The 115,343-nt window shown below is 69.8% G+C and carries 104 protein-coding genes, 1 tRNA gene, 1 pseudogene and 2 riboswitches (2 of these 108 running past the window's edge); of the genes and pseudogenes, 90 read left to right on the forward strand and 16 right to left on the reverse strand.

The annotated features are described in order from the left end of the window. Nucleotides 1–726, reverse strand: partial view of a gamma-glutamyl-gamma-aminobutyrate hydrolase family protein gene (locus NHL51_RS06170; protein WP_434142481.1) — the 5' portion only. The gene continues 96 nt to the left of window position 1, outside the view; 726 of the gene's 822 nt are visible here — the first part of the coding sequence; the start codon lies at nt 724–726; its stop codon lies beyond the left edge, outside the window. Beyond that, nucleotides 713–2,083: a glutamine synthetase family protein gene (locus NHL51_RS06175; RefSeq protein WP_434142483.1), complete on the reverse strand. Its 1,371-nt coding sequence runs from the start codon at nt 2,081–2,083 to the stop codon at nt 713–715. The genes NHL51_RS06170 and NHL51_RS06175 overlap by 14 nt, the downstream gene beginning before the upstream one ends. Before the next feature lie 373 nt (nt 2,084–2,456). Here NHL51_RS06175 and NHL51_RS06180 point away from each other — a divergent pair, with 373 nt between their 5' ends. The 17 genes from NHL51_RS06180 (at nt 2,457) to NHL51_RS06260 (ending at nt 24,143) form a co-directional block, all read left to right on the forward strand. Beyond that, nucleotides 2,457–4,013: an amino acid permease gene (locus NHL51_RS06180; RefSeq protein WP_434142484.1), complete on the forward strand. Its 1,557-nt coding sequence runs from the start codon at nt 2,457–2,459 to the stop codon at nt 4,011–4,013. A 194-nt stretch (nt 4,014–4,207) separates the two neighbouring features. Then, a riboswitch (glycine riboswitch) is annotated at nt 4,208–4,301 on the forward strand. A gap of 1 nt (nt 4,302) precedes the next feature. Beyond that, a riboswitch (glycine riboswitch) is annotated at nt 4,303–4,408 on the forward strand. A gap of 48 nt (nt 4,409–4,456) precedes the next feature. Then, a complete protein-coding gene (gene gcvP, locus NHL51_RS06185) occupies nt 4,457–7,315 on the forward strand; it encodes an aminomethyl-transferring glycine dehydrogenase (protein ID WP_434142485.1) in 2,859 nt (952 codons plus the stop codon). Between the two features lie 140 nt (nt 7,316–7,455). Beyond that, entirely contained in the window at nt 7,456–8,568 is a 1,113-nt protein-coding gene (gene gcvT, locus NHL51_RS06190) for a glycine cleavage system aminomethyltransferase GcvT (RefSeq protein ID WP_434142486.1), read from the forward strand. An 83-nt stretch (nt 8,569–8,651) separates the two neighbouring features. Further along, a complete protein-coding gene (gene gcvH / locus NHL51_RS06195; RefSeq protein ID WP_434142487.1) occupies nt 8,652–9,029 on the forward strand; it encodes a glycine cleavage system protein GcvH in 378 nt (125 codons plus the stop codon). Then, nucleotides 9,026–10,348, forward strand: coding sequence for a serine hydroxymethyltransferase (glyA, locus tag NHL51_RS06200; RefSeq protein WP_434142488.1), 1,323 nt, complete (start codon nt 9,026–9,028; stop codon nt 10,346–10,348). The genes gcvH and glyA overlap by 4 nt, the downstream gene beginning before the upstream one ends. Nucleotides 10,349–10,379: 31 nt before the next feature. After that, the gene (locus tag NHL51_RS06205) at nt 10,380–11,792 is read left to right on the forward strand and encodes an L-serine ammonia-lyase (RefSeq protein ID WP_434142489.1); all 1,413 of its coding nucleotides are present in this window, start codon (nt 10,380–10,382) and stop codon (nt 11,790–11,792) included. Between the two features lie 108 nt (nt 11,793–11,900). Further along, nucleotides 11,901–12,554, forward strand: coding sequence for a dihydrofolate reductase family protein (locus tag NHL51_RS06210; protein WP_434142490.1), 654 nt, complete (start codon nt 11,901–11,903; stop codon nt 12,552–12,554). A gap of 56 nt (nt 12,555–12,610) precedes the next feature. After that, nucleotides 12,611–12,683 (forward strand) — tRNA-Arg (locus NHL51_RS06215). Between the two features lie 142 nt (nt 12,684–12,825). Beyond that, nucleotides 12,826–13,014, forward strand: coding sequence for a hypothetical protein (locus NHL51_RS06220; RefSeq protein ID WP_434142491.1), 189 nt, complete (start codon nt 12,826–12,828; stop codon nt 13,012–13,014). Between the two features lie 51 nt (nt 13,015–13,065). Continuing rightward, a complete protein-coding gene (gene argS / locus NHL51_RS06225) occupies nt 13,066–14,736 on the forward strand; it encodes an arginine--tRNA ligase (protein WP_434142492.1) in 1,671 nt (556 codons plus the stop codon). A gap of 7 nt (nt 14,737–14,743) precedes the next feature. Further along, nucleotides 14,744–15,502 (forward strand): LmeA family phospholipid-binding protein, encoded by a 759-nt coding sequence (locus NHL51_RS06230; protein ID WP_434142493.1) that lies wholly within the window; start codon nt 14,744–14,746, stop codon nt 15,500–15,502. 152 nt (nt 15,503–15,654) lie between these two features. Beyond that, complete coding sequence (lysA, locus tag NHL51_RS06235) at nt 15,655–17,061, forward strand: diaminopimelate decarboxylase (protein WP_434142494.1); 1,407 nt, start codon at nt 15,655–15,657, stop codon at nt 17,059–17,061. A 43-nt stretch (nt 17,062–17,104) separates the two neighbouring features. Beyond that, on the forward strand, nt 17,105–18,415 hold the full coding sequence (locus tag NHL51_RS06240; RefSeq protein WP_434142495.1) for a homoserine dehydrogenase: 1,311 nt from the start codon (nt 17,105–17,107) through the stop codon (nt 18,413–18,415). Further along, a complete protein-coding gene (gene thrB / locus NHL51_RS06245; RefSeq protein WP_434142496.1) occupies nt 18,412–19,347 on the forward strand; it encodes a homoserine kinase in 936 nt (311 codons plus the stop codon). The genes NHL51_RS06240 and thrB overlap by 4 nt, the downstream gene beginning before the upstream one ends. Nucleotides 19,348–19,531: 184 nt before the next feature. Further along, the gene (locus NHL51_RS06250) at nt 19,532–21,448 is read left to right on the forward strand and encodes a hypothetical protein (protein ID WP_434142497.1); all 1,917 of its coding nucleotides are present in this window, start codon (nt 19,532–19,534) and stop codon (nt 21,446–21,448) included. 94 nt (nt 21,449–21,542) lie between these two features. Further along, on the forward strand, nt 21,543–22,616 hold the full coding sequence (gene prfA, locus NHL51_RS06255; protein ID WP_434142498.1) for a peptide chain release factor 1: 1,074 nt from the start codon (nt 21,543–21,545) through the stop codon (nt 22,614–22,616). Between the two features lie 138 nt (nt 22,617–22,754). Beyond that, nucleotides 22,755–24,143: an MFS transporter gene (locus NHL51_RS06260; protein ID WP_434142500.1), complete on the forward strand. Its 1,389-nt coding sequence runs from the start codon at nt 22,755–22,757 to the stop codon at nt 24,141–24,143. A gap of 22 nt (nt 24,144–24,165) precedes the next feature. Here the strand turns inward: NHL51_RS06260 and cysE are convergent, their stop codons facing one another. Both cysE and cysK read right to left on the reverse strand, forming a co-directional pair. Continuing rightward, entirely contained in the window at nt 24,166–24,735 is a 570-nt protein-coding gene (cysE, locus tag NHL51_RS06265) for a serine O-acetyltransferase (protein ID WP_434142501.1), read from the reverse strand. A 105-nt stretch (nt 24,736–24,840) separates the two neighbouring features. Then, entirely contained in the window at nt 24,841–25,776 is a 936-nt protein-coding gene (gene cysK / locus NHL51_RS06270; protein WP_434142502.1) for a cysteine synthase A, read from the reverse strand. A 146-nt stretch (nt 25,777–25,922) separates the two neighbouring features. Here cysK and prmC point away from each other — a divergent pair, with 146 nt between their 5' ends. From prmC to NHL51_RS06340, 14 genes are all read left to right on the forward strand, one after another. After that, nucleotides 25,923–26,864: a peptide chain release factor N(5)-glutamine methyltransferase gene (prmC, locus tag NHL51_RS06275; RefSeq protein WP_434142504.1), complete on the forward strand. Its 942-nt coding sequence runs from the start codon at nt 25,923–25,925 to the stop codon at nt 26,862–26,864. Between the two features lie 38 nt (nt 26,865–26,902). After that, nucleotides 26,903–27,568, forward strand: coding sequence for an L-threonylcarbamoyladenylate synthase (locus tag NHL51_RS06280; RefSeq protein WP_434142505.1), 666 nt, complete (start codon nt 26,903–26,905; stop codon nt 27,566–27,568). Between the two features lies 1 nt (nt 27,569). Then, nucleotides 27,570–28,787 carry an MraY family glycosyltransferase gene (locus NHL51_RS06285; RefSeq protein WP_434142506.1) on the forward strand — a complete coding sequence of 406 codons (1,218 nt, stop codon included), beginning with the start codon at nt 27,570–27,572 and terminating at the stop codon, nt 28,785–28,787. Then, on the forward strand, nt 28,784–29,251 hold the full coding sequence (locus NHL51_RS06290) for a 3-oxoacyl-ACP reductase (protein WP_434142508.1): 468 nt from the start codon (nt 28,784–28,786) through the stop codon (nt 29,249–29,251). Before NHL51_RS06285 ends, NHL51_RS06290 begins: the two co-directional genes overlap by 4 nt. A gap of 156 nt (nt 29,252–29,407) precedes the next feature. Further along, the gene (gene atpB / locus NHL51_RS06295) at nt 29,408–30,232 is read left to right on the forward strand and encodes a F0F1 ATP synthase subunit A (protein ID WP_434142509.1); all 825 of its coding nucleotides are present in this window, start codon (nt 29,408–29,410) and stop codon (nt 30,230–30,232) included. 56 nt (nt 30,233–30,288) lie between these two features. Next, the gene (atpE, locus tag NHL51_RS06300; protein WP_434142511.1) at nt 30,289–30,516 is read left to right on the forward strand and encodes an ATP synthase F0 subunit C; all 228 of its coding nucleotides are present in this window, start codon (nt 30,289–30,291) and stop codon (nt 30,514–30,516) included. Between the two features lie 36 nt (nt 30,517–30,552). Next, nucleotides 30,553–31,104, forward strand: coding sequence for a F0F1 ATP synthase subunit B (locus NHL51_RS06305; protein WP_434142512.1), 552 nt, complete (start codon nt 30,553–30,555; stop codon nt 31,102–31,104). After that, complete coding sequence (locus tag NHL51_RS06310; RefSeq protein WP_434142513.1) at nt 31,104–31,880, forward strand: F0F1 ATP synthase subunit delta; 777 nt, start codon at nt 31,104–31,106, stop codon at nt 31,878–31,880. The genes NHL51_RS06305 and NHL51_RS06310 overlap by 1 nt, the downstream gene beginning before the upstream one ends. Nucleotides 31,881–31,937: 57 nt before the next feature. Then, on the forward strand, nt 31,938–33,563 hold the full coding sequence (gene atpA, locus NHL51_RS06315) for a F0F1 ATP synthase subunit alpha (protein ID WP_434142515.1): 1,626 nt from the start codon (nt 31,938–31,940) through the stop codon (nt 33,561–33,563). 77 nt (nt 33,564–33,640) lie between these two features. Continuing rightward, complete coding sequence (locus tag NHL51_RS06320; protein WP_434142516.1) at nt 33,641–34,531, forward strand: F0F1 ATP synthase subunit gamma; 891 nt, start codon at nt 33,641–33,643, stop codon at nt 34,529–34,531. 22 nt (nt 34,532–34,553) lie between these two features. Then, a complete protein-coding gene (gene atpD, locus NHL51_RS06325) occupies nt 34,554–36,011 on the forward strand; it encodes a F0F1 ATP synthase subunit beta (protein WP_434142518.1) in 1,458 nt (485 codons plus the stop codon). A 3-nt stretch (nt 36,012–36,014) separates the two neighbouring features. Then, nucleotides 36,015–36,278, forward strand: coding sequence for a F0F1 ATP synthase subunit epsilon (locus tag NHL51_RS06330; protein ID WP_434142520.1), 264 nt, complete (start codon nt 36,015–36,017; stop codon nt 36,276–36,278). Nucleotides 36,279–36,510: 232 nt separating this feature from the next. Beyond that, the gene (locus NHL51_RS06335; protein WP_434142522.1) at nt 36,511–37,290 is read left to right on the forward strand and encodes a YaaA family protein; all 780 of its coding nucleotides are present in this window, start codon (nt 36,511–36,513) and stop codon (nt 37,288–37,290) included. A 45-nt stretch (nt 37,291–37,335) separates the two neighbouring features. Beyond that, nucleotides 37,336–39,042, forward strand: coding sequence for an FAD-binding dehydrogenase (locus tag NHL51_RS06340; protein ID WP_434142524.1), 1,707 nt, complete (start codon nt 37,336–37,338; stop codon nt 39,040–39,042). A gap of 15 nt (nt 39,043–39,057) precedes the next feature. Here NHL51_RS06340 and NHL51_RS06345 read toward each other — a convergent pair whose 3' ends face one another. Continuing rightward, nucleotides 39,058–40,092, reverse strand: coding sequence for an NAD(P)-dependent alcohol dehydrogenase (locus NHL51_RS06345; RefSeq protein ID WP_434142526.1), 1,035 nt, complete (start codon nt 40,090–40,092; stop codon nt 39,058–39,060). A 240-nt stretch (nt 40,093–40,332) separates the two neighbouring features. Here NHL51_RS06345 and NHL51_RS06350 point away from each other — a divergent pair, with 240 nt between their 5' ends. From NHL51_RS06350 to NHL51_RS06395, 10 genes are all read left to right on the forward strand, one after another. Next, nucleotides 40,333–41,364 carry a zinc-dependent alcohol dehydrogenase family protein gene (locus NHL51_RS06350; RefSeq protein WP_434142527.1) on the forward strand — a complete coding sequence of 344 codons (1,032 nt, stop codon included), beginning with the start codon at nt 40,333–40,335 and terminating at the stop codon, nt 41,362–41,364. Beyond that, nucleotides 41,361–42,029, forward strand: a complete 669-nt coding sequence (locus NHL51_RS06355) for a DUF2291 family protein (protein WP_434142528.1) — start codon at nt 41,361–41,363, stop codon at nt 42,027–42,029. Before NHL51_RS06350 ends, NHL51_RS06355 begins: the two co-directional genes overlap by 4 nt. Further along, nucleotides 42,026–43,549 carry a sugar ABC transporter ATP-binding protein gene (locus NHL51_RS06360; RefSeq protein WP_434142530.1) on the forward strand — a complete coding sequence of 508 codons (1,524 nt, stop codon included), beginning with the start codon at nt 42,026–42,028 and terminating at the stop codon, nt 43,547–43,549. Before NHL51_RS06355 ends, NHL51_RS06360 begins: the two co-directional genes overlap by 4 nt. Nucleotides 43,550–43,573: 24 nt before the next feature. Continuing rightward, nucleotides 43,574–44,653, forward strand: coding sequence for an ABC transporter permease (locus NHL51_RS06365; protein ID WP_434142531.1), 1,080 nt, complete (start codon nt 43,574–43,576; stop codon nt 44,651–44,653). A gap of 99 nt (nt 44,654–44,752) precedes the next feature. Continuing rightward, complete coding sequence (locus NHL51_RS06370) at nt 44,753–45,733, forward strand: D-ribose ABC transporter substrate-binding protein (protein WP_434142532.1); 981 nt, start codon at nt 44,753–44,755, stop codon at nt 45,731–45,733. Nucleotides 45,734–45,843: 110 nt separating this feature from the next. Further along, nucleotides 45,844–47,589, forward strand: a complete 1,746-nt coding sequence (locus NHL51_RS06375; RefSeq protein ID WP_434142533.1) for a dihydroxyacetone kinase family protein — start codon at nt 45,844–45,846, stop codon at nt 47,587–47,589. Continuing rightward, entirely contained in the window at nt 47,586–48,059 is a 474-nt protein-coding gene (locus NHL51_RS06380; protein ID WP_434142534.1) for a ribose-5-phosphate isomerase, read from the forward strand. The genes NHL51_RS06375 and NHL51_RS06380 overlap by 4 nt, the downstream gene beginning before the upstream one ends. Continuing rightward, on the forward strand, nt 48,052–48,858 hold the full coding sequence (locus NHL51_RS06385) for a triose-phosphate isomerase family protein (protein WP_434142535.1): 807 nt from the start codon (nt 48,052–48,054) through the stop codon (nt 48,856–48,858). The genes NHL51_RS06380 and NHL51_RS06385 overlap by 8 nt, the downstream gene beginning before the upstream one ends. A gap of 22 nt (nt 48,859–48,880) precedes the next feature. Further along, nucleotides 48,881–49,696 carry a DeoR/GlpR family DNA-binding transcription regulator gene (locus tag NHL51_RS06390; protein WP_434142537.1) on the forward strand — a complete coding sequence of 272 codons (816 nt, stop codon included), beginning with the start codon at nt 48,881–48,883 and terminating at the stop codon, nt 49,694–49,696. A gap of 80 nt (nt 49,697–49,776) precedes the next feature. After that, entirely contained in the window at nt 49,777–50,613 is an 837-nt protein-coding gene (locus tag NHL51_RS06395) for a PP2C family protein-serine/threonine phosphatase (RefSeq protein WP_434142539.1), read from the forward strand. 245 nt (nt 50,614–50,858) lie between these two features. Here NHL51_RS06395 and NHL51_RS06400 read toward each other — a convergent pair whose 3' ends face one another. Further along, entirely contained in the window at nt 50,859–52,208 is a 1,350-nt protein-coding gene (locus NHL51_RS06400) for an aminotransferase class III-fold pyridoxal phosphate-dependent enzyme (protein WP_434142540.1), read from the reverse strand. A gap of 164 nt (nt 52,209–52,372) precedes the next feature. Between NHL51_RS06400 and NHL51_RS06405 the strand changes: the two genes are divergently transcribed. The 8 genes from NHL51_RS06405 (at nt 52,373) to NHL51_RS06440 (ending at nt 59,749) form a co-directional block, all read left to right on the forward strand. After that, nucleotides 52,373–52,840 (forward strand): OsmC family protein, encoded by a 468-nt coding sequence (locus NHL51_RS06405; protein WP_434142541.1) that lies wholly within the window; start codon nt 52,373–52,375, stop codon nt 52,838–52,840. Nucleotides 52,841–52,882: 42 nt separating this feature from the next. After that, the gene (gene metG, locus NHL51_RS06410) at nt 52,883–54,466 is read left to right on the forward strand and encodes a methionine--tRNA ligase (protein ID WP_434142543.1); all 1,584 of its coding nucleotides are present in this window, start codon (nt 52,883–52,885) and stop codon (nt 54,464–54,466) included. A 2-nt stretch (nt 54,467–54,468) separates the two neighbouring features. Next, nucleotides 54,469–55,416 carry a TatD family hydrolase gene (locus NHL51_RS06415; protein WP_434142544.1) on the forward strand — a complete coding sequence of 316 codons (948 nt, stop codon included), beginning with the start codon at nt 54,469–54,471 and terminating at the stop codon, nt 55,414–55,416. After that, complete coding sequence (gene rsmA / locus NHL51_RS06420) at nt 55,413–56,294, forward strand: 16S rRNA (adenine(1518)-N(6)/adenine(1519)-N(6))-dimethyltransferase RsmA (RefSeq protein ID WP_434142546.1); 882 nt, start codon at nt 55,413–55,415, stop codon at nt 56,292–56,294. The genes NHL51_RS06415 and rsmA overlap by 4 nt, the downstream gene beginning before the upstream one ends. A 45-nt stretch (nt 56,295–56,339) precedes the next feature. Then, nucleotides 56,340–57,272, forward strand: coding sequence for a 4-(cytidine 5'-diphospho)-2-C-methyl-D-erythritol kinase (locus tag NHL51_RS06425; RefSeq protein ID WP_434142548.1), 933 nt, complete (start codon nt 56,340–56,342; stop codon nt 57,270–57,272). Next, entirely contained in the window at nt 57,269–58,651 is a 1,383-nt protein-coding gene (locus NHL51_RS06430) for a hypothetical protein (protein ID WP_434142549.1), read from the forward strand. Before NHL51_RS06425 ends, NHL51_RS06430 begins: the two co-directional genes overlap by 4 nt. Before the next feature lie 165 nt (nt 58,652–58,816). Beyond that, nucleotides 58,817–59,506, forward strand: a complete 690-nt coding sequence (locus NHL51_RS06435; RefSeq protein ID WP_434142551.1) for a DsbA family oxidoreductase — start codon at nt 58,817–58,819, stop codon at nt 59,504–59,506. Between the two features lie 39 nt (nt 59,507–59,545). Beyond that, entirely contained in the window at nt 59,546–59,749 is a 204-nt protein-coding gene (locus NHL51_RS06440) for a hypothetical protein (protein WP_434142552.1), read from the forward strand. Nucleotides 59,750–59,775: 26 nt separating this feature from the next. Here the strand turns inward: NHL51_RS06440 and NHL51_RS06445 are convergent, their stop codons facing one another. Further along, complete coding sequence (locus tag NHL51_RS06445) at nt 59,776–61,569, reverse strand: lipase family protein (protein ID WP_434142553.1); 1,794 nt, start codon at nt 61,567–61,569, stop codon at nt 59,776–59,778. A gap of 119 nt (nt 61,570–61,688) precedes the next feature. Between NHL51_RS06445 and NHL51_RS06450 the strand changes: the two are divergent. The 4 genes and pseudogenes from NHL51_RS06450 to NHL51_RS06465 all read left to right on the forward strand — a co-directional run. Continuing rightward, nucleotides 61,689–62,157, forward strand: a pseudogene (locus NHL51_RS06450) (ATP-binding cassette domain-containing protein); the annotation flags it as partial. A 23-nt stretch (nt 62,158–62,180) separates the two neighbouring features. Next, a complete protein-coding gene (locus NHL51_RS06455) occupies nt 62,181–63,539 on the forward strand; it encodes an ABC-F family ATP-binding cassette domain-containing protein (RefSeq protein ID WP_434142777.1) in 1,359 nt (452 codons plus the stop codon). Between the two features lie 183 nt (nt 63,540–63,722). Continuing rightward, a complete protein-coding gene (locus NHL51_RS06460) occupies nt 63,723–64,106 on the forward strand; it encodes a hypothetical protein (RefSeq protein ID WP_434142555.1) in 384 nt (127 codons plus the stop codon). A 46-nt stretch (nt 64,107–64,152) separates the two neighbouring features. Next, nucleotides 64,153–64,947 carry a nitroreductase family protein gene (locus NHL51_RS06465; RefSeq protein WP_434142557.1) on the forward strand — a complete coding sequence of 265 codons (795 nt, stop codon included), beginning with the start codon at nt 64,153–64,155 and terminating at the stop codon, nt 64,945–64,947. A 26-nt stretch (nt 64,948–64,973) separates the two neighbouring features. Here the strand turns inward: NHL51_RS06465 and NHL51_RS06470 are convergent, their stop codons facing one another. Further along, nucleotides 64,974–65,690, reverse strand: a complete 717-nt coding sequence (locus NHL51_RS06470) for a methyltransferase domain-containing protein (RefSeq protein WP_434142559.1) — start codon at nt 65,688–65,690, stop codon at nt 64,974–64,976. Beyond that, a complete protein-coding gene (locus tag NHL51_RS06475; RefSeq protein WP_434142561.1) occupies nt 65,687–66,823 on the reverse strand; it encodes a type III polyketide synthase in 1,137 nt (378 codons plus the stop codon). Before NHL51_RS06475 ends, NHL51_RS06470 begins: the two co-directional genes overlap by 4 nt. Nucleotides 66,824–66,992: 169 nt before the next feature. Between NHL51_RS06475 and NHL51_RS06480 the strand changes: the two genes are divergently transcribed. Continuing rightward, on the forward strand, nt 66,993–68,078 hold the full coding sequence (locus NHL51_RS06480; protein ID WP_434142563.1) for an S-(hydroxymethyl)mycothiol dehydrogenase: 1,086 nt from the start codon (nt 66,993–66,995) through the stop codon (nt 68,076–68,078). Then, nucleotides 68,078–68,707 (forward strand): MBL fold metallo-hydrolase, encoded by a 630-nt coding sequence (locus NHL51_RS06485; protein ID WP_434142565.1) that lies wholly within the window; start codon nt 68,078–68,080, stop codon nt 68,705–68,707. Before NHL51_RS06480 ends, NHL51_RS06485 begins: the two co-directional genes overlap by 1 nt. A gap of 349 nt (nt 68,708–69,056) precedes the next feature. On the opposite strand, the gene NHL51_RS06490 is transcribed toward NHL51_RS06485, so the two are convergent. Next, entirely contained in the window at nt 69,057–69,731 is a 675-nt protein-coding gene (locus NHL51_RS06490; protein ID WP_434142567.1) for a TetR/AcrR family transcriptional regulator, read from the reverse strand. 173 nt (nt 69,732–69,904) lie between these two features. On the opposite strand from NHL51_RS06490, the gene NHL51_RS06495 reads away from it, so the two are divergent. Further along, nucleotides 69,905–71,125 carry an acyl-CoA dehydrogenase family protein gene (locus NHL51_RS06495; RefSeq protein WP_434142569.1) on the forward strand — a complete coding sequence of 407 codons (1,221 nt, stop codon included), beginning with the start codon at nt 69,905–69,907 and terminating at the stop codon, nt 71,123–71,125. A gap of 129 nt (nt 71,126–71,254) precedes the next feature. Here NHL51_RS06495 and NHL51_RS06500 read toward each other — a convergent pair whose 3' ends face one another. Then, nucleotides 71,255–72,715, reverse strand: a complete 1,461-nt coding sequence (locus NHL51_RS06500) for an amino acid permease (RefSeq protein WP_434142779.1) — start codon at nt 72,713–72,715, stop codon at nt 71,255–71,257. A 208-nt stretch (nt 72,716–72,923) separates the two neighbouring features. Between NHL51_RS06500 and NHL51_RS06505 the strand changes: the two genes are divergently transcribed. After that, on the forward strand, nt 72,924–73,424 hold the full coding sequence (locus NHL51_RS06505; protein WP_434142570.1) for an SRPBCC domain-containing protein: 501 nt from the start codon (nt 72,924–72,926) through the stop codon (nt 73,422–73,424). Here the strand turns inward: NHL51_RS06505 and NHL51_RS06510 are convergent. Continuing rightward, the gene (locus tag NHL51_RS06510) at nt 73,421–73,864 is read right to left on the reverse strand and encodes a hypothetical protein (protein WP_434142572.1); all 444 of its coding nucleotides are present in this window, start codon (nt 73,862–73,864) and stop codon (nt 73,421–73,423) included. The two genes, NHL51_RS06505 and NHL51_RS06510, sit on opposite strands and share 4 nt — an antisense overlap. Nucleotides 73,865–74,051: 187 nt before the next feature. Here NHL51_RS06510 and NHL51_RS06515 point away from each other — a divergent pair, with 187 nt between their 5' ends. Beyond that, entirely contained in the window at nt 74,052–76,328 is a 2,277-nt protein-coding gene (locus NHL51_RS06515; protein WP_434142574.1) for a polyribonucleotide nucleotidyltransferase, read from the forward strand. 310 nt (nt 76,329–76,638) lie between these two features. On the opposite strand, the gene NHL51_RS06520 is transcribed toward NHL51_RS06515, so the two are convergent. After that, entirely contained in the window at nt 76,639–76,899 is a 261-nt protein-coding gene (locus NHL51_RS06520) for a hypothetical protein (RefSeq protein ID WP_434142576.1), read from the reverse strand. A 104-nt stretch (nt 76,900–77,003) separates the two neighbouring features. Here NHL51_RS06520 and NHL51_RS06525 point away from each other — a divergent pair, with 104 nt between their 5' ends. The 23 genes from NHL51_RS06525 to dapF all read left to right on the forward strand — a co-directional run bounded on the left by NHL51_RS06525 (nt 77,004) and on the right by dapF (nt 101,250). Then, the gene (locus tag NHL51_RS06525) at nt 77,004–78,389 is read left to right on the forward strand and encodes a M16 family metallopeptidase (protein WP_434142578.1); all 1,386 of its coding nucleotides are present in this window, start codon (nt 77,004–77,006) and stop codon (nt 78,387–78,389) included. A gap of 4 nt (nt 78,390–78,393) precedes the next feature. Then, the gene (gene dapB, locus NHL51_RS06530; protein WP_434142580.1) at nt 78,394–79,152 is read left to right on the forward strand and encodes a 4-hydroxy-tetrahydrodipicolinate reductase; all 759 of its coding nucleotides are present in this window, start codon (nt 78,394–78,396) and stop codon (nt 79,150–79,152) included. Further along, nucleotides 79,149–79,610: a tetratricopeptide repeat protein gene (locus NHL51_RS06535; RefSeq protein ID WP_434142582.1), complete on the forward strand. Its 462-nt coding sequence runs from the start codon at nt 79,149–79,151 to the stop codon at nt 79,608–79,610. The genes dapB and NHL51_RS06535 overlap by 4 nt, the downstream gene beginning before the upstream one ends. A 129-nt stretch (nt 79,611–79,739) precedes the next feature. Next, the gene (locus NHL51_RS06540) at nt 79,740–81,338 is read left to right on the forward strand and encodes an APC family permease (protein WP_434142584.1); all 1,599 of its coding nucleotides are present in this window, start codon (nt 79,740–79,742) and stop codon (nt 81,336–81,338) included. A 132-nt stretch (nt 81,339–81,470) separates the two neighbouring features. After that, on the forward strand, nt 81,471–82,280 hold the full coding sequence (locus tag NHL51_RS06545) for a thymidylate synthase (protein WP_434142586.1): 810 nt from the start codon (nt 81,471–81,473) through the stop codon (nt 82,278–82,280). Nucleotides 82,281–82,325: 45 nt separating this feature from the next. Then, nucleotides 82,326–82,820 carry a dihydrofolate reductase gene (locus tag NHL51_RS06550; RefSeq protein ID WP_434142588.1) on the forward strand — a complete coding sequence of 165 codons (495 nt, stop codon included), beginning with the start codon at nt 82,326–82,328 and terminating at the stop codon, nt 82,818–82,820. Between the two features lie 119 nt (nt 82,821–82,939). Beyond that, nucleotides 82,940–83,128, forward strand: coding sequence for a hypothetical protein (locus tag NHL51_RS06555; RefSeq protein WP_434142590.1), 189 nt, complete (start codon nt 82,940–82,942; stop codon nt 83,126–83,128). Next, nucleotides 83,097–84,110: a 4-hydroxy-tetrahydrodipicolinate synthase gene (dapA, locus tag NHL51_RS06560; protein WP_434142592.1), complete on the forward strand. Its 1,014-nt coding sequence runs from the start codon at nt 83,097–83,099 to the stop codon at nt 84,108–84,110. The genes NHL51_RS06555 and dapA overlap by 32 nt, the downstream gene beginning before the upstream one ends. 79 nt (nt 84,111–84,189) lie before the next feature. Further along, nucleotides 84,190–85,866, forward strand: a complete 1,677-nt coding sequence (locus NHL51_RS06565; protein ID WP_434142594.1) for a ribonuclease J — start codon at nt 84,190–84,192, stop codon at nt 85,864–85,866. A gap of 3 nt (nt 85,867–85,869) precedes the next feature. Continuing rightward, nucleotides 85,870–86,976 (forward strand): lipid II:glycine glycyltransferase FemX, encoded by a 1,107-nt coding sequence (locus NHL51_RS06570; RefSeq protein WP_434142596.1) that lies wholly within the window; start codon nt 85,870–85,872, stop codon nt 86,974–86,976. Beyond that, nucleotides 86,976–88,595, forward strand: coding sequence for a murein biosynthesis integral membrane protein MurJ (gene murJ / locus NHL51_RS06575; RefSeq protein ID WP_434142598.1), 1,620 nt, complete (start codon nt 86,976–86,978; stop codon nt 88,593–88,595). Before NHL51_RS06570 ends, murJ begins: the two co-directional genes overlap by 1 nt. Then, the gene (locus tag NHL51_RS06580) at nt 88,592–89,626 is read left to right on the forward strand and encodes a lipid II:glycine glycyltransferase FemX (RefSeq protein ID WP_434142600.1); all 1,035 of its coding nucleotides are present in this window, start codon (nt 88,592–88,594) and stop codon (nt 89,624–89,626) included. The genes murJ and NHL51_RS06580 overlap by 4 nt, the downstream gene beginning before the upstream one ends. A gap of 69 nt (nt 89,627–89,695) precedes the next feature. Then, on the forward strand, nt 89,696–92,599 hold the full coding sequence (locus tag NHL51_RS06585; RefSeq protein WP_434142602.1) for a DNA translocase FtsK: 2,904 nt from the start codon (nt 89,696–89,698) through the stop codon (nt 92,597–92,599). Nucleotides 92,600–92,618: 19 nt separating this feature from the next. After that, complete coding sequence (locus tag NHL51_RS06590) at nt 92,619–93,674, forward strand: Rv0361 family membrane protein (RefSeq protein ID WP_434142604.1); 1,056 nt, start codon at nt 92,619–92,621, stop codon at nt 93,672–93,674. Between the two features lie 41 nt (nt 93,675–93,715). Then, the gene (gene pgsA / locus NHL51_RS06595; RefSeq protein WP_434142605.1) at nt 93,716–94,315 is read left to right on the forward strand and encodes a CDP-diacylglycerol--glycerol-3-phosphate 3-phosphatidyltransferase; all 600 of its coding nucleotides are present in this window, start codon (nt 93,716–93,718) and stop codon (nt 94,313–94,315) included. Beyond that, nucleotides 94,312–94,845 (forward strand): CinA family protein, encoded by a 534-nt coding sequence (locus tag NHL51_RS06600; RefSeq protein WP_434142607.1) that lies wholly within the window; start codon nt 94,312–94,314, stop codon nt 94,843–94,845. Before pgsA ends, NHL51_RS06600 begins: the two co-directional genes overlap by 4 nt. A gap of 224 nt (nt 94,846–95,069) precedes the next feature. Continuing rightward, nucleotides 95,070–95,378 carry a helix-turn-helix domain-containing protein gene (locus tag NHL51_RS06605; RefSeq protein ID WP_434142608.1) on the forward strand — a complete coding sequence of 103 codons (309 nt, stop codon included), beginning with the start codon at nt 95,070–95,072 and terminating at the stop codon, nt 95,376–95,378. Nucleotides 95,379–95,469: 91 nt separating this feature from the next. Beyond that, nucleotides 95,470–95,694: a DUF3046 domain-containing protein gene (locus NHL51_RS06610; RefSeq protein WP_434142609.1), complete on the forward strand. Its 225-nt coding sequence runs from the start codon at nt 95,470–95,472 to the stop codon at nt 95,692–95,694. Between the two features lie 268 nt (nt 95,695–95,962). Then, entirely contained in the window at nt 95,963–97,069 is a 1,107-nt protein-coding gene (gene recA / locus NHL51_RS06615; protein WP_434142611.1) for a recombinase RecA, read from the forward strand. Nucleotides 97,070–97,073: 4 nt separating this feature from the next. After that, nucleotides 97,074–97,895 (forward strand): regulatory protein RecX, encoded by an 822-nt coding sequence (locus NHL51_RS06620; RefSeq protein ID WP_434142613.1) that lies wholly within the window; start codon nt 97,074–97,076, stop codon nt 97,893–97,895. Nucleotides 97,896–97,919: 24 nt separating this feature from the next. Beyond that, entirely contained in the window at nt 97,920–99,473 is a 1,554-nt protein-coding gene (gene miaB, locus NHL51_RS06625; protein WP_434142614.1) for a tRNA (N6-isopentenyl adenosine(37)-C2)-methylthiotransferase MiaB, read from the forward strand. Next, nucleotides 99,473–100,378 (forward strand): tRNA (adenosine(37)-N6)-dimethylallyltransferase MiaA, encoded by a 906-nt coding sequence (gene miaA, locus NHL51_RS06630; RefSeq protein WP_434142616.1) that lies wholly within the window; start codon nt 99,473–99,475, stop codon nt 100,376–100,378. Before miaB ends, miaA begins: the two co-directional genes overlap by 1 nt. Next, a complete protein-coding gene (gene dapF, locus NHL51_RS06635) occupies nt 100,375–101,250 on the forward strand; it encodes a diaminopimelate epimerase (RefSeq protein ID WP_434142617.1) in 876 nt (291 codons plus the stop codon). The genes miaA and dapF overlap by 4 nt, the downstream gene beginning before the upstream one ends. A 52-nt stretch (nt 101,251–101,302) precedes the next feature. Here dapF and NHL51_RS06640 read toward each other — a convergent pair whose 3' ends face one another. After that, the gene (locus NHL51_RS06640) at nt 101,303–101,911 is read right to left on the reverse strand and encodes a class I SAM-dependent methyltransferase (RefSeq protein ID WP_434142618.1); all 609 of its coding nucleotides are present in this window, start codon (nt 101,909–101,911) and stop codon (nt 101,303–101,305) included. 235 nt (nt 101,912–102,146) lie between these two features. Here NHL51_RS06640 and hflX point away from each other — a divergent pair, with 235 nt between their 5' ends. The 4 genes from hflX (at nt 102,147) to NHL51_RS06660 (ending at nt 108,364) form a co-directional block, all read left to right on the forward strand. Further along, the gene (gene hflX, locus NHL51_RS06645) at nt 102,147–103,673 is read left to right on the forward strand and encodes a GTPase HflX (protein WP_434142620.1); all 1,527 of its coding nucleotides are present in this window, start codon (nt 102,147–102,149) and stop codon (nt 103,671–103,673) included. A 151-nt stretch (nt 103,674–103,824) separates the two neighbouring features. Then, entirely contained in the window at nt 103,825–106,233 is a 2,409-nt protein-coding gene (gene metE, locus NHL51_RS06650; RefSeq protein ID WP_434142621.1) for a 5-methyltetrahydropteroyltriglutamate--homocysteine S-methyltransferase, read from the forward strand. Further along, a complete protein-coding gene (locus tag NHL51_RS06655; protein ID WP_434142622.1) occupies nt 106,230–107,450 on the forward strand; it encodes a hypothetical protein in 1,221 nt (406 codons plus the stop codon). The genes metE and NHL51_RS06655 overlap by 4 nt, the downstream gene beginning before the upstream one ends. Further along, nucleotides 107,447–108,364 (forward strand): methylenetetrahydrofolate reductase, encoded by a 918-nt coding sequence (locus tag NHL51_RS06660; protein WP_434142623.1) that lies wholly within the window; start codon nt 107,447–107,449, stop codon nt 108,362–108,364. The genes NHL51_RS06655 and NHL51_RS06660 overlap by 4 nt, the downstream gene beginning before the upstream one ends. Nucleotides 108,365–108,392: 28 nt before the next feature. Here the strand turns inward: NHL51_RS06660 and NHL51_RS06665 are convergent, their stop codons facing one another. Continuing rightward, complete coding sequence (locus NHL51_RS06665; protein WP_434142624.1) at nt 108,393–109,181, reverse strand: FadR/GntR family transcriptional regulator; 789 nt, start codon at nt 109,179–109,181, stop codon at nt 108,393–108,395. 135 nt (nt 109,182–109,316) lie between these two features. Between NHL51_RS06665 and NHL51_RS06670 the strand changes: the two genes are divergently transcribed. The 5 genes from NHL51_RS06670 to efeB all read left to right on the forward strand — a co-directional run bounded on the left by NHL51_RS06670 (nt 109,317) and on the right by efeB (nt 114,833). After that, nucleotides 109,317–110,414 carry a ferrochelatase gene (locus NHL51_RS06670; RefSeq protein ID WP_434142625.1) on the forward strand — a complete coding sequence of 366 codons (1,098 nt, stop codon included), beginning with the start codon at nt 109,317–109,319 and terminating at the stop codon, nt 110,412–110,414. Between the two features lie 58 nt (nt 110,415–110,472). Further along, complete coding sequence (gene hemQ / locus NHL51_RS06675) at nt 110,473–111,207, forward strand: hydrogen peroxide-dependent heme synthase (RefSeq protein WP_434142626.1); 735 nt, start codon at nt 110,473–110,475, stop codon at nt 111,205–111,207. A gap of 121 nt (nt 111,208–111,328) precedes the next feature. Further along, nucleotides 111,329–112,273, forward strand: coding sequence for an iron uptake transporter permease EfeU (gene efeU, locus NHL51_RS06680; RefSeq protein ID WP_434142627.1), 945 nt, complete (start codon nt 111,329–111,331; stop codon nt 112,271–112,273). Further along, a complete protein-coding gene (gene efeO, locus NHL51_RS06685; RefSeq protein ID WP_434142628.1) occupies nt 112,270–113,484 on the forward strand; it encodes an iron uptake system protein EfeO in 1,215 nt (404 codons plus the stop codon). The genes efeU and efeO overlap by 4 nt, the downstream gene beginning before the upstream one ends. Continuing rightward, nucleotides 113,481–114,833, forward strand: coding sequence for an iron uptake transporter deferrochelatase/peroxidase subunit (gene efeB, locus NHL51_RS06690; protein WP_434142629.1), 1,353 nt, complete (start codon nt 113,481–113,483; stop codon nt 114,831–114,833). Before efeO ends, efeB begins: the two co-directional genes overlap by 4 nt. Before the next feature lie 8 nt (nt 114,834–114,841). On the opposite strand, the gene NHL51_RS06695 is transcribed toward efeB, so the two are convergent. Further along, nucleotides 114,842–115,343, reverse strand: partial view of a glutamyl-tRNA reductase gene (locus tag NHL51_RS06695; RefSeq protein WP_434142631.1) — the 3' portion only. It continues 716 nt past the right edge of the window; 502 of the gene's 1,218 nt are visible here — the last part of the coding sequence; its start codon lies off the right edge, out of view; its stop codon occupies nt 114,842–114,844.

The raw sequence follows: 115,343 nt of genomic DNA on the forward strand, positions 1-115,343 counted from the left end.
CAGGCGGCGGTCTTCGACGTTCTCTTCGGGGTGCCACTGGACGGCGACTCCGAAGGGGATCGAGGTGAGCTCGATCGACTCGATGATGCCGTCTTCGGTGCGGCTCGTCACGGTGAGGCCGTCGCCGACCTCGCCGATGGCCTGATGGTGGTAGAGGTGCGCGCCGGCGGTGCGGTCGTCGCCGTAGATCTCGGCGATGCGGGTGCCCGCGTCGACCTCGACCTCGACCTCGTTGAAGACGCCGGCGCCGATCTGGTAGCGGTCGTCGCCGACGACGTCAGGAAGGTGCTGCAGCAGAGTGCCGCCCATCTCGACGTTCAGCATCTGGGCGCCGCGGCAGATGCCGAGCAGGGGCAGCTCGGCCTCGATCGCGGCTTCGATGAGCGCGGCCTCGAACTCGTCGCGGTCGACGCGCGGCGCCCCGGTGCGGTCGTGCGGGGTCTCGCCGTAGCGCGCGGGGTCGACATCGGCGCCGCCCGACAGGATGAGCCCGTCGAGGGTGCCGACGATGGCGCGCGCGGCATCGGCGGTGATCGGTTGGGGCGGCAGCACGAGTACGGTGCCGCCGACGTCGGTGACCGCGTTCATGTAGACCTGGGGCAGGAAGGACGCCTTGACATCCCACACCCCGGTCTGGGCCTGTTCGAGATAGCTGGTGATGCCGATGATCGGCGCGGGCGAGCCGGCGCCGATCGACTCGGCGTCGGTCGACTCAGAGACGCTCAAAGCCGCGGATCCTCTCCCAATCGGTGATGGCGGCGTCGAAGGCCTGGACCTCGACGCGGGCCGCGTGGACGTAGTGGTCGACGACCTCGTCGCCGAAGATCTCGCGCGCGATCGTCGACCGGTCGAAGAGATCGGCTGCCTCGCGAAGCGTCGTCGGTACTCGGTCGACGTCGCTCGTGTAGGCGTTGCCGGTCAGCGCATCCTCGAGCTCGAGCTCGTGCTCGATGCCGTAGAGGCCCGAGGCGAGCAGGCCCGACACGGCGAGGTACTGGTTGACGTCGGCACCGGGCACGCGGTTCTCGACGCGCATGCTGCCTCCTCGGCCGACGACGCGCAGCGCGCAGCTGCGGTTGTCGAAGCCCCATGCGATGGCGGTCGGGGCGAAGCTGCCGTCGACGAAGCGCTTGTACGAGTTGATGTTCGGCGCGTAGAGCAGCGTGAACTCGCGCATCAGCTTGAGCTGGCCGGCGATGAAGTGGCGGAAGGTGTCGGACATGCCGTTCTCGGCCGATTCGTCGGCGAACACCGGGTTGCCGGCGCCGTCGCGCAGACTCGCGTGGATGTGGCAGCTCGATCCCTCGCGCTCGTTGAACTTCGCCATGAAGGTGATCGACTTGCCGTGGGTGTCGGCGATCTCCTTCGACCCGCTCTTGTAGATGGAGTGGTTGTCGCAGGTGGCGAGGGCGTGGGCGTAGCGGAAGGCGATCTCCTGCTGGCCGAGGTTGCACTCGCCCTTGACGCCCTCGTTGTACATGCCCGCGCCGTCCATCGAGTTGCGGATGTCGCGCAGCAGCGGCTCCATGCGGGTCGATGCGTGCAGGGCGTAGTCGATGTTGTAGTCGCTCGAGGTGGCGAGGTCGTTGTAGCGCTTCTTCCACGCGGTGCGGTAGTCGTCGTCGAAGACGATGAACTCGAGCTCGGTGGCGACGTTGGTGTGGAGGTCGCGCTCGGCGAGGCGGTCGATCTGGCGCTGCAGCACCGAACGGGGAGCGACAGGGATCGGCTCGTGCCCGTTGGCGCTGACGAGGTCGGCCATGACGAGCGCCGTACCGGGGATCCACGGGGTGCGGCGGAGGGTGCCGAGGTCGGGGACCATCGCCATGTCGCCGTAGCCGCTCTCCCAACTGGTGAGGGCGTAGCCGTCGACGGTGTTGAGATCGACGTCGACCGCGAGGAGGTAGTTGCAGCACTCGGCGTGGCCGTTCATCGTGTCCTCGAGGAAGAGCCTCGCGGAGATGCGCTTGCCGACGAGACGGCCCTGCATATCGGTGAATGCGACGATCACCGTATCGATCTCGCCCGACGCGACGGCCTCGCGCAGTTCCTGCGGGTTCAGATTTCCGCTCACGGGATTCATGGAATCTCCTTCAAATGTCTCTTCGTTGAGTGCCCGATTGTGCGCCTGATCTGGAGCCGAGCTCGGGCTTTCGGGGAGCTGCTCGCCGGGCGAACCGGAAAGCGTGCCGGGTTTATGGTCTGCTCGTCGACCATTAAAGCATGAAAACTTCCGGTGAGGGGAGACCTGTTCCCGGAATCCTCATTGGATCGCTGGGAATCCATTGCACTGAGGCGGGTCCGCACCGCAGGGGTCGAGCGAAAATTGGCTAAAGGTGGATTAGTAGACCAATAGACACTATAGTTTCGAGTTGCAACCGCAGACACCCTCGGCTCCAGTGCAATGCAGTACCGGCCGGGGTGCCGTCACAGTGAAGTGAAATACAGAGGAAGCAATGACAAAAGACACGCTGAAAGTCTCAGGTGTGACCTACACCACGGCTGATACGGGCTACTTCGAGAAGCGGAGCCTGAAGCGCTCGGCCGGCATCTGGGGCCTCTGGGGGCTCGCCGTCGGCGCCGTCATCTCGGGCAACTTCTCGGGCTGGAACTTCGGCATCGAGGCCGCCGGCTTCGGCGGCATGCTCATCGCCTTCGCCATTCTGGTCGTGATGTACTACGGTCTGGTCTTCGCGATCGGCGAGATGGCCGCGGCGATGCCGCACACGGGCGGCGCCTACTCCTTCGGCCGCGCGGCGATGGGCCCCTGGGGCGGCTTCGTCACGGGCCTCGCCGAGTCGATCGAGTACGTCGCGACGACCGCCGTGATCGTGTTCTTCTCGGCCAACTACGCCAACGGCGTCACCGAGGGCCTCATGGGCTTCACGCTGCCGACCTGGCTGTGGTGGATCATCCTCTACACGATCTTCGTGGGCCTCAATACCGCGGGCACCTCGATCTCCCTGAAGTTCGCCGTCATCGTATCGTTCGTCTCGATCGGCGTCATCGCGCTGTTCGGCGTCATGGCGTTCGTGAGCGGCGCGGTCAACTGGAGCAGCCTCTTCGACATCGTCCCCGACCCCGGTCAGTCGGCGTTCCTGCCCCACGGCGTGCTTCCCATCCTCTTCGCGCTGCCATTCGCGATGTGGCTCTTCCTCGGTATCGAGGAGCTCCCGCTCGCGGCCGAGGAGTCGCACAACCCGGTGCGCGACATCCCCCGCGCGGGCCTCTGGGCGCGCGGCACGCTGATCGCCACCGGCCTCGTCGTGCTGTTCCTCAACACCGCGGTGCTCGGGGCTTCGAAGACCGGTGCCGCCGGCGAGCCGCTGCTCGACGGCTTCCGCGCCATCCTCGGCGACGACCTCGCCTGGGTCGCAGGTCTGCTCGCTCTGTTCGCCCTGTTCGGCCTGCTCGCCTCGCTGCAGGGCATCATGTTCGCGTACGGCCGCAACCTGTACTCGCTCTCGCGCGCGGGCTACTACCCGCGGTTCCTCTCGCTCACCGGCAAGCGCCAGACCCCCTGGGTCGCGCTCATCGCGGGTGCGCTCATCGGCCTCACCGCGCTCATCGTGGTCGAGATCACCGGTGGCGAAGGCGGCGTCGGCGGCGCCGTCGTGCTGAACATCGCCGTGTGGGGCGCGGTGCTCGCGTACTTCATGCAGATGCTCTCCTTCATCATCCTGCGCAAGAAGTACCCGAACGCGAACCGCCCGTACAAGAGCCCGTGGGGCAAGTTCGGCGCGTACGCCGCGGCGTTCATTTCCGCGCTCATCTTCCTCGGCTTCCTGCTGAATGAGTCGTTCCGCCCTGCGATCGTCGCGATCGTGATCGTCTACGTGATCGGCCTCGTCATCTTCGGCGTCTACACGCGCCACCGCCTCATCCTCTCGCCCGAGGAGGAGTACGCGGTCTCGGGCGGCCTGCACGGCGACCCGCAGAAGGAGGGCTACGGCGGCGCCGTCGAGGAGGAGCTCCTCGCGCTGGACGGCGTCGACGAACCCGAAGCGAAGTAGCGTTCTCGGCAGGGATCACCGATCGTTCGACTTGGTGACCCGAGGCCAATAAATAGGCGGGCTGCGCCCGCTCCTTCCGGCATCGCCGGGGGAGCGGCGCAGCCCGCTTTCGCATGCCGCGCGCGGCCGAGAAAGCGGTTGCGAGGGAACGCCGGGATGGTGTTACTATGAGCAGACTTCTGAATATCGGCTATCAAGCCGCAGCGGGAGAGTCCGGGTGAGACCCGGCGCCGTAGGAGCAATATCCCTCCCCGGGAATCTCTCAGGCCCCCGTACCGCTGCAGCATGGCAACTCTGGAAAAAACGACGATCCCTGTCGTTTACCGAAGGTGCAACGGAGCACGGCGCACGCCTCCGCTCCCGAATCTCTCAGGTCCCATAACAGAGCGGGGAGGATCCCATACTCATTCGCGCCCTCAGCGGGCCATACGACGGAGATCCTCTTGAGCATCAGCCCTGAAGTACGCAACTTCTCGGATCGCCACATCGGCGTGACCACACCGGCCGACATCGCAGCCATGCTCGCGCGCACCGGCTACGACAGCATCGACGCGCTCGTCGACACCGCGGTCCCGTCCGTGATTCGCAAGGGCGAGCCCCTCGACCTCCCCGCCGCGCGCAGCGAAGAGGAGATCCTCGCCGACCTCCGCGAGTTCGCGGGCAAGAACACCCTCAAGACCCAGATGATCGGTCAGGGCTTCTACGACACGCACACGCCGCCGGTGATCCGCCGCAACGTGCTCGAGAGCCCCGCCTGGTACACCGCCTACACGCCGTACCAGCCCGAGATCTCGCAGGGCCGCCTCGAGGCGCTCCTCAACTTCCAGACCATGGTCTCGGACCTCACCGGCCTCGAGGTCGCCAACGCCTCCATGCTCGACGAATCCTCGGCCGCCGCCGAGGCCGTGCTGCTCATGCGCCGCGCGAGCAAGGCGAAGCCGACCGCGAAGGCCGTCGTCGACGCGAACGTCTTCCCCCAGACCCTCGCCGTGATCCAGGGCCGCGCCTCGGCGCTCGACTTCGAGGTCGAGGTCGCCGACCTCTCGCAGGGCCTGCCCGAGGGCGACATCTTCGGCATCGTCGTGCAGCAGCCCGCGAGCGACGGCTCGATCGTCGACCAGTCGGCGCTCATCGCCCAGGCGAAGGAGCGCGGCGCGATGGCCACCGTCATCGCCGACCTCCTCGCGCTGACTCTCATCACCTCGCCCGGCGAGCAGGGCGCCGACGTCGCCGTCGGCAACACCCAGCGCTTCGGCGTGCCCCTCTTCTTCGGCGGGCCGCACGCCGCGTTCCTGTCGATCCGCGCGGGCCTCGAGCGCTCGCTCCCGGGCCGCCTGGTCGGCGTCTCGAAGGATGCGAACGGCCGCCAGGCGTACCGCCTCGCGCTGCAGACCCGCGAGCAGCACATCCGCCGCGAGAAGGCCACCAGCAACATCTGCACCGCGCAGGCGCTGCTCGCCATCACCGCATCGATGTACGCCGTGTACCACGGCCCCGCGGGTCTCAAGGCCATCGCCGAACGCACCCACGCGCACGCCCGCACCATCGCCGCCTCGCTCCGCGCCGTCGGCATCGAGCTCGCCTCCACCGCGTTCTTCGACACCGTGGTCGCCACTGTTCCGGGCCGCGCCGACGAGATCATCGCCGCCGCCTCGGACACGGGCATCAACCTGCGCCGCATCGACGAGAACACCGTCGGCGTCTCGACCGACGAGACCACGACGGCAGCGCACGTCGCCGCGGTCGCCGCCGCATTCGGCGCCGAGCCCGCCGAGGCCGTCGCCGCAGGCGACTACGGATTCGACGCCGCATCGGTGCGCACGAGCGACTACCTCACGCACCCGATCTTCAACTCGATGCGATCCGAGACCCAGATGCTGCGCTACCTGCGCCGCCTCGCCGATCGCGACCTCGCGCTCGACCGCACCATGATCCCGCTCGGCTCGTGCACCATGAAGCTCAACTCGACCGCCGAGATGGAGTCCATCTCATGGCCCGAGTTCGCAGGCATCCACCCCTACGTGCCCGAGGAGCAGAGCCGCGGCTGGCGCGAGCTCATCGCCGACCTCGAGGGCCGTCTCGTCGAGATCACCGGCTATGCGGGCGTCTCGATGCAGCCGAACTCGGGCGCCCAGGGCGAGTACGCGGGCCTCAACGCGATCAGCCTCTACCACCGCGCGAACGGTCAGGAGCAGCGCGACGTCTGCCTCATCCCGGCATCGGCGCACGGCACCAACGCCGCATCGGCCGTGCTCGCGGGCATGAAGGTCGTCGTGGTCAAGAACACCGAGGCCGGCACCATCGACATGGACGACCTGCGCGCGAAGGTCGAGGCGAACCGCGAGGTGCTCGCCGCCATCATGATCACCTACCCGTCGACCTACGGCCTCTACGACGCCGATGTGCGCGAGGTCTGCGACCTCGTCCACGAGGCCGGCGGCCAGGTCTACATCGACGGCGCGAACATGAACGCCCTCGTCGGCCTCGCCCAGCCGGGCAAGTTCGGCGGCGACGTCTCGCACCTGAACCTGCACAAGACCTTCGCCATCCCGCACGGCGGCGGCGGCCCCGGCATCGGCCCGATCGGCGTCGCGGAGCACCTGCTCCCGTACCTGCCGAACGACCCGACCGGCACCTACTCGGTCAGCCAGGGCATCCCCGTCGTGGCGACGCTCTTCGGCTCGGCCGGCGTGCTCCCAATTTCGTACGCCTACATCGCGATGATGGGCGCCGATGGCCTCACCCGGGCGACGAAGACCGCGCTGCTCGGCGCGAACTACATCGCCGCGCGCCTCGACGAGTACTTCCCGGTGCTCTTCCGCGGCAACGAGGGCCTCGTCGCCCACGAGTGCATCCTCGACCTGCGCGAGCTCACCGCCCGGTCGGGCGTCACCGCCGAAGACGTCGCGAAGCGCCTCATCGACTACGGCTTCCACGCGCCGACCCTCGCTTTCCCGGTCGCGGGAACGCTGATGGTCGAGCCGACGGAGTCGGAGGACCTCGGCGAGATCGAGCGCTTCATCGAGGCGATGATCACCATCCGCGCCGAAATCGAAGAGGTCATCACGGGAGCGCGCGAACTCGCCGAGTCGCCGCTGCGCCTCGCACCGCACTCGGCGGAGACCGTCATCGCGGGCGAGTGGGATCGCTCCTACTCGCGCGAGCAGGCCGTCTTCCCGGTCGCGCGCCTGCGCAGCGACAAGTACTTCCCGCCCGTGGACCGCATCGACGGCGCCTTCGGCGACCGCAACCTCGTCTGCTCGTGCCCGGCGCCCGAGGCGTTCGAGACGCCCGCCGACTGAGTTCCGCCGCCGATCCGTTCGGCGGCCCCAGGCCCGCCCCCGGTCCGCCGGACCAGGGGCGGGCGCCCAGCGGGCGCAGAGACTCCCGGCACCTCCCACCGGCCCGGCGCACGGGCCCACCCAGCACCTGAAGGACAATGATGACTGACACGAAGCACACCGCCCTGCACGCCGAGCACGAGAAGCTCGGCGCCTCGTTCACCGACTTCGGCGGCTGGGACATGCCGCTGAAGTACGGTTCGGAACTCGCCGAGCACCGCGCCGTACGCGAGGCCGCCGGCCTGTTCGATCTGTCGCACATGGGCGAGATCCGCGTGCAGGGCCCCGACGCCGCCGCCTTCCTCAACACCGCCCTCGCGGGCAACCTCGGCGTCATCGCCGTCGGCCGCGCCAAGTACTCGCTCATCCTGAACGAGGCGGGCGGCATCGTCGACGACCTCATCAGCTACCGCCTCGGCGAGAACGAGTACCTCGTCGTGCCGAACGCCGGCAACGCCCCCGTCGTCGCAGGGCTCTTCGCCGAGCGCGCCGCCGGCTTCGACGTCACGGTCACCGACGAGTCGGGCGAGACCGGCCTCGTCGCCGTGCAGGGCCCCCGGTCCGTCGAGATCCTGCACCGCATCGTGCCCGCCGAGCAGCACGCGATCGTCGAGGACATGAAGTACTACTCGGCCGCCGAGGTCACTGCGGCCGGCATCACGGTGCTGCTCGCACGCACCGGCTACACCGGCGAGGACGGCTTCGAGCTGTACGTGCCGAACGGGCAGGCCGCCGAGCTGTGGAGCGCGCTGCTCGCGGCGGGGGAGCCCTCCGGGCTGATCCCTGCAGGTCTCGCCTCGCGCGACTCGCTGCGCCTCGAAGCCGGCATGCCGCTCTACGGCAACGAGCTGAGCCTCGACGTGAACCCCTTCGAGGCGGGCCTCGGCCCGGTCGTCTCCTTCAAGAAGGAGGAGCGCTTCGTCGGTCGCGACGCCCTCGAGGCGCTGCGCGAGACGCAGCCCGAGCGCGTGCTCGTCGGCCTCAAGGGCGCCGGGCGCCGTGCGGGCCGCGGCGGCTACTCGGTCGTCGCGGGCGGCGAGACCGTCGGCACCGTCACGAGCGGCCAGCCCAGCCCGACCCTCGGCTACCCGGTGGCGCTCGCCTACGTGAAGCCCGAGTTCGCCGAGGTCGGCACCGAGCTCGCCGTCGACCTGCGCGGCAAGGCCGAGCCCTTCGAGGTCGTCGCCCTCCCGTTCTACAAGCGGGCGCAGTAGGTTATTCCGAACACCCGGTTCTTCACGAACACCCCATTCATCACGAACATCAACCCCCACACTCCCCGAAAAGGAAGCACATCATGAGCAAGGTACAGTCCGGTCTGCGTTACTCGGCCGAGCACGAGTGGATCAACAGTGAGAGCCCCGCCGTCATCGGCGTCAGCGAGGTCGCAGCAGACGCGCTCGGCGAGATCGTCTACGTCGAGCTCCCCGAGGTCGGCGCGAGCGTCACCGCCGGCGAGACCATGGGCGAGATCGAGTCGACCAAGTCGGTCTCCGACCTCTACAGCCCCGTCACTGGCGAGGTCGTCGAGGTCAACGAGGCCGTCGTCGACGACCCCACCCTCGTCAACTCCGACACCTACGGCGCCGGCTGGCTGATCAAGGTCGCCGTCTCCGAAGAAGGCCCGCTGCTCTCGGCCGAGCAGTACGCCGCCGACAACGGGGCAGAGCTGTGACCCGTTTCGAGCAGATCGTCGCTCCGTCGCTGAACGAGCCGATCGCCACCCTCGACCCCGAGGTCGCCCAGCGCATCGACGCCGAGCTCGCGCGCCAGCGCCGCGGGCTCGAGATGATCGCCTCCGAGAACCACACCGCCGTCGGCGTGATGCAGGTTCAGGGGTCGGTGCTCACCAACAAGTACGCCGAGGGCTACCCGGGCCGCCGCTACTACGGCGGCTGCGAGGAGGTCGACGTCATCGAGCAGCTCGCGATCGACCGCATCAAGGAGCTCTTCGGCGCCGGTTTCGCCAACGTGCAGCCCCACTCGGGCGCGCAGGCGAATGCGGCGGTCATGCACGCGCTGATCCGCCCCGGCGACACCATCCTCGGCCTGAACCTCGCGCACGGCGGCCACCTCACCCACGGCATGAAGATCAACTTCTCGGGCCGTCTCTACAACGTCGCCGCGTACAGCGTCGACGAGGAGACCCTGACGATCGACATGGACGAGGTCGAGCGCCTCGCCCGCGAGCACGAGCCGAAGCTCATCGTGGCCGGCTGGTCGGCGTACCCGCGGCAGCTCGACTTCGAGCGCTTCCGCGCGATCGCCGACGAGGTGGGCGCTTACCTCATGGTCGACATGGCGCACTTCGCCGGTCTCGTGGCCGCGGGCCTCCACCCCAACCCGGTGCCGCACGCGCACGTGACCACGTCGACGACGCACAAAACCCTCGCCGGCCCGCGCGGCGGCATCATCCTGTCGAACGACGCCGACATCGCGAAGAAGATCAACTCGGCCGTCTTCCCCGGCCAGCAGGGCGGCCCGCTCGAGCACGTCATCGCCGGCAAGGCGGTCGCGTTCAAGGTCGCCGCGAGCGAGGAGTTCAAGGAGCGCCAGCAGCGCACCCTGCGCGGCGCGTCGATCCTCGCCGAGCGTCTCACGCGCGCCGATGTCGCCGAGCGCGGCATCAGCGTGCTCACCGGCGGCACCGACGTGCACCTCGTGCTCGTCGACCTGCGCGAATCGGTGCTCGACGGCCAGGTCGCCGAAGATCTGCTGGCCGCGGTCGAGATCACGGTGAACCGCAACGCGGTGCCGTTCGACCCGCGCCCGCCGATGGTCACCTCGGGTCTGCGCATCGGCACGCCGGCGCTCGCGACCCGCGGCTTCGGCGACGAGGCGTTCGCCGAGGTCGCCGACGTGATCGCGCTGGCGCTCATCGCGGGCACCGCCGAGGGCGGCGCCGACGAGGCGACCCTCGCAGCACTGCGCGACCGCGTCACGGCCCTCGCCGAGGCGCACCCCCTCTACCCGAATCTCGCTCAGCTCTCCTGAGCGACGACCGGAATCCCTGAAGGGCACACCCATGGCAATCAGCGTCTTCGACCTGTTCAAGGTCGGCATCGGCCCGTCGAGTTCTCACACCGTCGGCCCGATGCGCGCCGCGCACCTCTTCGCCGCGCATCTCGAGCGCGCGGGGCAGCTGGATGCCGTCCGGGGGCTGCGAGTGGACCTCTACGGTTCGCTCGCAGCCACCGGCAAGGGCCACGGCACCTTCACCGCCGTGCTTCTCGGTCTCGAGGGCTACGACCCCGAGACCGTGCTCCCCGATGAAGTCGACAGCGCGATCGCGCGCATCGAGGAGAGCGGCATCGTGCGCCTCGGCGAGCAGCTGGGCCGGGAGCCGGTGCTCGTCGAATTCGGCGTGCCCGACATGGTGCTGCACCCGCTCACCGTGCTGCCCCGCCACGCCAACGGCATGCGCCTGGGCGCGGTCGGCGAGGGCGGCGAACTCCTCGACGAGCAGACCTATTTCTCCGTGGGCGGCGGCTTCATCATCCGCGAGGGCGCGGAAGAGGACGTGCAGGATCGTCTCGAGACCATCGTCTCCGAACTGCCCTACCCGTTCACCACGGCGGCCGAACTGCTCGCGCATACCCGGAGCACCGGCCTCACGATCGCCGAGATCATGCTCGAGAACGAGCGGGCGCGCCGAGACGAGCCCGAAGTGCGCGCGGGCCTCGCCCACATCTGGAACGTCATGGAGGCCTGCAAGAACTCGGCGCTCGAGCGCACCGGGCTGCTGCCGGGCGGGCTCAATGTGCGCAGGCGGGCCCCCGAATGGCATCGCCGGCTCTCGGAGCAGGACCCGAACCGCGACGCGCAGTACTGGCAGGAATGGACGAACCTCGTCGCCCTCGCAGTCAATGAGGAGAACGCCTCGGGCGGTCGCGTGGTGACCGCGCCCACGAACGGTGCTGCAGGGATCATCCCGGCCGTGCTCTTCTACGCCACCCATTACGCGCCCGGCGCAGGCGATTGGAGCGACGAGGAGCGCGCACGGCGCATCGTCGACTTCCTGCTCGCCGCCGCCGCCGTCGGCGTGCTCTACAAGGAGCAGGCTTCGATCTCGGGCGCCGAAGTCGGCTGCCAGGGCGAGGTCGGTTCGGCGTCGTCGATGGCCGCGGCCGGCCTCGCTCAGGTGCTCGGCGGCACTCCGGAGCAGGTGGAGAACGCGGCCGAGATCGCGATGGAGCACAACCTCGGACTCACCTGCGATCCCATCGGCGGCCTGGTGCAGATCCCGTGCATCGAACGCAATGCGATCGGTGCGTCGAAGGCCGTGAACGCGGCGAAGATGGCGCTCATGGGCGACGGCCGACATCACGTGAGCCTCGACGAGGTCATCATCACGATGCGCGAGACGGGCCGCGACATGAGCGACAAGTACAAGGAGACCTCGATGGGCGGCCTCGCCGTCAACGTCGTGGAGTGCTGAGCGTACGCGGGCCCCTGCAAGGGCCCGCACCGGACCCGTTCGTCGAAGCTCTGGGCAGCACCGCGACGAAGGTGTATCGTCGGCAGCAGACGCTGAGGGGAGCGCGCCATGCCGCTGGTACGGGCACACAACATCGCCGTCTCGCTCGACGGCTTCGCGACGGGGGAGGGGCAGTCCCTCCGGACGCCGTTCGGCCACGCGGGCGTGCGCCTCATGGAGTGGTTCTTCCCGACCGCCACGTTCCAGAGTCTCTCGGGCGACCGGGAGCGGCGGCCCGTCGATACGTCGGCCGAGCCCGATGACGTCTTCGCGCGTCGTTCGTTCGAGGGCATCGGCGCCGAGATCATGGGGGCGAACAAGTTCGGCCCGCCCGGCTGGCAGGCCGACCCCGACTGGCGGGGCTGGTGGGGCGACGAGCCGCCGTTCCACTCGCCCGTGTTCGTGATGACCCGCGCGACGCGCCCGCCGATCGAGGTCGGCGAGACGACGTTCCGCTTCACCGATGCCGTGCCCGATGCCGTGCTCGCGCAGGCGTTCGAGGCCGCCGGCGGGCTCGATGTGCGCATCGGCGGTGGGCCGACCACCGTCCGGGCCTTCATGGCCGCCGGGCTCATCGACCTGCTGCATGTCGTGCAGGTGCCGATTCTGCTGGGCCGGGGCGTTTCGCTCTGGGCCGGCCTCGAAGGCTGGGAGCAGGGCTACGACGTCGAGTCGACGAGCACTCCGAGCGGCGTGACGCACCTCGTATTCTCGCGCCGCTGACCGGGTGGCGGGAGGCGCCCCGCAAGTGCGCTAGGCTGGTCGGGTTGCAATAGCCCGCCTCCGTAGCTCAGGGGATAGAGCATCAGTTTCCGGTACTGAGGGTCGGGGGTTCGAATCCCTCCGGGGGCACCGCAACACGCCCCTCCCGCCGCATGGATATGCGGCGGGAGGGGCTTTTCCATGCGGCCCTGCGGGGCGCTCCTATAGCAGCGGACCGGCGTCGCGCGCAAGGCTCTTGCCGGGGCGATCGCGCCGTCGGTACCGTGGCGCCATGGCCGAGCAGCAGCAGAACCGCGAACCCGAGACCGACCGAAGTGACGAAGAGACGATCGACGAACCCGTTATGGACGGCGCGACGGATCACAGCGATGACGATGTCGACCCGCGCAAGGGCCAGACCGACCCGGCGCTGATCCGCGACATCGAATCGGGCAAGAAGACCGCGAACCCCTACGGCTGATCGGCAGCGCGAGCACCGGGGCGCCTCTGCGGGCGGGTAGGATTGACCTTCGTGACGCCTCAAGAACTCGCTGCCGCCCTCGCCCGCATCCTCACCGACATCATCGCCGCCCGCGGCGCCGAGATCGTCGTCACCGAGCAGGATACGCAGGTGGAGCGTCCGAAGAACCGCGAGCACGGTGATTGGGCCTCGAACGCCGCGATGAAGTTCGCGAAGCGCATCGGAACGAATCCGCGCGAGCTCGCGCAGGAGATCGTCGACCGTGTCGCCGGGATCGACGGCATCGCCCGTGCCGAGATCGCCGGCCCCGGCTTCATCAACATCACGCTCGACGCTGCGAGCGCCGGCGAGACCGCCCGCCGCGTCGTCGAGCAGGGCGAGGCGTACGGCCGCAGCGACGTGCTCGCCGGCCAGAACATCAACATGGAGTTCGTGAGCGCGAACCCGACGGGACCTCTGCACATGGGTCACACCCGCTGGGCGGCGCTCGGCGATTCCATCTCACGGGTGCTCCGCGCAGCCGGGGCGACCGTCACCAACGAGTACTACATCAACGATGCGGGCTCGCAGATGAACAAGTTCGGCCGATCGGTGCTCGCCGCGGCGCTCGGCGAAGACGCCCCCGAGGACGCCTACCCGGGGGAGTACATCCAGGAGCTCGGCCGCACGGTGCTCGCTCAGCACCCGGGGCTCGTCGAGCTGGCCGCGCGCGACCGCGACGCCGCGCTCGCCGTGGTGCAGGAGGCCGCCTACCAGCAGCAGCTCGCCGAGATCAAGGACTCCCTCGAACGCTTCAACGTGCGGTTCGACGTCTACTTCTCGGAGCGCACGCTGCACGCCGCCGGTGAGAACGGGGAGCCCAGCGCCATCGAGGCGGCCGTCGATCGCCTGCGCGAGCAGGGCCACGTCTTCGAGGACGACGGCGCGATCTGGGTGCGCACCACCGATTTCGGCGATGACAAGGATCGCGTCTTCACCCGCGGCAACGGCGTGTACACCTACTTCGCCGCCGACGCCGCCTACTACCTGTCGAAGATGGATCGCGGCTTCGGCGAGAAGATCTACCTGCTCGGCGCCGACCACCACGGCTACATCGGCCGCCTGACCGCGATCGCGGGCGCGGCGGGCGATGACATCGAGACCGACATCACGGTGCTCATCGGCCAGCTCGTCAACCTCAACGGCGCCAAGCTCTCGAAGCGCGCCGGCAACATCATCGAGCTCGACGACCTGCTCGAATGGCTCGGCAGCGATGCTCTGCGCTACTCGCTGGCCCGCTTCCCGGCCGACTCGCCGCTCTCGCTCGACGGCGAGCAGGTGCGCAGCCGCACCAACGACAACCCGGTCTTCTACGTGCAGTACGCGCACGCGCGCACCTGCGCGGTCGACCGCAACGCCGCCGCCGCGGGCATCGACCGCAGCGCGTTCGCCCCCGAACTCCTGACGCACGAGACCGAGACCGAACTGCTCGGCAAACTGCAGCAGTACCCCGGTATCGTCGCGGGCGCCGCCGAACTGCGCGAGCCCCACCGCATCGCGCGCTTCCTCGAAGAACTCGCGGCCGCGTACCACCGCTGGTACGACAACTGCCGCGTGATCCCTCTCGGGGAGGAGCCGGTTACCGACCTGCACCGCACCCGCCTCTGGCTGAACGATGCGGCGGGCCAGGTACTGCGCAACGGCCTCGACCTGCTCGGCGTCTCGGCGCCCGAACGGCTGTAGCCCGACGATGCCGAAGTGGGGGAAACGGCTGCTCGCGGTCGTCATCGCCGTCGCGGTGCTCGCCGGCCTCGGCGAGGTCGCGCTGCGATTGATCGTGCCCAGCACGATCGCGACCGCCGTGCGCACGCAGCTGCAGCTCACCCCGGACCACCCCGTCGACGTCTCGCTCGGCGGCTCCGCGCTGCTCCACGCCCTCGGCGGCAGCGTCGGCGATCTGACGGTGTCGGTGCCCGACGCCCCGCTCATCGAAGGACTCGTGGCCGACGCGCGGCTCGAAGCCGGCTCCGTGCTGTTTAACCCGCTCTCGGGCGAGATACGCGATGGTTCGGTGCAGCTGACCGTCTCGCAGGATCGCCTCGGACCGATGATCGCGACGCTCACGAACGGCGTCGCCGACTCCGGCTCGGTGCGAGACGGCGCCATCACGGTCGGGCGCACCATGGAGATCTTCGGGCAGCAGGTGCCGCTCAGCGCGACCCTGCGGCTCGCCATCGTCGACGGCGGCGATGTCGAGGTGCAGCCCGAGGGGTTGAGCGCCGCCGGGCTCGACCTGAGCGCCGAGCAGCTCGTGCAGATCACGGGCTCGGCCCTCGAACCGCTGCTGCAGCCCCGCACGGTATGCGTGAAGGATCAGCTGCCGAAGGGCCTCACCCTCACCGATATCACGCTGTCGAGCACCGGATCGGCGATCGTCTCGGCCGATCTCTCGCCGCGCATCCTCTCGGACCCGGGCGAACAGGAGATGGGCGTCTGCGCAGCGGAATGAGCCCCCGATCCGTATAGACTGGTCGGGTTCGACCTGGGGCGCCGGCCCCCGTTCGCGCGGCTTCAGGGGCCAATCCGGGTCCGCTCGCCATCGGCTGCCATGAGCGGCGGACGCGTGCGCGAACACCGACCCGAGACCCGCAGGAGCATACGATGGCCGAAGACGACCCCACAGGAGCTCTCGACGCGATCGACGCCCGGGTCTTCCCCTCGACGGCGCGCCGCGGCAGCAGCTGCGGCCAGCTGAAGTTCGGCGACCTGCGCGCCACCGACCTCACCGCCGAGTACGGTTCGCCGCTGTACGTGGTCGATGAGGACGCCGCCCGGGCGCGGGCGCGCGAGGTGCGCGAGGCGCTGCAGGGGGAGGCCGCGCGCATCGGCACCGAGGCGACCGTCTACTACGCCGGCAAGGCGTTCCTGTGCGTCGAGGTGGCGCGCTGGATGGCGGAGGAGGGGCTCGCGATCGACGTCGCGAGCGGCGGCGAACTCGCCGTGGCGCTCGCTGCCGGCGTCGACCCCGCCCGCATCGGATTCCACGGCAACAACAAGTCCGTATCGGAGATCGAGCGCGCGGTCGCCGCTGGCGTCGGCACCGTCATCATCGACAGCGCGATCGAGATCGATCGGGTCGCCGCCGCGGCCGCCGCGGCCGGGACGCGCCAGCGCGTGCGCCTGCGCGTGAACAGCGGCGTGCACGCCTCCACGCACGACTTCCTCGCCACATCGCACGAGGATCAGAAGTTCGGCCAGCCGCTCTCCGCGGCGCCCGAGATGGTGCGGGCGATCGTCTCGCACGACGCCCTCGACTTCGTCGGGCTCCACTGCCACATCGGTTCGCAGATCTTCGCGACCGACGGCTTCCGCGAATCGGCACGGCGCCTGCTCGGCGTCTACGCCGAACTCGCGGAGATCACGGGCGGGCCGGTCGCCGAGCTGAACCTCGGCGGCGGCTTCGGCATCGCATACACCTCGGCGCAGGCCGAGGAGGCCCCCGACGTCGCGGATGTCGCGCGGCAGCTTGCCGACATCGTCGCCGAGAGCGTCGCCGAGTACGGCATCGACATGCCGAAGCTGGCGTTCGAACCCGGCCGCAGCATCATCGGGCAGTCGGGCGTCACGCTCTACACCGTCGGCACCACCAAAGCCGTCGAGCTCGCCGGCTCCGATGCCGGCGGCGACCCCGCCGACCTCGGATACACCGAACGCCTCTACGTGAGCGTCGACGGCGGCATGAGCGATAACGCGCGCCCCGCGCTCTACGGCGCCGACTACCAGGTGCGGCTCGCGAACCGGCGTTCGACGGCCGCTCCGGCTCTGGTGCGCGTCGTCGGCAAGCACTGCGAGTCGGGCGACATCGTCGTGCAGCGCGATCTGCTGCCGTCGGACGTGCGGCCGGGCGACACGCTCGCGGTGGCCGTGACCGGCGCGTACTGCTGGTCGCTGTCGAGCAACTACAACTACGTGCCCAGGCCGCCGGTGGTGGCGGTCTCGGGCGGCCGGTCGCGACTGATCGTTCGCGGCGAGACCGAAGAAGAACTGCTGGCCAAGAGCGTCTTCTGACCTCGACCGGCCGGTGCAGCACTCACACAATCAAGGAGAACAATTGAACGGGTACCGTGACCTTTGCGTAGCCCTGCTGGGCTCGGGCTCAGTCGGATCGCAGGTGGCCAGGCTCATGCTCGAGAACGGCGACGAGCTCGCCGCTCGAGTGGGCGCGCGCCTGACTCTGGCAGGGATCGCCGTGCGCGATATCGATGCGAAGCGCGATGCGGAGCTGCCGCAGGAGCTCTTCACGACCGACGCCGAGCGTCTCGTGCAGGGGGCCGACATCGTCATCGAGCTCATGGGCGGCATCGAGCCGGCCCGCGAGCTGATCCTGCAGTCGCTCAAGGGCGGCGCCGACGTCGTCACCGCGAACAAGGCGCTGATCGCCGCGCACGGCCCCGAGCTCGCGGAGGCCGCGGAGCAGGTCGGTGCGCAGCTCTCGTACGAGGCCGCCGTCGCCGGCGCGATCCCCATCATCCGCCCCCTCGTGTGGAGCCTCGCGGGCGACCACGTCACCCGCGTCATGGGCATCGTCAACGGATCCACCAACTACATCCTCGACCGCATGGACCGCTTCGGCGACAGCGCGGAGGATGCGATGCGCGTCGCGAGCGAGCTCGGCTTCCTCGAAGCTGACCCGACCCTCGACGTCGAGGGCTACGACGCGGCCCAGAAGGCCACCATCATCGCGAGCATCGCGTTCCACACGAACGTGCCGGTCGAGTCAGTGCACCGCGAGGGCATCACGACGGTCACCGCCGAGCAGATCGAGGCCGCCAAGCAGGCCGGCTACGTCATCAAGCTGCTCGCGATCGCGGAGCGCCTTACCGCCGCGGACGGCACCGAGGGCGTCTCAGCCCGCGTCTACCCGGCGCTGATCAGCCGCGAGCACCCGCTCGCCGCCGTCTACGGCGGCAAGAACGCCATCTTCGTCGAGGCGGAGTCGGCCGGCGAGCTCATGTTCTACGGCGCAGGCGCCGGCGGCGTCGAGACGGCCTCGGCCGTGCTCGGCGACGTCGTCTCGGCCGCCCGCCGCCACGTCGTCGGCGGCCCCGGCATCCCGGGCTCGAAGCACGCCGAACTGCCGATCCTGCCCGTCGGCGAGATCACGACCGCCTACCAGATCATGCTCGAGGTGCGCGACCGGCCCGGCGTGCTCGCGACCATCGCCGGTCTGCTCGCCGATCGCGGCGTCTCGGCCTCGAGTGTGGAGCAGTCGATCTCGCAGCAGGCCGACGGCCACGCGCGTCTCGTCATCGGCACGCACCGCGCTCGTGAGGCGGATCTCGCCGCGGTGGTCGATGCGCTGCGCGGCAGCGAGGTCGTGCAGCAGGTCACCAGCGTACTGCGCCTCGAGGGCGACGCATGAGCGGGTTCGTCCCGCGCGCGTTGCACGTGCATGTTCCGGCGACGAGCGCGAACCTCGGCCCCGGTTTCGACACGCTCGGCATCGCGCTCTCGCACGGCGACGACCTCACCGTGACGACGCGCGAGGCGCCGGGAGCGACCGTGGCCGTGACCGGCGTCGGTGCGGGCGAGGTGCCCACCGATGAGACGAACCTCGTCGTGCGTTCGGCCGCCCACGTGTTCGCTCGGCTCGGCCGCACGATGCCGGGCATCGAAGTCGTCGCAGTGAACCGGATTCCCCACGGCCGCGGAATGGGCTCGTCGGGCTCCGCCATCGTCGCGGGAGTCATGATCGCCGCGGGCCTGCTCGCGAGCGACCCCGTCGACCCGCTGGAGCTCGACGAGGAAGAGCTGCTCTCGTTCGCGACCGAGCTCGAAGGGCACCCCGATAACGTCGCGCCGGCGCTCTTCGGCGGGCTCACCATCGCCTGGACCAACGGCACCGGGCCGCGATCCAAGCGCCTCATGGTGCATCGCGGAGTGTCGCCGCTCGTGCTCGTGCCCTCGTTCACGATGTCGACCGAGCTGGCGCGCAGCCTGCAGCCGAAGAGCGTGCCGCACGAGGACGCCGTGTTCAACGTCTCGCGCTCGACACTGCTCATCGCGGCGCTCACGCAGAGCCCCGAGCTGCTGCTCGAAGCGACCGAGGATCGCCTGCACCAGAGCTACCGCGGAGACGCCATGCCGGCGACGCGCGACCTCGTGGGGGAGCTGCGGGGCGCCGGGTTCCCGGCCGTCGTCTCGGGCGCCGGGCCGTCCGTGCTCGTGCTCGCGAACGGACCGGCCGAGCGCCTCGCGGCGGCCGATTACGTGGCCGAGCATCATGCGGATTGGCAGCGATTGCTGCTCGCGGTCGACACCAGGGGTGCTACAGTGGAGGAGATCCCCGTGTAGTCTTCACGGCTGCGGCACCGATCGGAACGGCAAGCGGTTCTTGTCTCGCTCCGAATCGCGTCGAGTGGATCGTTTCCTCACCGGGCGAGTTCTCCGGTGTTCCCCAACGCACGTGAAGTGCACGACCGCGAGAGGCCGCAGCCGTTCGGGCGCGATCCTCCAACGGTCTTCACAGAGAGAGATTGTGAAGTTGAACGTAGAAGAGATGAATTCGAACGCCGAAGTCCAGGCGGAGTCCGTCGCCGCAGAGAAGCCCGTGCGCCGTCGCGCGCCGCGCCGCGCTTCCGCGGCAGCCGGTGCGCCGGCCGAGGCTGCGGTTCCCGCTGCCGAGGCTCCTGCGGCCGAGGCTCCTGCGGCCGAGGCCGCCGAGGCTCCGGCTGAGGCGCCGAAGAAGCGCGTGTCGCGCAGCCGCAAGAAGGTCGTCGATGAGGCTGCCGAGGCGCCCGCCGCCGATGCCGCCGCTGCTGAGGCCCCCGCTGCTGAGATCGCTGCCGAGGCTCCGGCCGAGGCGCCGAAGAAGCGCGTGTCGCGCAGCCGCAAGAAGGTCGCCGGCGAGGCCGCCGAGGCGCCCGCCGCCGAAACTCCCGAGGCGGCGACCGCGGCTCCCGCGGCCGAAGCTCCGGCGGAGACCGTCGCCGAAGCACCGGCTCCCGCGACGCGCAGCCGCCGCGCCTCGTCGCCCGTGCGCGACGCCTCCGAAGCCGCGAAGGCCGAGCCCGCTGCGGTCGAGAATACCGATGCGCCGGCCGCTGAGAACGGCGGAGCGGTAGCGGACAAGCCCGCCAAGGGCGAGCAGGCCGAGGCCGGCGCGAAGAACGATGGCGCCAAGAACGACGGCGCGAAGAACGATGGCGCCAAGAGCGAAGGTGCGAAGAACGACGGCGCAGATGGCGAGCGAGGCGGCCGCACGCGCGGGCGCCGCACGCGCTCGCAGAAGGCCGAGTCGGGCGACGCAGTCGAGAACACCGACGGCCAGGACGCCGCGAAGTCGCAGAGCGACGACGCGGCGAACCAGCAGGATCGCGGTTCGCGCGGCAACGGCGGCGGCGCCGCGGCCGAGAGCCCCCGCTCCAGCCGTACCCGCCAGCGCGACCGCAAGCGCCGCGGCCAGAACGACGACGTCGACCCCGAGATCACCGAGGACGACGTGCTGCTGCCGATCGCGGGCATCCTCGACGTGCTCGACAATTACGCCTTCGTGCGCACGAGCGGCTACCTGCCGGGCACGAGCGACGTCTACGTCTCGCTCGGCCAGGTCAAGAAGTACGGCATGCGCCGCGGCGACGCCGTCGTCGGCGCGATCCGCCAGCCCCGCGAGGGAGAGGGATCCGGCCGTCAGAAGTACAACGCGATCGTGCGCGTCGAGTCGGTCAACGGCCGTGCCATCGATGAGAACGAGAAGCGCGCCGACATCGCCGAGCTCACCCCGATCCACCCGCAGGATCGTCTGAGCCTCGGCCAGGGCAAGGCCGGCCTCGGCAGCGACATCGACCGCGTTGCGCCCGTGGCGCTCGGCCAGCGCGCCGTGCTGTCGGTGCCCGCGACCATCCCGGCAGAACGCATCCTCGCCGGCTTCGCCGACGCCGTCAGCGCCGCGAAGCCCGACGCGCACTTGATGCTCGTGCTCACCGAGACCCGCCCCGAAGACGTCACCGAGCTCGAGCGCACCGTGCGCGGCGAAGTCATCACCGCGACCTTCGAGCGCACCGCCGAAGATCAGAGCACCATCGCAGAGCTCGCGGTCGACCGTGCGCGCCGTCTCGTCGAGCTCGGCCACGACGTCGTCGTGCTGCTCGACTCGTTGAACGACTTCGCCCACGCGACCGTGCAGGCGCAGCAGGGCGGTCGCACGTCGACCGAGACCGCGCAGGCCCACGCCATCGCCCAGGTGAAGCGACTGGTCGGCGCGGCGCGCAACATCGAGAACGGCGGCTCGCTCACGCTCGTCGCCACCGCCCGCACCAAGACCGGCGATGCCTTCGACAAGGCCCTGCTGAAGGCCGTCGCGCCCGTCGCGAACACCTTCGTGAAGGTCGCCGGCAGCCGTTTCGCGCCCGAGATCGTCGAGGACGCTTCGTACACGCTCGGCTCGTTGAAGTAGATCGTGCAGGCTCGTGCGGGCGGCCGACGGCCCCCGCACGAGCACCCCAGCCGACCCGCGGTACGGCGGGCGATCGAAGACTCACGGAGAGAAGATGTTCGAACAGGTCGCAGGTCTGCTGCGCGAGCACGGCGAGCTGCAGGAGCAGCTCGCGGATCCCGCGCTCCACGCCGATGCCGCGCGCGCGAAGAAGGTCAACCGGCGCTATGCGGAGCTGAGCAAGATCAAAGCCGCGCACGAGCACTGGATGCAGCTCGGCGACGATCTCGAGGCCGCTCGTGAGCTCGCGAAGGAGGACGAGGCGTTCGCCGAGGAGGTCCCGGGCCTCGAGGCCTCGCTGGCGGAGGCGCAGGAGAAGGTGCGACGTCTGCTGATCCCGCGCGACCCCGACGACGCCCGTGACGTCATCCTCGAGATCAAGGGCGGTGAGGGCGGTGCCGAGTCGGCCCTGTTCGGCGCTGACCTGCTGCGCATGTATATGCACTATGCGGAATCCAAGGGCTGGAAGACCGAGATGCTCGAGAAGGACGAGAGCGACCTCGGCGGTTACAAGAACGTGCAGATCGCGATCAAGTCGAACGCCGCCGACCCGTCGCAGGGCGTCTGGGCGCATCTCAAGTACGAGGGCGGCGTGCACCGCGTGCAGCGCGTCCCCGTCACCGAGTCGCAGGGCCGCATCCACACCTCCACGACCGGCGTGCTCGTCTACCCCGAGGTCGACGAGCCCGAAGAGGTCGAGATCAGCCAGAACGACCTCAAGATCGACGTCTACCGTTCGAGCGGCCCCGGCGGGCAGTCGGTGAACACGACCGACTCGGCCGTGCGCATCACCCACGTGCCGACGGGCATCGTGGTCGCGATGCAGAACGAGAAGTCCCAGCTGCAGAATCGCGAGGCCGGCATGCGCGTGCTGCGCGCGCGCCTGCTCGCACGTCAGCAGGAAGAGGCGGCCGCCGAGGCGAGCGCGCACCGCTCCAGCCAGATCCGCACCATGGATCGTTCGGAGCGCATCCGCACCTACAACTTCCCGGAGAACCGCATCGCCGACCACCGCACGGGGTACAAGGCCTACAACCTCGACCACGTGATGAACGGAGCGCTCGACCCGGTCATCGAGTCGTGCATCCGCATGGACGAAGAGGACCGTCTGAAATCGCTCGGCCAGTAGCCGACGAACCTCCCGGCCGCATCCCGCGCGGCCGGCGGTTCCGGCAGACAATGGGGCGCAGATCGGGGTCCTCGTGCGCGTGAACGCCCAGATCGCGACCCTTTGTCGTTGGAATGCGCGTCTCGCTAGCATGGAGCCATGCGCTCCGTGAAACCGTTCCTCCCCTGGATGGTATGGGGCGTCGCGACGTTCTCCTACGGCATCGCCGTCGTGAACCGCGCATCGCTCGCAGCCCTCGGGCCCGCGGCGCAGGAGCACTTCGGCATCGATGCGACGACGCTGTCGATCTTCGTCATGATCCAGCTCGCCGTATACGCGGGGATGCAGATCCCGGTGGGCATGCTGCTCGACCGCATCGGCTCGAGCCGCATGATCCTCTCGGGCATGCTGCTCATGGTCGTGGGGCAGACGCTGATGGCGACGGTCTCGGACGTGCGCCTCGCGATTCTCGCCCGCGTGCTCGTCGGAGCCGGCGACGCCTGCACCTTCACGAGTCTCATGCGCATGCTCCCGGACTGGTTCTCGGTACGCCAGCTGCCGGTGGTGAGCCAGCTCACGGGCCTCATCGGGCAGGCGGGCCAGCTCGTCTCGATCACGCCGCTCGCGTTCGTGGTGTCGTCGTTCGGCTGGGCGAGCGGGTTCCTCGGCATCGCGGGCATCGGCCTGCTCGTGGGCATCCTCGGAGCCCTCGTGCTGCGCGACCGTCCCGGCGTCGGCACGGTGGCGGAGACGCTGACCGGGCGTCTGGGCCGCATCAGCCGCGAGGCGCGATCCCTGGGCGCCGATGAGCCCACCGGCGCATTCATGCGCCCGCCCGCCACCGAGATGCTGCCGGTCATCGCGGATTCGCGCGTGCCGGGTCTGAGTATCTGGACCCGCGGGCGACGGCTGCTGTCGATTCCCGGGACGCGGCTCGCGTACTGGATGCACTTCACCTCGCCGTTCGCGCTGACGGTGTTCGTGCTGCTGTGGGGCACTCCGTTCCTCACCGGCGGCATCGGGCTCAGCACCGAGCAGGCGAGCGGCCTGCTCAACCTCGTCATCGTCTCGTCGATGGCGGCCGGTCTGCTGCTCGGCCCGCTGAGCTCGCGGTTCGTGGAGCGGCGCGTCACGCTCTACCTGGTGATCACGTTCACGATCATCGCACTCTGGGTCGCCGTCATCGTCTGGCCGACCACGCCGCCGCTGTGGCTGATCATCGTGCTCGTCGTCGCGATGCCGTTCGGCGGGCCGGCCTCGATGATCGCGTTCGAAGTGGCGAGGTCGCATACGCCGCGCAGCTTCTCGGGCTTCAGCACCGGGCTCGTGAACACCGGCGGCTTCACCTCGGCGCTGTGCGTCGTGCTGCTCATCGGCCTCGTGCTCGATCTGCAGGGCGCCGGGTCGCCCGAGCACTACTCGCTGCGGGCGTTCCAGACCGCGTTCGCCGTGCAGATCCCGTTCTGGGCGCTGGGCGTCACCATGATCCTGATCGAACGGGTGCGCACGAAGCGATGGATGGAGCTGCACGGGCGCCGACTGCGCTGAGCACCGCCCGGCAGGGATCGCCTCAGATCACGTAGAAGTCGGCGGTGTCGGGCTTCTCGGCCACCGGGGCGCCGCGCCGGGGACGTGCCTGCGCCGGAATGCCGGTGAGCGTCGTCCACGGGCCCGCCGAGCGCACCACGACGGCGTTCGAGCCGACCGCGCAGTCGTCTCCGAGCTCGATGTCGCCGAGCAGCTTCGCACCGGCACCGACGACCACGCGGTCGCCGATGGTCGGGTGGCGTTTGCCGCGCCCGTGGCCCGTGCCGCCGAGCGTGACCCCGTGATAGATCAGCACGTCGTCGCCGACGACGGCGGTCTCGCCGATGACGACGCCCATGCCGTGGTCGATGAAGAGGCGCCGGCCGATGGTCGCGCCGGGGTGGATCTCGATGCCTGTGAAGAAGCGGATCGCCTGGGAGATCGCGCGGGGCAGGAAGCGGCGGCCGCGCAGCCACAGGGCGTGCGAGAGATGGTGCCACCACACCGCGTGCAGACCCGAATAGATGAAGAAGATCGAGATCGAGCTGCGCGCCGCCGGGTCGGACGCCTTCGCGGCGCCGATGTCTTCACGGATACGGCTGAAGAGGCTCACGGTGCTCCGATTCTCGGTCGATTCTCTGAGGGGGTATCTGCGCCAACGCGGGGCCCGTCCGGAACATTCCGGACGGGCCCCGCGCAGTACGGCGGTGCGGGCGGATCAGACCTCGAGATCCGCGAAGAGCACGGTCGAGAAGTAGCGTTCGCCCGAGTCGGGCAGCACGACGACGATCTTCTTGCCGGCGTTCTCGGGGCGCTTGGCGACTTCGAGCGCCGCCCAGGCGGCGGCACCGCCCGAGATTCCGGCGAGGATGCCCTCTTCGGTGGCGAGCGAACGCGCGACGCGGATCGAATCCTCGACGGTCGCGGTCAGCACCTCGTCGTACACGCCCTGGTCGAGGATCTCGGGGATGAAGTTCGCGCCGAGTCCCTGGATCTTATGGGGGCCGGCCTTGCCCTCGGTGAGCAGCGGGGCGTCGCGCGGCTCGACGGCGACGACCTTGACCTCGGGGTTCTGCGACTTCAGGTAGCTGCCGGCGCCGGTGATGGTGCCGCCGGTGCCGATGCCGGCGACGAAGATGTCGACCGCGCCGTCGGTGTCGTTCCAGATCTCGGGGCCGGTCGTGGCGCGGTGGATCTCGGCGTTCGCCTCGTTGCCGAACTGGTTCGCGAGGATGGCGCCCGGAGTCTCGGCGACGAGCTCCTGGGCCTTCTCGACCGCGAGCTTCATGCCGCCCGCGGGGTCCGTCAGCACGATCTCGGCGCCGTAGGCCTTCAGGAACTTGCGGCGCTCGATGCTCATGCTCTCGGGCATCGTGAGGATGACCCGGTAGCCGCGAGCGGCGCCGACGAATGCGAGGGCGATGCCGGTGTTGCCGCTGGTGCCCTCGATGATGGTGCCGCCGGGCTTCAGCGCCCCGGACTTCTCGGCGGCATCGATGATCGCGATGCCGATGCGATCCTTCACGCTGCCCGCCGGGTTGAAGCTCTCGATCTTCGCGTAGACCTCGGCGCCGGCGCCTTCCGTCACACGATTCAGGCGCACCAGCGGGGTGCCACCGAACGTCTGGGTGATGTTCTCGTAAGTCCGTGCCATTTCCTTCAATCCTTCAATCCAGTTCAGGGCCACTGAAAACTATACCGTCCGCTTATCCCACAATTCACTGCCGATTATGAAATGAGTCGTTGCATGACAGTGCCGGCAGCGCGGAGCACGACGCGCAGGGTCGGTATGGTGGGTGGGTGAGTGACGACAAGAACGCCGCGACGACGGTCGCGGCCGCCCTGCGCGAACTGGCCGCGCGCCTCGCCGAGGCGGGTATCGAGGACCCGATGGTCGACGCCGAACTGCTCATCGGCCACGTGCTCGGGGAGACCCGCGGCCGGGTGCAGGCCCTCGCATTCATGGGCGGCGCGCTCGACTCCGGGCAGTTCGACGCTCTGGGCGAACTCGCCGACGAACGGGCGCGGCGGGTGCCGTTGCAGCACCTGACCGGGCGCGCGCCGTTCCGTGCGATCGACCTCTCGGTCGGGCCCGGCGTCTTCGTGCCGAGGCCCGAGACCGAGACCGTGGTGCAGATCGCCATCGACGCGCTGCGGGCGGTCCCGACGCCCGAGCTGATCGCGATCGATCTCTGCACCGGCAGCGGCGCCATCGCGCTCTCGCTCGCGCACGAGGTGCCCACGGCGCGCGTGTTCGCCGTGGAGAAGAGCGTCGAGGCCCACGCCTGGGCCGAGCGCAACGTCGCCGAGTGGGGTGACGGCCGCGTCGAACTGCTGCTCGGAGACGTCGCCGAGCTCGACACCTCGGCGCGCGCGGTCGCGGCCCGGGGCGCGGCCGGGCGGGGCGGGCTCGCCGCAGCGCTCGAGGGCCTCGAGGGGCGCGTGCAGGTGCTCGTCTCGAACCCCCCGTACGTGCCGAGCGGCATGGTGCCCCGCGACCCCGAGGTGCGCGATCACGACCCGGAACTCGCGCTCTACAGCGGCGAGGACGGCCTCGAGCTCATCCGGACGATCAGCCGCATCGGGCGCCGTTTCCTCGTGCCGGGGGCGCCGATCGTGCTCGAGCACGCCGAGCACCAGGGGGAAGCGATCCGCGGGATCCTCGCGCGCGACGGCTGGAGCGCTCCGGCGACGCACCCCGACCTCACGGGCAGGGATCGCGCGACGACCGCCATCGCGTAGGGGACTCCTCAGCCGACGGCCGAGTAGACTGGTGCGTCATGGCCGATGTCTACGACTGCTCCGATCCCTCGCAGCTCCTGAGCGGCATGCGCACCGCGCGGCACGCGATCGGGCGGGGAGAGCTCGTCGTGCTGCCGACCGACACCGTCTACGGGGTCGGGGGAGACGCATTCGACCCGACCGCCGTGCAGCGGCTGCTCGACGCGAAGGGGCGCACGCGTCAGTCTCCGCCGCCCGTGCTCATCCCGAACATCGCGACGCTGTCGGCGCTCGCCGCCGACGTCCCGACGCCGGTGCGCGCGCTCGCCGAGGCGTGCTGGCCCGGCGGTCTCACGATCGTCGCGCGCGCGAACCCGTCGCTGAGCTGGGACCTCGGCGAGACCGGCGGCACGGTCGCGCTGCGCATCCCCGACCACGGTATCGCGCTCGAGATACTGCAGGAGACCGGGCCGCTCGCCGTGAGCTCGGCCAACCTCACCGGGCAGCCGGCCGCGCGCACCGCGGCCGAGGCCGAGGCGATGCTCCACGACTCCGTCTCGGTGTACCTCGAGGCCGGCCCGGTCTCGGGCGACGGCACGCCGTCGACCATCGTCGATGTCACCCGGGTGACCGAGGACGGGGGAGAGCTGCGGGTCCTCCGCGCGGGCGCCGTGCCCCGCGAGACCATCGCCGCGCTGATGCCGCAGGTGGCGATCGAGGACTGACGTGATCGGCTACCTGGTGCTCGCGGCGGTCGCCGCGGTGGTGACGGCTGCGGCGTCGTACGGCGTGCTGCGGCTGAGCCGGCGCTACCGTCTCGCCCCCGAGGTGCGTGCGCGCGATGTGCACCGCACGCCGACGCCCCGGCTCGGCGGCGTGGCGATGTTCGTCGGCATACTCGCGGCCTTCGGCGCCGCCATGCTGCGCCCGGAGTTCGCGGCCTTCTTCCGGGAGGGGCCGGAGATGTGGGCGCTCATCGGCGCCTGCGCCATCATCGCCCTGATCGGCGTGCTCGACGACCTGCTCGACCTCGACTGGATGATCAAGCTCGCGGCCCAGCTCGCCGCCGCCGGCCTCCTCGCCTGGAACGGTCTGCAGATCGTCTCGCTGCCGATCGGCAACACCCTCATCATCGGCTCGCCCGCAGTGAACTTCGTGATCACCGTGTTCCTCATGACGCTCGTGATGAACGCCGTGAACTTCGTGGACGGGCTCGACGGCCTCGTCGCCGGCGTCGCGATCATCGCCAACGCCGCCTTCTTCGCCTACACGCGCATCCTGAACGACCGCATCGGCCACGTCGACTCCGTCGAGATCGCGAGCCTCATCGCCATCGTCGTCGTCGGCATCTGCGTCGGCTTCATCCCCTTCAACTGGCATCGCGCGAAAATGTTCATGGGCGACACCGGCGCGCTGCTGGTCGGTCTGCTCATGGCCACCTCCACCGTCTCGGTGACCGGTCAGCTGAACCCCGCGGCGCTCGACCAGAAGCTCGTCCTCGCGAGCTACATCCCCATCATTCTGCCGGTCGCGGTGCTCGCCCTGCCCCTCGCCGACTTCATGCTCGCCGTCGTGCGCCGCATCAGGGCCGGGAAGAGCCCGTTCACGGCCGACCGCCAGCATCTGCACCACCGCCTGCTCGATCGGGGCCATTCGCCGCTGCAGGCCGTGCTGATCTTCTACCTCGGTACCGCCGTGCTCTCGCTCGCCGTGCTGCTCGTCTTCACGCTGCAGAGCTTCGTGCTGCCCTCGGTCGTGCTCGTGATCGGCGGGCTGCTGTGCATCCTGCTGCTGCTGTTCCCGATGAGCCGGCTGCGTGCGGCGGCCGCACAGCGCGGCTTGCTACGGTGGGTGCCGCGGGCCGAGCAGAAGCCCGACCAGACCTCCCTCGCCGATGCCGCGGATCGAACCGGCGGCGCGGCGCACGAAAGGACCCCCGAGTGAGCGACTCCGTCACGCCCGAAGCCGAGGGCGCCGCGAAGCCCCAGATGCCGACGTCCCAGCCCGTGCTGCTGCGCGCGATGAAGTGGGGGATCGTCGTCACCGTCGTGATGGTGCTCGCGTTCGCGCTCATCGGCTGGGCGGTCGCGGGTTCGCCCGGACTCGTCGGCGGCGTGATCGGCAGCGCGTTCGGCGGGTTCTTCCTCCTGCTCACCATCGGCAGCATCGCCTTCGCGAACCGCTTCATCGATTCGCCGAACTACCTCGGCCTCTTCTTCGGCATCGTGCTCGGGGGATGGGTGCTGAAGTTCGTCATCTTCATCGTGGTCTCGCTGCTGCTGCGCGATCAGCCCTGGCTCGACCCGGTGATCCTCTTCATCGGAATCGTGGCTTCCGTGCTGGTGTCTTTGGCGATCGATTCGGTGATCGTCGCGAAATCGCGCATTCCGGTGGTCGGGGGAGTCTGATTTTCGCGCTCCACGGTTTCACCCTGGGCTGAATATTTGTTAGGATGATGGTGTTCCCTGCGTGGCCGCGCTATGCGTGTGTGCCGATAAGTGTCGGGGGCACGACCATCGTTCGCCGCTGGCGAGGCCATTCACGTCTCGCCCCGAATCAGGAGAATGGCGCTGTTCGCTAACGCTGTGCAATTCGTGACCCCCAGTCTGTTCGTCGCAGAAGAGGGCGGTTTCCATCCGCCGTCGATCGCAGACTTCTTCCCGGACGTCGTGCTCTTCGCCGACACCCCGTTCGCCATGAACCGCATCATGATCATCCGCGTGATCATGATGGCCGTCCTCCTGCTCCTCTTTTGGCTCGGGACCCGCAACATGAAGGTCGTACCGACCCGCGGCCAGTCGCTGACCGAGATGGCGCTCGACTTCGTGCGCGTCAACATCGCGGAGGATCTGCTCGGCAAGGTCGACGGACGTCGTTTCCTCCCGATCCTGTGCGGCATCTTCTTCACGATCCTCGCGTTCAACATCACGGGCATCATCCCCGGCTTCAACATCGGCGTATCGGCCGTGATCGGCCTGCCGCTCGTGCTCGCCGTCGTCTCGTACGTCACGTTCATCTACGCCGGCATCAAGAAGAGCCCGAAGAACTTCTTCAAGAACTCGCTCTTCCCGGCCGGCGTACCGCTGCCGCTCTACATCATCGTGACGCCGATCGAGTTCTTCTCGACCTTCGTATTGCGCCCGGTGACGCTGACGCTGCGTCTGCTGATGAACCTCCTCGTCGGCCACCTCCTCCTGGTGCTGTTCTTCAGCGCCACCAACTTCTTCCTCCTCGAGGGCGAGGGGCTGTTCAAGCTCTTCGGCGTCGGCACCTTCGTCGTCGGCTTCGCGTTCACCCTCTTCGAGATCCTGGTCGCGTTCCTCCAGGCCTACATCTTCACCATTCTCACCGGCGTCTACATCCAGCTCGCGCTGGCTGAAGAGCACTAAAACCATTACCGGGTTCGGCAACCGCCGCGCTCACCCCACGGAAGGAAACACATACTGTGTCTGTTCTCGCTGAAATCTCGGGCAGCATCTCGACCGTCGGCTACGGCCTCGCAGCGATCGGCCCGGCCATCGGCCTCGGCATCGTCGTCGGCAAGACCATCGAGGGCGTCGCTCGTCAGCCCGAGCTCGCCGGCCGCCTCCAGGTCCTGATGTGGATCGGTATCGCATTCACCGAGGCGCTCGCCCTCATCGGTATCGCCACGCACTTCATCTTCCAGGCCTAAACCGCTCACCTCTCCTAGTCTCGAAAGGGAGGCTCGATGATTAACGCAGTGATTGCAGCTGCTGAGGAAGGCGCGACGAGGAATCCGCTGATCCCCGAGGTCTACGACATCGTCTGGTCCGGGGTCGTCTTCTTCATCATCCTCGTGGCGTTCTGGAAGGTCTTCCTTCCGAAGCTGCAGGCGATGCTCGACGCGCGCGCCGAGGCGATCGAAGGCAACATCGCCAAGGCCGACGAGGCTCAGGCGAAGGCCGAGGCCGCGCTGCAGGAGTACACCGCGCAGCTCGCGAGCGCTCGCGAGGAAGCCGGGGAGATCCGCGAGTCGGCCCGCCTCGATGCCACCAAGATCGTGGCGAAGGCCAAGGACGATGCGGTCGTCGAGGCGAACCGCGTCACGCAGGCCGCTCAGGCTCAGATCGAGGCGGAGCGCCAGAGCGCCGTCGTCTCGCTGCGCAAGGATGTCGGCTCGCTCGCGATCGACCTCGCTTCGGGCGTCGTCGGCGAATCGCTCAGCGACGACCAGCGCGCTTCGGCCCTGGTCGACCGCTTCCTCGCCGACCTCGAAGCCTCCGAGAAGGCGGCCCAGTAATGGGAAGCGCGTCACGCGAAGCGCTGGCGGAGGTGCGCGGTACCCTGCGCGCCGGCCAGTCGGAAGCCACCGGCCCCGAACTGCTGCAGGCCGCCGACCAGATCGGCACCAACGCCGCTCTGGCGTCGGTGCTCGGCGATGCGACCGCAGAGGCTTCGGGCAAGACCCAGGTCGTCTCGCGCCTCTTCGGCGGACTCACCGATGACGCGCGTGCCGTGCTGACCGCCGCCGCTGCCGCTCGTTGGTCGAACTCGGCCGAGTTCGTCGAGGGCGTCGAAGAGCTCGGCATCCGCGCCGCGGCCCTGAGCGAGCCGTCGCTCGCGGACGAGCTGCTCGCCGTCGCCGATCTGATCGATCGCGACCACGAGCTCGAGCTCGGACTGGGCAGCAAGCTGATCGGGGCCGAGGGCAAGCTCTCCCTCGTGAGCGGCCTGCTCTCGGGCAAGGTCTCGGACGTCGCGCTCGCGGTCGTCCGCCAGCTCGTCGCGAACCCCCAGGGTCGTCGTCTCAACACCGCGCTCCGTAGTTCGGCCCGCATCGCGGCCGACCAGGGCGGATCCGAGCTCGCCACCGTGACCGTTGCTACGCCGTTGAACGCGCAGCAGCAGCAGCGTCTGGCGACCGCGCTCGAGCGCACCGTCGGCCGCCCGGTCAAGGTGACCACCATCGTCGACCCCGAGCTGATCGGCGGCATCCGCGTGCAGATCGCGGATGACGTGATCGACGGCAGCGTCCGCGCCCGCTTGGACGACCTCCGCCAGCAGCTCGCTGCATAGGGCACAACTTTTCATTCCCGGGGGCAGGCGCTTTCCGGAAGAGACAGAGGAAACGAAATGGCAGAACTCTCAATCAGCCCGGACGAGATCCGCGCCGCGCTGAAGGATTTCGCAGCGTCGTACGAGCCGTCGCAGTCGGGCAAGACCGAGGTCGGCACCGTGGTCGACGCGGCTGACGGCATCGCGCACGTCGAGGGCCTCCCCGGCGTCATGGCGAACGAGCTCGTCCGCTTCGCGGACGGCACGCTCGGACTCGCGCAGAACCTCGAAGAGGACGAGATCGGCGTCGTCGTGCTCGGTGAATTCACCGGCATCGAGGAGGGCCAGCAGGTCACCCGCACCGGAGAGGTGCTCTCGGTGCCCGTGGGCGAGGGCTACCTCGGCCGCGTGGTCGACCCGCTCGGCAACCCGATCGACGGCCTCGGCGAGATCGCCGGCATCGAGGGCCGACGCGCCCTCGAGCTGCAGGCTCCCGGCGTGATGGCGCGTAAGTCGGTGCACGAGCCGCTGCAGACCGGCATCAAGGCGATCGACGCCATGATCCCTGTCGGCCGCGGTCAGCGCCAGCTCATCATCGGCGATCGCCAGACCGGCAAGACCGCTCTCGCGATCGACACGATCATCAACCAGAAGGCCAACTGGGCCTCGGGCGACAAGTCGAAGCAGGTGCGCTGCATCTACGTCGCGATCGGCCAGAAGGGCTCGACCATCGCTTCGGTGAAGGGCGCGCTCGAAGAGGCCGGCGCGATGGAGTACACCACCATCGTCGCATCGCCCGCATCGGACCCGGCAGGCTTCAAGTACCTCGCCCCCTACACCGGCTCGGCCATCGGCCAGCACTGGATGTACGACGGCAAGCACGTGCTCATCGTGTTCGACGACCTGTCGAAGCAGGCCGAGGCCTACCGCGCCGTGTCGCTGCTGCTGCGCCGTCCGCCGGGGCGCGAGGCGTACCCCGGCGACGTCTTCTACCTGCACTCGCGTCTGCTCGAGCGCTGCGCGAAGCTCTCGGACGAGCTCGGTGCGGGTTCGATGACCGGTCTGCCGATCATCGAGACCAAGGCCAACGACGTCTCGGCGTACATCCCGACCAACGTGATCTCGATCACCGACGGCCAGATCTTCCTCCAGTCCGACCTCTTCAACGCGAACCAGCGCCCCGCGGTCGACGTGGGCATCTCGGTGTCGCGAGTCGGCGGCGACGCGCAGGTCAAGTCGATCAAGAAGGTCTCGGGCACCTTGAAGCTCGAGCTGGCGCAGTACCGCGCGCTCGAGGCGTTCGCGATGTTCGCGTCCGACCTCGACGCCGCGAGCCGCAAGCAGCTCGAGCGCGGCGCCCGTCTCACCGAGCTCCTCAAGCAGCCGCAGTACACCCCGTACCCGGTCGAGGAGCAGACCGTGTCGATCTGGGCCGGCACTCAGGGCTACCTCGACGAGGTCCCGGTCGAGGACATCCTGCGCTTCGAGCGCGAGTTCCTCGACTACGTCGGCCGCAACTCGGAGGCGCTGAACACGCTCCGCGAGACGAACGTGCTCGACGACGACACCGTCGCGTCGCTCACTTCGCAGGTCGAGAAGTTCAAGCTCGAGTTCCGCACTTCCGCGGGCAAGAGCCTGAGCGAGCAGTTCGAGGCCCTCGATGAGGCAGACATCAAGCAGGAGCAGCTGGTCGTCAAGAAGTAGTCGGATCGTGGGCGGGGGCCCGGTCCCCGCCCGCACCGCCACTTCGACCAACTAGCACCGACCAGTACAGGAGAGACATGGGAGCGCAACTTCGGGTCTACCGGCAGAGGATTAAGTCTGCCCAGACGACCAAGAAGATCACCCGTGCGATGGAGCTGATCGCAGCCTCTCGCATTCAGAAGGCGAAAGCGCGCGTCGAAGCCTCGACGCCCTACGCCGATGCGATCACCCGCGCCGTTTCCGCGGTCGCGACGCACTCGAACACCGATCATCCGCTGACGAGCGAGGCCGAAACGGTCGAGCGCGCGGCAGTGGTGATCTTCACCTCCGATCGCGGTCTCGCGGGCGCCTTCAACTCGCAGGTCCTCCGGGAAGCCGAGGAGCTCGCCGAGCTGCTGCGCAGCGAGGGCAAGGAAGTCGTGTACTTCCTCATCGGCCGCAAGGCGCAGGGGTACTTCTCCTTCCGCCGCCGCGCCTCCGAGCGCGTCTGGACTGGCGACACCGAGAACCCCGCGTTCTCGACCGCAGAAGAGGTCGCGCAGGCTCTGCTCGAGATCTTCGCGCGCCCCGCCGCAGAAGGCGGAGCGCAGGAGATCCACCTCGTCTACAACCGTCTCGTGAGCATGGTCAGCCAGGTGCCGCAGGTGCGCCGTCTGCTGCCGCTGCAGATCGTCGACGGCGTCGCCGAGGCCGATTCCGAGGTCTCGCCCCTCTACGAGTTCGAGCCCGACGCTGAGACGGTCCTCGACCAGCTGCTTCCCGCCTACATCGAGTCGCGCGTGTTCAACGCGATGCTCGAGTCGGCCGCGGCCAAGCACGCTGCCACGCAGAAGGCGATGAAGTCGGCGAGCGATAACGCGGATGCACTGATCCGCGATTACACGCGCCTCGCCAACAATGCGCGCCAGGCCGAGATCACCCAGCAGATTTCCGAGATTGTGGGCGGCGCCGACGCGCTGTCCAGCTAATCCAGCACGAAGAGAGAGAAACATGACCGAAACCGCCGCAGTGGCGACCGAGGCCAAGGTTGCCGGGCGTATCGCTCGCGTCACCGGCCCCGTCGTCGACATCGAGTTCCCTCACGACGGCATCCCCGCCGTCTACAACGCTCTGGAGACGACCGTCAACATGGGCGAGGGCGCTGAGCCCTTCACCCTGGTCCTCGAGGTCGCCCAGCACCTCGGCGACAACCTCGTTCGCGCCATTGCTCTGAAGCCCACCGACGGCCTCGTGCGCGGCCAGGAGGTCTCCGACACCGGCGGCCCCATCTCGGTGCCCGTCGGCGACATCACCAAGGGCAAGGTCTTCGACGTCGCAGGCAACGTGCTGAACCTCCCCGAGGGCGAGACCATCGAGGTCACGGAGCGCTGGGGCATCCACCGCACTCCGCCGGCATTCGACCAGCTCGAGTCGAAGACGCAGCTCTTCGAGACCGGCATCAAGTCGATCGACCTCCTCACCCCCTACGTGCAGGGCGGCAAGATCGGCCTCTTCGGCGGTGCGGGCGTCGGCAAGACCGTCCTCATCCAGGAGATGATCCAGCGCGTGGCTCAGGACCACGGCGGCGTCTCGGTGTTCGCCGGCGTGGGCGAGCGCACCCGTGAGGGCAACGACCTCATCCACGAGATGGAAGAGGCGGGCGTCTTCGACAAGACCGCGCTCGTCTTCGGCCAGATGGACGAGCCGCCGGGGACCCGTCTCCGCGTCGCCCTCTCGGCGCTGACCATGGCGGAGTACTTCCGCGATGTGCAGAAGCAGGACGTGCTGCTCTTCATCGATAACATCTTCCGCTTCACGCAGGCCGGTTCCGAGGTCTCGACGCTGCTCGGCCGTATGCCCTCCGCTGTGGGCTACCAGCCGAACCTCGCCGACGAGATGGGCATCCTCCAGGAGCGCATCACCTCGACCCGCGGTCACTCGATCACCTCGCTGCAGGCGATCTACGTCCCCGCGGACGACTACACCGACCCGGCTCCCGCCACCACGTTCGCGCACCTCGACGCGACCACGGAGCTCTCGCGCGAGATCGCGTCGAAGGGCCTCTACCCGGCCATCGACCCGCTGACCTCGTCGTCGCGCATCCTCGACCCCCGCTACTTGGGCGAGGATCACTACCGCGTCGCCATCACGGTCAAGCAGATCCTCCAGAAGAACAAGGAGCTGCAGGAGATCATCGCGATCCTCGGCGTCGACGAGCTCTCCGAAGAGGACAAGATCACTGTGAACCGCGCACGTCGCATCCAGCAGTTCCTCTCGCAGAACACCTACATGGCGAAGAAGTTCACCGGTGTCGAGGGCTCGACCGTTCCCCTCAAGGAGACCATCGAGTCGTTCGATGCGATCTGCAAGGGCGAGTTCGATCACGTCGCAGAGCAGGCCTTCTTCAACGTCGGCGGCATCTCGGACGTCGAGGAGAACTGGGCCAAGATGCAGAAGGAACTCGGTTAAGCCATGGCTTCGCTGAACGTGAGCGTCGTCTCGGCCGACCGCGAGGTCTGGCAGGGCGAGGCGACCCAGATCATCGCGAAGACCATCGAGGGCGAGATCGGCATCCTCGCCGGTCACGAACCGCTGCTCGCGCTGCTGGCGCGCGGCGAGGTCCGCGTGACCGGTGCCGACGGGGCGAAGACCACGGTCGACGCCGAGGGCGGTTTCCTCTCGGTCGACCATGACGTCGTCACCATCGTCGCGAGCAAGGCCGCCATCGCCGCCTGAGTGCTGACATCGCAGAAGCCGGGGTTCATCGAGCCCCGGCTTCTGCTGTCTCTCCAGGGATCGCCGATCTCGTCCGGCTGTCCGCGTGCGGGCCGGGGCTTCCGAATTTCCGACCCGACATTGCGCTCTCTCGATATGCAGAAGTCGCATATCGTTCGATCGCAGAAGGGCCGGAAATTCGGAAGCCCCACCCCGCCCGCTCCTGTATGTCCCGAACGAAAGGAAAGCCGTAGTGCTGGTCTTGCTGCCGCCGTCGGAGACGAAGCGCGTCGGGGGAGCGGGGACGCTCGAGCTCGCGTCGCTGCACGGCCATGACGCGCTCGGCGACGCGCGCGTCCGCGTGCGCGACGCACTCGTCGAGCTCAGCCGCGGCGACGAGGAGGTCGCCGCGAAGGCGCTGAAGCTCGGTGTGAAGAACCGCGGCGAGCTCGCGTACAACCTCGCCCTCGAGTCGGGCGGCGTCATGCCCGCCATCGAGCGCTACACGGGCGTCGTCTACGACGCCCTCGACGTCTCCACGCTCGACGACACCGCACGCGGCTGGATCGATGCGCACGTGCGCGTGCAGTCGGCGCTCTTCGGGCTGGTCTCCGCGCGCGACGCGATCCCTGCATACCGACTGTCGGCCGGGTCGCGACTGCCGGCGCTCGGAGCACCTCTGAAGCGCATCTGGGGCGACGCGCACGCCCGGCTCGAGTGGCCCGAAGACGCCTTCGTGCTCGATCTGCGGTCGAAGGACTACGCCGCGCTCGCACCCGTACCCGCGGAGCTCGGCTGGCACCTGCACGTCGTGCAGCGCAGCGCCGACGGCGCGGTTCGTGCGCTCAACCACTTCAACAAGGCCGCGAAGGGCGATCTCGTGCGACGGCTCGCCGAGAGCTGCGCATCGCCGCGCGACGCCGCGGAGCTCGGTTCGTGGGCAGGACGCGTCGGCCTCGAGATGTCGTTCGCCCCCGGGTCGCGCACCATCACGCTCGTGACCGAGCTCGGCGTCCCGGTGCCCTCCGCCTGAACCCGGCTCTTGCGCGCACGGCGCGGCGCGTGGCTGAATGGGGGCATGGACGCCGATGTCATCATCGTGGGGGCCGGCCTCGCCGGACTCACCGCCGCACGCGAGACCTGCCGAGCAGGCCTGCAGACGCTCATCATCGACCAGGAGGGGCCCCAGGATCTCGGCGGGCAGGCCTGGTGGTCGTTCGGGGGCCTCTTCCTCGTCGACACCCCCGAGCAGCGCCGCTTCGGGGTGCGCGACTCGTTCGAACTCGCCTGGCAGGATTGGCAGGGGAGCGCCGGGTGGGACCGCTTCGCAGGTGACCCGGACGACGATGCGAGCGATAGCGCCGACCCGGGCGGCGAGGATCTGTGGGCGGCGCGCTGGGGCCGCGCCTATGTCGAGTTCGCGGCGGGGGAGAAGCGTGCCTGGATCCGCGAGGCGGGCATCGAACTGACCCCGGTCGTCGGCTGGGCCGAGCGCGGTGACCTCACCGCGGGCGGCCACGGCAATTCGGTGCCGCGGTTCCACGTGCCGTGGGGCACCGGCACCGGCGTTCTCGCGCCCTTCGTCCGCGCCCTTCGCGAAGCGGAGGAGGTCGGCATCGCCCGCGTCCTCCACCGGCACCGCTGCGATGGGATCGTCATGGAGAACGGCCGCGCCGTCGGCGTGCGCGGCGCGACGCTCGCGGACGACGGATCGCCGCGGGGCGCCGCTTCGAACCGCGACGAGATCGGCGCGTTCGAGTTCCGCGCGGGGGCGGTGATCGTGGCGAGTGGCGGAATCGGAGGCGACCACGAGCTGGTCAGACGGTTCTGGCCCGAACGCCTCGGCTCGCCGCCGCGGAGCATGGTGACGGGGGTGCCGGCCTACGTCGACGGGCGCATGCTCGCCGTCGCGGAGCGCGCCGGAGCGCGCCTCGTGAACCGGGACCGGATGTGGCACTACACGGAGGGCGTGCAGAACTGGGACCCCGTGTGGCCCGGGCACGCCATCCGCATACTGCCGGGCCCGTCGCCCCTGTGGCTGGACGCGCTCGGGCGCCGCCTGCCGCCGCCCGGGCTCCCGGGCCACGACACGCTCGGCACGCTGCGCATGCTGCGCACCGACCCCGAGATCGCGGCATACGACCACTCGTGGTTCGTGGTGACCAGCCGCATGGCGGCGAAGGAGTTCGCGTTGTCGGGGTCGGAGCAGAACCCCGATCTCACGAACCGCGATCGGAAGCTGCTGCTCAAGACGCGCCTGGGGCGGGGTGCGCCGGGCCCCGTGCAGGCGTTCATCGACCGCGGCGCGGATTTCGTCGTCGCCGAGACGCTCCCCGAACTCGTCGAACGGATGAACGCGTTGACGGAGCGCCCCCTGCTCGATGCGCGTCGCGTACTCCGAGCGGTCGCCGAGCGCGATGCGGAGGTCGGTAACCCGTTCTCGAAGGACGCGCAGCTCATGAGTATCCGCAACTCCCGGCGCTACCTCGGCGATCGCCTCACCCGCACCACCGCGCCGCATCGCCTGCTCGACCCGGCCGCCGGCCCGCTCATCGGCGTGCAGCTGCACGTGCTCACGCGGAAATCGCTGGGCGGCATCCAGACCGACCTCTCATCGCGGGCGATCGGCCCGGAGGGCGCCCCGGTACCGGGGCTGTACGCGGCGGGCGAGGCCGCCGGCTTCGGCGGAGGCGGCGCCCACGGCTACAACGCCCTCGAAGGCACCTTCCTCGGTGGGTGCCTGTTCAGCGGGCGCGCGGCCGGGCGGGCGGTCGCCGCCGCCTGAACGTGCACGGGCGGGTCAGCGCTGCGGTTCGACGATCGACTTGATGGTGTTCGGATCCGCCGTGGAGTTCAGCGCATCGGCCACCTCTGCGAGCGAGAACGTGCCGGTCACCATCTCGTCGAGCGACACCTGACCCGACGCGGCCAGTGCGATCGCCGCCGGCCAGGTGTTCGCGTACCGGAACACGCCGGTGACGACGAGCTCCTGGTTCTGGATGCGAGTGACCGGCATGACCAGCTCGTTCACGCCCATACCGACGAGCACGGCGTGGCCGCCCGAGCGCAGCGCTTCGAGGCCGCTGAGTATCGCGGGGCCGGCGCCCGAGGCGTCGATGTAGGAGTCGGCCCCGAGCGCCGCGATCTCGGCCGCGTCGCGCACCGGGTCGAGCGTCGCCGTCGCGCCGAATCGGGTGGCGGTCGCCCGGCGCTCCTCGCTGAGATCGGTCACGACGATCTCGCTGGCGCCCGCGGCGCGCGCGACCTGGGAGAGGGCCAGGCCGATCGGGCCGGCGCCGGTGATGAGCACGCGGTCGCCGAGGCCGATGGCGGCCTTGCGGGACGCGGCGATGGCGACGGAGAGCGGTTCGAGGAGCCCTGCGCCCCAATCGCTCAGCGAATCGGGGATGCGGTGGGCGAAGTGGCTCTGGATGGTCGCGTACTGCTGGAAGGCGCCGTCGGTGCCGGGCACGGCGTAGAACTGCATCCCGGGGTCGAGGTGGTAGTCGCCGCGCAGCGTTTCGCGCGAACCGGGGGAGGGATGCTGCGGCTCGATCGAGACCCGCTCGCCGATGCGGGCGGGGTCGACGGCGCTGCCGACCGCGACGATGCGGCCGCCCGACTCGTGACCGAGCACGAGCGGCTCCGTGACGACCCAGTCGCCGAGGCCGCCCTCATGGAAGAAGTGCACATCCGAGCCGCAGACGCCGACGGCGGTGACCTCCACGAGCACCTCGTCGGGCCGCGGCACCGGCACCGGCCGATCCTGCATCTCGAGCCTGCCGGCGGACATGAGCACATTGGCGCGCATGCGCTCCGGAATGTTCGTTGTCATATCGTTATTCCTTCCCTGTGGGCTCCGAAACGGCGGCGTTCCCGGAGTTTTCATTCGACCTGGGGCGCGGGGCGAAGTGATCGCGTCCGCGTCGTGTTGACAAGCAGATGTTACGTTCTTATGATCAAAATCACGTAATCAAACGACAAGATCACGGTAAAGATAACATAACGTCTGCTGGAGCCGGGTGGTGCATTCCGCCGCCCGCCGCCCGGCTGGAAACATGCAATGGAGCTACGAATGCGCGCAGTGGTATTCACCTCTCAGGGCGAGCTGACGCTCGAAGAGCGGCCGACGCCGACGCCCGGGTACAAGGAGATCCTGATCAAGACCGCGGCCGTCGGCATCTGCGGCACGGATACCCATGTGCTCGACGGTGAATTCGAAGGCACCGTGTTCCCGCTCGTGCCCGGCCATGAGGCCACGGGCACCATCGTCGCGCTCGGCGAGGACGTGAACAGCGGCGTGTTCGACTTCAAGGTCGGGGACAAGGTCGCGGTGAACCCCTCGACGACCTGCGGCGAGTGCGAGCTCTGCCTGAACGGCCATCAGAACCTCTGCCCGGCCTGGAACGGTCTCGGCGTCGTCGCCTCCGACGGCGCCTCGCAGGAGTTCTTCGTCGCCCCCTCGCAGAACGTCTACAAGCTCAGCGAGAGCACGGACATCTACGAGGCCGCGCTCATCGAGCCCCTCGCCTGCGCCATCCGCGGTTGGGACGTGCTGCCCCGCCGCATCGGCGACCACGTGCTCGTCTTCGGAGCCGGCACGATGGGCCTGCTCATGGCCCAGCTCGCCACCCGCGCCGGCGCCGCGACCGTCACGATCGTCGACCTCAACGAGACCCGCCTCGCTACCGCAGCCGAGTGCGGCATCGAGCTGCGCTACACCAGCGCCGACGACGCCGACCGCGAGAAGTGGGACGTGGTCATCGACTGCACCGGCAACATCCGCGCGATCGAAGACGCGCTCACCCGTGTGAAGCCCGCCGGCTACTTCCAGGACTTCGGCGTCGCGCCCGCCGACAAGACCGCGCAGTTCTCGCCCTTCCGCGTGTACCGAGACGAGATCTCGATCGTCGGCACGATGGCCGTGCTGAACTCCTTCGGCCGCGCCGTGCAGATGTTCGAGGCGGGAGCGATCAACGCCCGCGCGATGATCAGCCACTCGTTCACGCTCGACGACTACGAGCAGGCGCTCGACATGTTCCGCAAGGGCGAGGGCCGCAAGCTCCAGATCCGCCCGAACGACTCAGAATCGAAGGTACTCCTGTGAACCAGACTTCACCCGAGCCGAAGCGCGCGCCGAAGGGCAAGCGCCTCTCGAAGAACGCGAAGCGCCTCATCGGCATCGCCGTCGCGGTCGTCGTGATCGCCTTCCTGGCGCTCGGCACCAAGGTCGTCTCGAGCGACGACCCGCTCGCGCAGGCGCAGGCCGCCTTCGACCCCGCCACCTTCGGCGCCGAGAAGTTCGACACCGTGAAGGAGGGCGTCGAAGACCGCGCCGTCGACTCCGTCGAGCTCGCGAACGCGATCGCCGCAGACCCGGCCGCTGCCGCCGACGAGTACGCGGTGCAGAGCTCCGGCGGCCCGGTCTTCAGCACGACGTTCACCGGCGTCGTCGGCGAAGGCGCCTCGGGCATCTACAACATCGCCGTCGACGGCATGCCCGCAGACCTCACCCTGCGCGTGCAGTTCGGCCCCGCGATCAACGGCACCGAGCTGCGCGACGCGACCGGCGACATCAAATTCGGCGAGTTCAAGAACCAGATCGAGTTCCAGAACGCCGCCGCCGCGCTGAACGACGAGGTCAAGACCCAGGTCGTCGGCGACGTCGACGTGGCCTCGCTCGCGGGCAAGACCGTCGAGATCACCGGCGCGTTCACCCTGCTGAACCCGAGCGCCTGGCTCGTGACCCCCGTGGCGGTGAATGTCGAATGAGCGCCTCGCAGACCGATGTCGTGCTCGAAGCCCGCGACATCGTGAAGACCTACGGGGGCACCCGTGCGCTGAAGGGCGTGAACTTCGAAGTGCGCAAGGGCGCCGTGACCACCCTCTTCGGCGAGAACGGCGCCGGCAAGTCGACGCTCATGAAGATCCTCTCGGGCGTCGAGCAGCCGACCTCGGGCGAGATCGTGCTCGACGGCGAGCCGGTGCACTTCGCCTCGACGAACGATGCGCGCGACCGCGGCATCTCGATCATCCACCAGGAGCTCAGCCTCGCCCCGAACCTGTCGGTGCGCGACAACATATTCATGGGCCGCGAGATCGCGGGCCCGCTCGGCGTGGACTTCGCCGAGGAGGAGCGGCAGACTCGCGCTCTCCTCGAGGAGATGCAGTTGAAGATCACCCCCGACACGCTCGTCTCCGACCTGCGCGTCGGCCAGCAGCAGATCGTGGAGATCGCGCGCGCCCTCTCGGTGAACTCCCGCATCCTCATCATGGACGAGCCGACATCGGCTCTCGCGGCCGCCGAGGTCGAGGTGCTCTTCGGCATCATCAGGGATCTGCTCGCCCGCGGCGTCGCGATCGTCTACATCTCCCACCACCTCGAAGAGGCGCTCGAGATCACCGACCTCGCCGTGGTGCTGCGCGACGGCAACATGACGGCGCACGGCGACCGCGACGAGATCGATCTCGAGTGGATCGTGAAGAACATGGTCGGTGACAACTTCGACCTCGGCTCGCCCCCCACGGGCTACGAGTTCGGCGAGAGCGTGCTGAGCGTGCAGGGCCTCACGGTGCTCGACCCCGAGAACCCCGAGCGCGCGGTCGTGAACCGGCTCGATCTCGATGTCCGCGAGGGCGAGATTGTCTGCATCTACGGTCTGATGGGCGCCGGCCGCACCGAGCTGCTCGAATCGATCGCGGGCCGCGGTCACGTCGCCGGCGGCGATGTGCTGCTCGGGGGCGCGTCGGTGCTCGGCATGTCGATCGCCGATCGCATCGAAGCCGGCATCGGCCTCGTGCCCGAGGATCGCCAGCGCGACGGTCTCGTGCAGACCTTCGACGTCGGTCGCAACCTCACGCTCGCGAGTCTCGCCGACAGCATGACCCGCGGCATGATCTCGCGCGGTATCGACAAGCTCCGCGCGAAGGACCTGATCAAGGCCGTGACGGTGAAGACCCCGGGGCCCGAACTGCCGATCGGCGCGCTCTCGGGCGGCAACCAGCAGAAGGTCGTCATCGGTAAGATCGTGGCGACCGAGCCGAAGGTGATGCTCCTCGACGAGCCGAGCCGCGGCATCGATGTGGGCGCGAAGGGCGAGGTCTTCCGCCTGCTCGCCGATCGCGCGAAGCAAGGCGTCGCCGTCGTCTACTCCACCTCGGAGGTGGGGGAGTGCCTGAGCATCGCCCACCGCATCATCGTGATGCGACGCGGGGAGATCTCGGCGGAATTCACTCCCGACGCCACCAAGGACATGATCATGGCCGCCTCCGGCGAGGCCGTGGCCGCATAACGCCTCAGAACGGATTGACTCACTATGACGACCACAACAAGCACCGGGATCGTTGAATCCCAGAAGAAGAGCTTCTCCTTCACGAAGCTGCTGATCGAGGGCCGCGCATTCCTCGCGCTGATCCTGATCATCGTCGTGTTCTCGCTGCTCTCGCCGAACTACCTGACGCTCGACAACGTCCTCATCATGGCGTCGCACGTCGCCATCTACGCCATGCTCGGCATGGGCATGCTGCTCGTCATCCTGAACGGCGGCATCGACCTGTCGGTCGGCTCGACGCTCGGGTTCTCGGCGATCATCGCCGGCCACCTGCTGCAGGGCGTGCCGATCAACTTCCTCGGCATCACGCTCTACCCGAACGTGCCCGTCGTGATCGCGCTCTCGTGCGGCATCGGCGCGCTGGTGGGCCTCATCAACGGCGTGCTCGTCGCGCGATTCAAGGTCGCCCCCTTCGTCGCGACGCTGGGCATGCTCTACGTGGTGCGCGGGGCGGCCCTCCTCATGACCAACGGCCTCACCATCAACAACCTCGCGGGTAAGGACGAGCTCGGCAACACGGGCTTCGACTGGGTCGGCTTCAACCGCATCTTCAACATCCCGATCGGCGTCATTATCATGGTCGTCGTCGCGCTCGTGCTCGGCTGGCTGCTCGGCCGTACGCGCTTCGGCCGCTGGCTGTACGCCTCGGGCGGCAACGAACGCGCGGCCGAGCTCTCGGGCGTGCCCGTGCGCAGCGTCAAAGTCTGGGTCTACGTCATCTCGGGCATCTGCGCCGCGGTCGCCGGCCTGATCCTCGCCTCGACCCTCACCAGCGCGAGCCCCACCGCCGGAAACACCTACGAACTGACGGCCATCGCCGCGGTCGTCATCGGCGGCGCCTCGCTGATGGGCGGCAGCGGCAACATCCGCGGCACCCTGCTCGGTGCCCTCGTGATCGGCTTCCTCTCGGACGGCCTCGTCATCGTCGGCGTCTCGGCGTACTGGCAGATGGTCTTCATCGGCGCAGTCATCGTCGTCGCAGTGCTGCTGAACTCGCTCGACTACGGTCGTCGGCGCAAGCCGGCGAAGGCCTCGGCCCCCGCAGCGGCGCCCGCCGCCCCCTGACCCCCACTACCAGTCAGAAGCCCGGCCTCAGCGGGCCGGCTCCAGACTTCCCCGTCGGCGGTCCACCCGCCGCCGACACCCTCAGAAAGGAAACACCACATGAAGAAGAAGGCTATTGCAGCCCTCGCTGCTGCGGGCGCTCTCGTTTTCGGGCTCGGGGCCTGCTCCTCGGGCGGCGCCGATAGCTCGGGCGGCGACGGCGGCGAAGCCGGCGGCCTCATCACGATCATCGTGAACGACCCGGCGAACCCGTACTGGAAGACCGAGGGCGACATCGCCGCGGCCACCGCCAAGGAGCTCGGCTACGAGGCGACCGTCGGCGCCCACAAGGGCGACGCCAATACCGAGAACACGCTGATCGACACCGCGATCTCGAACAAGTCCAAGGCCATCATCCTCGACCCCGCGAACGCCGACGGCTCGGTCGCCGCGGTGAAGAAGGCCGATGCCGCCGGCATCCCCGTCTTCCTCGTGAACGCCGAGATCAACGAGAGCGGCCTCGCGAAGGCGCAGCTCGTCTCGAACAACGCGCAGGGCGCCGCTCTCGGCGCGCAGGAGTGGGTCAAGGCCATGGGCGAGGCCGGCAACTACGTCGAGCTCTTCGGCGCGCCCTCGGACAACAACGCGCAGACCCGTTCGAACGGCTTCACCACCGTCATCAGCCAGTACCCCGAGCTCGTCAAGGTCGGCGAAGAGGTCGCCGATTGGGATCGCACCAAGGGCCACGACAAGATGCAGGCACTGCTGCAGGCGAACCCCGATATCACCGGCGTGATGGCGGGCAACGACGAGATGGCGCTCGGTGCGATCGCCGCACTGAAGGAGGCCGGTCGTCTCGACGGCATGATCGTCGGCGGCTTCGACGGCGCTCCCGACGCGGTCGATGCGATCAAGAACGGCGAGCTCGCGTACACCGTGCTGCAGCCGGTCGCCACGTTCTCGAAGCAGGCCGTCGAGATGGCCGACGACTACATCAAGAACGGCACCGAGCCGGAGACCGAGAAGATCGCCATCGACTGCATCCTCATCACGAAGGACAACGTCGACAAGATGACCGAGCCTTTCGTCTACACCGAATAATCCGGTCGATTCTCGACAGGGATCGACGCCCGGGGCCGAGGCAGCCGCAGCGCTGCCCGTCCCGGGCGTCGGCCCGACCGGCACCACCGAACGACCCCAGGAGAGGGATCATGAGCTACTTGATGAACGACCCCGCGGCATTCGCCGAAGAGTCGGCCGAAGGCTTCGCCGCGGCCCACCCCTCGCTCGTGCGCCTGGTGCCGGGCGGAGCGGCCCGCCGCAGCGCCACCCCCGACGGCCAGGTCGCCGTCGTCATCGGCGGCGGTTCGGGTCATTACCCCGCATTCGCGGGACTCATCGGGCCGGGCCTCGCCCATGCGGCCGCGATGGGCAATATCTTCGCATCGCCGAGCAGCCGTCAGGTCTTCTCGGCGGCGCAGGCCGTCGCGACCCCCGCCGGTGTGCTGCTGAGCTACGGCAACTACGCCGGCGATGCGCTGAACTTCGACCTCGCGCAGGAGCGGCTGCGCGAGAGCGGCATTCCGACGCGCACGGTGCGTGTGACGGACGACATCTTCTCCGCCCCGCAGGGCGAGCAGCACCAGCGTCGCGGCATCGCCGGCGATCTGCCCGTGTTCAAGGTCGCCGCATGGGCGGCGGAGCACGGCCGCGACCTCGACGGAGTCGCCGACCTCGCCGAGCGCGCGAATTCGCGCACCCGGTCGATCGGCGTCGCGTTCTCGGGCTGCACGCTGCCCGGCGCGACCGAACCCCTGTTCACCGTTCCCGCCGGCAAGATGGCCGTGGGCATGGGCATCCACGGCGAGCCCGGCATCGAGATGCGCGACATCCCGACCGCCGATGAGCTCGGCGCCTTCTTCGTCGACTCGTTGCTCGGCGAGCTGCCCGACGGCGTCGGCGAGGCGCGGGGTGCCCGTGTGGCGGCCATCGTCAACGGCCTCGGCTCGATCAAGTCCGAAGAGCTCTTCGTCGTCTGGCGGGCGGTCGCGCAGCAGCTCGAGTCGCACGGCATCGTCGCCGTCGAACCCGAGGTCGGCGAGTACGCCACCAGCTTCGAGATGGCGGGGCTGTCACTGACGCTGATGTGGCTCGATGACGAGCTCGAGCAGGCCTGGCGCGCCCCCGCCTACAGCGCCGCCTACCGCAAGGGCGCCGTCGAGCAGGCCGGCGAGGATGCCGCGGTCGCGCCGGCCGCCGTCTCGGCGGGAGCGGGCTTCGCCGCCGCCGCGACTCCGGAAGCCGAGCGTGCAGGGGAGGTCGCCGCAGCGGCGATCCGCGCCGTGCGCGAGGTCATCGACCGCGAGGTCGACGAGCTCGGGCGCCTCGACGCCATCGCCGGCGACGGCGACCACGGTATCGGCATGCAGCGCGGATCGCACGCGGCCGACGCGGCGGCGGCCGAGGCCTCAGCCGCCGGCGCCGATGCGGGCACCGTGCTCGAGTACGCCGGCGACGAATGGGCCGACAAGGCCGGCGGCACGTCCGGTGCGCTCTGGGGCGCGGGGCTGCGTGCCGCGGGCCGGGTCATCGGCGGGTCGGCGGCCGACGCCGTCACCGTGGCGCGGGCCGTGTCGGCCGCGCGCGACGAAGTGCAGCGCTACGGCAAGGCCGAGGTCGGCGACAAGACGCTCGTCGATGCCCTCGTGCCCTTCGCCGAGGCGCTCGAGAGCGCGGTATCGAACGGGACGTCGCTGCGCCGGAGCTGGCGAGACGCCGTCGAGGCATCGCGATCCGCCGCCGACGCCACCGCAGACCTGCTGCCGCGCATGGGACGTGCGCGGCCGCACATGGAGAAGAGCCTCGGCACGCCCGACCCGGGCGCGGTCTCATTCGTGCACGCCATGCGCGCGATCGCAGAGACGCTCGACAATTCACACACGAAGGAGGAATCATGACCGCCCAGTGGCGCATCGTGATCGGCGCTGATGACGCCGGCTACCAGTACAAGGAAGCGCTCAAGAAGGATCTGGAGAACGATCCGCGCGTGGCATCGGTCACCGATGTCGGAGTCGATTCCGACGGGCACACGCCCTACCCCCGCGTCGCAGTCGCGGCGGCCGAGAAGGTGCGCGACGGCGAAGCCGACCGCGCGCTGCTCGTGTGCGGCACCGGCCTCGGCGTCGCGATCGCTGCGAACAAGGTCACCGGCATCCGCGCGGTCACCGCGCACGACAGCTTCAGCGTCGAGCGCAGCGTGCTGAGCAACAACGCGCAGGTGCTGACCTTCGGCCAGCGCGTGATCGGCCTCGAGCTCGCCCGCCGTCTCGCACGCGAGTGGCTCGGCTACGAGTTCGACGAGACCTCCGCATCGGCCGCGAAGGTCGCCGAGATCGAAGGGTACGAGCAGACGGGGTCCTGTGCCTGAATCCGCTCTGCTCGCCGGCGCGGGGGCCGCACGGCCCCCGGCCCTGCTCGGCGTGAGCTTGAAGCTCTACCTCGATATCGCGCGTACGCGGGCCTGGGCCCGTGACGTCGCCGCGCTCTCGCGGGCCTCCGAGGCCGTGCGCGAGGGGCGGGTGCGCCTCTTCGCGCTGCCCTCCCTTCCCGCGATGACCGCCGTGCAGCAGGAGCTCGCGGGCACCCCGGTCTCGTGGGGGGCGCAGGATCTGCACTGGGAGGATCGCGGGGCGTTCACCGGAGCGGTGAGCGGCAGCGACCTCGCGGATCTCGGCTGCCGGTACGTCGAGGTCGGCCACGCCGAGCGCAAGCGCATCTTCGGAGAGGATGCGGAGACGATCGGGCGCAAGCTCGACGCGGCCTTCCGCAACGGTCTGATCCCGGTCATGTGCGTCGGCGAACCCGAGTCGACGTCGCCCGACGAGGCGGCGGAGGTCTGCATCGCCCAGCTCTCCGATGCGCTCGCGCATGTCACGAGCATCGATGAGCGCAGCGAGGTCGTCGTCGCGTACGAACCGGAATGGGCGATCGGCCGGGCCGAACCGGCGTCGGCCGAGTACGTGCGTTCCGTCGGTACGCGCCTGCGCGCCTGGCTCGATACCGACTTCGCGCACGTGCCGGCCTCGGTCATCTACGGCGGAAGCGCGCAGCGCGGCACGATCGGCGCGCTCGCGGGCGACGTCGACGGGCTCTTCCTCGGCCGATTCGCGCACGATGCCGCGGCCCTCGCCGATATCGTGGATGAGATCGCCGGTTCGCAGAACTGAGCGGCGGCGACGGGAGACGAACGTGAGCAATGAGGAAGCGGGCGGGCAGCGCAACAACCGCCAGGGTCAGCGTCAGCAGGCGATTACCGAGATGGTGGTCGCCGAGGGCGCGGTGCGCATCGAGCAGCTCGCCGAGCGCTTCGAGGTCAGCACGATGACGATCCACCGCGACCTCGACGAGCTCGAACGCCGCGGCCTGCTGCGCAAGAACCGCGGTGTGGCCGCCGCGATGTCGACCTCCCTCGTCGAGTCGAGCGACGTCTTCCGTTCGAGCCGCCAGAACGCCGAGAAGGAGGCCATCGCGCACGCCGCGATGGAGTTCGTCGAACCCGGCCAGGCCATCATGATCGACGATTCGACCACCGTCGTGCGCATGCTGCCGCACCTGCGCACGAAGCGGCCGCTCACGGTCATCACGAACACGCTGACCTCGATGGAGCAGCTGCGCGAGACCAGCGGCATCACGCTGCACGGCGTCGGGGGGCAGTACTACAACTGGTGCAGCTCGTTCATGGGCCGTGTGACGACCTCCGCGATCTCGCGCATGCGGGCCGATGTCTGCTTCCTCTCGACGGCCGCGGTGTGCGACGACATCGCCTTTCATCAGAACCTCGAGACGATCGACGTGAAACAGGCGATGTTCGCCGCCTCGGCGCAGCGCATCCTGCTCGTCGACCACACGAAGTTCGACCGCAGGGCGCTGCACGCGGTCGCTCCGCTCGCCGACTTCGACATCGTCATCGTCGACGCCGCGACCGAGACGCGCCACATCACGCGCATGCGCGAACAGGGCATCACCGTGGTCGTCGCCCGCAAGCCCCACGTGCACGGCGGCTGAACGGCCGCCGTCACCGGGATTACGCAATTGCCCGGTACTCTGGCAGGGTAGGATGTTCTGGTGTATATGGGGTGGAGACTGTGACAGTACGCGGCGCGAACGCAGCACGTAAGCGACTGCGGTATCGCCCCGACAGCGACCTCGAAATCGAACTCTCCTGGTTCGGGCTCACCGATGTCGGCACCCGGCGCGACAACAACCAGGACAGCTACGTGGTGCTGCCGCCGATCTTCGCGGTCGCCGACGGCATGGGCGGTCACTCCGCCGGCGAGGTCGCCTCGGCCGCCGTCGTGCGCCGCCTCGCCGAGCTCGGCGGGCGCGAGAGCGTCGCTCAGGCCGATATCGACGAGATGCTCGGCGACGCCGTCGACGACATCGAGCTCGATGTGGGCGAGACCGAGCTCGGTGCGGGCACGACGGTCACGGGCGTCTGCATCGGCACCGATGAGGAGCCCACGTGGCGGGTCTTCAACATCGGCGACTCGCGCGTTTACCAGTACTTCAAGGGCGCGCTGAGCCAGATCACGGTCGACCACTCGGTCGTGCAGCACCTCATCGACACGGGCTCGATCACGCCCGAAGAGGCCGAGGTGCACCCGCACGCGAACGTCATCACCCGCGCGGTCGGCTTCAACGAGCCGCCGATTCCCGACTACACGTCGCTCGCCCTGATCCCGGGCCAGCGCCTGCTGCTGTGCTCAGACGGGCTCACCAAGGAGCTCACCGAGGTCGGCATCCAGCACTTCCTCGCCTCCGAGCCGACGGCCGAGGCCGCAGCGCGCACGCTCGTGCGCGAGGCCGTCGAGAACATGGGCCGCGACAACGTCACGGTCGTCGTGATCGACGTGCACGCGGTCGGCGACGTCATCGACACCGGCAGCCTCGAGTCAGCTGGCATCACCCTCGACGACGCCTGAGCGCCGGCGCCTCCGCCCTGATCGTCGGCGATCCACGCCCGCAGCTGGCCGATCCTTGGCGACCGCCGAAGCGCAGCGGCGCCGAATGCACGAACTTGTGCGGAATCCGCCCCGAATTCCGCACTTTTTCCCGCACGCCGCGCCAGAGCAGCAGTGCAGCGGTGCGTACGCACGCGGGGACAGCGCAGCAGGCATGAGTGAGCCCGCGACCGAAGACTCGGCCGCGGGCTCATTCGCGAGAGGGATCAGGCGGCGTTGATGGCCTCGTCGATGACGCTCACGACATCCTCGATCAGCGCGTCGGTCATCTTGAGCGACGGCAGGAAGCGGATGGCCTGGTTGTAGACGCCGCTCGAGAGCAGCAGCACGCCGCGCTTGCCCGCGTAATCGATGATGTGCGCGACCATCTCGGTGTCGGGCTCGAGGGTGCCGGGCTTCACGAACTCGGCCGCCAGCATGGCGCCCTTGCCGCGCACCTCGGCGATGCACGCGTGCTTCTCCTGCAGACGGCGCAGCGCCGACCCGAAGGTCATCTCGATGCGCTTGGCCTCGGCGAGCAGGTTCAGCTCTTCGATCTGCTCGAACACGGCGACCGCCGCGGCGCAGGCGACGGGGTTGCCGCCGAAGGTGCCGCCGAGACCGCCGGGCTGCGACTTGTCCATGATCTCGGCGCGGCCGGTGATGCCCGAGAGGGGGAGGCCGCCCGCGATGCCCTTCGCCGAGAGCACGATGTCGGGCTCGACGCCGAACTGCTCGATCGAGAAGACGGTGCCGGTGCGCGCCATGCCGGCCTGCACCTCGTCGGCGATGAAGACGATGCCGTTCTCGCGGCACCAGGCGGCGAGCGCCGGCAGGTAGCCGTCGGCCGGGACGATGAACCCGCCCTCGCCCTGGATGGGCTCGACCACGAGGCAGGCGAGGTCTTCTGCGCCCGCGACTTTCTCGAGGTGGGCGATGGTGCGCTTCGCCGCTTCCTCGCCGGTCAGGCCGTCGTGCAGCGGGTACGAGTTCGGCGCCTTGTAGATGTTGCCGGCGCGCGGGCCGTAGCCGAGCGCGTACGGCGCGGCCTTGTGGTTCATGCTGCTGGTGAGCATGGTGCGGCCGTGGTAGGCGTGCTCGAGCACCGCGACGCCCGGGCGGCCGGTGTGCTTGCGGGCGATCTTGACGCCGTTCTCGACGGCCTCGGCGCCCGAGTTCATCAGCAGCGTCTTGTACGGGTTCTCGGGGGTCGAGCCGGGCACGTGCTTCGCGAGGTGCTCGGCGACCTGCACGTAGGGCTCGTAGGGGGTCATGGTGAACAGCGTGTGGGTGACCTTGCCCAGCTGCTCGCGGGCCGCCGCGACGACCGCGTCGTCGGTGTGGCCGATCGTGGTGACGCCGATGCCGCCGCAGACGTCGATGATGCGGTTGCCATCGACGTCGACGAGGATCGAGTCGTGCGCGCTCTCGATGTAGACCGGCATGACGCTGTGCACTCCCGGGGGGATGACGGCCTGGCGCCTGGCGTGGATCTCTCGTGAGCGCGGCCCGGGGATCTCGGTGACGACGAGACGCTCCTGGGGGATAGTGGATTCGGTAACGGTCGCTTCGCTCATACGCTCGATCTTACTCCCGGCAGGGCGCTTCTGCAGAGCGGCGCCCTGCGCGCCGACGGCGACGGACAGGCTCCGAGCGTCCGGCCGACGCGCAACGAGCGTCCGGCTGGCGCGCAACGAGCGTCCGGCTGACGCGCGGAGCACGGAGGACTACGCTGAAGGGCATGCGCGATGAGCACGTCTTCGAGGCCACCGTCGAGTGGCGGGGCAACCGCGGCACCGGCACGAGCGGGTTCCGCGACTACGGCCGCGAGCTCGAGCTCTCGGGGGCGCTGCGGCAGACGATCGAGGCGTCGGCGGCCCGGGTGTTCCACGGCGACAGGGATCGCTGGAACCCGGAGGAGCTGCTCATCGGCGCGCTCGCGCAGTGCCACATGCTCTCGTACCTGCACATGGCGGTGCGGGCGGGCGTCGTCGTGACCGCGTATACCGACGATGCGGCCGGCACGATCATGCAGGAGGGGCTCGGGGGCCGCTTCACCGAGGTCGTGCTGCGCCCCCGGGTGACCGTGGCCGATCCCTCGATGATCGATGCGGCCCTCTCGGCCCACGATGCCGCGCACCAGCACTGCTTCATCGCGAACTCCGTGAACTTCCCGGTGCGCATCGAAGCCGAGATCACCGCCGCGTAATGCGGTCCCGGCCGCCCGGCGGTTCGCAATAGAATGGAATCCATGGCTTCGGATTCGTTCTTCCTCACGACCCCCATCTTCTACGTGAACGACGCGCCCCACATCGGGCATGCGTACACGGAGGTGGCCGCGGACGTGCTCGCCCGATGGCACCGCCAGGCGGGCGACGACACCTGGTTCCTCACCGGCACCGATGAGCACGGGCAGAAGATCCTGCGGACCGCGACCGCGAACGGCGTGGCGCCGAAGGAGTGGGCCGACCGTCTCGTGGAGAGCGCCTGGAAGCCGCTGCTCGACACGATCGACATCTCGAACGACGACTTCATCCGCACCACGGACGCCCGGCACGAGGAGGGCGTCGCGAAGTTCCTGCAGAAGCTGCACGACGACGGCCACGTGTACGCGGGCGAATTCGAGGCGCTCTACTGCGTCGGCTGCGAGGAGTTCAAGCCGAAGAACGAGATCGTCGACGGCGAGGGCGCGTTCGCGGGCGAGAAGGTCTGCGCGATCCACTCCAAGCCGCTCGAGCTGCTGCAGGAGAAGAACTACTTCTTCAAGATGAGCGCGTTCCAGGAGCGCCTGCTCGCGCTCTACGAGGAGCGCCCCGACTTCGTGCAGCCAGCGAGCGCGCGCAACGAGGTCATCGCCTTCGTGCAGCAGGGGCTCGAGGATCTCTCGATCTCGCGCACCTCGTTCGACTGGGGCATTCCGATCCCGTGGGACGCATCGCACGTCACCTACGTCTGGTTCGACGCCCTGCTGAACTACGTCACCGCGACCGGGTACGGCTCGGACGCCGAGGAGTTCGCGCGCCGCTGGCCCGCGAACCACATCGTCGGCAAGGACATCCTGCGCTTCCACGCCGTGATCTGGCCCGCCATGCTCATGGCCGCGGGGCTCGAAGTGCCGAAGCACGTCTTCGCGCACGGCTGGCTGCTCGTCGGCGGCGAGAAGATGTCGAAGTCGAAGCTCACGGGCATCGCCCCCAACGAGATCACCGACACCTTCGGCTCGGACGCCTTCCGCTACTACTTTATGCGCGCGATCGCCTTCGGGCATGACGGCTCCTTCAGCTGGGAGGATCTGTCGGCCCGCTACCAGGCCGAGCTCGCCAACGGCTTCGGCAACCTCGCCAGCCGCGTGCTCGCGATGAACGCGAAGTACTTCGGCGGCAGCGTGCCCGAGGCCGGCCCCGAGCAGCCGTCCGATGCGGCGATCCGCGAGCTCGCCGCGAGCGTCGCCGGTCGCGCCGACGCGAAGATCGAGGAGTTCGCCATCCACGAGGCGATCGCCGCGATCTGGGAGCTCGTCGACGCGCTCAACGGCTACGTGCAGGAGCAGCAGCCGTGGGCGCTCGCGAAGGACGAGGCGAACGCCGCCCGGCTCGGCACCGTGCTCTACACCGCGACCGAGGGCCTGCGCGTGCTCGCCGAGCTGCTCTCGCCGGTGCTGCCCGTCGCGACCGCGAAGCTCTGGACCGCGCTCGGTGCGGAGGCGACGCTCGGCGCGCTCGCCGACCGGCCGCTGCGCGATTCCGGTACCTGGGGCCGCCTCGCAGCCGGCACGTCGCAGCAGGCGCTCGACGTGCTCTTCCCGCGCATCGACACGGCGACCGAGGGCAAGTGAGCATGGCGACGACCGGGCAGGGCGGAGCCGCCCCGGCCCCGCCCGCGGGCGGGCTGCGCAAGCGGCAGACCGGCTCCGAGAGGAGCGGCGCGCGCGACCTGACGCGGCCGGCGAACCCCGAACCGCTCGCCGTGCCGCTCTACGACAACCACACCCATCTCGAGTTCGAGGACGGACTCGACGTGCTGGACCCCGTCGAATCGCTCGATCGAGCGGCCGCCGTCGGCGTGCGCGGCGTCGTGCAGGTGGGCACCGACCTCGAGACCAGCCGCTGGAGCGCGGCGCTCGCTGCGGCCGACCCGCGCGTGCTCGCCGCGGTCGCGCTGCATCCGAACGAGGCGCCGAAGCTCTTCGACCAGGGGCTGCTCTCGGCGCAGCTCTCGGAGATCGCGAGGCTCGCAGCGCAGCCGCGCGTGCGCGCCGTCGGCGAGACCGGGCTCGACTTCTTCCGCACGGGCGAAGACGGCCGCGAGGCGCAGATCGAATCGTTCGAGGCGCACATCGACATCGCGAAGGCGAACGGCATCGCCATGCAGATCCACGACCGGGACGCCCATGACGAGGTCGTCGCGACGCTGAAGCGCATCGGTTCGCCCGCGCGCACCGTGTTCCACTGCTTCTCGGGCGATGCCGAGCTCGCGCGCATCTGCAACGATCACGGCTGGTACATGTCGTTCGCGGGCACCATGACGTTCAAGAACGCCCCGGCCCTGCGCGAGGCGCTCTCGGTCGCGAAGCCCGAGCTCGTGCTCGTCGAGACCGATGCCCCGTTCCTGACGCCCGAGCCGTTCCGCGGCCGGCCCAATGCGCCCTATCTGCTGCCCCACACGGTGCGCCGCATGGCGGAGACCCTCGATACCGACGTCGACGAGCTCTGCGCGCAGCTCGCGAAGAACACCGAGAAGGTCTACGGCTCGTGGGACGAAGGCCTCGAGGAGTCGGCGGCATGAGCGACGGCGACGGGTCGGGCCTGCTCGGCCCCTCGGAGGTGCGGGAGCTCGCCGAGCGCCTCGACGTCTCGCCGACGAAGAAGCTCGGCCAGAACTTCGTGATCGATCCGAACACCGTGCGCAAGATCGTGCGTCTCGCGGGGGTCGAAGCGGGCTCCGGCGTGATCGAGATCGGCCCCGGGCTCGGATCGCTGACCCTCGGCATCCTCGAAACGGGCGCGGATGTCACCGCGGTCGAGATCGACCACCGCCTCGCCGCCGAACTGCCGGCCACCGTGCGGGCGATGCAGCCCGGGGCCGAAGCGCGATTCCGGGTGATCCGCAGCGACGCGCTCGACGTCTCGAGCACCGATCTCGCCGGGCTGCCGGTGCCGCCGACCGCACTCGTCGCGAACCTGCCCTACAACGTGTCAGTGCCGATCCTCATGCACCTGCTCGAGCTCATCCCCGACCTCGATCGCGGCCTCGTCATGGTGCAGGCCGAGGTCGGCCACCGCATCGCGGCACGGCCCGGGTCGAAGGAGTACGGCGCCCCGAGCGCGAAGGCCGCCTGGTACGGCGACTGGCGCATCGCGGGCAGCGTGAGCCGGCGCATCTTCTGGCCCGTGCCGGGGGTCGACTCGGTGCTCGTGGGCTACGAGCGCGCGCCGCAGCCGCTCGGCACGGAAGCGGAGCGCGTGGTCGTGTTCGAGCTCGTGGGCGCGGCGTTCGCCCAGCGCCGCAAGATGCTGCGGCAGTCGCTGCAGGCGGTGCTCGGGCCCATCGGCGCCGTGGTGGCGACGCTCGAAGCGGCGGGCATCGACCCCACGCTGCGCGCCGAACAGCTCGGCGTGCTCGACTTCCTCGCGATCGCGAGAGCCGCGGCCGCGCGCGCCTGAACGCGCATGTCATCTTCGCGAGTGCCGTTGCGCTAGCGTGGACCCATGGGGACGAAGCAGCGACGATCGGTCACCGTTCGCGCACCTGGGAAGATCAACGTGTTCTTCCGCGTCGGCGCGCTGCAGCGCGACGGGTACCACGATGTCGCGTCGCTCTACCAGGCCGTCTCGCTCTGCGAAGAGGTGACCGCCGAGCCGGCCGACGATTTCTCGTTGCGCTTCGTGGGCCCCATCGATTCGACCGGGCTGCCGACCGACGAGACCAATCTCGCGATGCGCGCCGCGCTGCTGCTCGCCGAACGCACGGGCTATCCGGGCGGCGTATCGCTGACCGTGCTCAAGCGGGTGCCGATCGCCGGCGGCATGGGCGGCGGCTCGGCCGACGCGGCCGCCACTCTGCTCGCCTGCGATGAGCTCTGGGGCACCGGGCTCGGCCGCGCGGGCCTGCTGCCGCTCGCGGCCGAACTGGGGGCCGATGTGCCGTTCGCCTTCGAGGGCGGTACCGCGGTGGGTACCGGCCGGGGCGATGAACTCAGCCCGGCGCTCGCGAAGGGCGCTTTCCACTGGGTGCTGGCGCTCTCGGACGCGGGGCTCAGCACACCCGTCGTCTACAGCGCCCTCGACCAGCACCGCGATGCGAACCGCGGCGCGCTCGGCCCGCAGCCCGAGACCGTGAAGGTGGATACGGCGGTGCTGCAGGCAGTGCGCATCGGCGACGCCGAATCGCTCGCGGATTCCATGCACAACGATCTCCAGGCCGCGGCGCTCAAACTCGCCCCCGGTCTGCTCGAACTCCTCGAACTCGGGGAATCGCTCGGCGCGCTCGCGGGCATCGTCTCGGGGTCGGGCCCGACCGTGGCGTTCCTCGTCGACGACGCGCAGTCCGCCGCCGAGCTCCGCAGCGTGTTCACGCGCCGGGGGGTGCGGGCGCTCACCGCGACCGGCCCGGTGCCCGGTGCGAGGATCATCGAGGCATGATCTCCCGGCGCATGCGCTCGATGCTCTGCGGTTCCGTGCTCGCGGCGGCGCTCGCGCTGAGCGGCTGCGCCACGGTCAACGCCGGCAGCGCCGGGGCCGACGCGTTCCGCGCCGAGTTCGCCTCCGACCCGGCCATCGCAACGATGGATCTCGGCGAGCACAATACGCTGCCCTGGTCGGGATACTTCAGCGGCACCGTCGTGACGGTCGCGGGGCTCGACGAAGCCGAGCTGCGCGATCTCGTCGATCGCATGGGCGCCTACCAGGCCTCCCACTCGGTCGTCTCGTGGCTCGGCATCGAGTCGGACGGCATCGACTTCCCGGTCTCGTCCGATGCCGCGGCCAACGAGCGCATGCTCGGCGTCGTCGGTCGCATGAAGACCGACGATCGCATCGTCGAGGCCGATCTGGCGTGGCTCTGGTTCACCGTCGAGACGGGGCGCGACGTCTTCGCGCTCGCCGCCGAACTCCCCGGTCTCGCCGCAGAACTCGCCTCCGCGGAGACGGGAGCGGAGACGGATGCGAGCGCCTCCGGCCCCACGGCCGATCGCGGCGTCGATTTCGAGATCGTCTCGAAGACCGAAGACGTGCGGTTGAAGGGGGAGTACGGGGCCTGGGTACGCGCGGCGGAGGCCGTCAGCGCTGCCGTCGGCCGCGAAGCAGAGCTGCTCTGGCTCTCGGCGACCCCGGACACCCTGGAACTGCGCGTGCGCGACGAGAGCGCGGTCGCCGACGCCCAGGCCGTCGCCGAACGCCTGGCCGGGGGTGTCGGCATGGAAGTCACGGTGAGCAGCGATGCGCTGCGCATCGACCCCGGCACCGACGGCGAACGGGCCAGGGACCTGCTCGCGAGGCTCGATGACGGGACTGCCGCACGCATCGCACGCACCGAAGCGGTCGCCAGCACGCTGCGCGTCGCGGTGCGCTCGCTCGACGACGCGCTCCCCGTCGCGGAGAAGCTCGACGCGATGCCCGAGGCACAGGTCTTCTCCACCATCGCCGTGCAGGTGCTCGGCCCGGAGGGGCAGGCCGGCCGCACCGCGGGCAGTCTCGAGGTGTTCGCCGCCCCCGGCTCCTTGGGCGATCGTGTGGGATCCGCCGTCGAGCTCAAGCGGGCGAACGGCGTCGACGCCGTCTCCATCGTCGCCGGCCGGGTGGAGATGACCGCGGCCGACGACGTCGCCGGAAGCGACTTCGGTCGCTTCGCGCCGGCGCTCGAGGCCGCGGCGGACGACGAGGACTGGGTCTGCATCTTCTCGTACTCCGCCAGCACGCTCTGCGTCACCGCGGCGTCGCAGCTGCGGCCGGCGGCTGATGACGCCTACGCCGACCATCCGGGGTATCGCGCGTTCGTCGAAGCCTGGAACCGCGCGGCCTGACGCGCGCGGCGGAATGCCGGCTCGGGCCGCGGCGTTGCACCCGCGAACGCCGAGCGCTTCGCGGAGGCTTTCGAAGCGGCGCTCGAGCGCGACTTCGGGGAACCGATGTGCATCCGGATCCCAGCGCACGGGAATAGCGGCGCGCCCCCGTGCGCTGCACCGAGTGTGAATGACAAGATCCGCGTCGATATCTGGTCCGACATCGCCTGCCCCTGGTGCTACATCGGCAAGCACCGCTTCGAGGCCGGCGTCGCCGCCTTCCGAGAGCAGCACCCCGACGTCGAGATCGAGGTCGAGAGCCACAGCTACGAGCTCGCCCCCGACACGCCCCTCGATTTCAGCGGCAGCGAGATCGACTTCCTGGTGCGGCACAAGGGCATGCCCGCCGACCGGGTCGAGCAGATGCTCGGCGAGATGACGCAGATGGCCGCGGCCGAGGGCATCGTGTTCGACTTCGCGCGGGTGAAGCACGCGAACACGCAGCGCGCCCACCGCATGCTGCACCTCGCCAAGCGCGAGGGCGTGCAGGCGGCCGTGCTCGAGCGGCTCTTCCGCGCCTATTTCGCCGAGGGCGAGGACATGTCGAGCGCCGATGCGCTCGCCCGCCTCGGTGCGGAGGCGGGTCTCGACGCCGACGAGGTGCGCAGCGCCCTCGACGACGAGGCCTTCGGCGAGGCCGTGCAGCGGGACATCGCCCGCGCCCGCGGCCTCGGCATCACGGGTGTACCATTCTTCCTACTCGATCAGAAGTACGGCGTTTCGGGCGCGCAGCCGGCCGAAGCCTTCGCCGGAGTGCTCGAGCAGGTGCTCGGCATCGCGCGCGGCGACGTCCCCGACCCGGCCCGGGCCTCCTGAACGCACCGGCCCCGACCGCTCCATTCGAAAGGACACCCCATGAGCGACACCACGAACGCGCCCCGCACCGAGGCGCCGATGGCATCGGCGGCGATGCAGTCCGAACACCACGAGGCCGAGACGCCGTTCTTCTCGGAGGGCGCGGCGTCGTTCGCCGACGCCGAGACCCGCGAGATCCTCAACCTGCTCGGCGAGAGCGATGCGGCGGGCGGTTGCTGCGGCGGCGGCTGCTGCAGCGTCTGAGCGCGGGTCGATAGGCGGCGGGCCGCTCAGTCGGCGACCGAGTTCGGCAGATCGGAGCAGTCGGGCGTCGCGGGCTCGCCGCCCCAGCGGTCGAGCGTCCACTGCACGATCTCGGGCGTCAGCGGCGAATCGGCCGCTACGAGCGTATTGTGGCTGAGCCCCGGGTAGGTGCGGTAGTCGATCTGCTCGCCCGCCGTGCAGCGCGCCTGCACCCAGTCGAGCTGCATCTCGGGCTTGACGAGAGGATCGGCGAGCCCCTGCGCTACCAGCACGGGAGCGGGCCACGGCCCGACCGGCTCCTGCGCCTTGAGCTCGTCGCCGAACGGGCCGTCGAGCAGGCGATCGGGGAACACCTGGTTCGGGATCTGCGTGCCCGAGACGACGGCACCGAGCACGTCGCGCCCGTTGAAGCAGAGGCCCTGGATGCGGTCGACGCCGCCGGCCGAGCCCGGCGTCAGGTGCTGCTCGAGCTCGAGCTCGGGGTAGAGCTTGTTCCAGGTCGACGCGATGTACGCCGACACCGTCTTGCCCGCAGCGTCGTCCTTATCGGCTTCGGCGAGCCCGTACAGGTCGGCTGCCGGGGCGAACGCCGCGACCCCCTTGATCGTGAGCTCGGGCGCGTAGTCGGCGGCGATCTGGCCCGTCCAGAGCGCGCCCTGGCCGCCCTGGGAATGGCCCCACACCACCGTCTCGGTCGTCGTGCTGATTCGATCGAACTGCTGCACGGCGCGCGAGGCGTCGAGCACATTGCGCGCCTCGGCGTCGCCGACGAGGTACGGATGGGGGCCCGAGGTGCCGAGACCGATGTAATCGGAGGTGACCGCGACCCAGCCGTGCTCCGTGACCATCTCGGCGAGGGCGGTGCCCGCGCCGTCGGCGAACGGCGCGGCGCTCAGCGACGGCGCGCACTTCGGCACGACGCCGGTGGTGCCGTGCGCGACGGTGAGCAGCGGCAGCGGCGCTGCGCCGGGGGAGGCGGGAGCGATGACGGTGCCGCTCGACACCGCGGGCGATCCGTCGGGGTGCGTCGTCGTGTAGAGGATGCGCCAGGCCTGCGCCCCCGACGGCACCCCAGTCGTGAGCGGCTCGGAGCGGATGAGCATGCCCGGCTCCTCGGGCACCTCCGCCGGCGCGGTGTAGAACGCGTCGGGTTCGGGGAGGCGGGCGCCTCCGAGCAGCACCGCGCTGCCCGCGGCGAGCAGCAGGGCGGTGGCGAGCGCGACCCCGGCGCCGATCCCGCGGGCCCAGCGGCGGGGTGCCGAGGGAACAGCCCGCCCATCGGCGTTCGAGCCGGCACGGGTACGGGATGATCCCTGTCGAACGAGTAGTTCGAAGAGCAGACGCAGACCGACGAACACGAACCAGGCGCCCACGGCGAAGCGGAACATCGTGAGCGTCAGCACCGGCCAGGTGAACGCCAGTAGGCCGAAGACGATGCCGGCGGCGGCCGTGATGATCTCGGCGGCGCGGTACGGCGAATCGCCGCGCAGCGCGCGCAGGGCCGAGAGCAGTCCGTGCACGACGACGGACGCCGCGATGAGGAACGCCACCCAGGTCGCGCCGAGGGCGGGCACGACCGCGACGACCGCGCCGGCCGCGATCATGACCGCGCCCACGATGCGCGCTGTGAACAGCGCAGCCCGCGTGATCTCGCGGTCTCGGTGCGCGCGCAGCAGCAGCGCGACGCCGACGATCGCGAAGCCGACCCCCGCGATCACCGCAGTCTCGTGCGGCGCGAGCGGTGCGAGGATGAGCGCGGCGCCGGTCGCGACCGCGATGACGGCGAGCACGATGCGCAGGGGGAGGGACGCGGATGCCATAGTCGACACTCTGGCACAGTTCGGGGGCGCATAGGGAGCCCATGACCCGAACTTCCGCGATGCGGCAGCCGCAGCGCTCGGTGAAGCCTCGCCCGAGCCCGGCATAGACTGGAGAGGTTATGGCACATCTTCTGGGGGCCGAGGGCCTGTATCTCGAGGTTCCGACCAAAGTCGTCTTCGATTCCGTGACGCTCGGCGTCGCCGAGGGCGACCGCATCGGCATCGTCGGCCGCAACGGCGACGGCAAGTCGTCGCTGCTCATGATGCTCGCGGGCCGCCGCGAGCCCGACGGCGGGCGCGTGACCAAGCGCTCGGGCACGACGATCGGCGTGCTCGACCAGGCCGACGTGTTCGACGCGGGCGAGACCGTCGGGCACGCGATCGTCGGCGACCGGCCCGAGTACGAGTGGGCGGGCGACGCGCGCACCCGCGACGTGCTCGAGGGGCTCGTCTCGGATCTGCCATGGGACGCACCGGTCGACGCGCTCTCGGGCGGGCAGCGCCGCCGCGTCGCCCTGGCCCGGCTACTCGTCGGCGACTCCGAGATGCTCTTCCTCGACGAGCCGACCAACCACCTCGACGTCGAGGGCATCGCCTGGCTCGCCGCGCACCTGAAGCGCCGCTGGCCCGCGGGGCAGGGCGCGTTGCTCGTCGTGACCCACGACCGCTGGTTCCTCGACGAGGTCTGCACCGCCACCTGGGAGGTGCACGACCGCATCGTCGAGCCCTTCGAGGGCGGATACGCGGCCTACATACTGCAGCGGGTCGAGCGCGACCGCCAGGCCGCCGTCATCGAGCAGAAGCGCCAGAACCTCGCGCGCAAGGAGCTGGCCTGGCTGCGCCGCGGCGCCCCCGCGCGCACCGCGAAGCCCAAGTTCCGCATCGACGCCGCGAACGCGCTCATCGCCGATGTGCCCGAGATCCGAGACGCCGTCTCGCTGCAGTCGATGGCGGTCGCCCGCCTCGGCAAGGAGGTCGTCAACCTCGTCGACGCCGGCGTGGCGTACACCGATGCCGCGACCGGCGCCGAACGCGTCGTGCTCGAAGACGTCGAGTGGCGCCTCGCGCCGGGCGAGCGCACCGGCATCCTCGGCGTCAACGGCGCCGGCAAATCGACGCTGCTCGGCCTCGTCTCGGGCGACGTGCAGCCGACCGCAGGCCGCGTGAAGCACGGCAAGACCGTGAAGATCGCCACGCTCACCCAGCGCCTCGACGAGCTCGAGGAGCACCTGAACGAGCCGGTGCGCGTCGTCATCGGCCGGCTGCGCACGAGCTTCACGGTCGGCAGCGGGTCGAAGGCCCAGGAGCTCACCCCGGGCCAGCTGCTCGAGCGCATGGGGTTCACGAGCGCCCAGCTCTCGACTCCGGTGAAGGACCTGTCGGGAGGGCAGAAGCGGCGCCTGCAGCTGCTGCTCATCCTGCTCGATCAGCCCAACGTGCTCATCCTCGACGAGCCGACGAACGACCTCGACACCGACATGCTCGCCGCGATGGAGGATCTGCTCGACTCGTGGCCCGGCACCCTCATCGTGGTGTCGCACGACCGGTACTTCCTCGAACGCGTCACCGACCAGCAGTACGCGATCCTGGGTCGCCGCCTGCGGCACCTGCCCGGCGGGGTCGATCAGTATCTCGAGCTGCGGGCGGCCGAGGAGCGGGCCGCGGCCGATGCCCCCGCGCGCGCCGGAGCGACCGAGGCCGCCGCATCGTCCCCGTCGGCGTCGGCGACTCGGTCGGGCCCCGCGCTCGGCGGCGCCCAGCTGCGCGCCGCCGAGAAGGAGCTCTCTGCCGTGGAGCGCAAGATGGAGCGCCTGCAGGCCGACATCGCGAAGTCGCGCGACGGCCTCGCTGCCCTGGACCAGACCGACTACCAGCTGCTCAACCTCGAGATGGCCAAGATCACGGCCCTCGAAGACGAGGTCGCGAGCCTCGAGGAGCGCTGGCTCGAACTCTCGGAGACCATCGGCTAGAACGGAGCGACGAGATCCCGCGGCCCGGTGGAGTGCCGCGGTCTGACGCGGGCCGGCCCCAGGATGCGCGGTGCGAACGGGTCGCCGATCCCGCCCGCGCGACCCGTTGCGGGGAAGCAGGCGCGCGGGTACCGTCGAACCCGTCGGGCGATGCCGTACGGCCCCGCCCGGGGAGGGAGGGGCATGGCCGACTCGGATCCCTCTTCCCTGTCATGGATCGGGCTGTGGCTCACCCGCGGTGCGCCGTGGGTGCCGCTCGCAGTGCTCTCGTACGCCGCGACCGTCACGGTCGGCACCTTGAGCATGCGGGGCCGCCGCATTCGGCGCAGCTGGCACGCGCGCCTGTTCATCGTCACCTGCGCGTTGACTGCGGCCGCGGCCGTGTTCTCGTTCCCGCAGGCCTGGGTGCGGGGCATGCTGCTGCTGGCGGCGCTCGTGCCGCTCGCGCTGCTGCCGTTCGTCACCGCCCCTGTGGCGCGGCACCCGCGCCGGCACGTCGCGCTCGGACTGCTCGCAGCCCCCTGCTACATCGCCGCCCTCGCGCTCTGGTCGGCGCGCCCGGGATAGGCCGGCGCCCGCGCAGATCCCCGAATCCCGACCCCTGGAGCCCCGTATGCAATTCCTCGACGTTCTCTTCGGCCGTCGCACCACGAACGGGCCGTTCCTGCCCGAATCCGTGACGCAGGAGCATCAGCGGCTCCTCATCAGGGCCGCCGCTGCGGCACCCTCCCAGTTCAACAGCCAGCCGTGGCGGTTCCTGATCATCGAGGATCGCTCCACTATCGACACGATCGCCCGTATCAGCGGGGAATCGATGACGGCCGTCATCTCCGAGGGGTCGTTCTTCGAGCGGTACAAGCGGCACTTCCGCTTCAGCGCGGAGGAGATGGCGGAGCACCGCTCGGGCATGTACTTCGACAAGCTGCCCTCGGCGCTGCGGCCGTTCACACGCGCGGTATTCACGAAATCGGGGGTCGGGATGATGCGCATGCTGCGCGTGCCGCAGACGCTCGGCGAGGAGAACCGCAGGCTCGTCGCGGGTTCGCCGCTGATCCTCGGTGCGATGCTCGACCGCAGGGAGCGCACGGCGCATCACCTGGCCGACTTCTACTGCCAGTTCAGCCTGGGGGCGGCCATGGAGAACGTCTGGCTCACGACAGTGGAACTCGGCATGGGGATCCAGTTCATCTCGTTCCCGATGGAGGTCCCGGAACAGTGGGCGCGGCTGACCGAGATGCTCGAGATCCCGGACGATCTCGAGCTCATGGCGCTGTACCGCATCGGCTACGTCCCCGATACCTCGCAGCGGCCCGTGATCGACTGGTCGAGCCGCGAGCGCAGGCCGCCGTCGCAGTTCGTGTTCCGCGAGCGGGGCAGCGCGCCGCAACTGGGGTGGGACGAGGACTGAGAGGAGTCGTCTCCGGGAGCCGTCCGCTACCGGCCCTCCTGCCGTTCTTCCGAAGCGCCGCGATGCACGGCGAGCAGCCGGAAGGGGCCCGGGCTCTCCGCACGCCACTCCGCAGGGAGCCGCTGCTCCAGCTCCGGCAGCGTATAGCTGCGCCGAATGCTCCGCAGCCCGTCGACGCGCAGGAAGCTGCCCGGTGCGATCGGGGTGACGGCCGCGGCGAAGGCGAGATACGCCGTGCGACTGCGGGCGATGTCCGAGTGCACGACGAGCCGCGTCGCGAGCACGGCCGAATCGCTCAGCAGCTCCCGGAAGGCGTCGTCGTCCAGATGATGCAGCAGATGATTCGAGATCACGATGTCGAAGCGGGCCCCGTGCTCCACCAGCGTCCGGCTGCGGGTCTCGCGGAACGAGAGCCCCGCCACGGGTCGCCCCGCACGCGCCGCTCCGAGCGCGCGGGGGTCGGGGTCGATCCCGAGCGCCTCGATACGGAAGCCGTCGCGCAGAGCGAGGCGCGAGATGCGGCGCAGGACGTCACCGCCGCCGCTGCCGATGTCGAGCATGCGGGCGGGGCCGTCGAGCGCCGCGAGCACCGGGCGCAGATGCGAGCGGTAGACCGACCCCCAACTGGAGACCGCGCGGTTCACGACCCCGAAGCGCCGTAGGGTGCGACGCAGCCGCTCGGGATCGCAGGCCGGGTCGTCCATCAGCTCAGCGAGCCGGGCGTCGCGCTCGGCCAGGTTCATGCAGCGCCCGCATCGGCGGGTGCGATACGGCGCCCGCCGCCCTCGGCGCGACGCGTGAACAGCGCCGTTTCGATCGTGAGCCCGGGCCCGAAGCAGAGGCCCGCGACGCGGCTGCCGTCCGCGAGAGCATCGTCGTGCAGGAAGCGCCGGAGGATGAAGAGGATCGTGGCGCTCGACATATTGCCGTGATCGCGCAGCACCGCCCGGGAATGGTCCAGTGCGGAGCGGTCGAGGCCGAGCCCCGACTCGACCCGGTCCAGCACGCTGCGGCCGCCGGGGTGCACCGCCCAGCCGTCCACGAGGGCTCCCGCATCCGCTCCGATCATGGCGCCGACCGCCTCCGCGATCTCCCGGCCGATGATGCGCGGCACCTCGGCGGTCAGCCGCATCTCGAAGCCCTGATCCCCGATCGTCCAGTCCATGTCCTGCTCGCCCTCGGAGGTGATCCCTGTCGCGAACGCGCCGACCTCGAGAAGCGGAGCCTCGGCCCTCGGGGCGCCCGATGTCAGCACGGCGGCAGCGGCCCCGTCGCCGAACACGGCGGAGGCGACGATCTGCTCGGGATCCGAGGAAGAACGGATGTGGATCGAGCAGAGCTCGGCGCACACCACCAGCACGACGGCGCCCTCCGCGGCCTCGCAGGCACGAGCGGCGGTCCGCAGAGCGGGGAAGGCGGCGGCGCAGCCCATGAAACCGATGTGGGTGCGCTCGGCCGAGGGAGGGATCCCGAGCTCTCTCACCAGGAGGTAATCCGGGCCGGGGGCGAAGCAGCCGGTGCACGAAGCCGTGATCACATGGGTGATATCGGCGGCTTCGACGCCCGCCTCGGAGACCGCGGCCCGCGCCGCCGCCGCGAACAGGGCAGGCGCTTCGCGGCGATACAGCGCATTGCGCGCGCCGGTGGAGGGCGTGAGCAGCGTGTCGTCGGCGTCGGCGAAGAGGGGCTCCCGCGCGCCGGCGCCGCCGATGACCGAGTATCTGCCGTCGATGGCCGAATGGTCGAACACCGTGCCGATCAACCGCGCCGTCAGACGGTCGACGCCGGGCTGCGAGACGAAGAAGCCGCGCGTCTCAGCCTGGTCGAGCCTCGCCGAGGGTACGGCGGTGCCGATGGAGAGGAGTCGGGTGGGCATACCTCAGGAGTACTCGCGACCGTCGAGGCTGTCAACGGGGTCGCCCACCAGCCTGCCCTTCGGCAGGTCCTTCCCACACGGGCGGCGCCGAGTATCCGGAGCCGCGGGCCGATAGTGTGGAGGGAGTCCAGCGCCGTACGGCGCGAACCGCTTTCGGAAGGAGCCGTGAATGGTCTATCGAGTGCAGGGCGTCGTCGTGCGCGAACAGGGCGCACCCGCGACGATCGAGACGATCGTCGTGCCCGAGCCCGGCCCGGGGGAGGTCGTCGTCGACGTGCTCACCTGCGGCGTCTGCCACACGGACTACCACTATCAGCAGGGCGGCATCGGCGACGAGTTCCCGTATCTGCTCGGCCACGAATCGACCGCGCGGGTCGCGGTCGTCGGCGAGGGGGTGACCGAGGTCGCGGTGGGCGATCGCGTGATCCTGAACTGGCGCGCCGTCTGCGGCCAGTGCCGGGCCTGCCGCAAGGGGCAGCCGCAGTACTGCTTCGCCACTCATAACGCGTCGCAGAAGATGACGCTCGAGGACGGCACGGAGCTCTCGGCGGCGCTCGGCATCGGATCGTTCGCCGAGAAGACGCTCGTCGCTGCGGGGCAGTGCACGAAGATCGACGAGGATTCGGACGCGGCCGCGGTGGGGCTCCTCGGCTGCGGCATCATGGCGGGCATCGGCGCCGCCATCAACACCGGCGAGGTGCAGCGCGGCGAGTCGGTCGCGGTCATCGGGTGCGGCGGTGTCGGTACGGCGGCGATCGCGGGGGCGCAGCTCGCCGGCGCGACGACCATCGTCGCCGTCGATATCGACGATGCCAAGCTCGAGCAGGCGAAGCGCTTCGGCGCGACGCACACGGTGAACTCGCGGGGCGAAGACCCGGTCGCCGCCATCCAGGCGTTCACCGGCGGCTTCGGCGCCGATGTCGTCATCGACGCGGTGGGCCGCCCCGAGACCTACACGCAGGCGTTCACCGCCCGCGACCTCGCGGGCCGCGTGGTGCTCGTCGGTGTGCCGACGCCCGACATGAAGCTCGAACTGCCGCTGCTCGACGTGTTCGGCCGCGGCGGGTCGCTGAAGTCGTCGTGGTACGGCGACTGCCTGCCGAGCCGCGACTTCCAGATGCTCATCGACCAGTACAAGCTCGGCAGACTCGACCTCGGAGGCTTCGTCACCGAGCGCATCGGCCTCGGCGACGTCGAGGAGGCCTTCGGCAAGATGGCCGGCGGCACGGTGCTGCGATCGGTGGTGGTGCTGTAATGGTCGCGCGCATCGAACGGCTGGTCACGAGCGGCACCTTCTCGCTCGACGGCGGCACCTGGGACGTCGACAACAATGTATGGATCGTCGGCGACGACTCCGAGGTCATCGTGATCGACCCGGCGCACGACCCCGCCGCAGTGCAGGCCGCCGTGGGCGATCGCCGGACGGTCGCCATTCTGCTCACCCACGGGCACGACGACCACATCCGCGCCGCCCGCGAGACGGCGGAACTGCTCGGGGCTCCACTCCATCTGAACCCCGCCGACCGCATGCTCTGGGACGCGATCCACCCCGACGCTGCGCCCGATCACGAGATCGTCGACGGCGCGGGCTTCGAGATCGCGGGCGTCGGCCTGCGCGCGCGCCACACGCCGGGGCATTCGCCCGGGTCGACGTGCTTCGTCTCGCCCGAACTCGGCGTAGTGTTCACCGGGGACACGCTGTTCAACGGCGGCCCCGGGGCGACCGGGCGCTCGTACAGCGACTTCCCGACCATCATCGAGTCGATCCGCGACGAACTGCTCACCCTGCCCGATGAGACTGTCGTGCATACCGGCCACGGCGACAGCACGACGATCGGCGCCGAGAAGCCGCACCTGGACGAATGGATTAGCAGGGGCCACTGAACGGAGACGCATCGCGTCGGAGTTCCGTGGCCCGTGGCGCACACTGCGCCAGCCCACGGAGCGAAGCGAGGGGTGGGCCATTGAGCGAAGACGCATCGCGTCGGAGTTCCGTGGCCCGTGGTGCACACTGCGCCGGCCCACGGAGCGAAGCGAGGGGCGGGCCACTGAACGGAGACGCATCGCGTCGGAGCTCCGTGGCCCGCGGCGCACACGGCGCCAGCCCACGGAGCGAAGCGAGGGGTGGGCCATTAGGTCGCTACGGCCGTTGAGGCTCGTCGGCTCGTCAGCAGATGTTCGAGAAACGCCGAGGCGGAGCATCTCCTGACGAGCTGATGCCGTTCTCGGCCGGCTACGCGTCGAGCCTGCGCGCGACGGCGTCGAGCACGGACTCCGGCGACCCCTGCGCCTCGTACACCGCGACGAGCACGCGGCGCTTCGCCGTGTCGGCGCCGGGGGAGAGCCAGCGGTCGTAGAGCGAGATCATGCGCGCGAGGTCGGCCTCGATCGTGCGCGCCGCATCGGGTACGTCGCCGGTGAGCCAGGCGCGCAGCGTCGTGTTGTGCACGGCGACGACGCCCGCGGCGAGCGACGCGGGAACCCATGCCGGTGTTTCCGAGGGGAGCGCTCGCCGGAGGTACGCGGCGAAGACCCGCTCGTAGCGGTGCGTGATGACGAGCTCGCGGTCGCGCAGCGCCGGGGTGTCGCGCATGAGCTCGAAGCGCAGGCGCGCGGCCTCGGGGTCGCGCGCGAGCAGGCGCAGTACTGCCGCGGCCGACTCGGCGAGGGTGCTCGCGATCTCGTCGTCGGCGGTGCCGAGGCGGGACTCGAGCTGCGCGAGCGCGATGTCGTGGTCCGCGAAGACGACGTCGTCCTTGCTCCCGAAACGGCGGAAGAAGGTGCTGCGGCTGACACCGATCGCGTTCGCGAGGTCCTCGGCGGTCGTCGCCTCGTACCCCTGTTCGGCGAGGCAGCGGATCGCAGCCGCGGAGCTGTCGCCGGGGGAGCTCGAGGTGAGGGGGGACATGGCCAGAAAGGTACCACAGAATCAGGGATTGATACTCAGTTCCGTCCGATTCCCTGCCGAGAATAGTGCGTTGGGGTGCTGTAGCGCGCGATTTCATGACTTGACCTGAGACGGAGTGCCAGGCATGCTCGTGGAAGACGGATTCGCAGTCGGACCGACAGATTGGAACTGCCATGTCGAAGATGAACCCCGCGGCGCAGGGCACGCAGGCGCCCGAGTACGAGCTGTGGGAGCCGCTCGACCCGGATGTCGCGGGCGTGTTCCGCGATGTCTCGGCCGACGACCTCGCCTACCGCGATCGCGCCCGCCGCTTCGTGAACGAGGAGGTGCGCCCGGTCATCGCCGGCATCTGGGACCGCGCCGAGTACCCGCTCGATCTCGCGAAGCGCCTCGGCGACCTCGACCTGCTGCGCGACGGCCTCGACGTGCCGGGCTTCCCCGAGCAGAGCCTGCTCGCGGCGAGCCTCACGACGATGGAGCTCGCACGCGGCGACGGCTCGATCGCGACCATCGTCGGCGTGCAGGGCGGCCTCGCCATGCGTTCGATCGCGTACTGCGGCTCGGAGGAGCAGCGGAACCGGTGGCTGGAGCCCCTCGCCCGCGGCACCGAGTTCGGCGCGTTCGCCCTCACCGAGCCCACGCACGGCTCGGACTCCGTGAGCCTCGAGACCCGCGCCGAGAGCGTCGACGGCGGGTACCTCATCAACGGCCACAAGAAGTGGATCGGCTCGGGCAACATCGGCTCGGTCTCGGTCGTGTGGGCGCGCGGCGACGACGGCCAGGTGCAGGGATTCCTCGTACCCCAGGACACCCCGGGGTACCGGGCCTCGACCATCGAGGGGAAGGTGTCGCTGCGCGCCATCTGGCAGACCGACATCGAGTTCGACGATGTGCGGCTGCCCGAGAGCGCGAGGATGCCCGGCGCCCGCTCGTTCAAGGACACCGGCCGCGTGCTGCAGGCGACGCGCCTCGGCGTGGCGTGGGCGGCGCTCGGCCAGGCGACCGCCGTCTACGAGACCGCGGTGCACTACGCGAAGCAGCGCATCCAATTCGGCCGCCCTCTCGCGGCGTCGCAGATCGTGCAGGCCCGTCTCTCGGAGATGCTCTCGCAGCTGACCTCGCTGCAGACACTGCTCATGCAGCTCACGCGCGCGGAGGAGCGGGGCGAGCTCACGGGCCCGGGCGCCTCGCTCGGCAAGTACACGGCGACCCGCACGGCGCGCGACATGGCCCGCAACGCCCGCGATCTGCTCGGCGGCAACGGCATCCTGCTCGAGAACCGGGTCGCCCGCCATTTCGCCGATATCGAGGCGCTGCACACCTACGAGGGCACCGAGACCGTGCAGGCACTCATCATCGGCCGCGAGATCACGGGCATGTCGGCCTTCGTGTGACGCGGTGAACGCGCCGGGAGCTCCGGCGCACGGCGATCCCTGGTCGCAAGAGCAAGGCCGGGGCAGGCGCTCTCCGTTGCGGAAGCGCCCGCCCCGGCCTTGCTCATGCCGGCTCGAGGAGCGCGTCGCCTACTGGTGCAGCGCGTCCTCGCCCGTGCCGGGAAGCTCGATCGCGGCCGTGAGCGGCCGGCCTTCGCGGGTTAGGCGGCGCTTCGTGAACTGCCACATGATCGCGATCACGACGAACCAGATCGGCGTGAAGAGCAGCGGCAGGCGCGTGTCCTCGGCGAGGCCGAGCGTCACGAGGATGAACGCGAAGAAGGCGAGGATCAGCCAGGGGAACACCTTCGGCAGCGGCATCTTGAACTTCGACGCCTCGTGGCGGTCGGGGTGCTTGCGCTGGTACTGGATGTAGCTGATGACGATCATGCTCCAGATGAAGAGGATGAAGGTCGAAGCGACCGAGGTCACGAAGGTGAACGCCTCGATGACGCTGTCGCCGAGCAGCAGGATCGGCACCGCCGAGAACAGGAACACGGCCGAGAAGAAGACCGCGCGCTTCGGCACGCCGCGGCTATCGGTGAGCGCGAAGCCGCCGGGGGCGTGCCCGTCGTGGGCGAGCGCGTGCATCATGCGGGTGCCCGAGTAGAAGCCCGAGTTCGCGCTCGAGGCCGCCGAGGTGAGCACGACGAGGTTGATCGCGAACGCGGCGGCGCCGAAGCCGGCGAGGGCGAGGGTCGTCACGAAGGGGCTGTCGGCCGGGTCGAGATCCTTCCACGGCGTGATCGCCATGATGACCGTGAGCGCGCCGATGTAGAAGATGAGCACGCGCACGACGATCGAGTTGATCGCGCGGGGCAGGTTGCGGTGCGGGTCGGCGGTCTCGGCCGCGGCGGTGCCGACGAGCTCGACGCCGATGAAGGAGAAGATGCCGAGCTGGAAGCCGAGCAGGAAGCCGCTCGCGCCGAACGGGAACATGCCGCCGTCGTCCCAGAGGTGGGCGAGCGAGGCCTGGGTACCGGTGTCGGGGTTCTCGAAGCCGATCACGAGCAGCACGACGCCGGTCGCGATGAGCGCGAGGATCGCGACGATCTTGATGATCGCGAACCAGAACTCGAACTCGCCGAAGAACTTCACCGGCTGCAGGTTCAGGATCGTGAGCACGACCGCCGTGATGAGTGCGGGCAACCACGGCGGGATCGACGCGTTGATGTACGAGACGTAGCTCGTGATCGCGATGATGTCGGCGATGCAGATGACGACCCAGGTGATCCAGTACGTCCAGGAGACGACGTACCCGGCCCACGGGCCGATGAGATCCTTCGCGATGTCGCCGAAGGTCTTGTAGTTGAGGTTCGAGAGCAGCAGCTCGCCGAGCGCCCGCATGAGGAAGAACATCATGCAGCCGATGACCGCGTAGATGAAGAGGACGGACGGGCCGGTCAGGCTGATGACCTTGCCCGAGCCGAGGAAGAGGCCGGTGCCGATCGCGCCGCCGATGGCGATCAGCTGCAGGTGGCGGTTCGAGAGGCCGCGGACGAGGGCCTCGCCCTGACCGGTGCTCGATGCGGTCGTGGTTTCCGACAAGATGCGGACACTCCTTTGTGGGAATAGGAATAGATGCGTCGAGACGGGTGGGCTCGACATGCGCTTCGCGCCACGCGTGAGTGGCGAAGGTTCGGGTTGATTGTAGGTGCTCTTTCGTGATATCGCGAGTCCGGAGCAAGAATTTCCGTAGATAATTCGTGGAAACCGGTCTCTCGCCTGCGACCGGTCGCAGCCGAAGTAGGCTCGGCGCATGAATAGCGAATCGACTTCGGTGCAGCTTCAGACGCCCCTCGAGCAGCTCGAGTTCACCGTGTTCGGCTTCATGGCGAAGCCGCCGGCCGAGGTGTACGAGGCGGTCGCCGCACCCGAGGCGCTGAGCAGCTACTTCACGACGGGCGGTGCGGTCGGCCGCATCGAGGCCGGGGCGACGGTGCAGTGGGACTTCGCGGATTTCCCCGGCGCCTTCCCGGTCGAGGTGCTCGAAGCGCGGGCCCCCGAGCGCGTCCTGCTGCGCTGGGGCGGCGATCCGCAGGCGACGGTCGATGCGCGCGGCACCGAGGTCGAGTTCGTGTTCCGGGCGGTCGACGACGGGGCCCGCACCGAGGTGCGCATCACCGAGCGGGCGTGGCGGCCCACCGTCGAGGGCGCCCAGAGCGCATTCGGCAACTGCATGGGGTGGACCGGCATGCTCGCGGCGATGAAGGCCCGTCTCGAATACGGCATCGACCTGCGCGACGGCTTCTACCGCTAGAGGGTCCGAGAACGCTCGCGGCGGCGGTCCCTCAGCAGATAGGCGATGGCCGCGACTGCGGCGACGGCGAGCATGGATACCGCGAGCGCGCCGTCGCTGAACTCCAAGAACGCCGTCAGCGCGGGGTGCGCGTCTCGTGTCGCGGCGTCGAACGCCCACCAGCCGTCCTGGCTCTTCGCCGTGGTCATCGATTGCCGGCGCTCGCCTCCGAGCCGCTCTGCCAGAGCCGGCCGTACGAGCGCGTTCATGAGGATCGCGATCGACAGCGGGGCCGCGATGCAGAGCACGAACGACAGCGGACGGGTCGAAGGGCTGCGGCTCACACCGGGAGTGTAGTCCTCACCGCGCAGTTCCTGGAAGAAGTCGTCGATCAGCGGCGGGACCGCGCCAATGCTCGGGCGGAAATCGCGGGTGCGGTGGTAGGCTGGCCCTGCGGGCATCTGTCCGCATCAACGATGAACCGAGTACGTCGGTCGGCGGGCTGGTCTTCGGTGGTGGGTTCCTCTTCGCAAGATGGTCGGCGCAGAGTGGCCGAACTACTGAACATCAGCGTCCGGGTCGCACGCAGCACCCTACGGGGCTCGGAGCTGCCGCCGCACGTGCTCACTGCTACCAGAAGGAGATCCCGTGGAGGGTCCTGAGATCAAGTCAGCCGAAGCCGTTCTCGATAACGGCCGTTTCGGCAAGCGCACCGTTCGTTTCGAGACCGGCCGCCTCGCGCAGCAGGCCCAGGGCGCAGTCGCCGCCTACCTCGGCGAAGACACCATGCTGCTCTCGGCGACGAGCGCGTCGAAGCATCCGAAGGATCACTTCGACTTCTTCCCGCTGACCGTCGACGTCGAGGAGCGCTCGTACGCCGCCGGCAAGATCCCCGGCTCGTTCTTCCGCCGCGAGGGTCGCCCCTCGACCGAGGCCATCCTCGTGTGCCGCCTGATCGACCGTCCGCTGCGCCCGTCGTTCGTCGACGGCCTCCGCAACGAGGTGCAGATCGTCATCACCGTGCTGTCGATCGCCCCGGGCGAATACTACGACGCCCTCGCGATCAACGCCGCGTCGGCTTCGACCCAGATCTCGGGCCTGCCCTTCTCGGGCCCCATCGCCGGTGTGCGCCTCGCGCTCATCCCGGGCCACGGCGAGCACGCCGACCAGTGGGTCGCGTTCCCGACCGCCGAGCAGGTCTCCGAGGCCGTCTTCGACCTCATGGTCGCCGGTCGCGTCGTGACCCAGGCGGACGGCACGGAGGACGTCGCCATCATGATGGTCGAGGCGGAAGCGACCGAGGGTTCGTGGAACCTCATCAAGGCAGGTGCCGTCAAGCCCGACGAGGCGATCGTCGCGCAGGGTCTCGAGGCCGCGAAGCCGTTCCTCGCGCAGCTCGTGAAGGCGCAGGAGCAGATGGCGTCGCAGTCGGCCAAGGAGGTGCAGGACTACCCCGTATTCCTGCCGTTCACCGACGAGACCTACGCGGCCGTCGCCGCTCTCGCCGAGAGCGAGCTCGCCGGCATCTACCAGATCGCCGACAAGCAGGAGCGTCAGGACGCCGACGATGCGCTGAAGGCGCGCGTCAAGGAGGCCGTCGCCGCCAAGATCGAGGCGGGCGAGCTCGACGCTTCGGCCGAGGGCCAGGTCTCGGCCGCCTACAAGGCCGTCACCAAGAAGATCGTACGCGGCCGTATCCTCTCGGAGGGCGCCCGCATCGACGGCCGCGGCCTGCGCGACGTGCGTGCGCTCGAAGCCGAGGTCGAGGTCATCCCTCGCGTCCACGGCTCCGCCATCTTCCAGCGCGGCGAGACCCAGATCATGGGCGTCTCCACGCTGAACATGCTGAAGATGGAGCAGCAGATCGATTCGCTGTCGCCCACGACGTCGAAGCGCTACATGCACCACTACAACTTCCCGCCGTACTCGACCGGTGAGACCGGTCGCGTGGGCAGCCCGAAGCGCCGCGAGATCGGCCACGGCTTCCTCGCCGAGCGCGCGCTCGTTCCGGTCCTCCCTGCCCGCGACGAGTTCCCCTACGCCATCCGCCAGGTCTCCGAGGCGCTCGGTTCGAACGGCTCGACCTCGATGGGTTCGGTCTGCGCGTCGACGCTGTCCCTGCTCAACGCCGGTGTGCCGCTGCGCGCACCCGTCGCGGGCATCGCGATGGGCCTCGTCTCCGACCAGATCGACGGCGAGACCCGCTACGCGACCCTCACCGACATCCTCGGTGCGGAGGACGCGCTCGGCGACATGGACTTCAAGGTCGCAGGCACCTCGGAGTTCGTGACCGCGCTGCAGCTCGACACCAAGCTCGACGGCATCCCCTCCGACGTGCTCGCGGGCGCGCTCTCGCAGGCGAAGGAGGCGCGCACCATGATCCTCGGCGTCATGAACGACGCCATCGACGCGCCCGACGAGATGGCCGCGACCGCGCCGCGCGTCATCACCGTGCAGATCCCGGTCTCGAAGATCGGCGAGCTCATCGGCCCCAAGGGCAAGACGATCAACGGCATCCAGGACGAGACCGGTGCCGACATCTCGATCGACGACGACGGCACCGTGTACATCGGCGCGGTCGACGGCCCCTCGGCCGAGGCCGCTCGTGCCCAGGTCAACGCGATCGCGAACCCGCAGAACCCCGAGGTCGGCGAGCAGTACCTCGGCACCGTCGTGAAGAACGCCGCCTTCGGCGCCTTCGTGTCGCTGCTGCCGGGCAAGGACGGCCTGCTGCACATCTCCGAGGTGCGCAAGCTCGTCGGCGGCAAGCGCATCGAGTCGGTCGACGAGGTGCTCTCGATCGGCCAGAAGGTTCTCGTGAAGATCACGAAGGTCGACGATCGCGGCAAGCTCTCGCTCGAGCCCGTGCTCGAGGAGCAGGCCGAAGAGGCGGCGGAAGAGGCTCCCGCCGAGGCGGCCGAGTAACCCTCACCCGCTGAGCAGAACGCCCGGCACCCTCCGGTGCGGCGGGCGTTCTGCATTCTCGCCGGCCCGCTGAACGGCGACCTCCCGCGCGGCTCTCCTCGCGTTCGGTGTCGCGTGCCCGATCTGGTGCGTTATCCGCGACTGATACTGCACTATTTCGCGCATTCGCGGCCCCGGGGCGGGGCGGGGCGCGGTGGAGCGGGGGCGTGGCGGGGCAGGTGGGGCGCAGGGGGAGGCGCCGTGCGGGCACGAGAAAGGCCCTGTCCCGGAAACGGGGCAGGGCCTTTCTCAGAGTGCGATGGGAGCGGGATCAGCGCTCGCGGTTCGGCAGCCAGTTGAAGGCGAGCCAGAAGCCGATCACGTCGGCGGCGAGGCCGCCCGCGAAGAGCCAGATGCCGGGGCCGTCGCCGTAGCTGAAGGCGGAGCCCATCAGGTAGAAACCGCCGAAGACGAGAATCACCGAGGCCAGCAGGGCGAACACGGTGGAAGCCGCCATGCGCGGGCGGGGGGAGGGAGCGAACACGGCGTCGGGCTGGGCCTGACCGGCGGGTGCGGACTCGGAATTCGACATGCAGATGGCCTCGCAAATCACGAACGGATCAAATACCCCTCCAGTATAGGCGAAAGGGCGGTGCTCGGAGAGAACTCGGGGCGGTCGGAGGATAGGCTGGGACGATGCGCGACCCGATTCTGCTGCCCCTCGACCGCCCCGAGATCTCGGCCGATCTGGGCGGCGGGTGCATGCGCCGCACCGTTCATCCGAGCGGTCTGCGCGTGCTGACCGAGCGGATGCCCTCGGCCCGCAGCGCCTCGATCGGCTTCTGGGTCGGCGTCGGCTCGCGCGACGAGCAGGGCGAGCGGGGAGACGCGCCGGGCAGCCTCGGGTCGACCCACTTCCTCGAGCATCTGCTGTTCAAGGGCACGCCGTCGCGCGACGCCTACAGCATCGCGACCAGCTTCGATCGTCTGGGCGCCGAGCACAACGCGCTCACCGCCAAGGAGTACACCTGCTACTACGCGAAGGTGCGCGACGAAGATCTCGATGTCGCAGTGACCGTGCTCACCGACATGGTGACGAACTCGCTGCTCGACGCCGGCGAGTTCGAGACCGAGCGGGGCGTGATCCTCGAAGAGCTCGCGATGGCGGCCGACGATCTCGCCGACGTCGCGAGCGAGCAGTTCTTCGAGGAGGTGCTGCTGGACCACCCGCTCGGGCGCCCGATCGGCGGCCACCCCGAGACGATCCGCGGGGCGCGGCGCGACGACGTCGAGCGGCACTACCGGGACCGCTACGATCCCTCGACCCTCGTGATCACGGCAGCGGGGGCCGTCGACCACGACCGCCTCGTCGAGCAGGTCGTCGCGGCGCTCGATCTGTCGCCCGAGGAGCGCTGGCACACCGGGCGCGCCGCAGCTCCGGTGCGCCGCGATCAGCTCGGGGCCTCGGCTCTGATCGCGGAACCGGCGATGCGGCCCGCAGACGGCCTCGGCGCGGTCAGGGTCACCGAGCGGCCATCCGAACAGCTCAACCTCCTGATGGGCACCGAGGGGTTCACCTCGACCGATCCGCGCAGATTCGCGTTCGGTCTCATGAACTCGGTGCTCGGCGGCGGCATGTCGAGCCGGCTCTTCCAGGAGATCCGCGAGAAGCGGGGCCTCGCCTACACCGCCTACTCGTTCGGCGCGAGCTACTCGGATGCGGGGGTCTTCGGCATGTATGCGGGCAGCGCGCCCGAGAAGGCGGCCGACGTCATCGAGCTCAGCCGCGCCGAGCTGCAGCGCATCGCCGACGCGGGCATCGAGGAGGAGGAGCGCGAGCGGGCGCTCGGTCAGATCGCCGGCTCTTCGGCGCTCGCGCTCGAGGATTCGGATACGCGCATGGGGCGCCTGGGGCGCGCCGAGCTGGGCAGCGGCGAGCTCTACGACCTCGACGCCACGCTCGAACGCTTCGCCGAGGTGACGATCGAGCAGGTGCGCGCGGTCGCGGCCGAGCTCGTGTCGCGCCCGTTCACGACGGTCGCCGTCGGCGATGTGTCGCGCTCGACGCTGCGAGTATCCTGAAGCCATGACTGCAACCATCGCCGTTTCGGGCGCAACCGGCCGTCTGGGAAGGCTCATCTGCGAGGTGGTCGACTCCCACCCCGAGTTCGAGCTCGCGGCCCGGCTCGACAGCCGCTCCGGGTCAGAGGAGGGCGCGCAGGCCGACGTGCTCATCGATGTCACCCGGCCCGACGTCTCGCCGGCCATCGTCGAGCGCGCGCTGTCGCGCGGCCAGCGCGTCATCGTCGGCACGAGCGGCTACTCCGCCGAACAGCTGGAGGCGCTGCGCGAGCGGATCGGCGCGCTGCCCGGCGCAGCCGCCGTCGTGGTGCCGAACTTCTCGCTCGGGTCGGTGCTCGGCACGGCCCTCGCCCGTATCGCCGCGCCCTATTTCGACGCCGTCGAGATCGTCGAGGCGCATCACCCGCAGAAGATCGATTCGCCGTCGGGCACCGCGGTGCGCACGGCCGAGATCATCGCCGAGGCGCGAGGCGGCCGTGCCGTCGACGCGCCGTTCGCCGAGCAGCCCGCCCGCGGCGAGCTCATCGCCGGCGTGCCCGTGCACAGCCTGCGCCTCGCGGGCGTCGTCGCGAAGCAGGAGGTGCGCTTCGGCGGCCCCGGCGAAGTGCTCACGGTGACGCACGACACGCATTCGAACGAGGCGTACCGCGCCGGCATCGTCGTCGCGCTCGAGGCGATCATGGGGCTGGAGGGGCTGACGGTCGGGCTCGATCGGCTGCTCGGCATCGGCTCGGGCTCCGAGGCCGCCGGAGGCGCCGCTTGACCCCGCGCACCCGCTCCCAGATCGGCGTGCTGATCATGAGCGCCATGCTCGTGCTCTACTTCGCGTTCGCGGGGCTGCGCGGCATCGCGCTGCTCGCCTCGGGGACGCCGGTCGCGGTCGCCATGGGAGCCGCCATGCTCGTGCTGCCCCTCATCGGCGCCTGGGCGCTGCTGCGCGAACTGCGCTTCGGACGCGACGCGACGCGGCTCGCGGATCGGCTCGACGAGCTCGGGCAGCTGCCCGACGACGCGGTCGAGACGCTGCCGTCGGGTCGACCGACGCGCGACGCCGCCGACGCCGTCTTCCCGAAGTACCGCGCAGAGGTCGAGGCCGCGCCGAAGTCGTGGGCGGCCTGGATGCGGCTCGGCATGGTCTACGACGCGGCCGGTGATCGGAAGCGCGCGCGGGAGGCGGTGCGGAAAGCCATCGGTCTCGAACGTGATGGAATCCGTCGTTGAAGCTGCATAAATTGCGGATTTCGTCGCTATCCGCTTAGAATCGTGCGAGATCCCGAAGGCCTACCCGGCCTGTCGGAGTGGAACAGCGGGCGCACGCGCCGCGCGAAGAAGCGAGTGAAGGACGACCCGATGTCCAAGTACGACATGAACGCCGCCGCACCCGAGACGCGAACCCTCGACTCGGTGTCCGGCATCAGCAAGAAGGGGCTCGAATCGGGGACCGTCGGCGTGCTCGGCGCGCTCGTCATCGGCCTCTCGGTGTGCGCCCCGGCCTACACCCTGACCTCGGCTGTCGGCCCCGCCGCGAGCGAGGTCGGCTATCAGACCCCCGCCATCTTCCTCGTGGGCTTCCTGCCCATGCTGCTCGTCGCGATCGGCTACCGCGCCCTGAACAGCGCGATGCCCGACTCGGGCACCTCGTTCACCTGGGCATCGCGCGCCTTCGGCCCCTGGATCGGCTGGATGGCCGGCTGGGGCCTCATCGCGGCCACCGTGCTCGTGCTGTCGAACCTCGCGGGCATCGCGGTCGAGTTCCTGTTCCAGTCGATCGCCATCGTCGCGGACGATCCGTCGATCGCGGATATCGCGGGCAATCGCTTCATCAATATCCTCGTCTGCCTCGGATTCATGGCGATGGCGACGGTCATCTCGTACCGCGGCATGACTTCGACGAAGATCTTCCAGTACATCACCGTCGTCTTCCAGGTGGCCGTGCTCGTCTGGTTCATCATCGCGATGTTCATCGGCGCCGCCGACCCCGCGAACGCCGAGGGCCGTATGCCCGAGCTGTCGTGGTTCAACCCGCTCGAGGTGTCGAGCTTCAGCGCCTTCGCCGCCGGCATCGCCGTGTCGATCTTCGTCTACTGGGGCTGGGACACCGTGCTCACCATGGGCGAGGAGACCAAGAAGTCCAAGGGCCGCATGTCGACCGAGAGCAAGGCCGCGATGATCCTCGTGGTCATCCTCGTCGTCATGTACGTCGGCACCGCCGCCGCCACGGTCGCCTACGCCGGCATCGGCGACGGCCCGACCGGCCTCGGCAACTCCGCGATCGCCGAGAACGTCTTCGCAGCGCTCGCGCACCCCGTCATGGGCCCCGCCGCGATCCTGCTCTCCCTCGCGATCCTGGTCTCGGCGATGGCCTCGATCAACTCGACCGCGATCTCGCCTGCGCGCACTCTGCTCGCGATGTCGCACTACGGCGCCCTGCCGCAGTCGATCAAGCGCATCCATCCGAAGTACAAGTCGCCCTACGTCGCCCTGCTGTGGTCGTCGATCGTCGCGTCCGTGTTCTACGCGATCATGCGCTTCCTCAGCGAGGACGTGCTCTGGGACACCATCACCGCGCTCGGCATGATGGTCTGCTTCTACTACGGCATCACGGCCCTCGCGAGCACCTGGTACTTCCGCAAGTCGGCCGTGCGCGAGGGTGCGGGCGCGCTCTTCTCGAAGGTCGTGCTGCCCGGCCTCGGCGGCGTGCTGCTGCTCGTCGTGTTCGTCCAGACCACCATCGACAGCATGGATCCGGAGTTCGGCTCCGGCAGCAGCATCGCGGGCGTCGGCCTCGTCGGCATCATCGGCGTCGTCGTACTGGGCCTCGGTGTCGTGCTCATGCTCATCCAGGCGCGCGTCGCCCCCGACTTCTTCCAGGGGCGCATCCTCGGCAAGGCCGACGCCACGAGCGACACGTCGGTGATGGACGTCTTCGACGATGGGCTCAGCGGCTAAGGACGAAGCATCGCCGCGCGCCGCTCGACCCGCCGAGCGCGCCCTCGCGCTCGGCGGGTCGGGCATTCGGCCATCAGCGGCCGGGAGCGAACAGCGGATCCGCGTCGCGCCTCCCGCGGTAGTCTGGTACCCATGACTGCTCAGGCGATCCCGACCCCGTACGAAGACCTGCTGCGAGAGATCCACGAGCACGGCACGCCGAAGAGCGACCGCACCGGTACGGGCACCCGCAGCCTGTTCGGCAAGCAGATCCGCTTCGATCTCGCGGAGTCGTTCCCGCTGATCACCACGAAGCGCGTGCACTTCAAGTCGGTCGCGATCGAGCTGCTGTGGTTCCTGCGCGGCGAGAGCAACACGGCGTTCCTGAAGGAGCACGACGTCACTATCTGGGACGAGTGGGCCGATGAGAACGGCGATCTCGGCCCGGTGTACGGCGTGCAGTGGCGGTCGTGGCCGGCTCCGGGCGGCGAGCACATCGATCAGATCGCCCAGGTGATCGAGCAGCTGCGGCAGAACCCCGATTCGCGCCGCATCATCGTCTCCGCCTGGAACGTCGCGGAGCTGGACGAGATGGCGCTCATGCCGTGCCACGCGTTCTTCCAGTTCTACGTCGCCGACGGCAAGCTGTCGTGCCAGCTCTACCAGCGCTCGGCCGATATGTTCCTCGGCGTGCCGTTCAACATCGCGAGCTACGCGCTGCTGACGCTGATGGTCGCGCAGCAGACCGGTCTCGAGCCGGGCGAGTTCATCTGGACCGGCGGCGACTGCCACATCTACGACAACCACGTCGAGCAGGTCGAGAAGCAGCTCGCCAGGGATCCGTACCCCTACCCGCGCATCGCCGTGCGCAAGGCGGATTCGATCTTCGACTACACGCTCGAGGACTTCGAGCTCATCGACTACGTGCACCACCCGGGCATCAAGGCCCCCGTCGCGGTCTGAGAGCGGCCCCGCCTCGGGTAGCGTGGAAGCCGATCGGAGGAATCCATGCGACTGGGAATGATCTGGGCCGAGGCCCGCGACGGCGCGATCGGTCGTGACGGCGATATGCCGTGGCATCTTCCCGAGGACCTCGCGCACTTCAAGCGCGTCACGAACGGCGCGCCCGTGATCATGGGGCGCCGCACCTGGGAATCGCTGCCCGAGCGGTTCCGGCCGCTGCCGGGGCGCGAGAACATCGTCGTCACGCGCGATGCCGGCTACGCTGCCGACGGGGCGAGCATCGCGGCATCGGTGGACGACGCGCTGGCGCTCGCGGCCGATGCGCCGACGGCCTGGATCATGGGCGGCGGGCAGCTGTACCGCGCCGCCGAACCGGTCGCCGACGAGCTCGTGGTGACGCGCATCGACCTCGACGTGCGGGAGGCCGACACGTTCGCGCCCGAGATCGGGCCCGCGTGGCGCCTGGTCGAGCCGGGGGAGCGCCTCGTCGCGCAGAACGGGCTGGGCTACCGGTTCGAACGCTGGCAGCGCCGCGCCTGACCGGTTCCGGGCGCCCGCTTCGCCCGATCGAAGCCTCGAATACGACGGGAAGTCGAGAGACGACGCGCACGTCGATCCGGGGTCGGCGCTCGCTTGCGGGCGCGAACCGGGGGAGATGCGTGTTCGTGAAGCGGGTGCGCGCGGCGACCCCCGGCGTGGGGCTCGGGCCGGTGATCCCCCGCGCGATCGTGCCGGCGCACGGGGGATCCCTGCCGTTCGAGAGCGAGCCGGGGGTCGGAACCGAGTTCGGCGTCGTCGTGCCCGGCGGCGACCCGAATGCCGTCCCCAGCGCACTTCCGGTACCCTAGACGAGTGGCACAGGTAGAGAATCCCTTCGGTCAAGTACTCGTCGCGCTCGTCACGCCTTTCCAGGCGGACGGCGAAGTCGATTGGAATGCCGTCGAGAAGCACGTCGACGATTGCATCGTCAGCGGCGCGGACGGCATTGTGGTCACCGGCACGACCGGTGAGACCTCGACCCTCACCGACCCCGAGAAGCTGAAGCTCGTCGAGGTCGCGAAGTCGGTGTCGTCCGGCCGCGCGAAGATCATCACCGGCGGCGGCTCGAACGAGACCGCGCACGCCATCGAGCTCTACCGGGCGAGCGAGAAGGCGGGCGCCGACGGCGTCATGATCGTCACCCCGTACTACAACAAGCCGACCCAGGCGGGCTTGCTCACGCACTTCCGCATGGTCGCCGACGCGACCGACCTGCCGGTCATCCTGTACGACATCCCCGGCCGCACCGGCGTGCCGATCACGTACGAGACCATCCTGCGCCTCGCCAAGCACCCGAACGTGCTCGCCATCAAGGACGCGAAGGGCGACCTCAGCGAAGTCAGCCGCGTGCTCAACCAGACCGACCTCATGTACTTCTGCGGCGACGACGCCGCGGTGCTCCCGGAGCTCGCCATCGGCGCCACCGGGCTCATCGGCGTCACCGCGAACATCGCGGCCGCCCCGTACCGCGCCATGATCGATGCGGTCAACGCGGGCGACCTCGCCACGGCGCGCGCCGCTCACCAGAACCTCGAGCCGCTCGTGCGCGCCGTGATGACGCACGTGCCCGGCACCGTCTCGACCAAGTACATCCTCCACGGCCTCGGCCGCATCGGCAGCCCGCGCGTGCGCCTGCCGCTCGTCGGCCCCGAGGAGTGGGAGGCCGCCATCATCGAAGACGAGCTCGCTCTCGTCACCGACGTCCCCGGCGTCGACTTCTCGAACTTCAGGCCGGACCGTAACGCGGCTGCCGGCGGTGCACTGCCGAAGATCGCAGGCACCACCCGCTAATCCAGCGGCCCCTGAGCCTGACGCAGGGGAGCCCGAATAACGATCCCCTCGACAGGCCCGGGGCTCGGACAAGGAACACATGACGAACCCCCCATACGCCCCGCCCGCGCTCGAAGCCGGAACGCTTCGCATCACCCCGCTCGGCGGGCTCGGCGAGGTCGGCCGCAACATGACGGTCTACGAGATCGACGGCAAGCTGCTGATCGTCGACTGCGGCGTCCTCTTCCCGGAGGTGCAGCACCCCGGCATCGACCTGATCCTGCCCGATATCTCGAAGATCGAGGATCGCCTGGGCGACATCGTCGCGGTCGTGCTCACGCACGGGCACGAGGACCACATCGGCGGCGTGCCGTACCTCCTGAAGATGCGCGAGGACATCCCGCTCATCGGTTCGAAGCTGACCCTCGCGTTCGTGACGGCCAAGCTCAAGGAGCACCGGATCCGCCCCGTGACCCGCGTGGTGGCCGAGGACGAGCGCGTCCAGTACGGCCCGTTCGACCTCGAGTTCGTCGCCGTCAACCACTCGATCCCCGATGCGCTCGCGGTCGCCATCCGCACCGATGCGGGCATGGTCATCGGCACCGGCGACTTCAAGATGGACCAGCTGCCCCTCGACGGCCGCATCACCGACCTGCGCGCGTTCGCGAGGCTGGGCGAGGAGGGCGTGGACCTCTTCATGACCGACTCGACGAACGCCGACGTGCCGGGCTTCACTCCGCTCGAGAAGAACATCGGGCCGGTCATCGAGCAGGTCATCTCGCGCACGACCGGCAAGGTCGTCGTGGCCAGCTTCTCGAGCCATGTGCACCGTGTGCAGCAGGTGCTCGACGCCGCCCAGAAGAACGGCCGCCGCGTCGTGCTGCTCGGCCGCTCGATGGTGCGCAACATGAAGATCGCCGCCGACCTCGGCTACCTCGACGTGCCCGAGGGCGTGCTCGTGGACCTCAAGAAGAGCGGCGACATCCCCGACCACCGCGTCGTCTACATGTCGACCGGTTCGCAGGGCGAGCCGATGGCCGTGCTCAGCCGCATGGTCAATCGCGAGCACCAGATCGAGGTCGGCGAGAACGACACCGTGATCCTGGCCTCGAGCCTCATCCCGGGCAACGAGACCTCGGTCTACCGCGTCATCGACGGGCTCATCAAGCTCGGCGCGAACGTCGTGCACAAGGGCAATGCGAAGGTGCACGTCTCGGGCCACGCCGCCGCCGGCGAACTGCTCTACTGCTACAACATCGTGCGCCCGAAGAACGTCATGCCGATCCACGGCGAGTACCGCATGCTCGTCGCTAACGCCGCACTCGCGATCGAGACCGGCGTGCCGCAGAACCGCACCGTCATCGCCGAGAACGGCACCGTCGTCGACCTCGTCGACGGCGTCGCGCGCCCGGTCGGCCAGCTCGACACGGAGTTCATCTACGTCGACGGCAAGAGCGTCGGCCGCGTCACGGACGACGACCTGCGCGACCGCCGTACGCTCGCCGAAGAGGGCTTCATCTCGGTCATCACCGTCGTCGAGCCCACGACCGCGCACATCGTGTCGGGCCCCGACATCCACGCCAAGGGCGTCGCCGAAGATCGCCAGGTCTACGAGAAGATCAAGCCGCAGATCGCGGACGCCCTCGAAGCGGCGATGCGCGACGGCGTCACCGATCACAAGCAGCTGCAGCAGATCGTGCGACGCACGATCGGACGCTGGGTGGGCACGAAGCTGCGCCGCAAGGCCATGATCGTCCCCGTCGTGGTGGTGGTGTAGGGCGTGAGCTCCACTCGCCCGCTCGCCAGGTTCGCGACCTCGGACGAGCGCTCCCGCTGGGATGCGCTCGTCGCCGCGAACCCGGGCGGCGGTGAAGTCTGGATGGGCGATGCCTACCTCGGCGTGAAGCGGGAGGAAGGCCGCTACCGCGACCTCCGCGTGATCGTCGAACGGGAGGGAGCGCCACCGGTGGCGGTCGGCGTGCTCGCGAAACGCGTGCCGCTGCTCGGAGAATGGTGGCATCTGCCCGCAGGCCCCGCGGGCCGGGGCGTCGCCGAGGTCATCGAGCACGCTGCCGCGGTCGCGGATCTCGCGCGCTCGCGCGGGGCGTTCCTGCTGAAGATCGAACCCCGCCTCGGCCCCGACAGCCGCGCGGCCTTCTCCGGCGCGGGCTATCTCGACACCGTGCGCATCATCCCGAACCCGTCGACAGTGCTCGTCGACGTCGCGACCGCCGCACCGGCGGGCAGCCCCGAGGCCGCCGCCGAACTGCGCGCGCGCATCGGCAAGAAGGCGCGCAACTCGATCGCGCGCGCGGGCCGCGACGGCATCGTCGTGCGCCGGGTGCCCGCGACCGACGAGAACTGCGCCGAACTCTCGGGCCTGCTGCGCGAAACCGCCGAGGGGCGCTTCGTGCTGCGCTCGGATCGCTACTACCGCGAATTCTGGCAGCGATTCGGCCGTGCCGGGTCGGGCCAGCTGTTCTTCGCGTACCGGCCGGGCGACGACGGCGAGGATGTGCTGCTCGCCGGCGCCTTCGCGATGGCGCTCGGCGCGAAGACCACCTACAAGGACGGCGCGTCGATGCGCGCGAAGATCGCGTACGGCGCCTCGCACGCGCTGCAGTGGGACGTGCTGCTCTGGGCGAACGAGCGCGGAGCGCAGGTGCACGACCTGTGCGGCGCCCCGCCCTCCGATCGCGCCGACGACCGCGAGCACCCCCTCTTCGGCGTCGGGCAGTTCAAGCGCTCCTTCTCGCCCGAGATCACCGACTACGCGGGGGCCTTCGACCTGCCGCTGAAGCGCCGGGCCTACGCGCTCTGGGTGAAGCTCGGGGACCGTCTCGCCCGCCGGGCGTCCCTCGCCCTCAAGAAGGATCCGTACTACTGATGGCCGCTGGAATCATGCGCGCGAGCGCCGTGATGGCGTCGGGCACGATGGTCTCGCGAGTGCTCGGTCTGGTGAAGGCCATGCTGCTCGCGTACGCGATCGGCTCGGTGCAGTCGCCGTCGGCCGATGCCTTCCAGAACGGCAATCTGCTGCCGAACATCATCTACATGATCCTGCTCGGCGGCATGCTCAACGCGGTGCTCGTGCCGCAGATCGTGAAGGCGGCGCACGGCCCCGACGGCGGCGCCGGCTACATCAACAAGATCCTCACGCTCATCTCGACGTCGCTGTTCGCGATCACGGTCGTCGCGATGCTGATCGCGCCCTGGATCGTGTGGGCGACGGCCGTGCACTGGCCCCCGGAGCAGCTCGCGCTCGCGACGGCGTTCGCGTACTGGTGCCTGCCGCAGATCGTGTTCTACGGCCTCTACACGGTGCTCGGCGAGGTGCTCAACGCCCGCAGCGTCTTCGGGCCGTTCACCTGGGCGCCGGTGCTCAACAACGTGATCGCCATCGGCGGCATCGTCGTGTTCATGCTGATGTTCGGCTCCGACCCGCACGGCGCCCGTACCGTGACGGAGTGGACGGGGGCATCGATCGCCGTTCTCGCGGGCAGTGCGACCCTCGGCGTCGTCGCCCAGGCGCTGATCCTCTTCGTATCGTGGCGGAAGGCCGGCATCAGGTATCGGCCCGATTTCCAGTGGCGGGGCGTCGGCCTCGGCCGCACGGCGAAGATCGCGATGTGGAGCCTCGCGACGATCACCGTGATGAACCTCGGCGGCGTGATCACCAACAACATCGTCGCGATCGGTTCGGGCGCGGGCCCGTCGACGAGCGCGATGGGCAATGTCTGGCTGATCTTCATGATGCCGCACTCGGTGATCGCGGTCTCGCTCGCGACCGCATACTTCACCCGGCTCTCCGAGTGGGGGCAGACCGGCCGCATGGCGGAGTTCGTCGAGGACTTCTCGGCATCGGCACGCCAGATCTCCCTGGTCATGGTGCTCGCGGCGGCGGCGCTGTTCGCCGCAGCTCCCTTCGTCTCGCGCGTCGTCAACTTCGGCGCGACGACGGTGCAGGTCGACCAGTTCTCGACCGCCCTGCAGGCATACGTCGTCAGCCTGGCCGCATACAGCTTCCTGTTCGTCACCCAGCGGGCCTTCTACGCGCTCTCCGACACGCGCACGCCCTTCGTCTTCACCACGATCCAGATGCTCATCGTGATCGCGCTGTCGCTGCTGCTGCCGCCCTTCCTCCCCGCGGAGTGGATCGGCTTCGGCTACGCCTGCGTATGGTCGTTCGCGACGATCGTGCAGGCCGTGCTGGCGACGGCGCTCCTGCGGCGCAAGATCGGATCGATCGACGGCCGCCGCATCCTGCAGAGCCTGGTGAAGTTCGTGATCGCGGCCGTTCCGAGCCTGGCCCTGGGGCTCGTCACCACCCGGGTGCTGCGGGCGTTCTCGCCCGACTTCAACGCGGTCGAAGCCGTGCTCTTCGCAGTCATCGTCGGGGCGGTGGTGCTCGTCGTCTACGGCATCGTCCTGCGCCTGCTGCGCTCGCCCGAGGTCGCCGGCATCGCCTCCACCCTGTCCCGCAAACTCGGAAGGAACCGTTCGTGACCTCCCTCACCGTGACCCCGTGCACCGACCGCGCGCTCTGGGATCGGACCGTCCGCGAGGCGGGCGGCCACCCGCTGCAGCTGTGGGGCTGGGGCGATCTGAAATCGGCGCACCGATGGAGCGCCGAGCGCGTGCTGGTGCGCCAGGGATCGGCTCCCGACGCTCCCGTCGTCGGCGCCTGCCAGCTGCTCACCCGCGCCCTGCCCGGGCCGCTCGGCGGCTTCGTCTACGCGCCGCGCGGCCCCGTCGTCATGCGGTCGGCGGCCGACTCCGCGAAGCCCGCCGCCGACCCCTCGCCCGGAGACATCGCGAACGCGGTGGCCGAATTCGTGCGCTCGACCCGCCGTGCGGTCGCCGTCTCGATCGAGCCCGATGAGGATGCGGGGGAGTTCGCCCTCGACGGCTCGTGGCGCGAGGCGAAGACCCCGGTGCTGCCGGCGCGCACGCTGATCCTCGATCTGCGGCGCTCGGAGGACGAGCTCATGGCCGATATGGTCAAGAAGCACCGCCAGTACGTGCGCAAATCGGGCCGCGAGGAGTCGCTGTCGATCAGGCCGGTCGAGACGGTCGCCGAACTCGACCGCTGCCTCGAGGTGTACCGCAAGACGAGCGAACGCGCCGACTTCGGCCTGCACGAGGATTCGTACTACCACGACGCCTTCACCATGCTGGGCGACGATTCGCCGGTATGGGCGGCGTACGTCGACGATCGTCCCGTCGCGTTCCTGTTCATGGCGAAGTCGGACCGCACGGCGTTCGAGCTCTACGGCGGCATGGACGAGACCGGTCAGCGGCTGCGCGCGAACTACGCGCTGAAATGGCACGTGATCCGCCACATGCAGTCGATCGGCATCGAGCGCTACGACTTCGGCGGCCTCATCAACGACGGCGTGACGACGTTCAAGAAGGGCTGGGCCTCGCACGAGAACCTGCTCGCCGGCTCCTGGGACCGCCCCGGCCCGGGGTACAGGATCTGGACCGAGGGCCTGCCCCTCGTGAAGAGCGCCGTGCGCCGGATGCGGCGGCGCTGACGGGCCGGATCTCGGCCCGGGCGGAGCGTCATTCGGCCGTTGTCGGCTGCCCCGCGTACCCTCGGTGATATGGCAAGCAAAGCTTCGACGCGCGGAAAGACCGGGAAGACCCCGGCACGGGGCTCCCGGAGCGCGCAGTCGACCGCGAAAACCCGCGTGCTCGTCGACCCGGAGCCCCGCGAGGGCATCGCCCGGCGCGCCTGGAACGGGCTCGCCCACGGCGTCGGCGGCGCCGCGCGCATGTTCCGCACGGAGCCGCTCGAGCCGGCCGACCGCCGCGACGGCGTGCCGCTGCTGCTCGTGCTGCTCGCGATCATCGGCGCGGTCGTCGAGTGGTTCCTGATCGGCAACCCGATCGCGGTGCAGCTCGACGCCTGGACCTTCGGGGGCCTCTTCGGCCGCGTCGCCTTCGGCTTCCCGATCATCATGGCCGGGTTCGCGATGTGGCTCTTCAACCACCCGTCGAGCGTGAACGACAACCGGCGCATCGCCATCGGACTCTTCCTGGCGATCACCAGCATCGCCGGGCTCAGCCACGTGTTCGGCGGCCAACCGCATCCCAACGCGGGCATGCCGGCCCTCGCCGAAGCGGGCGGACTGCTCGGATGGATGGTCGGCGCACCCCTGCTCGCGCTGACGGTGTGGACCGCGGTGCCGGTGCTCTCGGTGCTGCTCGTCTTCTCGGTGCTGATCATCACGAAGACGCCGCCGGGCCGCATCGTCGACCGGCTGCGTGAGGCCTACGAGTTCCTGTTCGATGTCGCCGACGGCGCACCCGCCCAGGCCGCGGAGCGCCCGGCGCGCCCCGCGAAGCGCGATGATTCGAGCACGGCGCTCTTCGATCTCGAGCAGCAGGAGCCCGAGCCCGGGGCCATGCCCTGGTGGCGGCGCAACGCCTCGGGGCGCGAGGAGGAGGCCGGGTACCGGGTCGACGAGCAGGCCATCGACACCGTGCTCGGCGGTGCCGACGAGCCGGCGCAGAGCGACGGCGCCTTCGAATCGGCGCTCGCCGACGACAGCCGCACCGGTGCGTTCCCCGCCGACCTCTTCGACAGCCTCGACCAGGCCGAGACCGTGGTCCGCGCTGCCGGGGCGACGCCCGCCTCGGGGCTGGGCGACGATTCGTGGACGGGCCCGGCCGCCGCACCGGTGGTCGAGACGCCGATGGTCGACGAAGCCGCCGAGGCGGCCGGCGACGCCGCAGCGGGCGCAGCCTTCGAAGTCGCCCCGCCGCACACGCCGGCGCAGGCGGCCGCCTACCGCCTGCCCGATCAGGCCGCGCTCGCCATGGGCGATGCTCCGAAGACGCACACCGAGGCGAACGACCAGATCATGGCCGCCATCGCCCGGGTCTTCGAGGAGTTCAAGGTCAATGCGCGCGTGACGGGCTTCTCGCGCGGTCCGACCGTGACGCAGTACGAGGTCGAGCTCGGCCCGGGCGTCAAGGTCGAGAAGGTCACCGCGCTCTCGCGCAACCTGTCGTACGCGGTCGCGTCGAACGAGGTGCGCATCCTGTCGCCGATCCCCGGCAAGAGCGCCATCGGCATCGAGATCCCGAACCAGGACCGCGAGAACGTCGCCCTGGGCGATGTGCTGCGCTCGAACAAGGCCCGGGGCAGCAAGCATCCGATGACCATCGGCGTCGGCAAGGACGTGAAGGGCGGATTCGTCGTCGCGAACCTCGCGAAGATGCCCCACCTGCTCGTCGCGGGCGCCACCGGTTCGGGCAAGTCGAGCTTCATCAACTCGATGATCACGAGCCTCCTGATGCGCGCCACGCCGTCAGAGGTGCGCATGGTGCTCGTCGACCCGAAGCGCGTCGAACTCACCGTCTACCAGGGCGTACCCCACCTCATCACCCCCATCATCACGAACCCGAAGAAGGCCGCCGAGGCGCTGCAGTGGGTCGTGAAAGAGATGGACATGCGCTACGACGATCTGGCGAGCTTCGGCTTCCGCCACATCGACGATTTCAACGAGGCCGTGCGCTCGGGCTCGATCGTGCTGCCCGAGGGCAGCCAGCGCGTGCTCAAGCCGTATCCGTACCTGCTCGTCGTCGTCGACGAGCTCGCCGACCTCATGCTCGTCGCGCCCCGCGACGTCGAGGATTCCATCCAGCGCATCACCCAGCTCGCGCGCGCCGCCGGCATCCACCTCGTGCTCGCCACGCAGCGGCCCTCGGTCAACGTCGTCACCGGCGTGATCAAATCGAACGTGCCGAGCCGGTACGCCTTCGCGGTCGCCTCGGGCACGGACTCCCGCGTCATCCTCGACGAGGTCGGCGCCGAGCGCTTGATCGGTCAGGGCGACGGTCTGCTGCTGCTCAACGGCGAATCGTCGCCGATGCGCGTGCAGGGCGCATGGGTCGGCGAATCCGAGATCGCCCAGGTGGTCGCCCACGTGAAGGGCCAGGCCCAGCCCGAGTACCGCGCCGATGTCGCGCAGGTCGCCGAGAAGAAGGAGATCGACGAGGACATCGGCGACGACCTCGAAGTGCTGCTCGCCGCCGTCGACCTCGTCGTCACCTCCCAGTTCGGCTCGACCTCGATGCTGCAGCGCAAGCTGCGCGTCGGCTTCGCGAAGGCCGGCAGGCTCATGGACCTGATGGAGTCGCGCGACATCGTCGGGCCCTCGGAAGGGTCGAAGGCGCGCGACGTGCTCGTGTCGCCCGAGCAGCTGCCCGAGGTGATCGCCCGCATCAAGGGCGGGCCCGCGGCCCCGCAGCGGCCCTTCGAACAGGCGCCCGCCACGGCAGCTGCGCCGGCGGCGTCCGCCGCAGCGGCTCAGACCGAGGCCCCGCAGCCGGAACCGCACGCGCCCGAGGGCGCTACCGACGTGATCGAGCCGCTCGCCGATTCGGGGTACGGCGACGACCGCTACGACGATCCCGTCGCGAAGTACCAGGCGACGCTCGAAGAGGTCGACGGCGATGACGGCGACGAAGACGCCTGGCAGTTGACCGGACGGGACTGATCGTGGGAGGCGCGGCCGCATGAGCGAGATACGTATTGAGGCCGGTGCGCAGCCGCCGGCGCCGCAGAGCGCACCGGCCGGCGGTTCGCGCGTGCCGACCCGGGTCTGGTGGCTCACCGCGGTCGTCGCCCTCTGCGTACTCGGCAGCGCCGGGGCGGTCATCTGGGCGAATGCGAGCTCCGAGGACACGGTGCAGGCACGGGCGGTCGCCCAGGAGTACGTCGACGCGATCGCCGCGGGCGATGCCGAGACCGCGAACGCGCATGCCCGCACCGCCGAACGGCAGCCGGAGAGCGAGCTGCTGCACTCGGATGCGCTGAGTAGGGCCGAGCGCATCAACGGCGCGGCGATCGACCGGCTCCGAGTGGACCCGGATCGGGGTACGGCGACGGGCTCGGTCGAGTACGAGCTCGATCACCGTCGTTTCATCGACCGCATCGAGCTCGCGCGCGATGCCGATGGCTGGTACGTGCTCGACGGGCTGACCGTCGAGCTATCGATCGGCTGGTACGGCGATGAGCCGCCGTTCTCGATCGCGGGCTTCGACGGCGTGCTGACCGGGCCGAGTTCGATCGAAGTCTATCCCGCGGTGTACGAGATCGAGGCGCCCAACGAATACTTCGAGGTCGAGGGCGATGGGCGGATGGTCGCCGCAGCGGCTTCGAGGGGTCTGTTCGGCGACGAGGGCCGGAGCAGGTCTTACGTCTGGACCGTGCCGACCGAGGCGTACTGGGACGAACTGCAGCGTCAGGCCGATGCCTGGTACGACGAGTGCGCGAAGCGCGAGACAGTGCCCGAGCTGCAGGAGTGCGGAATCGAGCTCGATGCGCCGGCGCAGCTCGAGGACGCCGAGGTGGAGGTCGAGATCGTGGCCTATCCCGTGGTCATGGAGGATTACGGCTGGAAGTACCCGGATCTCGCGGACGGCGGCGACTTCCGGGTCCGCGCGGCCTCCCGGGCCGCGGAGGAGCCCCGAGCCGAGGGCGCTTCGAACGGTTTCGCGGGCCCGGCCGATGTCCTCGTCGAATTCGATGCGGACGGTGCGCCGCAGCTGCAGATCGTTCCCTACACCTAGAGCGGGCGTGGTGCGCGGGGCGCCCGCGCTAGGCTGGCGGCATGACCGACACGGAGCCGACGCCCGCCCGCCCGAGCAACTGGAACGCGCCGAACATCATCACCGGCGCGCGCATCGTAGCGACGCCGTTCTTCCTGTGGATGCTGCTCGCCGACGCCGGCGCGAACGGCCCGTGGCGGTGGGGCGCCGCGGCGTTCTTCGTGATCGCCATCGCGACCGACGCCTGGGACGGGCACCTGGCGCGTTCGCGCGGCCTGATCACCGATCTCGGCAAACTGCTCGACCCGATCGCCGACAAGGTGCTCACGGGGGCGGCGCTCGTCGGGCTCTCGATCCTCGGCGAACTGCCGTGGTGGGTCGCGGTCGTCGTGCTGGTGCGCGAACTCGGCGTCACCGTGCATCGGCTCATGATCGTGAACGCGGTCGTCGTCGCCGCCGACTGGATGGGCAAGCTCAAGACCGTCGCGCAGTCGGTCGCGATCACGCTCGCGCTGCTGCCGCTCGCGAGCGTCATGGGGGCCGCAGCACCCGTCGCGACCTGGCTCAATGTCGTGACGATGACGATAGCGGTCGTGCTCACGATCCTGAGCGGCATCGACTACGTGGTCTCGTTCCTGCGCGCGAAGCGTTCGGGCCGGTGAACGGATCGCGCGCTTCGGCGGAGGTCGCCGAGGCCGTCATCGCGCGCGCCGTGTCGCGGGGGCTGCGGCTCGCCGTCGCCGAATCCCTGACCGGCGGGCTGCTGGCGTCGACCCTCGTCTCGGTGCCGGGCGCGTCTCGCGCGCTCTCCGGGGGAGTGGTCGCCTACGACACCGCGCTGAAGCGCTCGCTGCTCGGCGTCGACGGGGCACTGCTCGCCGAGCGCGGGCCGGTCGATCGCGCGGTCGCGGAGCAGATGGCGCGGGGCGCGCGCGAGGCCTGCGCGGTGCCCGGCGTCTCGGGAGCCGTGCACCGCGCCGACATCGGCATCTCGACGACCGGGGTCGCAGGCCCCGACCCCGATCCGCAGACCGGGCAGCCCGCCGGCACCGTGTGGGTCTGCGTGAGCGGCCCCGGCGAGGCGGAGCGCACCCTGCTGCTTCCCGGCCTCGTAGGCCTCGACCGCCGCGGCATCCGCGAGGCCGCGGTGCGGGCGGCGCTCGAGCTCGCGGAGGCGGCGCTCGAGCCGTGACCGCGGAGCGATCCCTGTCGAAACCTGAGGTTCGCCCGTAAGATTCCGAAACTTGAGTCCATTGCGCTCAGGTTCAGAGAAGTTTCAGGAATGAATCGACTAGTCTCGTGGTTGTTGCCAGTGATGCCAGACCGACCGGATCTGGTGGCCCGAACCCGGCGCGAGAGCCGTCGGGGCGGGTATGGTGGATGCACGCGATGTGCAAGTTGGTGAAGGAGGCTCCTATGGTGCTGATGCGTCAGGAGATCGGCGACGTGCTGCGCGACTTCCGTCTGCAGAAGGGGCGCACGCTGCGTCAGGTCGCAGGCGATGCGAGCGTGGCGCTCGGGTACCTCAGCGAGGTCGAACGCGGCCAGAAAGAAGCCTCGAGCGAGATCCTCTCGGCCGTGGCCGATGCCCTCGATACGCCGCTCTCGGTGATCATGGGCGAGGTCAGCGAGCGGCTCGCGGTGATCGAAGGCCTGTCGATGCCGGTGCCCGACACGGTGCCGGCCGATCTGGTCAAGGGCTTCTCGGCCGAGCTGGTGTCCTAGCCGGCGAGGGGTCTGCGCCCATTCAGTCTTCCAGCGGGGCGTTCGAGCTGCGTGCTCGAGCGCCCCGCTTCGCCGTTCATGAGGAGGGGCCGTGCGCCTGAGCGAGTTCCAGCGGGCCTGCGCCGAGGAGTTCGGCGCCGATTACGCGCGCGTGCTGGTCAGGGATCACTGGTTGAACGAGTTCTCGGGCACCGCCCAGGAAGCCCTCGATCGCGGTGTCGCGGCGCGCGACGTGTGGCGCGCGCTCTGCACCGACCTCGACGTGCCGCTCGAGCGCCGGCACGGCCGCGGCCTGCGCGACCCCCGCGAGAGGTAGCGCCCGCCCGGTCGCTGCGGCCGGGCGCGTTGCAGTTTCGCGGCGTGCGGCGGCGTGTCGTTTTCGAACATGTGTTCGAGCGATGTATCTTCGTCCACAGGTGCGATTGACGTGTTTCATCCACAGATTCGCTCTTCCCGGCCCGAATGTCGGTGGTGCGACCTAGTGTGTGAGCCATCAGCCGCCCATGCCTTGTTCGCCCTCGCGGGTCAGAACAGTCGGTAGGCAGCAATCCAGCGGCTCGGCCGCGTGAACGAAGGAGCAGAAGATGGCAATCGCAAAGGATCGCGAGAAGGCGCTCGACGCTGCGCTCGCGCAGATCGACAAGAACTTCGGCAAGGGCGCGATCATGCGCATGGGCAGCCAGGAGCGCGCGCCCGTCGAGGTCATCCCGACCGGTTCGGTCGCACTGGATGTCGCGCTCGGCATCGGCGGCCTGCCCCGTGGCCGCATCATCGAGATCTACGGCCCCGAATCCTCGGGCAAGACCACGCTGACGCTGCACGCGATCGCGAACGCGCAGCGCGCCGGCGGCATCGCGGCCTTCATCGACGCGGAGCACGCGCTCGACCCCGAGTACGCGAAGAAGCTCGGCGTCGACATCGATGCGCTGCTCGTCGCCCAGCCCGATACGGGCGAGCAGGCCCTCGAGATCGCCGACATGCTGATCCGCTCGGGCTCGGTCGACCTCGTCGTCATCGACTCCGTCGCGGCGCTCGTGCCGAAGGCCGAGATCGACGGCGACATGGGCGACAGCCACGTCGGTCTGCAGGCCCGCCTCATGTCGCAGGCGCTGCGCAAGATCACCGGCAGCCTGAACGCGACGAAGACCACCTGCATCTTCATCAACCAGCTGCGCGAGAAGGTCGGCGTCTTCTTCGGCAGCCCCGAGACCACCTCCGGCGGCAAGGCGCTGAAGTTCTACGCCTCGGTGCGCCTCGACATCCGACGCATCCAGACGCTGAAGGACGGCACCGACGCGGTCGGCAACCGCACCCGCGTGAAGGTCGTCAAGAACAAGATGGCCCCGCCCTTCAAGCAGGCCGAGTTCGACATCCTCTACGGCATCGGCATCTCGCGCGAGGGCTCGCTCATCGACTACGGCGTGGAGCACGGCTTCATCAAGAAGAGCGGCGCCTGGTTCACCTACGAGGGCGACCAGCTCGGGCAGGGCATGGAGAACGCCCGCCGCTTCCTGATCAACAACCCCGATATCGCCGCCGAGATCGAGGAGAAGATCCTCACCAAGCTCGGCGTGAACGGTCGCAGCGAGGAGAGCGCTGCCGAGACGCCGACGCTCGCACCCGCGGGAGCGAACGGCGCGCCGGCCGCGGCCGAGAAACCCGTCGCTGCGACGAAGCGCGCGAGCGCCTAGCGCCATGGCCGTCAGGTTCCTTCCGGGGCCGGAGGAGCGCCGGGCAGCGCACCGCGAGGATCGGACCGATCTCGCGGAGGTGATCGAGCTGCGCTCGCGCCTGCCACGGCCGGGATGGGGCGATGCGCCGTACCGTTCAGGCGGGGTCGAGACCGCGGCGGCCGATGCACCGGAGCCCGTGGCCGCGGTATTCGGCGCTCCGGATGCGGAGGAGACCGACGGAGCCCCGGCCCCGGTCGTCGATGCCGAGACGGTGTACGCCGATGCCGTGGAGCGGTGCCGCGAGGACGGCGTGCGGATGCTGGCGCGGCAGGCGCGGTCGAGCGGCGAACTGCGCGATGCGCTGCTGCGCGTCGACCACGGCCGGGACGTCGTCGAGGACGTCATCGACGAGTTCGAACGCAGCCTCTACCTCGACGATACGGGCCTCGCCCGCGCGATGACCGAGAAGCTCCGAGAGGCGAAGCGGGCGAGCCGCGGCCAGATCCGCACGAAGCTGCGCGAACGGCAGATCCGCGACGACGTCGCGGAGGCCGTGCTCGGGGAGCTCGACGACGACCAGGAGTTCGAGATGCTGCGCGAGGCCGCGGCCGACCGGGCGCGCAAGCTCGGCGGCCTCGAGCGCCAGACCGCCGAACGCCGCCTCATGGGCTTCCTCGCCCGGCGCGGCTGGTCGGGCGAACCGGTCTCGCGCGCGGTGCGCGAAGCGCTCGACGACGCCGGGATATCGTACGGGCCGGGCGGCTCCTCCGGCAGCGGACGGGGCGGCCCCGGCAGGCCCCGTCCGGGGGCTCGCGCGAGGGAGAGCGGCGTCAGATTCCAGTGACCGCTCGCCGGTAGAATCGAGGCCATGACTCTCCAGGCGAACCCACTGCAGGCCGAGGCACCGACCGAGATCGCGCCGTCGCCCGCGTCGATCGGAGCCGACGGCGCGCCCCGCAGCTACACCGTGCGCACGCTCGGCTGCCAGATGAACGTGCACGACTCGGAGCGTCTCGCGGGCTCCCTCGAGGCCGCGGGCTATGTCGCCTCGGAGACTCCGGATGCGGCCGACGTCGTCGTCATCAATACCTGCGCCGTGCGCGAGAACGCCGCCCAGAAGCTCTACGGCCGTCTCGGCGAGCTCGCAGGCGTCAAACGCGGGCGCGAGGGCATGCAGATCGCCGTCGGCGGCTGCCTCGCGCAGAAGGACCAGAGCGAGATCGTCGCGAAGGCGCCCTGGGTCGACGTCGTCTTCGGCACCCACAATCTCGGCTCGCTGCCGACGCTGCTCGAACGCGCACGCCATAATGCCGAAGCCCAGGTCGAGATCCTCGAATCGCTCGAGGTGTTCCCCTCGACGCTGCCCACGAAGCGCGACTCGGCGTCGAGCGGATGGGTCTCCATCTCGGTCGGCTGCAACAATACCTGCACCTTCTGCATCGTCCCGTCGCTGCGCGGCAAGGAGAAGGATCGCCGCCCCGGCGAGATCCTCGCCGAGGTGCAGGCGCTCGTCGACGACGGCGCGATCGAGGTCACCCTGCTCGGTCAGAACGTGAACTCGTACGGCGTCGAGTTCGGCGACCGGCAGGCGTTCGGCAAGCTGCTGCGCGCCATGGGCGACATCGAGGGGCTCGAGCGCGTGCGCTTCACGAGCCCGCACCCCGCCGCGTTCACCGAGGACGTCATCGAGGCGATGGCCGAGACGCCGAACGTCATGCCGTCGCTGCACATGCCGCTGCAATCGGGCTCGGACGCCGTACTGAAGGCGATGCGCCGCTCGTACCGTTCGCAGAAGTTCCTCGGCATCCTCGACCGGGTGCGCGAACTGATTCCGAACGCCGCCATCACGACCGACATCATCGTCGGCTTCCCCGGCGAGACCGAAGAGGACTTCGAAGACACCATGCGCGTCGTCGAGGCATCGCGATTCTCGAGCGCGTTCACCTTCCAGTACTCCATCAGACCGGGCACTCCGGCGGCCGAGATGGAGGGTCAGCTGCCGAAGGAGGTCGTGCAGCGGCGCTACGAGCGCCTCACCGCGCTGCAGGAGCGCATCTCGTTGGAGGAGAACGAAGCGCAGATCGGCCGCAGCGTCGAGGTGCTCGTCTCCGCCGCAGAGGGGCGCAAGGGCGCCGAGACGCGGCGCCTGTCGGGCCGCACCGCAGACAACCGCCTGGTCCACTTCGCGGTGCCCCTGCATGCGGACGAACCCCGCCCCGGCGACGTCGTCACTGTCCGGGTGACGGCGGCGGCGCCGCACTTCGTGATCGCCGATGAGACCGGTGTCTACGCCGTGCGCCGCACCCGCGCGGGCGATGCCTGGGACCGTCGTCAGGCCGAGAGCTGCGGCGTGCCGACGCCGATGAGCGGCGGCGCGCGCGCCGTGAACCTCGGGCTGCCGACGCTGCGCATCGGCAGCTGATGCCCCGGCTGTGGGCGATCGTCGGCGCCACCGGCACCGGCAAATCGGCGCTGTCGCTCGACCTCGCCGAACATCTCGCAGCGAACGGCCCGGGCGCCGAGGTCGTGAACGCCGACGCCATGCAGCTCTACCGCGGCATGGACATCGGCACGGCGAAGCTGCCGGTCGCCGAACGGCGGGGCATCGACCATCATCTCTTCGATGTGCTCGCCCCGGACGAAGAGGCGGCGGTGGCCGGCTACCAGCCGGCGGCGCGCACCGCGATCGAGGCGATCTTCGCCCGCGGGCGCGACGCGATCATCGTCGGCGGGTCCGGTCTCTATGTGTCGAGCGTCGTCTTCGACTTCCGCTTCCCGCCCCGCGATGACGCGGTTCGCGCCGGGCTCGAACGCGAACTCGCGGCCGGGGGAGTCGCCCCGCTCCTCGAGCGGCTCCGCGGCCTCGCGCCCGAGGTCGCCGATGCCGTCGACGCTCGCAACCCCCGTCGGGTCGTGCGCGCGCTCGAGGTCGCCCTGCTCGGCGGCGACGCGCAGGTGACGCTGCCCTCGGAGCCCGAGCTGTGGCATCCCGGCACCCGCATCGTCGGCGTCGGCTGCGAGCGCGCGGCGCTCGTCGAACGGCTCGATCGCCGTGTCGAAGGCATGTGGGCCGCCGGGCTCCTCGACGAGGCGCGCGGGCTGATCCCTGCAGGCATCGAGCGCGGCAAGACCGCGAGCCGGGCCATCGGGTACGCGCAGGCGCTCGCGCAGCTCGCCGGTCGGCAGAGCGAGGCCGAAGCGATCGCCGAGACCCAGGCGCTCACCCGGCGCTATGCGCGCCGTCAGGTCAGCTGGTTCAAGCGCTATCCGGGCATCCGCTGGGTCGACGGGCCGAACCTCTCCGACGTCATTACACTCGAAGCATGATCTCCCTCGCATTCACCAAGGGTCAGGGAACCGGCAACGATTTCGTGCTCTTCACCGACCCCGACGGCGAGATCGATCTCTCGCCCGCGCAGATCCGCGCGCTCTGCGACCGCCGGTTCGGGGTCGGCGCAGACGGCGTCATCCGCGCGGTGCGCTCGCGCGCACTCCCGGAAGGGGCGGCCGCCCTCGCCGAGGAGCCCGAGGCCGAATGGTTCATGGACTACTGGAACGCCGACGGCACCCCGGCCGAGATGTGCGGCAACGGCGTGCGCGTCTACGCCCACTACCTCATCTCGGAAGGGCTCGTGCCGGCCGAGCGGAGCGACACGCTGCCCATCGGCACCCGTGCCGGAGTGAAGGATGTGCTGCAGACCTCCAGCGGCTACACCGTCGACCTCGGCCCGTGGCGGCTCGCGCCCGAGCGGCTCGTCGCCGCGCGCGGGCTCGACGTCGCGCGGCCCGGGCTCGGCATCGACCTCGGCAACCCGCACCTCGTCGTCGCGCTCGCCGACCCGGGCGAGCTGGATGCGCTGGAACTGCACCGCGCACCGGCTATGGACCCGGCCCCCGAGCGCGGCGCGAACGTCGAATTCGTCGTCGCCGAAGAGCCGCTCCTGCAGCACGGCGCCGCCTGCATCCGCATGCGGGTGCACGAGCGCGGCGTCGGCGAGACGCAGTCGTGCGGCACGGGGGCCGCGGCCGCCGCGCTCGCCTTCCGCCACTGGGGCGGCGAGGGCATGCCGACCAGCTGGCGCGTCGAAGTGCCCGGCGGGCGGCTGCAGGTGCGCATGTTCCCGACCGCCACGGGCGAGCACGTCTCGCTCGGCGGGCCGGCGGAGCTCGTCTACTCGGGCACCATCGAGCTCGCCTGACCGCGACCCGGCGCGCGATCGTACGCTGGGGAGCTCCGGCGATCGCCGGGCGTCAGGCGCGGCGCGCCTCGATGACGTGGAAGCCCTTGTCGCGGCCGACGCGGTCGACGGCGAGATCGTCGAACTCCGCGGCGATCCACCGCTGCAGCGAATCGGCCCCGAGGTGCTTCGCGACCACGAGACTCGCGAAACCGCCGGGCGCGATGCGGGGGAGCCACAGGCGCAGCATGCCGTGCAGCGCCTCCTTGCCGACGCGGATCGGAGGGTTCGAACGGATCTCGCCGAACACGATGCCGGCGGGCACCTCGTCGGGCGCCGCGACCCGCACGTTCTCGAGACCCAGGCGCGCGGCGTTCTCCGCCGTGAGGGCGCGCGAGCGCTCGTTCACATCGACGGCCCACACCTCGCGGTCGGGGCGCTCGAGCGCCGCCGACAGGGCGATCGGTCCCCACCCGCAGCCGAGATCGAGCACCGGGCCCTCGGCCTCGTCGTCGAGCTTCGCGAGCGTGCTCAGCAGCACCGCGGTGCCCCGGTCGAGCTGCTCGGGGCTGAAGACGCCGCCCGCCGTTACGACCGCGCGCGGGGCGCCGGCGAGTTCGACCTCGATTTCGCGGGGGCGGAGGTCGCCCGCGGGGGACTCCGAGAAGTAGTGCTGGTTCACGCTTCCAGTATTCCAGCCCGTGAGGCCACGCCCCCGCGGGGGCACGCGCGCCCACCCGAACTTCGGCGCACACCCGAACTTCGGACCGAAACCGCCGATTCGATCCGAACGACGGGTGAGGGCCGAACGACGGGTGAGCGTCGCAGGGCGGAAGGGGGCGCACGACCGCCCGGAGCGAACAGGCCGAGCGGCGGCCCGCGCCCCGACGTAGACTGGGGCCCAGATGAATGAGTCGATGAACGAACAGACCGACCCGCTCGAGCGCATCCTGCAGCGCGCCGAGGGCACGGGCGCCGGTGCCACCGTGATCCGCGATCTGCGCAGCGGCGCCCAGGCGCTCGGCGACGCCGCCCATGACGAGCTCGACGACGAGTCGCATGCGATCCATATGGAGCGCGAGGACCGCGCCTCGCTGAAGCGCGTCGCCGGCCTCTCGACCGAGCTCGAAGACGTCACCGAGGTCGAGTACCGCCAGCTGCGGCTCGAGAACGTCGTGCTCATCGGCATCTACACCGGCTACGGCGACGGCAACAGTGCGGAGGACGCCGAGAACTCGCTGCGCGAGCTCGCGGCGCTCGCCGAGACCGCGGGTGCCGCAGTGCTCGACGGGCTGCTGCAGCGCCGCGCCAACCCCGACCCGGCGACCTACCTCGGCAAGGGCAAGGCGCAGGAGCTCGCGGAGCTCGTCGCCGCGGTCGGCGCCGACACGGTCGTGGCCGACACCGAGCTCGCACCGAGCCAGCGCCGCGCGCTCGAGGACGTCGTGAAGGTGAAGGTCATCGACCGCACCGCCGTCATCCTCGACATCTTCAGCCAGCACGCGAAGAGCCGCGAGGGCAAGGCGCAGGTCGAGCTGGCGCAGCTCGAGTACCTGCTGCCGCGCCTGCGCGGCTGGGGCGAGTCGATGTCGCGCCAGGCCGGCGGCCAGGTCGGTGCGGGCGGCGCCGGCGGCGCGGGCATGGGGTCGCGCGGCCCGGGCGAGACGAAGATCGAGCTCGACCGCCGCAAGATCCACACCCGCATGGCGCGACTGCGGAAGCAGATCGCGGGCTTCGCACCCGCACGTGAGACGAAGCGCGCCAACCGCAAGCGCGGAGAGGTGCCCTCGGTAGCGATCGCGGGCTACACGAACGCCGGCAAGTCGAGCCTGCTGAACCGATTGACCGGTACGCAGGAGCTCGTACAGAACCAGCTCTTCGCGACCCTTGACACGGCCGTGCGCCATGCCGAGACCGATGACGGCCGCAGCTTCACCTACGCCGATACCGTCGGCTTCGTGCGCAACCTGCCGCATCAGCTCGTCGAGGCGTTCCGCTCCACCTTCGAGGAGGTGGCGGCCGCCGACGTGATCCTGCACGTCGTCGACGGTTCGCACCCCGACCCCGAGGCGCAGCTGCGCACCGTGCGCGAGGTGGTCGCCGAGGTCGACGCGCAGGGCATCCCCGAACTCGTGGCGTTCAACAAATCCGACCTCATCGACGACTCCCAGCGGCTCGTGCTGCACGGGCTCGTGCCCGACGCCGTCTTCGTCTCCGCGCGCACCGGCGAGGGCATCGACGAGCTCATGCGCCGCATCGACGCGGCGCTCCCCGTGCCCGACCGCGAGGTGGCCGTCGTGATCCCGTACGACCGCGGGGAGCTCGTCGCCGAGCTGCACGAGCGCAACCGGGTGATCGACACCGAGTATCTCGAATCGGGCACGCTCGTGCGCGCGTTCGTGACCGCTGAGATGTATGCGAAGGTCGAACCCTTTCTCGAATGAGCCGATGCGCGCCCGCGGCAGGGCGGCGTAACACTTCGTAGTTCATGCGGCGAAACATAGGGGCCGCAGGGCCGGTGAGCCGGTTACGTTGGGCGTGGCTCCGGCACGGGATCGGGGCCGAGCCCCTCGCACACCGACCCCGGAGGACCGCATGTCCGCAACGACGCCCCTGCCCCACGCCACGATCCTCGGCTACCCCCGTATCGGGCGACGCCGCGAGCTCAAGCGCGCCGTCGAATCGTTCTGGAAGGGCAGCATCTCGGAAGCCGAGCTCGGCGAGACCGCCCGGCAACTGCGCTCAGCGACCCGCGCCCGCCTGGTCGAGCTCGGCCTCCCCGTCACGGGGGGAGCCGTGCCCGAGAGCTTCAGCTTCTACGACCAGGTGCTCGACGCCACCCTCGCCCTCGGCGCCGTACCCGGCCGCTTCGCCGATGTGGCCGAGCGCGACGGCGCGACCGATCTCGACGTCTACTTCGCCCTGGCACGAGGCGACAAGGATCACCAGCCGCTCGAGATGACCAAGTGGTTCGACACCAACTACCACTACAGCGTGCCCGAGATCGACGAGCGCACCCCCTTCATCGCGAACGCGCAGTCGCTCGTCGCGCAGGTCGCGGAAGCGGCGGCGCAGGGCATCCAGTCGCGCCCCGTGCTCGTCGGCCCCGTCACGTACCTGCTGCTGGCCAAGGCCTCCGACGAGGCGGCCGCGGGCTTCTCGCCGATCGACCGCCTCGACGACGCGGTCGCCGCGTACGCCGAGCTGCTGCAGGCGCTTGCCGCGGCCGGCGCGACGTGGGTGCAGCTCGACGAACCGGCGCTCGTCTCGGATTCGCTGCCCGCGACCCGCGACGAGACGCTGGCGTTCGTGGAGCGCGCCTACGCGCGGCTCGGCGGCGCGGCAGCAGGTGCTGCGCGCCCGCATATCCTCCTCACCGCGCCCTACGGCGACTCGTCGCAGGCGCTCGAGCGCCTCGGCGCGCTCCCGGTCGAGGCCGTGCAGGTCGACCTCGTGCGCGGTGCGCTGCCCGAGGCGGCGCTCGCGAGCGGCGCGCTCGCCGCAGCGTTCGCCGGCACGCAGCTCGTCGCGGGCGTCGTCGACGGCCGCAACATCTGGCGCACCGACCTGCGCGCCGCATTCGCCCGGCTCGAGACGCTGCGGGCCGCAGGCCTCGATGTGGTCGTCGGCACCTCGAACTCCCTGCAGCACGTGCCGCACGACGTGAACGACGAGACGAAGCTCGACGCGCGCCTGGCGTCGTGGCTCGCCTTCGCCGAGCAGAAGGTCGCGCAGGTCGCGGTGCTCGCACGCGGGCTCGACGACGGCGCCGCCTCGATCGAGACCGAGCTCGCCGAGACCGAGCGGGTGCTCGCCGACCGGGCGAGCGCCGCAGGCGTGCGCATCGACGGCATCCGCGATCGCGTCGCCCGGGCGGCGGATTCGGGCGGCCGCGTCTCCGAGGAGGAGCGCCGCGAGGCGCAGCGATCCCTGCGGATACCGCAGCTCGCGACCACGACGATCGGGTCGTTCCCGCAGACCGGCGAGATCCGTCGTGCGCGCGCCTCGTACGGCCGCGGCGAGATCGACCAGGCCGCCTACGACGGCTTCCTGCGTGAGGAGATCGAGCGCGTCATCCGGCTGCAGGAGGAGATCGGCCTCGATATCCTCGTGCACGGCGAAGCCGAGCGCAACGACATGGTGCAGTACTTCGCCGAGCACCTCGACGGCTTCGCGGTGACCGAGCACGGCTGGGTGCAGTCGTACGGCACGCGCGCCACCCGCCCGTCGATCCTGTGGGGCGACGTCTCGCGCCCGGAGGCCATCACGGTCGCCTGGTCGGCGTACGCGCAGTCGTTGACCTCCCATCTCGTGAAGGGCATGCTCACCGGCCCCGTCACGATTCTCGCGTGGTCGTTCGTGCGCGACGACCAGCCGCTCGCCGACACGGCCGCGCAGGTCGCGCTGGCGCTGCGGGATGAGATCGACGACCTCGCTGCGGCAGGGATCCGCATCGTGCAGGTCGACGAGCCCGCTCTGCGCGAGCTGCTGCCGCTCGATCGCGATCGGCAGGCCGCCTACCTCGACTGGTCGGTCGGCGCCTTCCGGCTCGCGACCGGCGGCGCCGCGGCGGATGTGCAGATCCACACCCACCTCTGCTACTCCGAGTTCGGCGAGATCATCGACGCGGTCGACGGGCTCGACGCCGACGTCACCTCGATCGAGGCGGCCCGCAGCCGCATGGACGTCGTCGATCCCCTCGGTGCGCACGGCTACTCGCGCGGCATCGGCCCCGGCGTCTACGACATCCACTCGCCCCGCGTGCCGAGCGTCGAGGAGCAGGAGGAGCTGATCCGCATCGCCGCAGCGCGCATTCCCGGCGAGCAGCTGTGGGTGAACCCCGATTGCGGCCTCAAGACCCGCGGATACGAGGAGACCGTGGCGAGCCTCACCCACCTCGTGCAGGCGGCGCGGGCCGTGCGTGCGGCGCTGCCGGCGGCTGCATCGGTCGAGGGGCGCGCGGCGGAGCTCGACGACGCACTTGCGGGGGCGAACGCGTCATGACGGTCTGGCCGGCCGACGGGCTCCCCACCGAGCCCGTCGGCTCCCTGCCGCGGCCCGCGCGACTGCAGCGCGTCGTGATCGACGCGTCGACGGGGCTCGCGACGCAGGCCGAGCTGCGTACGGAGCAGGAGCGCGCCGTGCGCGATACGCTCGAGCGCTTCGCCGCGACCGGATCGCCGATCGTGAGCGACGGCGAGCAGCGGCGGCAGAGCTTCGCGAGCTACCCGCTCGGCAGTTCGGACGCCGCCGTCGCGGAGGCCGGCCCGGTGTTCGCGGTGTTCGCCGACGGGCATCACCGGGTGATCCCGAGTCTCGCGCGGGCACCGTTCGTGTTCCGCGACTGGGCGGCGGAGGATGTCGCGGCCGCCCGCGTGCTCACCGACCGCCCCCTGAAGCAGGCCGTGATCTCGCCGTCGATGCTCTCGCTCATGGTGCCCGAGGCCGGGCTCGGCGACTATTCGCGCGAGGAGTTCCTGGACGACGTGGTCGCCGGCTGCGCCGAGGACATCAGGCGCTGCTTCGCCGCCGGCGCGACCCGGGTGACGATGGATTTCACGGAGGGGCGCCTCGCGCTGCGCCGCGACCTGCGCGCCCCGTGGGCGGGGCCGCAGGCGCTCGCCGGGTTCATCTCGCTGATCAATCGCGTGCTCGACCGTCTCGCACCGTACGAGCGCGACGCCGTCGGCGTGCACACCTGCCCCGGCAACGACAACGACTCCGTGCACAGCGCCGACGTCGACTACTCCGGGCTCATTCCGGAACTGTTCCAGATCGAGGCCGGCTACTTCCTCGTGCAGGCCGCCGGCGAGCACGACCCCGACCGCGTCGCCCGCCTCGTCGGGCGGCAGCTGCGGCAGCGCGCGCGCTCGGGCGGCCGTGCACCGAAGGTGCTGCTCGGTGTGACGCAGCCGACCCGGCCGAAGCTCGAGACGGCGGAGGAGATCGCCGATCAGCTGGTGAAGGCCGCGAGATTCATTCCCGCCGAGCTGCTCGGCTCGACCGACGACTGCGGCTTCTCGCCGTACAACATCGATGAGAAACCCCGGCACGGGTCGCCCGACTTCGCCCGCGATGTCGCCTTCGCGAAGATCGCGGCCCGCGTGCGCGGTACGGCGATCGCGAGCGGCACCCTCGGCGGGGGAGCCCCGGCTGTGCCGCTGTCGTACGCCGGGTACGGCGCGACCGGCGTCGGCATCCCGAAGGAGAAGGTCTCGTGAACGCCCTGCTGCTCACCGGGAGCGCGCCCACGCGGGCCCGCTTCTCGTTCGAGGTCTTCCCGGCGCGCACCGGAGCCGCAGCGCTCGCGCTCGGGCACGCGGTGCAGCACCTGTCGGCCGCGGGGCCCGATTTCATCTCGGTCACCTACGGTGCGAACGGCTCGAACCGAGACGCCTCGCTCGACCTGGTGAAGTATCTCAGGGATCACACCGACGCGCTGCCGCTCGCGCACCTCACGACGGTGGGGGAGCCGCGCGATCGGGTACGCGCTGCGATCCACGGCATCATGGATGCCGGCGTGCACGACTTCCTCGCGCTGCGCGGGGACCCGCCTCGCGGGGCGACCGAGGAGTCGCCGGAGGTCGCCGGTTCGCTCTCGTCACTCGAACTCGTCGAGCTGATCACCGAGGCGCGCGCGGAGCGGCCCGCCTTCACGAGCGTGGGCCGCACCGTCGTCGCGGCGTACCCGAACGGGCATCCGCTCTCGCGGTCGCGAGCAGCGGACATCGACTGGCTCATCGCGAAGCAGGAGGCGGGAGCGCAGTTCGCGATCACGCAGCTCTTCTTCCGAGCCGAGGAGTATCTGGCGTTCGTGCACGACGCACGGGCGGCGGGGCTCACGATGCCCGTCGTGCCGGGTCTCATGCCCGCGTCGACGAGCGCGCAGCTGCGCAAGGTCGCCGCCCTCGCAGGCAGGCCCGCGCCCGCGGAGCTTGAACGGGAGATGGACGAGTCGGGCGGGTTCGCGCCCGAGCTCGGGGTCGAGCACATCGTGGAGCTGTCGCGCGAGCTGCTCGCGGGCGGCGCGCCGTCGATCCATCTCTATACTTTCAACCGGCACGAGCAGGTGCTCGCGGTGCTGCGCGAACTCGAGCTCCTGACGCCCGACCCGGTTCGCGCGCTCGTCGGCTGACGTCGCCGGAGCCCGGCGCGGGCCCGCCCTATCGGCCGGCGGCGGGGTGCGGAGCCGGGCTGTCGTCCTCGCTCGGCGCGTACCCGGCGTCGATGAGCGAGGTCGCGCGCTCCGTCTGAGGCGAGAAGTCGAGCATGTCGGTGCGCAGCCCGAGGTCGCGGTCGACGTGCAGCGCCATGGAGTGCGCCGCGCTGCGCACATCCTTCGCCTCGATCGCGGCGAGCACGGCCTCGTGATCGCGGTGCATGGTCTCGACGGTCGTGCCGAGGATGATGCGCCCCTCGAGGCTCGCGCGCTGCAGCACGGAGAGCACGCCGAGATACAGGTCGTGCAACAGCGTGCTGCCGCTGGCCTCGACGACACGCATGTGGAACGAGTCGGGGTCGACGCTCCGGTCGCAGGTGTCGGTCGTCCGATCGCCGGCCGCGAGCGAGCGCTCGAGCGCCTCGCGGAGCCCGCGCAGCTGCTCGTCGGTGCGGGTGACGGCGGCGTGCTGGGCGGCCTCGATCTCGAGCGAGCGCCGGTAGACGAGCACCTCTTCGAGGTCGTGCTCGGCGAGGAACTCGGTGAGGATCGTGCTGACCGGCGTACGCGAACGCACGAACGTGCCGACGCCGGGCACGGTCTCGAGCATGCCGAACGCGGCGAGCGAGCGCACGGCCTCGCGCACGGTCGACTTGCCGACGCCGATGAGCGTCATGAGCTCGACCTCCTTCGGGATCAGCGATCCCACGGCCCAATCGCCGCTGGAAATCCTCCCGCGCAGGAAGTCGAGGGTGTCGCGGGCCTTCTGCGATCCGCGAGTGGAGCTGGTCATGGTGCACTCCTGAATGGTTCAGAACATCCATAACTATATCGAGCGCGCACCCGCGGGCCGTCCGCAGCAGCACCGATCCTCAGATCTGATCTTATACATCAGATCTACAGGTACTCCGGTGCTAGCGTCGAGATCATGACGGATCTTGCCCAGCCCTACGATGCGCTCCTCCTCTGCTCCTTCGGCGGCCCGAACGGCCCCGACGATGTCATCCCCTTCCTCAAGAACGTGACGCGGGGCAAGGGGATCCCCGAAGCGCGCCTCGCGGAAGTCGGGGAGCACTACACCCGCTTCGACGGCCGCAGCCCCATCAACGAGCAGAACCTCGAGCTCGTCGACGCGCTCCGCGCCGAGCTCGATGTGCGCGGTTCGCGCCTGCCCGTGATCTGGGGCAATCGCAACTGGCACCCGTACACCGTGGACGCCCTGCGCGATGCGCACGCGTTCGGCGTGCGCCGCGTGCTCGCGATCGTGACCAGCGCCTACGCCTCGTACTCGGGCAGTCGACAGTACCGCGAACATCTCGCGGCGGCGGTCCGCGAGCTCGGCGAGCATGCTCCCGAGATCGATATCGTGCGGCCGTTCTTCAACGATCCCGGCTTCGTCCAGGCGAATCTCGAGGCGATCGAGGAGGCCGCCTCAGGGCTTCCGGGCGGCCTCGACGGCGCGCATATCGTGTACGTCACCCACTCCATCCCCGACACGATGCAGGAGGCATCGGCCGTCACCGGACCCGGGTACCGGGAGCAGCACGAGGACGTGCGGAGCGCGATCGACGGGCTGCTCATCGAACGGAACCGAGTCGGCGTGACCTCTTCGCTCGCCTACTGCTCTCGCTCGGGCAGTCCCTCGATTCCCTGGCTCGAGCCCGACATCAACGACCACCTCGCCGATCTCGCCGCGAACGGCACCACGCGAGTGGTGATCGCGCCGATCGGCTTCATCTCGGACCACATGGAGGTGGCGTTCGACCTCGATGTCGAGGCGATGGAGACCGCCGTCGGGCTCGGCCTCGCCGCTGTGCGCGCCGGGACGGTCGGGGTGCGGCAGGCCTTCGTCGGCGGCCTCGTCGACCTCGTGCTCGAGCGCAGCGCCCGCGAGCGGGGCGAGCCGCGCGAATCGCATGTCGTCGGGGCGCTCGAAGCGCTGCCCGATGAGGCACCGCCCGGCAGCTGCCGCATGCGCCACGGCGAGGCGACCGGCATCCCCGTGATCGCGGGCGACGTCGATTGACGGCCGCGGCGCTCCCGGCTCCCGCAACCCTGTACTCCATCCGCAGAAAGGCACTGACATGACCGAACCCGCACACGCATCGGCATTGCACGACATCTCTCCCCAGGTCGCCGAGCAGATCAACGCGGCGGTGAACTTCACCATGTACTCCGTATTCCGTATCGCGGGCCCCGACCGCGGCATCGGCGTATCGCCGGCCCGGCATGAGATCGTGCGCGGTCTGGTGCGCGAACTCGATGCGATCGAGGGGCTCACGACCCGCGGGTGGTACGACGTCGCCGGATTCCGCGCCGACGCCGACATCCTGATCTGGTGGCACGCGCCGACCACCGAGGCGCTGCAGGCCGCCTATCGAACGGTGCTCGAATGGAGCTGCGGGCGCCTCGAATCGGTCTGGTCGAACATCGGCGCGCATCGCGCGGGGGAGTTCAACCGGTCGCACATCCCCGCCTTCCTCGTGGGCACCGACCCCAAGGACTACATCTGCGTGTATCCCTTCGTGCGCGGGCGCGAATGGTATCTGCTGCCCGAGTCCGAACGCGGCGCCATGCTGCGGGAGCACGGCGCCGCAGCACGCGATTTCGGCGACGTGCAGGCGAATACGGTCGCCGCCTTCGCTCTCGGCGACTACGAGTGGCTGCTCGCGTTCGAGGCGGACGATCTCATCCGCATCGTCGATCTCATGCGCGAGCTGCGCGCGGTCGATGCGCGGCGCCACGTGATCGAGGAGACGCCGTTCTTCACCGGGCCGCGGTGCTCGCCCGAAGAGCTGCTCGCGCGCGTCGTGGGCTGATCCTGCGCCCGCTCCGTTCGGATCGCGGGAGCGCGGCGGAACATCTGATGATATGTGATAACTTCTTCTTGTAAGGCAAGCCTTACTGTCATCATATGAATCGGAGAGGCTGGTCGGCAGCATGATCGGAACCCTCATGATCGGTGTGCGCGAGGGTCTCGAGGCAGCGCTGGTCGTGAGCGTGCTGCTCGCATACACCACGCGGATCAACCGTCCGGATGCGGCGCGCAAGATCTGGATCGGCGTCGCGGCGGCGGTGCTGCTGTCGCTCGTCACCGGGGCCGTACTGACTTACGGCGCCTACGGGCTCTCGTTCCGGGCGCAGGAGGCGATCGGCGGAATCCTCTCGATCGCCGCCGTCGCGATGGTCACCTGGATGGTGTTCTGGATGCTGCGCGCGGCCGGCGGGCTGAGCCGCGAGCTGCGCGACAGCGTCGACCGGGCCCTTCTCGGCAGCGGCTGGGGCGTGGCCGCAATCGGCTTCATCTCGGTCGGGCGAGAGGGCATCGAGACCGCGCTCTTCATCTGGGCGACGACCCGGGCGAGCGACGTCTCGCCGCTCATCGGCTTCCTGAGCGCGGTCTCGGGCATCGTCGTCGCCGTTCTCCTCGGCTGGGCCCTCTTCCGCGGCATGCTGCGCATCGACCTCACCCGTTTCTTCCGATGGACGGGCGTGCTGCTGATCGTCTTCGCGGCAGGCGTGCTCGCGTACGGCGTCCACGACCTGCAGGAGGCCGCCTTCCTCCCCGGTCCCTTCGCCGAAGCGCCCGCGACCGCGGGCCCCGCGCTCGCGTCGTGGTTCGGCGAGGCGGCGTGGGCGTTCCGCATCCCGCACATCATCGCCCCCGACGGAGCGCTCGGCGCGCTGCTGAAGGGTGCGATCGGGTTCTCGCCCGAGATGACGAAACTCGAACTGATCGTATGGGCCGCGTACATCGTGCCGACCCTGACCCTCTTCCTGCGACGCTCGTACGCGCAGGAGAGCCGCGCATCCCGCCGCCGGACGAAGGCCTCGGCCGCACCGGCGATCCCTGGCGCTCCCGCCCCTGCGAAAGGACACCCGTGACCCGTCGAACCCCCCGCGCCGCCGCAAGCGCACTCTGCATCACGGCAGCCGGTGCGCTGCTGCTCACCGGCTGCGTGCCGAACGCGACCGCCACGGAGTCGCAGAGCATCGCGGTCTCGGCCGCAGACGACTCGTGCGCGCCCGAGACCGCGGAAGCGTCGAGCGGCACCATCACCTTCTCCGTGACGAACGACGGCGCGAAAGTCACGGAGTTCTACGTGCTCGGCGAGAACGGGCTCACCATCGTCGGCGAGGTCGAGAATATCGCTCCGGGGGCCAGCCGCGACCTCACGGTGCAGCTCGGCCCGGGCGACTACTTCACGAGCTGCAAGCCCGGCATGATCGGCGCCGGCGTCGGCACCGCCGGCTTCACGGTGACCGGCGACGCGCTCGAGACCTCGCCCGAGGTCGATGCCGTCGTGGCGCAGTACGTCGCCTACGTCAAGGGGCAGTCGGAGGAGCTCGTGCCGCAGGTGCAGGCCTTCGTCGACGCCTACCAGGCCGGCGACGACGCTACCGCGAAGGAGCTCTTCCCGGTCGCCCGCATCAGCTACGAGCGCATCGAACCGACTGCCGAGCAGTTCGGCGACCTCGACCCGAAGATCGACTACCGCAAGCCCGGCGCCGACGAAGAAGGGCTGCCGTTCACGGGCTTCCACCGTATCGAGATGGACCTCTGGCACGATGCCGCGGTCGCGAACGGCGACTACGCGGGCGACCCCGACCTGACGCCGCTCACCCCCGAGCAGCGCGCCGAGGTCGGCGACCGGCTCGTCGCCGACGTGACCGAGTTGAAAGAGAAGGTCGCGGACCCCCAGTTCTCCCTGACCCTCGCCGACATCTCGGAGGGTGCGAAGGGGCTGCTCGACGAGATCGCCGCCCCCGACGGCAAGCTGCCGGGCGAGGAGAACGAGTTCGCCCATACCGACCTCTGGGATTTCACCGCGAACGTCGAAGGCGCCTACGTCGCATTCGACACGGTGCGCCCGCTCGCCGAAGCGAACGGGGAGGAAGAGCTCGTCGCCGCGATCGACCGGTCGTTCGACGACATGTTCGCCCTGCTCGAGACCTACGGATCGTACGATGCCGGCTTCGTCGCGTACGACACGGTCGACGAGCAGGCCCGCTCCGGGCTCGCCGCGAAACTGAATGCCCTGAGCGAGCCGATGTCGAAGCTGACTGCGGCCGTCGTCGGGAACGACTCGGCATGACCGATCGGGAGGTCGAGCCCGGGGGTCGGAGGACCGCCGCGACCGGCCCTGCGGAGGAGGCGACCGGAGCGGCCGCGCCCGCCGAGAGCGCCGGCGCCTTCCGCCCCTCGCGCCGCGGTCTGCTCGGGCTGCTCGGCGCAGGCGTCGCTGGGCTCGCCCTGGGCGGTGCCGGCGGCGCGGCGATCGCCTCCGGCCTCGCCGCGCAGAGCGCCGGGGGCGGTTCGGGCGTCGTGCCGTTCCACGGCGCCCACCAGGCGGGCATCACCACCCCCGCCCAGGACCGTCTGCACTTCGCGGCCTTCACCCTGGTCGAAGGGGCGACCCGCGACGACCTCATCGGGCTGCTGCGCGACTGGACGGCCGCGGCGGAGAAGCTCACGCGCGGTGAGGCGATCGGGAGCGGAATCGAGCCGGAGAACGGGCTGCTGCCGCCCGAGGACACGGGGGAGGCGGCGGGCCTGCACGCCGGGCACCTCACGCTCACCTTCGGCCTCGGCCGTTCGATCTTCGTCGGAGCCGACGGCGAGGGCGATCCCTTCGGCATCCGCGACCGCATGCCCGCGGAGTTCGAGCCGCTGCCGTCATTCGCATTCGACCTGCTCGAAGACGCCATCAGCGGCGGCGATCTCTGCGTGCAGGCCTGTGCCGACGACCCGCAGGTCGCCGTCCATGCGATCCGCAACCTCGCGCGTATGGCGTTTGGGCGCGCGCACCTCTCCTGGAGCCAGCTCGGCTTCGGGCGCACGGCCTCGACCTCGCGCGATCAGGATACGCCGCGCAATCTCTTCGGGTTCAAGGACGGCACGATGAACGTGATGTCCGACGAACAGGCGGCGCTCGACGAGCACGTCTGGGTCGGCGACGATGCTCCGGCATGGATGCGGGGCGGCAGCTACCTCGTGGCGCGCAAGATTCTCATGACCATCGAGACGTGGGATCGGGCGTCGCTCGATGAGCAGGAGCGCATCTTCGGGCGCACCAAGATGCTCGGCGCGCCTCTCACCGGCAATGCCGAATTCGAGGAGCCGGACTTCGAGGCGCACGCCGATGGCACACCGGTCATCGATATGGCGGCGCACGTGCGGCTCGCGCACGCGAGCAACAACGGCGGCGTGCGCATTCTGCGCCGCGGCTACAACTACGTCGACGGGTCGAACGGGCTCGGGCAGATCGGCGCCGGGCTCTTCTTCATCTCGTTCCAGCGCGACCCCGCTGCGTTCGTACGTCTGCAGCGTTCGTTGAAGTCCGACCTGCTGAACGAGTACATCCGCCATATCGGCTCGGGCCTGTGGGCCGTGCCGGGCGGCGTGCGTTCGGGCGAGGTCATCGCGCAGGCCCTCTTCGAGTGATCGGCCGGCTACTGCGGCCCGAACAGGGTCTCGGCCGCTCTCCGCGCTTCGGCGCTGCGACCGGCGCGACCGAGTGCTCGGATGCGCTCGCTCGGCTCGTGCAGCAGCCGGCCGGTGAAGCGCCGCAGCGCGAGCTCGACCGCGGAGGCTTCGGCGTCGCCGGGCGTGCGCGGCCCGCGGGCCCGGCACAGCTCGTCCTCCAATACGTCGAGCACGTGGCCGCGCAGAGCGACGAGGGCGGGCAGTGCCTCGCGCTCGGCTCGGTCCGAGCTGAACTCGATCGCGGCATCGTGCACGATGCGCCGCGCTTCGGCGGCGGCCCCCAGCTCGGGTACCGGGGCGTGCTTCGCGATCGCCTCGAGGTCGAGCAGCTCGACGCCCGCGACGCTCGTGACATCGGCGTCGATATTGCGCGGCATGCCGAGGTCGAGCACGAGGGGCGGGGGAGTCTCGACGTCGCCGAGGTCGCGGGCGTGCAGCAGCGGATCGTGCACGCTGCTGCAGGCGATC

This window comes from Leucobacter sp. gxy201 (assembly GCF_051043335.1).
Classification (GTDB): Bacteria; Actinomycetota; Actinomycetes; order Actinomycetales; family Microbacteriaceae; genus Leucobacter.

Excerpts from the sequence above, each read along its gene's own strand:
- NHL51_RS06175 (WP_434142483.1), bottom strand. The coding sequence starts at position 2,083 with ATGAATCCCGTGAGCGGAAATCTGAACCCGCAGGAACTGCGCGAGGCC.
- NHL51_RS06180 (WP_434142484.1), top strand. The coding sequence starts at position 2,457 with ATGACAAAAGACACGCTGAAAGTCTCAGGTGTGACCTACACCACGGCT.
- gcvT (WP_434142486.1), top strand. The coding sequence starts at position 7,456 with ATGACTGACACGAAGCACACCGCCCTGCACGCCGAGCACGAGAAGCTC.
- gcvH (WP_434142487.1), top strand. The coding sequence starts at position 8,652 with ATGAGCAAGGTACAGTCCGGTCTGCGTTACTCGGCCGAGCACGAGTGG.
- NHL51_RS06205 (WP_434142489.1), top strand. The coding sequence starts at position 10,380 with ATGGCAATCAGCGTCTTCGACCTGTTCAAGGTCGGCATCGGCCCGTCG.
- NHL51_RS06210 (WP_434142490.1), top strand. The coding sequence starts at position 11,901 with ATGCCGCTGGTACGGGCACACAACATCGCCGTCTCGCTCGACGGCTTC.
- NHL51_RS06220 (WP_434142491.1), top strand. The coding sequence starts at position 12,826 with ATGGCCGAGCAGCAGCAGAACCGCGAACCCGAGACCGACCGAAGTGAC.
- NHL51_RS06230 (WP_434142493.1), top strand. The coding sequence starts at position 14,744 with ATGCCGAAGTGGGGGAAACGGCTGCTCGCGGTCGTCATCGCCGTCGCG.
- lysA (WP_434142494.1), top strand. The coding sequence starts at position 15,655 with ATGGCCGAAGACGACCCCACAGGAGCTCTCGACGCGATCGACGCCCGG.
- thrB (WP_434142496.1), top strand. The coding sequence starts at position 18,412 with ATGAGCGGGTTCGTCCCGCGCGCGTTGCACGTGCATGTTCCGGCGACG.
- prfA (WP_434142498.1), top strand. The coding sequence starts at position 21,543 with ATGTTCGAACAGGTCGCAGGTCTGCTGCGCGAGCACGGCGAGCTGCAG.
- NHL51_RS06260 (WP_434142500.1), top strand. The coding sequence starts at position 22,755 with ATGCGCTCCGTGAAACCGTTCCTCCCCTGGATGGTATGGGGCGTCGCG.
- cysK (WP_434142502.1), bottom strand. The coding sequence starts at position 25,776 with ATGGCACGGACTTACGAGAACATCACCCAGACGTTCGGTGGCACCCCG.
- NHL51_RS06280 (WP_434142505.1), top strand. The coding sequence starts at position 26,903 with ATGGCCGATGTCTACGACTGCTCCGATCCCTCGCAGCTCCTGAGCGGC.
- atpB (WP_434142509.1), top strand. The coding sequence starts at position 29,408 with ATGGCGCTGTTCGCTAACGCTGTGCAATTCGTGACCCCCAGTCTGTTC.
- NHL51_RS06305 (WP_434142512.1), top strand. The coding sequence starts at position 30,553 with ATGATTAACGCAGTGATTGCAGCTGCTGAGGAAGGCGCGACGAGGAAT.
- NHL51_RS06310 (WP_434142513.1), top strand. The coding sequence starts at position 31,104 with ATGGGAAGCGCGTCACGCGAAGCGCTGGCGGAGGTGCGCGGTACCCTG.
- atpA (WP_434142515.1), top strand. The coding sequence starts at position 31,938 with ATGGCAGAACTCTCAATCAGCCCGGACGAGATCCGCGCCGCGCTGAAG.
- NHL51_RS06320 (WP_434142516.1), top strand. The coding sequence starts at position 33,641 with ATGGGAGCGCAACTTCGGGTCTACCGGCAGAGGATTAAGTCTGCCCAG.
- atpD (WP_434142518.1), top strand. The coding sequence starts at position 34,554 with ATGACCGAAACCGCCGCAGTGGCGACCGAGGCCAAGGTTGCCGGGCGT.
- NHL51_RS06330 (WP_434142520.1), top strand. The coding sequence starts at position 36,015 with ATGGCTTCGCTGAACGTGAGCGTCGTCTCGGCCGACCGCGAGGTCTGG.
- NHL51_RS06340 (WP_434142524.1), top strand. The coding sequence starts at position 37,336 with ATGGACGCCGATGTCATCATCGTGGGGGCCGGCCTCGCCGGACTCACC.
- NHL51_RS06345 (WP_434142526.1), bottom strand. The coding sequence starts at position 40,092 with ATGACAACGAACATTCCGGAGCGCATGCGCGCCAATGTGCTCATGTCC.
- NHL51_RS06350 (WP_434142527.1), top strand. The coding sequence starts at position 40,333 with ATGCGCGCAGTGGTATTCACCTCTCAGGGCGAGCTGACGCTCGAAGAG.
- NHL51_RS06360 (WP_434142530.1), top strand. The coding sequence starts at position 42,026 with ATGAGCGCCTCGCAGACCGATGTCGTGCTCGAAGCCCGCGACATCGTG.
- NHL51_RS06365 (WP_434142531.1), top strand. The coding sequence starts at position 43,574 with ATGACGACCACAACAAGCACCGGGATCGTTGAATCCCAGAAGAAGAGC.
- NHL51_RS06370 (WP_434142532.1), top strand. The coding sequence starts at position 44,753 with ATGAAGAAGAAGGCTATTGCAGCCCTCGCTGCTGCGGGCGCTCTCGTT.
- NHL51_RS06375 (WP_434142533.1), top strand. The coding sequence starts at position 45,844 with ATGAGCTACTTGATGAACGACCCCGCGGCATTCGCCGAAGAGTCGGCC.
- NHL51_RS06380 (WP_434142534.1), top strand. The coding sequence starts at position 47,586 with ATGACCGCCCAGTGGCGCATCGTGATCGGCGCTGATGACGCCGGCTAC.
- NHL51_RS06400 (WP_434142540.1), bottom strand. The coding sequence starts at position 52,208 with ATGAGCGAAGCGACCGTTACCGAATCCACTATCCCCCAGGAGCGTCTC.
- NHL51_RS06405 (WP_434142541.1), top strand. The coding sequence starts at position 52,373 with ATGCGCGATGAGCACGTCTTCGAGGCCACCGTCGAGTGGCGGGGCAAC.
- metG (WP_434142543.1), top strand. The coding sequence starts at position 52,883 with ATGGCTTCGGATTCGTTCTTCCTCACGACCCCCATCTTCTACGTGAAC.
- NHL51_RS06415 (WP_434142544.1), top strand. The coding sequence starts at position 54,469 with ATGGCGACGACCGGGCAGGGCGGAGCCGCCCCGGCCCCGCCCGCGGGC.
- rsmA (WP_434142546.1), top strand. The coding sequence starts at position 55,413 with ATGAGCGACGGCGACGGGTCGGGCCTGCTCGGCCCCTCGGAGGTGCGG.
- NHL51_RS06425 (WP_434142548.1), top strand. The coding sequence starts at position 56,340 with ATGGGGACGAAGCAGCGACGATCGGTCACCGTTCGCGCACCTGGGAAG.
- NHL51_RS06430 (WP_434142549.1), top strand. The coding sequence starts at position 57,269 with ATGATCTCCCGGCGCATGCGCTCGATGCTCTGCGGTTCCGTGCTCGCG.
- NHL51_RS06440 (WP_434142552.1), top strand. The coding sequence starts at position 59,546 with ATGAGCGACACCACGAACGCGCCCCGCACCGAGGCGCCGATGGCATCG.
- NHL51_RS06445 (WP_434142553.1), bottom strand. The coding sequence starts at position 61,569 with ATGGCATCCGCGTCCCTCCCCCTGCGCATCGTGCTCGCCGTCATCGCG.
- NHL51_RS06460 (WP_434142555.1), top strand. The coding sequence starts at position 63,723 with ATGGCCGACTCGGATCCCTCTTCCCTGTCATGGATCGGGCTGTGGCTC.
- NHL51_RS06465 (WP_434142557.1), top strand. The coding sequence starts at position 64,153 with ATGCAATTCCTCGACGTTCTCTTCGGCCGTCGCACCACGAACGGGCCG.
- NHL51_RS06470 (WP_434142559.1), bottom strand. The coding sequence starts at position 65,690 with ATGAACCTGGCCGAGCGCGACGCCCGGCTCGCTGAGCTGATGGACGAC.
- NHL51_RS06475 (WP_434142561.1), bottom strand. The coding sequence starts at position 66,823 with ATGCCCACCCGACTCCTCTCCATCGGCACCGCCGTACCCTCGGCGAGG.
- NHL51_RS06480 (WP_434142563.1), top strand. The coding sequence starts at position 66,993 with ATGGTCTATCGAGTGCAGGGCGTCGTCGTGCGCGAACAGGGCGCACCC.
- NHL51_RS06485 (WP_434142565.1), top strand. The coding sequence starts at position 68,078 with ATGGTCGCGCGCATCGAACGGCTGGTCACGAGCGGCACCTTCTCGCTC.
- NHL51_RS06490 (WP_434142567.1), bottom strand. The coding sequence starts at position 69,731 with ATGTCCCCCCTCACCTCGAGCTCCCCCGGCGACAGCTCCGCGGCTGCG.
- NHL51_RS06495 (WP_434142569.1), top strand. The coding sequence starts at position 69,905 with ATGTCGAAGATGAACCCCGCGGCGCAGGGCACGCAGGCGCCCGAGTAC.
- NHL51_RS06505 (WP_434142570.1), top strand. The coding sequence starts at position 72,924 with ATGAATAGCGAATCGACTTCGGTGCAGCTTCAGACGCCCCTCGAGCAG.
- NHL51_RS06510 (WP_434142572.1), bottom strand. The coding sequence starts at position 73,864 with ATGCCCGCAGGGCCAGCCTACCACCGCACCCGCGATTTCCGCCCGAGC.
- NHL51_RS06520 (WP_434142576.1), bottom strand. The coding sequence starts at position 76,899 with ATGTCGAATTCCGAGTCCGCACCCGCCGGTCAGGCCCAGCCCGACGCC.
- NHL51_RS06525 (WP_434142578.1), top strand. The coding sequence starts at position 77,004 with ATGCGCGACCCGATTCTGCTGCCCCTCGACCGCCCCGAGATCTCGGCC.
- dapB (WP_434142580.1), top strand. The coding sequence starts at position 78,394 with ATGACTGCAACCATCGCCGTTTCGGGCGCAACCGGCCGTCTGGGAAGG.
- NHL51_RS06540 (WP_434142584.1), top strand. The coding sequence starts at position 79,740 with ATGTCCAAGTACGACATGAACGCCGCCGCACCCGAGACGCGAACCCTC.
- NHL51_RS06545 (WP_434142586.1), top strand. The coding sequence starts at position 81,471 with ATGACTGCTCAGGCGATCCCGACCCCGTACGAAGACCTGCTGCGAGAG.
- NHL51_RS06550 (WP_434142588.1), top strand. The coding sequence starts at position 82,326 with ATGCGACTGGGAATGATCTGGGCCGAGGCCCGCGACGGCGCGATCGGT.
- dapA (WP_434142592.1), top strand. The coding sequence starts at position 83,097 with ATGCCGTCCCCAGCGCACTTCCGGTACCCTAGACGAGTGGCACAGGTA.
- NHL51_RS06565 (WP_434142594.1), top strand. The coding sequence starts at position 84,190 with ATGACGAACCCCCCATACGCCCCGCCCGCGCTCGAAGCCGGAACGCTT.
- murJ (WP_434142598.1), top strand. The coding sequence starts at position 86,976 with ATGGCCGCTGGAATCATGCGCGCGAGCGCCGTGATGGCGTCGGGCACG.
- NHL51_RS06585 (WP_434142602.1), top strand. The coding sequence starts at position 89,696 with ATGGCAAGCAAAGCTTCGACGCGCGGAAAGACCGGGAAGACCCCGGCA.
- NHL51_RS06590 (WP_434142604.1), top strand. The coding sequence starts at position 92,619 with ATGAGCGAGATACGTATTGAGGCCGGTGCGCAGCCGCCGGCGCCGCAG.
- pgsA (WP_434142605.1), top strand. The coding sequence starts at position 93,716 with ATGACCGACACGGAGCCGACGCCCGCCCGCCCGAGCAACTGGAACGCG.
- NHL51_RS06605 (WP_434142608.1), top strand. The coding sequence starts at position 95,070 with ATGGTGCTGATGCGTCAGGAGATCGGCGACGTGCTGCGCGACTTCCGT.
- recA (WP_434142611.1), top strand. The coding sequence starts at position 95,963 with ATGGCAATCGCAAAGGATCGCGAGAAGGCGCTCGACGCTGCGCTCGCG.
- NHL51_RS06620 (WP_434142613.1), top strand. The coding sequence starts at position 97,074 with ATGGCCGTCAGGTTCCTTCCGGGGCCGGAGGAGCGCCGGGCAGCGCAC.
- miaB (WP_434142614.1), top strand. The coding sequence starts at position 97,920 with ATGACTCTCCAGGCGAACCCACTGCAGGCCGAGGCACCGACCGAGATC.
- miaA (WP_434142616.1), top strand. The coding sequence starts at position 99,473 with ATGCCCCGGCTGTGGGCGATCGTCGGCGCCACCGGCACCGGCAAATCG.
- dapF (WP_434142617.1), top strand. The coding sequence starts at position 100,375 with ATGATCTCCCTCGCATTCACCAAGGGTCAGGGAACCGGCAACGATTTC.
- hflX (WP_434142620.1), top strand. The coding sequence starts at position 102,147 with ATGAACGAACAGACCGACCCGCTCGAGCGCATCCTGCAGCGCGCCGAG.
- metE (WP_434142621.1), top strand. The coding sequence starts at position 103,825 with ATGTCCGCAACGACGCCCCTGCCCCACGCCACGATCCTCGGCTACCCC.
- NHL51_RS06655 (WP_434142622.1), top strand. The coding sequence starts at position 106,230 with ATGACGGTCTGGCCGGCCGACGGGCTCCCCACCGAGCCCGTCGGCTCC.
- NHL51_RS06665 (WP_434142624.1), bottom strand. The coding sequence starts at position 109,181 with ATGACCAGCTCCACTCGCGGATCGCAGAAGGCCCGCGACACCCTCGAC.
- NHL51_RS06670 (WP_434142625.1), top strand. The coding sequence starts at position 109,317 with ATGACGGATCTTGCCCAGCCCTACGATGCGCTCCTCCTCTGCTCCTTC.
- hemQ (WP_434142626.1), top strand. The coding sequence starts at position 110,473 with ATGACCGAACCCGCACACGCATCGGCATTGCACGACATCTCTCCCCAG.
- efeU (WP_434142627.1), top strand. The coding sequence starts at position 111,329 with ATGATCGGAACCCTCATGATCGGTGTGCGCGAGGGTCTCGAGGCAGCG.
- efeB (WP_434142629.1), top strand. The coding sequence starts at position 113,481 with ATGACCGATCGGGAGGTCGAGCCCGGGGGTCGGAGGACCGCCGCGACC.